Origin of the sequence: Paenibacillus tianjinensis, assembly GCF_017086365.1 — a bacterium.
In the GTDB taxonomy this organism is placed as follows: Bacteria; Bacillota; Bacilli; order Paenibacillales; family Paenibacillaceae; genus Paenibacillus_AQ; species Paenibacillus_AQ tianjinensis.
The window spans coordinates 230,687-346,029 of record NZ_CP070969.1 but is presented as its reverse complement, the minus strand read 5'-3'; the positions used below and the strand labels follow the sequence as shown (position 1 = coordinate 346,029).

Sequence of the window (115,343 nt, the reverse complement as noted above, 5' to 3'; positions counted from 1 at the left end):
ACGGGCAGCGTCTGTTCATACCCCTCGAACTGGAAGCTGCTGACCATAACTGTTCCCTCACGCGCGACGATTTCAATCCGGTGCAGCCCGTAATTCAGTCCGGTCAGCTCGTAGACAACCTTATTGTCGCCCTCAAGACCGGCCTGCGGAATAACCACGGTTCCCTTCAGCTCCCCATCCACATAGACATCCGCGCTGCCCATATCGCTCTTGATGTCCGATTTCCAGCGCACGCCGATGCCGTTAAAATTAAGCACCGCCGTGGCATCCGGCGAATAGGTCACGTGAGTCACTCCGTTCGGAGCCGGCTCAAAGCCGCTATAGTCGATATAAGCATTGTCATGCGCTACCGTATACCAGGCTGACACCGGAACAAAGGCTCCCTCCTCCAGCCTGAAATAATCGAGATTTGCCCCGTTTCCGCCGGAAGTAAAGGTAATCGTGTTATACCCCGGCTGAAGTGTGATGCCATACTGTCGGGCTGTAATATTGCTGGTCCAGCTTCCAGTGGTCGGCAGCGAAATGGTGGAGAGCTTTTGCCCGTTGACATATATATTCTTCTTCGAATCCTGATTGGAAGTGTATGCAACAGTTAAGGTATAACTGCCGCCGGAGGCCGAATAAAAGCCCTGGATCGAAATCGGACCGCCGTGGGTCTGCTCCACAACCTTTTTGCCGGAAGCGAGGTTGTTGGTGCCGATTCTTAACGGCAGGGCAAACGCAGCAGCCTCCGCCTCGAATTTCGTAGGGTCCCCCGCCACATGCGGTGTAATAGGCATAGCCAGAGTAGTCGCCGATACGTCAGGCGTTAAGGCAGACACGTTGCCCGATTCATCCACTGCCTGCACCCTGTAGCTGTATGCTGTTTCCGGGGCAACGCTGTAGTCATCGAAAAACGTAAGCTGTCCCGGCACGGTCATCACCGGCTCTGTTCCTCCGTCCCGGAATACGCGGTATCCGGTCACCTTATCATTGTCGGTTGAAGCGTTCCAGCTCACTCTGATCTGTTCATGGCTTACAGCCGCCGCAGCAGCGCCGGTTGGAATAGTAGGGGCGGTCGTCTCCAGTTCATCCAGGATATACTGCACCGTTTCGCCGGCCCCCAGAGTCACGTTAAGGGTGAGATATGGAGTTGCCGTGAGCTGCACGGTAGAATGTGCAGCAGCATAGCTGTTGCCTGCCCCGAACACTTCACCGGTGTAGGTTCCGCTGGCCGGCATCGTCACCTTCACCCGCATCGTTAACGGCTCCTTCTCGAAGTTGACGAAGTTCAGCAGGATTTTATCCGCCGATGCTCCAATGGTTGAGGTGCCGAGCGCCGAGGTATCAACTGCGCGGAAATAGGCTTTTTTGCCGGTTAAGGCAAAGGTATTCACCACCTTGTAGCTGAGCGGGCTTCCATGGGTCGCATACGCTGCAGCCAATCTGCGGAAGGTCTTCAGCCTTGTCTCTCCCCCCTCATTCTGATTGGCTGGCACGGCCACCGTATCTTCAAACCGGTGAGTATTCCAGTTGATGCCTGAGCCGAACAATCCAAATTCCGTACCGTCATTGAAGAAGGCTGCATGCTGCATAATATGGTCCGCATAGCCGATGTCGCCGCGTATCTCCCGGTCAAAGGCAGCGGCAAACCTGTAAGCATATGTGCCGTATTTGGTGTTGTCGGAGTGATTGTCATTGGCGCCGGTCTCGCTCATCGCCATCTCTTTGCCAAAGCCCTCATCCGATTGATTATAAACGCGCAGATTCTCATAAAGGCTGGCGCCAGGCAGCGGCTGCACGCCTGTACCGCCATAGCTGTGCCCGTTAGTCACATCGGACAGCTCTTCAATCTCCCGCCGCTGCTCCGCATCCCGTTCCCATCCGTCGGGTGTTCCGTTATATGGCCAATATGCCCAGCCCGGTGCCACAATCTTAAGGTAAGGCTGGCTGTTACTCTGCCGCTCCTCGTTCATCAGTTCATGAGTCGCCACCACGGCCTGCTGGGCCCAGCCGAACAGTCCCGGCTCATTGCCCGTCTCGGCATACTGATACAGGTCGCCGAATTTGCTGACGAAAGCCGCATAATAGCTTCTCAGAGCCGCTGGTATCATGCCGCCTGCCAGCTCCGTGTTGCTCTTCCAGTTGCCGCCGATAATATTCACCATCGGCTCCAGATTAAGATCACGCAGTGCCTTCAGATAATTGCGCCCCTGCGGGTCCCAGCCGCTGCTTGTGTCCGACCAGAAGGAGGCCCGCATCCAGTTGCCGCTATAGGCAATGCCCATCCATTTGGTCATCGGGGCCAGATGGCGGATCGCATTCTCGTCATATTTAAAGGTGGACGCGGCCAAGGTGCTGCCCAGATGGACATACCGGCCATGAACCGGCTCAAGCGCCGGTACATTCAGCGCATCCAGCCTGAAATAATCCCATTCGAACCATAAATATTGATCTCCGGCATACCCGGGGGCCTGCGGGTCCGCGTATAGGCCGCGGTCTACAGCCAGCGTAAGCACATTTTTGCCGATATGCAGCTGTTCCTTAGGGATATAGAGCTTGTAGGTCTGCTTCCAGGTGTCCATTAAAGCGGTTTCACCATTGTTCAGCCCGGTAATTTGAATCAGCCCGCTCATCAGGCCGTTGGAGAATACCGCCAGCTGGGGAATGGCCGTGCTGGCATCAATGACCTTGAAGCTGAACTGGATTCCGTATTCAGGAACCTGCGCCAGCTGGTACGTAAGCTTCATTGTGCCGTTGGCATCGGCCTTCATTCCTTTGGAGATCGTGCTCCACCTTGCGGGAGGTACGGGGAGAGTGAGTTTTTCACTAAATGCTTTTTCATATACGGATCCATATACGTTATCATATACACTGCTGTATACATTGCTGTATATGTTGTTATAATCGGCAAATTCAGACGAGCTGTTGTTCTGGTTCCCTACCTGCCACAACATGCTCACGCTCGGCTCATAAGTAGCACCAGTTACCGTATCCGGACTCAAGGCCTGCTCCACCGGCTCTGCATTTGGCTGTACTTCCAGCACAGCAGCGGCAGATGTTGAGGCAGCCTTTACCCCTGGTCCGCCTGGCGCAATAAACGTGGTCATAACCAATAACAGGACAAGCAGTTTCGCTGTACTTTTATGAATTCGCACATTAACACCCTCTTCTCTAATAAGATTAGGGCACCCCAAGTGCTGGCTCTGCGAATATGAATACCCGGTAACCGGACAAGCGGCTAATTTCACGACGCTTGCCGGAGACCGGGTCTGCTACTGCTTCAGTTACTTATTTGGCGGCCAGAAATGCATCCATTTGCGTTTGAAGCTCATTAATCACGGCATCCAGTCCCGCAGCTTTTAGCTTGCTGTTCATTTCCTTCAGGATCGGTTCCGGATCTTTTTCCCCAGAGTACAGGGTGTTCTTATACTGCTTCGTAATATTGATCAGCGCCCCGATCTGCGACTGCACCTTCGTGGAATCAAAGACAAAGCCGATGACCGGTGAGGTTTTGGAGTTGGCATTCCAGTCTTTGTACAGCTGCACCCGTCTTGGATCCTCATCCTTATTCAGGTAGTTGAGCAGCACATTCCCGATCATCCAGGAAGAGACGGAATTGTAGCCGCTGTCCGGAATGAACTCTACAGTGTTCGCATCCAGCTTCTTGTAATGTTTGCCTTCAATACCGAAGGTGAGCAGGTTATACAGTACAGGATCGGTATGAATCAGATTGATGAACATCATCGCCCGCTCCGGATTCTTGGAGGTTCTGGAGATGGCCAGCATCGAGCCCTGCAGACTCTTCGTGCCTACCTGCACCGGCAGGAGGGTTTTGATAATCATTGGCTTCTCGGCCAGACGCGTCCAGTCGTTGGTGGAGGTCGGGTTCATATTACCGTAGACGAACCAGGCTTTGCCGCTTTTTACAGCATCCTTCAGCTCTGTTTTGTCCGTGGCCCCATTCTTATTGATATAGCCGGCTTCGTACCATTTGCGGATCAGCTTCAGCCGTTCCAGGATTTCCGGAGTATCGTATTCGTTGAATATCTTCATCGTTTTGTAATCCAGCAGGGTCGGAATTTCATTGCTGCCGTCGAGGTCCTCGCTTTCCGGATACGCTGTGAACCAGTTCAGACTGTCCGTATGGTTCATGAACAAGGGGGACATGCCCGGCTCTTTTTCCTTAATGACCTTGAGCATTGGTTCAATATCTTCCAGCTTCGTAATGCTGTTCACATCAAAGCCGTATTTGTCGACAATCGCTTTATCAAAGGCAAAACCGACCGATTGGCCCAGTTCTTTTTCCGTTGGAACCGCATACAAATGTCCGTTTACAGTGGCAGCCTGCAGATACGCCGGATTGATCTGTGCTTTGGTTTCTTTGGCGTACTTATCCAGCAAATCCTCCAGCGGGGCATATGCGCCCTTCGCGGCATTGGTCATGAAGTTCCAGGTATAGACCATGTCGAAGACTTCGCCGGACTGGATCATCAGATTGACTTTGTCTGCCGGTTTATCCCAGCTCAGCTGGTTGATCTTGATGGTGGCGTTAATTTTATCCTTCAAATAAGCATTGATCTCCTGCTCTACGGACGCTACGTCCTTATCCGGCCCGCCGGGCAGATACAGGGACAGCTCTACCTGTTCCAGCTCATTCGTTTTTTCGGTGGCGGTGGCGGTAGCGGTTTCGGTGGCGGCTGGACCGGCGGTGCTTTTTGCCGTAGCCTCAGGGGCGGCGTTTTTGGTGTTATTCGTATTTCCTCCACAACCGCTTAGCGTAAGTCCGATCATCAAAACAAGTGATAGCATTAGACCCGTGCCTTTTTTAATTGCCATTACTCTTTTCCTCCCTCTTACTTGAAAAATATATGCTATTCGGCGTCAGCCGAGGTTAGCCTTTAATGGAGCCGAGCGTTAAGCCTCTGATGAAATAGCGCTGGAAAAACGGATACGCCAGCACAATCGGACCAATCCCGATCAGGGCCATCGCCATGCGGATCGTCTCCCCCGGAAGTTTGGCCAGCTCGGTGGCCGAGCCTTGGATCAAAGCCCCGTTGCGGCTCAAATAGTCCGCCTGGGAGATCATTTTGTACATCAGATACTGCAGGGAATAAAGATCGGTATCGGTAATGAAGATCATGCTGTTGAACCAGTCGTTCCAGTAATGCAGGGTGTTGAACAGCCCAATCGTGGCGAAGACCGGCAGGGACAGCGGGAAAACAATCCGGAAAAAGGTTCTCAGCTCGCCGGCCCCGTCAATTTTGGAGGCTTCGATCAGTGCCGGCGGCACGGACATCTGGAAATAGGTTTTCATTATCAGCACATTGAACGGAGAGAGCAGCATCGGAACGATCAGCGCCCAGACCGAGTTTTTGAGATCGAGCACCTGCGTGTACACCATGTACCAGGGCACCAGGCCCCCGCCGAACAGCATTGTAAAAAAAATCAGAAAGGCAAAAATGCCGCGGTATTTGAAGTCCGTCCGGGAAATCGGATACGCATACAGCGAAGAGATAAATACACTCAGCAGTGTACCGATCACTGTGACGAAGATAGACACCCCGTAGGCTTTTACAATGACGGTATAATCCTTAAAGATATAGCTGTACGCCTCCAGACTGAACTTCTCCGGGAAAAATTGATAACCATTCAGCACAATCGTATCGTAATCGGTAATGGAGATCATGAAGACCAGTACAATCGGCAGCAGGCAGGTGATCGTCAGGATGATAAATATAAGGTGGAGCAGCAGATTCGTAAATTTAGAGATTTCATTATTGGTCACAGCATTTCTCTCCTCCTAATCTTTCTTTACTCAGAAAACAGCCTGGTCCTTATCGACCTTGCGCACGATCCAGTTCGAGCCGAGCACCAGGAAAAATCCGACGAGTGACTGATATAAGCCTGCCGCTGCGGACATGCCGAGGTTGCCCATGTTGATCAGCGCGTTATAGACGTAGGTATCTATGACGAGCGTTGTCGGATATAGCGCCCCGGAATTCAGCGTGGTCTGGTAGAACAGCCCGAAGTCGGAGCGGAAAATGCCGCCGATCGCCAGAATAGTGGTGATGATAATGACCGGCCGGATCAGCGGGATCGTGATATGCAGGATCTGCTTCCACTTGCTGGCGCCGTCGATCAGCGCGGCCTCATAATACTCGGAATCAATGCCGATGATCGCCGCGAGATAAATTACACAGCCATAGCCGACCCCTTTCCAGAGGTTGATCAGCGGCAGAATGAACGGCCAGTACTTCGGCTCCGAATACCAGTTCAGCTCATTGAGCCCGAACAGGGAGAGCACGCCTTTATTAATGAAACCGTATTCAACATTGAGAAAAGCGAACACGAGATAGCTGACAACGACCATGGACAAAAAGTAGGGGAAGAACATGATGCTCTGATAGAATTTAGCAGCCAGCTTATTCTTCAGCTCATTCAGGGCAATTGCGATGGATACCGCAAAAACCAGATTGAGAATGATAAACACGAAATTGTACAGCACCGTGTTGCGCGTAATGATCCATGCATCCGAGGTGGCGAACAGGAACCTGAAGTTATCCAGTCCGACCCACGGGCTGCCCAGTATCCCGTCCACGTAGTTGATATTCTTGAAGGCAATGATAATCCCGAACATCGGCAGGTAATTGTTGATGAGCAAAAAGACAACGCCCGGCAGCAGCATAAGCAGCAGCACCTTATGCTTCAGCAAATGCTTAAATACAGAGCCTTTCTTGGCGGGGAGCCGCAACGGCTGGCTCTGCACCGTACTGACCGCACTCCTTTTCCCTTGAGTAATCATTAACTACGCCTCCTGATTCCATCATTCTCTCTCTTCATGTCTTAAGTGTAGCCGGAGCAGCAAATTTACTAAATAAGGTCATCTATAATAAAAGTTCGATAATCTATAGAGTTTCACATCGGAGTCCCTCCAGACTGATCCGCATAAAAAGAAAGAGCCGTCCACCGTTATAGATCGTGGACAGCTCTTTGCATATCGAATGCCGGACTATGTTCCCTTACTTCTTCTCTAAGCTCAGTATCTGCTCCAGACTCTGCGCTTTCAGCGGGTCCTTCGGATCAAACCCCGGATAAATATATTCCTCATGCTTAAAAGAGTACCCTGTTGCCGCGATGTCCAGCATCTGATTCAGCCGGGCAGTTTCGCCGCTCAGCGCTTCACTCAAGCTCTTCTCGCCGGATATAATCTGCAGATACAGCTGCAGCCGCGGACGGTCGCCTGCATCCCTCGGCTCTATCGACACGGTGCTCGGATCATACTGGTCCATGATCTGCGGCGGGAGCGGATAGATCGAATCGGCCGCCGTCGGATAGAACTCCGTGAAGTGGGCCAGGCCGGGAGCCATGTTGGGCAGATTAAGAATGCCGTCAACCACCGGAAGTGCCAAGGCCTGGTGGAACAGGATCGTCAGAAATTCCTCTGACTGCAGGAAGGTCCAGACCTTAATCGCCGCCTCGCGGTCTGCAGCCGCGCTGTTGACAACGAGCGGAGAGTGCGGAATCATCATTAATGCCCCGGCCCCAAGTTTGGAGGCCTCCGTCACCGGCGGCATGGCTACCCCCCAGTCATCCTTTGGCATATATTCCTGCAATTTCACATAATCTTTGCTGGTTACATACATCATGCCGATATTGCCGTCAGCGAACTGGCGCAGGGCACTGTTGCGCTTGAGCAGAGTTTCCCCTGGATACAGACTGCCCTGGGCCTTCATATCCAGGAGCATCTGCAGCCATGGCTTATAACCGTTCAGGTCGTAATAACCGCTCCGGTAATCATACAGATACACACCGCTGTACGTATTCGACAGCTCCAGCCCGGTCTGCAGGCTGTACTGGCTGTCGCCGGCTGCAAGCGCGAACCCGTATTTGTTCACACCGACTCCGGCCTGGCTGATTTTACCGGCAGCCGACTTCATCTCGGCAAAGGTCGCCGGCGGCAGCTCCGGATCAAGGCCGGCGATCCGAAACAGCTGTTTGTTGTAGATCAGCCGGACGGTTTCAATGCTGGAGGGCATGAAATAAATCCCGCCCTTGAACAAGGAGCTTTCCGCATAGGCTCTGGCCCATTCCGGAAATCTGTTCATGTCCTCAGGAGCCAGCGCGGAGGACAGATTAGCCAGATACCCTTTGTTCACATAAGTAGCCAGCCAGGCATTGTCAACACTGAACACATCCGGCCCCTGTCCCGAGGTCATCAGCATATTCAGCGTATCATCATATACATCCGTAGAGATATTCATAATACTGATCTCAATCCCGTCGGGGTTCGTTTTGTTGTATTGGTTAATCGCATTCTTCACTTCCAGATTCTCTGTCCAGTCATAGAGGGCAATCCGGATCTGGGTGTGCGGCTGCACTGCAGGAGAAGGCTCGGGAGCGAAATCGACCAGCAGCGGCCGGTCATAGGCAATCGCATAGACCACCAGCCCGCAGAGCAACACAGCCATACTAAAGACGAGGATTCGTTTCATGATTACCTCCTGCGTTGACAGCGCGTCTTGGCACACCTTACAATGAATACCAGCTATTGGTTAATATCTGCCAATAATAAATATATTCCAATACTATCCGATAAATGGCAAGTGAAGATTATTCTCCGGGACGGGGGAGGATTCCACTGAAGAAATTATTTGACACTCTGTCTAAAACCCTCTTTCTGTACAATTTCAGTATCCGCAGCCGGCTGATCCTCTATTTCCTGTTCCTGGTCCTGCTTCCTACGACGATTATATCCATCACCGTATATAACAAATCCGCCGATATTATCACCCGAAATGTGAATACATCGATCGAGAACAATCTTAATCTGGTACAGGATAACCTGGATCAGAGATTCACCAGCGCCAACAATTCGATGATCGCCCTCTACCTCAATACCGAATTCGCCGACCTGATCTCCTCTAACCGCCCTACCGACAGCACCGGAATCATTAATGAATTGGCCGCCCTCAACAAAATTCTGGAGAATTTCCCGGCGAACGGAACCTCGGGAAGCAGCTTTGTGCCAATGCTTTACATGCTGAACCGCCCGGAATATACCCAGTATAATTTCTCCAGACGCGTGTTTAATATCGATCAGATCTCGCTGAAGCCCTGGTATCTGGCCATTCCGGCCAAGTCCGATTTCACCGTCATAGGGCTCAGCTCACTGGATTCAAGATTTACCATTAAGTTCGCCAAGCGCCTGTTCGGCATCCGGCATGCCCAGCTGCCCTTTGCCGGCCTGCTTACGATTGATATTCCGGTGAGCGAATTCAGCACACTGCTGGATCATTACAAGCCTACCCCCGGCAGCCGGATCTATATCGTTGACCAGACAGGGACCATTGCCATTAGCCCTGAGGAGAGCCTGATTGGCCAGAATATCAGCACCCGGGATTATTTCAGCAAAATAAGCCCGGCGGATGCAGACTCCGGCACCTTTCATTCCTTCCGCCACGTCATCGGCGGTGAGAAGATGCTTGTCTCCTACCAGAATATTCAGGCTACCGGCTGGACGATTCTCTCTTTCTCTCCGGTCAGCGAGCTTAACGGGGAACTGGCCTCCTTCCAGCGGGTCATGTATGTCGTGATCGGCATCTGTATGCTGGTGTCACTGACGATGGCCCTGCTGCTGTCGGAGAATATCTCTGCGCCAATCCGCAAGTTCATCCAGTCGATGTCCCATGCCGAAAGCGGGAACTTCAACATCATTATCCGCTACCGGCGCAAGGATGAATTCTCCTATTTATTCAACCGCTACAATAAGCTGCTGCAGCAGATCAAGGCGCTGATCGACAAGCTGTATGTCACCGAGCTGCGCAAAAAAGAAGCCGAGCTAAAAACGCTCCAGGCCCAGATCAATCCGCATTTTCTCTATAATACGCTGGATTCGATCAACTGGCTGGCGATCAATCATAACGTTCCCGAGATCAGCAGTATGGTGACATCGCTGTCTGATTTTTTCAGATATAGCCTAAGTAAAGGGCGGAATATCATCCCGCTGCGCGATGAGCTGAAGCAGGTGGAGAGCTATCTCGGTATCCAGCAGTTCCGCTTCCAGGATAAGCTGGAGTACGAATTGGAAGAAGTGGACCCCCGGCTGCTTACGGAATGCCTGGTGGTCAAGCTGAGCATTCAGCCGCTGGTGGAGAATGCGATTATTCACGGGATTCAGCAGCGCCGCGGCAAAGGAAAAATCCGCATCCGGGTGACTTCCGCCCAGGAGGTCCTGTTCGTTTCCGTTTTTGACGACGGGGTCGGTGCTGATCCTGAGCGGCTGAACCTGCTGCTGACCGATCAGCAGCCCGGCAACCAGTCCTACGGCATCCGTAATGTGCATACAAGAATCCAGCAGTTTTTCGGGGAGGCCTACGGCATCCGTTATTATGCCAATAACGAGGATCACTCCGGCCTACTGGCCATGATCCGGTTTCCGGTCGTTACTACATGGAATGAGGTGATCGAAGATGTTGACCATGATCGTAGCGGATGATGAGCCGTTTATCCGGCGCAGCCTGATCCAGGTGTTCAAGTGGCAGGAAGAATTCGGCATTGAGATTATCGGGGAGGCCTCAGACGGTCAGGAAGCCTATGATTTATGTATGGAGCTTAAGCCGGATATTTTGTTCACCGACATTATGATGCCTTTTCTGAACGGCCTCCAGGTCGCCGAGAAGCTGAAGGATGCGGATTGTCCAACCAAAATTATCATCATCAGCGGCGCCCAGGATTTCGCGTATGCCCAGAATGCCATGAAGGTGAACGCCGAAGGCTATATCCTGAAGCCGGTGAAGCTGGAGGAGATCAGGGAGCTTTTCCGTAAAGTCACTGACCGCATCCACCATGAACGCGACAACCGGCTGAATCTGCAGCATCTGGGTAAGCAGCTGCAGGACAACATGCCGCTAATCCGCGAGAAATTCCTGCAGAATCTGATATTCGGCTTATACCGGAACGAACAGGAAATATGGGATAAAATCACTTATTTCAACCTGCCATTCAGGCAAGGTGACCGGTTAACGGTTGGCGTACTGGAGCTTGATGACTACCTTAGCGCCGTCGCCAGGTTCTCGGAGGAATATAAGCAGCTGCTCTACTTTTCCATCCGGAATATTATGGACGAAATCTTTAGCGCCCACCCGTGCGCAGTCAGCTTTGTGGCCGGGGAGAATGAATTCATTATGATATTCTGCTCACCGGAGGAACCTGCCGGCGATCCTCTCACCAGCCTCTGCAACAAGATTATTAGCAGCATCCGGGAATATCTGCGCCTGGACACCTCCATTGGTATCGGCCGGGCCAGCACCCTGGCTGGACAGCTCGAGGATTCCTACAAGGAGGCCACTGCTGCGTTAGCCCACAAATTTTATACCGGACACGCTTCCGTCCTGTACTTCAAGGACATTCAGCCGGATACCGAGACGCTGCAGAGTACCTTTTTCTATACATTCCATGCCCGGCTGATGAATGAGCTGAAGGCTGGCCATACGGACAATGTGATGGAGCTGCTGGATACACTGTTCACCAAGCTTGCGGGACCGCGGCTGCAAATCGATTATGTACAGAGCATCTGTGCCGAGATGATTTTCACCTCAGCCCGGACGCTCTATGAGATTGACGAGGATATTGAAGAGGTACTGAGTGACCGGATGACGATTATGGATACGCTATATACCCAGAAGAGCATTGCCGGGCTTAAGGCGTATATGCTGGAGCTTTTTCATGACCTCAGCACTTATGTGGCAGGCAAAAACACTTCCAAAAACAGCCGGGTCATCAGCCGGATCAAAACGATCGTGCAGGAAGGCTACGCCCGGGAGCTCTCCATTACCAAAATTGCCGAAGAGGTCTTCCTGACCCCCAACTATATCAGCCTGATTTTTAAGAAAGAGACCGGCGAGACGATCACCGACTATATCACTAAGGTCCGCATGGGCAAGGCCAAGGAGCTGCTGCTGACAACCGATCTTAAGGTGATGGAGATCTCCGAGCGGGTCGGTTATGAGAACCCCCATTATTTCAGTACTGTCTTCAAAAAAACAGTCGGGGTGCATCCGCTCAAATACCGCTCAGGCAAGGATAGTTCCTCCTAGTTCAGCTATTTATAGATATAGGTACGCACTCCGATCCTGGAGAAGATGGCGTTCTGCCTGTCGTTACCTTCCTTAGGAAGATTACCTCTCATGGCAAGCGTGCTGATATAATCAAAATTCGGGTGCAGCGCCTCGTCGGTCAGGTAAGCCGATGTCCGGCTGCCCGGCACTCTTTTCCGGTTCAGCGAGGCGATCATCTCCTCTGCGCTTTTGATACCAAGTCCATGTCCGTAGTAGCGGTCAGGTCCCATCATGATCGCGTTCTCCCCCTGCCACTCGGGCAAATCCGGGTCATGATCGGGATTCCGGAAATAGACCACATCGCCCGGCTGCATCTCAAACTGCTGGAACGTGGTGATCATCTGCAGATTGCTGTCATAGTTCCAGTCCCACAGGTACAGATCGGTGAAATAGCGGTCGAACGCTTCCGCTCCAATCGCACCAATCGTTGCTTTATATAGAATCATCACCATCGCCATTGCACATTCGAAGGCATACAGCGGCCCGTTCTCAAAAATATCATTGATCGCTGCCGAAGGGCGTACCCCCGCCTTCAATTCAAATCCGCCGCCCGCCGTACGGTTCCAGTATCTTGGATTACAGCGGGAGTTCTTAAAATCGGAGAAGTCCGTTCCGCCAACACTCATTGATTTTGCTGCCGCAATGATTCCCGCCCGCATGTTCCGTTCAAAATCCGAACCGCCGGGTGAGCCGTAGCCAATCCCCATTCTGTCAGCCCCTTTCAAGATTCCTTCACAAAATATAGGTTATTGTACGTGTCAGGACTTTTGTTGGTGCATAGCAGCACAAAAAGAGTCCGAATCCCCTTGCCGGGATCGGACTCTTCCTCTTGCAGCACTACGACGTGGACGCCGCATTGCCTGTATCCTCTTGAAATTGAAACCAGCTGTTCACCTGCGCCGTTTCCTCGGTGAGAAGATCCAGATAGACCGAGGTACGGTAGTCGGTTTCTTTCAGGCTTCTGCCGGTAATTTCGGCGATCCGGTTCAGCCGGTACATCAGGGTGTTGGTATGAATATGCAGAAAAGCAGCCGACTCCTTGAGATTGCCGTCCAGCGTTAAATATACGGCGATCGTCTTGAGAAAATCACTTTTATGCTCACGGTCATGCATTTTGAGCGGGTGGAGCAGCGCGCTGCGGCGGGTCCGGCTGCGCTTCTGTTCCATGATGGCCGGAATGTGCGCCCAGAAGCCGATTTCTTCGTAGAGCAGCAGCCCCCGGGCATGGTAGGGAAGCAGCTTCTTGATCTCCAGCACCGACAGTGCTTCGCGGTAGGCCAGAGCGGCAGAGGTATATTCCCTGTACCCCGGACTGCAGCCGGCGGCCAGCCGGCAGCCTTCACTGCGGCTCATATCGGCAAGCAGCTTGTTCACGAAGGAGGACAGTATTTCCGTTCCCTCCACCGGAAAAACAAATGAAAACAGCAGAATCAGCCGGTTATGCTCAGCTGTCAAAAACAGGAGACGCTGCCCGGCATAGGCATCCATCACCTGCCGGAAGCGCAGCAGAAAATGCTCGTCGATGATCTTGTCGCTCTCCAGTACCCCGATGTAGTAGCTCTCCGGCAGCAGAATCGACCAGGCTTCCGCTTCCTGGCGGATGCGCGGCTCTGTATCATAATGCGAGGTCAGCAGCTTCCAGAAGAAGTCCTCGAAGGCCTTATCCTGCCTGGTCTTCCAGCCGCGCTGCTTCAGCAGATACCGCCCGGCGATGCCGGCCGCCTTCTCGACAATCTCCTCGGCATAGCCCTCAGCGAGATTTCCCCGGTCCACCACCCAGATGTAGCCCAGAATCTCCTGCTGGTGCTTGATACACATGGCCAGCCGCGGTCCGAGCCCGACCTCCATCACCGCCGGAATACGGATCGGATGCGCCGTGTTCTCCAGCTGGTGCATGACCCCTTTTTTGCGGAGTCCGATGATAACCGTGTTCGGTACCCGCTTGCCGATAATCGTGGAAATGCGCGCAGGGTCGCTCTCGAACTGATGGGAGCTGTAGCCGATGACATGGTGGTTGCTGTCCTCAATCGTCACCTGCGACTGCAGCGATTCACTAATGGTATCCGCCAAGGATTCCATGCTGTCAAAAAAACGATCAAATGTTGGCCCTGATTCTGTCAATGTTCCCACCCCAGCCCGAAGAATAACCGAATCTTGCACGTTTAGGTGTTTACATTATATTACTCAGATTTACGGCTGACTAGGATAATATGCGAGAAAACCTAACATGATTTGGTTCATAGGCCTTACCACTTGTCTTGATTATCCGCTTGTTGCCAGCTTGACGGCGGAATCAGAGGGATTTTTACCTCTAATTCTACTGCTCTCCCCGAATTCGGCGGATTCAGAGGGACTTTCATCTCTCTCACTCCAATAAATAAAGCCCGGTGATTACTCACCGGACTGAAGTGGAAATACCCCTCTATTCTCTTTAAGCTCCTAAATGCCAGTATGTCCTCGGTTCTGCGGAATGCCGACACCGCTCTCCGCTCCCCTGTCCCCCGCTCATCCCGAACTTATTTTTCTCTGCGGGCTCAGCACATACTAGATCAGAGTGAACTCTTGCTCTACTGCTTTCTCTACCGTGAAGTACTCTTCCCCAAGAGCTTCCGCCACGGCCTGGCAGGTGATTTTGCCGTTGGCTACGTTTACGCCGCTCTTCAGGCCGGCATTGTCTTCGATTGCCTGGAATACACCTTTATTGGCTATTTGCAGCGCATAAGGAACCGTTACGTTGGTTAGAGCAATAGTCGAGGTTTTGGCTACAGCTCCCGGCATATTCGCTACCGAATAGTGCAGTACGCCGTGTTTCTCGAACACCGGATTGTCATGGGTAGTCACCCGGTCAATCGTTTCTACGATCCCGCCCTGGTCGATGGCAACATCGACGATCACGGAGCCCGGCTTCATAGCTTTGACCATTTCTTCGGTGACCAGCTTCGGTGCTTTTGCACCCGGGATCAATACGGCGCCCACCAGCAGATCCGCTTCAGCGACTGCTTTGGCAATGTTGTACGGGTTCGAGATCAGCGTGCTGATCTGCGAGCCGAAAATATCATCCAGCTGGCGGAGCCGGTCTGCACTCAGGTCAACAATCGTCACCTCAGCCCCAAGGCCGATAGCCATTTTAGCTGCGTTCGTGCCCACTACACCGCCGCCGATAATGCTGACCTTGCCTCTGCTGACGCCGGGAACACCGGATAACAGAATACCTTGTCCGCCATAGTTCTTCTGGAGGAACTGTGCGCCGAGCTGCACGGACATCCGTCCCGCTACTTCGCTCATAGGTGTAAGCAGCGGCAGTGTGCGTCCATCCACAACCGTTTCGTAACCGATAGCGAAGACACCTTTGTCTTTCAATGCGGTTGCGAGGGCCGGTTCTGGTGCAAGGTGCAGATATGTGAACAGGATCAGACCCGGACGGAAGTAGCCGTATTCGCTTTCCAGCGGCTCTTTTACCTTCATGACCATTTCAGCGGCAGCCCATACAGCAGCTGCGTCGGCAATCAGCTCAGCTCCGGCAGCAGCATATTCTTCATTCGGAAACCCGCTGCCTGTGCCGGCTCCGGATTCCACCAGCACTTGATGTCCTTCAGCCACCAGGCTGACCACTCCGGCAGGGGTAATCGCTACACGGTTTTCGTTATTCTTAATCTCTTTAGGTACGCCAATAATCATTGTTCATCTCTCCCGTCTTATGTGGATCTCTTATGTAAAGAATGATAACATATCAATTTCGTTTGCATTTTGGGTAAAAAGAAAAACTTTATCTGCCATGATTGTGTTTTAACACAATGGAGGTGGTAAAAAACAACCGCCATCCTCCGGAACCCCTTGAACCGTCAAGGGTTGACAGCTGCTGACCCCAGCCCGGCACACAACAAAAGACACCATCGCTGGTGTCCTTTGTTGTATATTTATCATTTTCCGTCTGTGAATGCATGGTTTAACCGCGTTACATTAAGTGACACACACTAACTGGATAGCAATGACAGCACCGACTCCAGCACAACATTCACACCCATTTCACATTCTTCATAGGAGGTAAGCTCTTCCTCACAGTGGCTTTTGCCGTTAACGCTGGGCACGAAGATCATCGCCGACGGCAGGAATCCGGCTACGAACTGGGCATCGTGGCCTGCTCCGCTGGCCATCTTTTTATGGGAATACCCCAGCGTGACCGCTGCCTGCTCCACAAGATCACAGATCCGCGGATCAAACCATACGGTGTCGCGGCCCCATAGCTTCGTCTTCTGGACCGAACATCCCAGCAGCTCTTCCGGCAGGCCGGTAATAATGCCCTCCACCTGACGGACGATATCCATGTCCTTATGCCTTGCCTCCACGGTAAAAATCACCTTATTCGGAATCACCGTATGAATATTAGGCAGCACGTTCATCCGGCCCATGGTGTACACCAGTTCGGAATCAAGCACGCCCAGCTTGGTTCGCAGCTCAGTAATCAGATCGGTGGCGGCAAACAAGGCGTCCTTGCGCATATCCATCGGCGTCGTTCCGGCGTGATCCGATTCACCTGTCACTTCAATCTCATAACAGGCCATCCCGACCACACAGTCGACTAGGCCAATGGTAAGGTTTTCCCGTTCCAGCACCGGTCCCTGCTCGATGTGCAGCTCCAGATAAGCCGTCGCTTCGGTGATCCGGTTGGCCTCATCCCCGGCGTAGCCGCTCACCAGCAGCGCTTCCTCGAAGGTCGTCCCTTCAGGGTCCTTCTTACTCAGCATTGCCGCCTTATCGAACTTGCCCGCGAGTACGCCGGAAGCCATCATCGAAGGCTCGAAACGCGCACCCTCCTCATTGGTGAAATTCATTACCGTCACCGGAAGGCGCGGCGTAATACCATGATCAACCAGGGTTCTTACCACCTCAAGTCCGGCGATCACACCGAGCACCCCGTCGAATCTGCCGCCTTTCTTCACAGTATCCAGATGGGAGCCGATCACTACGGGCGGACCCTCTTCCCTGCCGGCAAGCGTGGCATACATCGTACCCATATCATCAATCTTCACTGTCATCCCCAGTTCTTCACAACAGGAGGTGAAATAATTTCGTACCAGCACATCCTGCTCCGACAGCGACAGCCGGGTTACACCATTATTGTCCGTACGTCCAAAATCGGCAAAAGCCTCAATGGTATTTTTCAATCGCCCGCCGTTCACCAATACCTGCTGCAGCTTCATGTTATATATCCCTCCGCTTCGGATCATCATGTTATTATTGCTTTCTATATATGTTATACCAATCCTTTTTATTTTCATTGTACAGTCTGTAATAATTATTTTTTGTAAATGTTCACGTTGTGTTACAACACTGCAGAAGAGTTTGATAGAATATGAGCTATCACGAGATGAAGCTAGGATGAAAGGGGAACTGACAAATGAACACCATACTACGCAGCGGAACTGCCGAAGCTGTCATTAGCACATTGGGAGCTGAGCTGGTCAGCTTCAAAAGGCTGGATACGGACAACGAATATATCTGGAGCGGGGATGCGGAGTATTGGACAGGCCGCTCTCCGGTGCTGTTTCCGATTATTGGTGCAGCCCGGAACGGAGAGATCCGGACCGGCGGCAAGACCTACACCATCGGCAATCACGGTTTTGCCAGACGCAGTGAATTCACACTGGTAGAAGCCACCGACACGCATGCGGTCTTCTCCCTCTCACAGAATGAGCAGACGCTCGCCAGCTACCCTTATCAATTCAAGCTGGTCCTTACCTACATCCTGAGCGGAAGCACGCTTGAGATCAGCTACCACGTGGAGAATACCGATGAGCAGCAGATCTTCTTCCAGCTTGGCACCCATCCGGCCTTCAACTGCCCGGTGGACGGACAGGGCGCTATCACAGACTATTATCTGGAGTTCTCGGAACAGGAGAACCTCGAGCGTCTGTTCCTGAGCGATGCCGGTCTTGTCATCAGCGGCAAAAGCGAGCCGGTACTGGAAGGCGAACGCATCCTTCCGCTCTCCCATGAAATGTTCTTTGACGGTGCGCTAGTCTTCCGGAATGTGAAGTCAGAGCGCATTGCGTTAAGAAGCAAGCTTACAGATAAAAGCGTAATCGTCACCTCCAAGGGCTTCCCCGATCTTGGTCTCTGGCAGCCGAAAAACGCACCTTTTGTGTGCATCGAGCCTTGGCAGGGTATCGCGGATGGCGATACGTTCGACGGCGAACTGCAGGACAAGCAAGGCGTAATCGGCCTGGCACCAGGGGCAACTTTCACCAGCTCATTGACAATCGAATTTAATTAACATGCAAAAAAAAGGCCGTAGCACCGACAGGTGACCTACGGCCTTTCTCTGTTGATATAATTTTATTGGCTAAGTGTTTCTCCGCCTTCATTCCGCACGGTGAACGTGTGATCAATGGAGGCTTCCTCAATTTCATTATACGCCCAATTTGTCACTGGAACGTCCGGCCAGCTCGGTGTTGTGACACCGTACAGCGGCCCGCGTCCGAACAGCCGGTTGACAACCTTCACGGCTTCAGCACGTGTCAGGTTATCTGTTGGACGGTAAGTGCCATCCCCATATCCGTTGATGATGTTAGCCTTGCTTGCTGCCGCAATTTCCTTGGCAGCCCAGTGGCTGTCGGTATCCTTGAACCCGCTGGAAGTAACGGCCGCAGTGTCCAGCTTCTTATATCTGGATGCAATCGCGGCGATTTCCCCGCGGGTGATAGGAGCATCCGGCAGGAACTGGCCTTTGTCGTTACCCTGCATCAATCCGGCTGCTTTGACGAATTCGATGACGCCTTTTGCCCAATGACTATCTTTCACATCCGGGTAGGAAGAGGCAGCCAACGGTGCTGCTGGATCATACCCAAGGTTTCTGGCCAGAATTGCAGCCATTTCCGCACGGGTAATGGAATGGTCCGGCTTAAAGGTTCCATCGGTAAAGCCGTTGATGAATGCCTTGTGACCGGCAAGCTGCTGTTGTGCAGCCTCCGCTGAGGCAAGATACTGCTCCCAGCCTTCCATGTTCAATATGGTGAATGTACTGAATTTATTTACTTTAAACTGTAAACCCAGCTCACCCGTTTTGTAATCGACTACGGTTGCCTTAATCAATTCCTTGTCTCCATCACTATGCTCGACGAAGATTACAAGATTCGCCAGGAAGTCCTGTCTTTCCTGGAGGTCACCTGGCAGCTGTACGTCACGCAGCGGAAGGGTTAATGTCACCGGTCTGCTCTGCATATTAGTCTCAATAGTCATTGGACGGGCAACTACATCAATTTGCTTGTCCGCTGCTATTTCTCTGACAATCCGCTCAATTCTTGCCCGGTCTTCAACCTCTTTGCGCAGTGCCTGGTCCTTGATCGGTACAACATGGAAATACAAATCTTCTGTAAAATTGTCTAATGACGATTGCGGGATGAGAATTCTAACATTCTCGGTGAAGACCTCCATATTCACGTTGGAGTCACCAAGTGTTTTAATGGCATCCTTAGGAACCTTTACATTGATATCCGCGACCTGGTCCTTCTCATCCGGGATCATAATCCGGGCCGTATTATCCGAAGACCCGGTAATTTTCCGGACAACCTCCTCTACACGCTCCGTTGTGAAGTTGACTACATCATGCAGAATTCCACCTGTATCCTGAGTACGTTGGATGACCGTTTCCGCCAGAACAGAACCCTGGCCCAGTTGTCCTGATTCTACCTTCACGGTAATCTCCTCTGTCGATGCAGTCGCAACAGGTGCTGCAGGAGTTTCCGGCGCTGGCGTTGCTGGTGCTGGCGTTGCTGGCGCTGGTGTTGCTGGCGATGGCGTTGCTGGTGCTGGCGTTTCCGGCGCTGGCGTTGCCGGTGTCGGCGTTGCTGGCGCTGGTGTTTCCGGCGCTGGCGTTACTGGTGCTGGCGTTGCTGGCGCTGGTGTTTCCGGCGCTGGCGTTGCTGGTACCGGCGTTGCTGGCGCTGGTGTTTCCGGCGCTGGCGTTGCCGGTGTCGGCTCTACCGTTGGTGTTACTACTGGCTCTTCCGTAGGTGTTGATGTCGGATCTGTTGTTGCTGTCGGTGTTGCCGTCGGTGCTGCTGTAGGTGTTGGTGTAGGATCCGCTGTTGCCGTCGGCGTTGCTGTCGGTTCTTCCGTCGGTGTTGGCGTCGGTGTTGGCGTCGGTGTCGCTACAGGCTTAGCCTTAATAATATTGACAGTATAAGTCTTTGCAGTTCCGTCCTCCGCAATGACCTGAATATCAAATATATTGTCGCCCTCAACCAGATTAGTCAGCAAAGCACCGTCTCTTCCCGTGATTTGGCCTTTTGCTTTTGCATCTGCTGCTAACGGGGTAAGAACGATGGAGTTCACATCACTCTCTACCTCTACCGTATAATTTATAACCCCCGGATCAAATACAGGATCCAAGACTCCAGCATCTGTGCTGATACTGCTCAGGTCTGCATTGGAAGAACGTGATTCCCGGGTGAAATCCAGCTCATAGACACTTTCTGTCTTTCCATCCTGCGCAGTGACCTTCAGGTTTACGATGTTTAGGCCTTCTGCTAACTGGATAGGCATCGTCTGATCTACAGTGACACCATTTACGCTAATCCGCGCATCCTGGTCTCCTTTTACCGCAGCCAGTTCTAGCTGATCTACTTCATAAGGTACCGATAAAAGGTATTTGAACACTTCACTCGAGAATTCAGGATTGAGAGTCTCCGTTCCTCTCACAGAGCTGACGGTCAAATTCGCTAGAGAGGAGTCCTTCGGTAGAATCGCACGATTCACAGTAACTGTATAGGTTTTTTTAGTACTGGCATCTGCAGCGGTAACCTCTACTGTAATTTGATTCGTCCCTTCATCCAGTGTCACTCGGCTTCCAGTTACACCTGCGGAAGCTCCATTCTTTTTCAGGATGTAACTAGCCTCTTCATTATTCGTATTGATCCAAAAATCCATGCTGCTCACACTATTGTCCACTTGGACAGAATAATCACTGATTCCTTGCTGGAAGTCTGGTGTTAATTCGCCAGGAGAAACGATCAGATTATACAGCGAAGCATCTGCACTTGGGTTTCTCACCAGATTAATAGTATACATCTTCATACTTCCGTCTTGAGCTGTAACTCTGACTTCAATCACATTCAGTCCTGTAGTCAAAGGCACGGCATTGAGGTCTTCGACCCACACCCCATTTACAAAGACTGAGGTGCTGGCATTGGCATCATCAACTACCGGACTGAGCTTGGCTACAGAGATTTCATTCTGAACCGTAGCATTGTAGCTGAAAGTTCCCGGAACCGTTGAAAGAGCGATCGCATTGTCCGATAAGTCCGTCATCGTGAGCTCAAGTAAACTCGCATTGGACGAAGCCGCGCGCACGATGGTTACCGTGTACTCCTTAATAGTTGATTGATCAGCAGCCGTAACAACTACTGTAACTACATTCTCGCCAACAACCAGTGGAATCGGCACACCCCCTGCAGACTCGAGTCCGTTGATGGTATAGGTGGCCTGCACATCGCTTGTAGTCGCAGCAACGGTCATACTGGTAATATTGTTGGCTATATATTCGTAATAGGTCGAAGTTGCACGGTCAAATCCGCCGGACAGCGGTTTGCCGGACAGGGTAATATTGGTTAAATCCGCATCGGAGGAGGCTTCGCGGACAATCGTCAATACATAATTCTTCGTAGTTACCCCATCTTCAGCTGTGACCTGAACATTGAATTCGTTAACTCCCACTTGCAGATTGACCAATCTTGGCTGGGCACTCGCAGTCAAGTTGCCGTTGAGACTAACCGTTGCCTGGAGTTCTTCAGGAGTTGGCGTTATCGTAAGCTCAGATACCTGGTTAGCTACGGTAACGGCATACCCGGTTTGATTCTTGTCATACACAGGATTGAGCACGCCCTTGGAAAGAAGCAGATTGGACAGATCCGCATTGGAAGAGGCCTTCCGGATAATATTGATAAGGGTTGTTTTCTCACGAGCTCCGCTCTGTGAGGTAACAACGATCTTGACCGTGTTCAGTCCGACACTCAAGCTTTTGGTGAAGGCTGTATTGTCCCGATGTGCATTTCCATCCACAGACAGGCTTGCCGCAGCGTCCAGCAGCTTAGGCGTAACACCCAGTGAAGAGACCTGATAAGGCACTTCAACCGAATAGCCAGTCTCATTGTTGTTAAATGCAGGTGTTAAAGTACCTGAAGAGACGCTTAATCCAGACAGATCTGCAACATCCGAAGGCGCACGCAGAATAAACAGGTTGTAAATTTTCTTCGTCATTCCATCCTGCGCCATTACTTCAATCACGTACTTATTGTTTCCTGCAGCCAGATCAGTAACAACAAAAGGCGTACCGCTCGGATGAACTATACCGTTCACTTTTAGAACGGCACCTTCTGCAGCTGTCGGCGTAAACTCAGCAGCCGTTACAGCGTTCGCCACTTTCATCGTATAGTCTGACTGATTAGTGGTGAAGACCGGCGATAATCCAACTGGTGAAGCGGTCAGATTGGTCAGACTGGCATCACCAGACAGCTTTCTGACAATTGTAACTGTATAGGTTTTTTGGGTCTTGCCGTCTTCTGCGGTAATAACCACGGAAATCACATTCTTCCCGTAGACTAAGCTTACATTTCCAGTGGCATTAGCGGATCCCGTAGAACCAATGCTTGCCCCGTTCAGAGTTGCTGCCGCAAATAGACTGGACTTGATTACATCCACTTTGATCGAACTCACATTATTGTCAACTGTCGCGGTGTAGCTTCCGGTATTGCTGCTGTAGGCCGGAGACAGGGCAATGGGTTGTCCGCCGCTCAAGTTAGACAAGGCCAGCCCGCCCGCCGCAGCCAGATCGGCATCATTTCCCGGATAACGGATCAAATCCAGCTGATATTCTTTAAAGTTGGAGGAAAATTTATCGGCTACTTTGATTTTCACCGGCTTATATACACCCACTGCCAGGCCGCTTACAGTAAACGTCGGGTAGGCTCCCGATACGGTGACTCCAGAACCATTGTCGGCATAGGCGGTTACATTTACATCAGCGGGATTCACCGCTGCCACATTTATATCGATACTGTTATTCGGGCTGTTTCCGCTTTTGTTGGGCACATGAACTTTATTGTAAATAATTCCACGGTTAAAAGCAGGTGTCATCACACCTACAGAAGGTGTAATGGATTTAAGGTCAAATTTCCCGGCCACAACACTCAATAAAAAGCTGCTGGCGCTTGAAGTAGTTCCATCATTTACTGTGACGGTGACGGTAGAGGTACCTGTCATGTTTGCTGTCGGAGTCAGATTAATGTTCCTGTCCGAGCCTTCGCCGGAAAACGTGATATTGGCATTCGCCAAAAGAGACGTATTCGACGAGGTTGCAGTAAGCGTAAGCACATCTCCGGCATCCACATCTGTCAATTTAAACGGCTTCGATACAGGGGTATTAGCCGATGTCACCACATTGGAGTTGAACCCTATGCTGGACTGCCATTTCCCGCTGATAATATTTCCGTTCCTTACACCTGTGGAGGAGTCCTTGGCTACCGCTCCATCGTTAGCATTATTGAACTTATAATTGACCATCAGATTGGCCTCAGACCCCGTAAGGCTGGTGTTCATCTGACTTTCAATCTCCGCCTGGGTCTTAGCCTTTTTCCATATCCGGTAATCCCTCATACCGCCAACATAATTGGCGTCCTGGGACCATGTACTCTCACCGATATAGTTATAAGGTCTCGGCAGATTGGAGTTCTGGGCACTGGCGTTTGCCATATCGGTAAGATCCATAAAACCGCTGCCTTTCAGAATCCCATTCCAATAGATATAAGCTTTTTTCTCTGCGGCATTGTAAACGGCAGCAACATGAACCCATTGGTTCAAAGGCAGCTGCTCCGTGGTTTTTACCATATAAGCTTTAATTCTGGCACCTTTTTGCGGTAAAGCTTCAAGGGCTATTCTTCCTGTACTTCCTTCAAACGTAAGATGAAGATTATAGTTGTCAGGTCCATACGACGTATCGAAAATACGGGCCCACGTTGGGGCACTGCTGGCATTTACCCAGGTTTCGATCGTAAGTGAATTGGTGTATATATTTAGATCCGGAATCGTGACATATCCTTTACCGTCAAAATCAAGATACGTACTGCCGCTTGACTCCGAAATATAAGGAGTGTCATTAACAGGTGTAACCACGATCTGCGCAGCTTGTTCCAGTTCGCTATAACTCTCCGTATCCCCGGAATATTCAGCGTTTACATTTACATAGTTACCGCTGGACTCTCCTGAAGCAAGCCAACTGCGGTACTTGATTTGCGTAGTTCCATTCCAGTCCTTCTTCGGAACAAAACGGATCATCACATCTCTGCCGAAGACGGCAATCTTGCCGGTCTCGGGTGCCACAATGGACAACCACATTCCCCCAGCGTTATACTGCCATTGCCCGTTGCTATTATCCACTTCGGAAATGCCAAGCCCGTTGGTATCTATGAGTGAAACGTATTTCCCGGCAGGTTCCAGCGTATCTTCGATGATTGTATCAAGTGGGCCTGAAGCCTGTGCCCGGGCAACGTATGGTATACCATAGAAATTACTGATGATCAGGATAAAAACTAAAGCCACGATCAAATGTCTTGATCTCTTTTTTATTTTCACAAACTCAGCCCCATTTATCTAAGATGTCAACACTGGTAACCCGTATCAGTCCTCGGTCCTATCCTCCTTAGTGTAAAATACTTATAATTTAATATATCGGATTTTTAAGCAGTGCAATTTATGTCGAATTAATAGGATTTATTGTTAATTACAAAAAAAATTTACTGATTTCGTATTTTTCCTTAGCTGCCCGTGATATCCAATAAGTAAACTAAAGTAGTATATACAACCTTTTGATGCCAATAGTAAGCTTAAGTTAGCTTATAATCCCAAGTGAGATTTATAGACATAAGATGGGAGAATTGGATAAGGGAGTGGAGTATATGCAAGGATTGTCAGTGGCTATCTGCACAAGGAACCGGGTACAGGACCTGACACGGTGCATTCATTCTATAACTAAGCAAAGCATAGGCCGGACCTACCCTATAGAAGTCATTATTATTGACGACGGTGAAATACCCAAAGAAGTATTGAACGACTATGAGGCTTTATTAGCTGCCAGCGGTTATCCCCTTATCTATTTCAGCAAAACAACTGACCGGGGACTATGGATGTCGCGGATCAAGGCTGTAGAGCTGTCCACCATGGACAAGATCCTCTTCCTCGACGATGACGTCGAAATCCCCGGTCATTATTTGGCCACTTTATACCAAACCTACCTCGATCATCCGAATTGTGCAGGAGTCGGCGGCGTCGCCATCGGTATGCGCAACAGCTTCCTCGGCACCATCCGCTGCCTTCTGTCCTTCCAGCAATCTCTCTCGAGCGGCAAGCTCTCCTTAAGCGGCCAAGCCGGATCCATGTACAACTGGCACAAAGCGAGGAAAATCTTCAAGACCGAATTCCAGCACGGCTGCAACATGTCCTTCAAGAAGGAGGCCATCCGCGATCTTCAGCCTGTCCCCTGGCTCAAAAGCTACAGTGTCGGCGAAGATATTCTTATGTCCCGAATCGCCCGCAGGACCGGACCTCTCTATATCAATCCCGAACTGAAACTCTTGCACCACGAATCTCCTGCTTCCAGGGACAATCTTGAGGACGTGGCCTATACAAGGGTGCTTAACCATGTACATTTGCTGAAAGACGAACGTTCGGGGCCGATCGGCTACCTTGCCCTGATCTGGACAACGCTCTATCTCATTCTGCGGGAACAGCCGAAGAAGAACGTTGCCGCCATCCGGGGGTACAAAAAAGGGCTGAGGGAAATCTTCTCCAGACAAACTGCCCGTTAAACCACTTCCGCTTCAAGTAGAAACTGCTTGCCGTCCACTATTGGACCGTATTTCAGGAAAGGAGCAGCCGCATGAGTGTAAGTATTGTAGTTCCCATGTACAATTTAGAGCATTATATAACGCCCTTGCTGCATTCACTCCTGGAGCAGAGCGAGAAGCGGTTCGAGGTGATTCTGGTCGATGACGGGTCTACCGACAGGACCCATGCGGTCGTGAACAGCTTCCTGGAGCAGCATTCCAGTCTGCAGGCCCAGCTGATCCGCACAGCCAACGCCGGCGTCAGCGCCGCCAGAAATACCGGACTATCCGCAGCCGCCGGAGATTATGTGCTGTTCCTGGACGGAGATGATTACGCGGACAGCAGCCTGGTACGGAGGATTGTCAGCTCCGCCGGGCCGGACGTGATCTGCTGGGGCTACAACCTGGTCCGTGAGGATCAGTCAACGATTGTAAGCTTCACTTCTGCCGCGGGCGATACTACGGGCAGCGAAGCACTGCAGAATATTTTTGTGCACAAAAGCCTGAGAATCTGGACCGGCAGCATTGCCTACAAGCGCAGCTTCCTGCTTGATCACGGCATCCGCTATACGGAGCGCTGTGTCAACGGCGAGGATCAAGAGTTTATCTATAAAGCCTTATCCAGAGCTGTACGGGTAGTCTCTATCCCGGAGGTTCTGTCTTATTATGTACAGCGGACTTCCTCCATTACCGGTACTTATAATGTAGGCAAGTTCGATGTCGTCGCTGCCTTCAAACGGGTGGATGAATATTTCAAAGCCCATCCCTTCAGTGAAGCTGCCGCTATATCGGAGCTGCTGATGAACAGGGAAATGACCGAGAACTATTTCTACAACCTGAAAACCTGTCTGAACGGCACTACCAGAGCGGATATCCGCAGCCTGCTTGAAGATATCGGGCGCGCCTATCCCGGATTACCCCAGGAGATGAAGCTGATTATGAAGCACTACCAGGGGGATGACCGGCAGCTTGCACTGCACATCAAGGCCTTCTTAATTTCCCCGCCTTTATACGCGCGGTTGATCCGCTTAGACCGGAGCTGGATCCAGTTCAAACACAAGCTCAAAACCGTGATTTCGAGAAAGGAAATTAAGATATGAAGAAGATGATGATCTACGCATATACAGAATTCAACCTCGGCGACGATTTATTCATTAAGGTACTCTGCGAACGCTACCCGGATACCCGCTTTATGATTATCGCTCCGCGTCTTTACAAGCTGGTCTTCAAGGACATTAAGAACCTCAAGGTCTATGCTTCCGATTCCGTGCTGTTCCGGGGCGTTAACTATGTCTTCCGCAAGCTGAAGCTGCACCCTAATTTTGTGCAGAGGCTGCTCGGGGATCAATCCGATGGAACCGTGCATATCGGCGGGTCTATTTTTATGCAGGGCGAGGGCTGGGCGGAATATGTGGCTGCTGCCGAGGATATACGCAATAAGAGCAAACCCTACTATCTCATGGGTGCCAATTTCGGCCCGTTTACCGATGAGGGATATGTCCAGCACTACCGGAAGGTGTTCCCGGAATATACTGACGTCTGCTTCAGGGAGCAGTACTCCTATGATCTGTTCAAGGATCTGGACAATGTGCGGATGGCTCCGGATATTATTTTCCAGCTGAAATATGACGGTGCCGAACCCGCAGCGGAGAAGAACGGCAGCCAAGGCCGCACGATTGCGATCTCGGTAATCAAGCCCTCCTCCAAGGCATTAACCGGGTTTGACGACCTCTATTATGAAAAAATGAAAGATGTTGCAATCCATTTCATTCAGCAGGGCTATGCCGTGCATTTCATGTCGTTCTGCCAGCACGAGGGTGACCAGGAGGCGATTACGCATATTCTTGGCCTTATTCCCGCTGAGTATCAGGGACAGACCCATGTGCATCTCTATAAAACAGATATTGATGACATTCTTGCCGCGCTATCGGATGCCAGCTTTATCGTCGCCTCCAGATTCCATGCGATGATTCTCGGCTGGGTCTTCGGCAAACCGGTCTTCCCGATCGCCTATAGCAAAAAAATGATCAACGTCATGCAGGACGCCTATTTTGACGGCAAATATACAGATTTCGCCCATTTGGCGGAGCTCACTCCGGAAATGGTCTATGAGAGCATGGCCACGAACACCATCGATGTGACTTTGCAGGCCAACCAGGCCGAGAAGCATTTCGAGCAACTGGACGCCTATCTGTCTCCGGCACCGTTTGCCCTGGAAGGGAGACGCAGCTATGAAAGCTAAACGGAGTATGCTGAACCTGGGCTTCGGTCTTGCCAGCCAGGTAATCACCATTGTCCTCGGCTTCTTCATCCCGCGGCTGATTATGGTCAACTACGGCTCTGAAGCGAACGGTCTGATCGCCTCGATTGTACAGATCATCAGCTATTTCGCCCTGCTTGAAGCAGGAATCGGCGCAGCTTCGCTGCAGGCCCTCTATAAGCCTATTGCCGCAGGTGACCGCGGGCATATCAATTCGATACTCGCCGCCTCGTCCAGCTACTACAAAAAAACCGGGATTTATTATTTCATCTCTGTTGTTCTGCTGGCCGTCATTTATCCGCTTGTTATCCATTCGGAGATCAGCGGTATAGCGATTATGGCGATTATCCTCTTCTCAGGTCTTGGCGGAGCGATCAATTATTATTTTCAGGGTAAATTCCGCATCCTGCTGATCGCCGAGGGCAAAAGCTATGTGGAGACCTCCATTGTCACGATTGCCAACATTCTCAACAATGTGGTGCGGATCATCCTGCTGCTGCAGGGTGTGAACATTATTGCCGTGCAGGCCTCCTTCTTCGTGCTGACGCTGCTGCAGATCGTTGCTTTTTACATCTATTCGCGGAAGCATTATCAGTGGATTGATCTGAACCAGAAGCCGGACTTCGCTGCCATCGGGCAAAAAAACTCGGTTATGGTGCATGAAATATCCTATCTCGTCTTCCGCAATACCGATGTGCTGATTCTGACGATCTTCACCAATCTGAAAATTGTCAGCATCTACGTGATGTACAATATGATCTTCACCATTGTCGACAACATCGTCCAGACAGTGAACGGAAGCATCAAATCCGCGCTGGGGCAGAGCTATCATGAAGGCAAAGAGGCTTTTGTAAAGTTCTACGATGCCTACGAGGTATATTTCATGGGCCTGATCTTCTCCATCCTGACCGTAGTGTATATTATAATTCTGCCGTTCATGCGCCTGTACACCGCCGGGGTCAACGATGTGAACTATATTAATTTCTGGCTGCCGGTCCTGTTCGTGGTCATCAAGCTGCTGACGAATGCCCGGACCTCGTCCAACAATCTGATTACGATCGCCGGACACTTCCGCAATACCCAGTTCCGTTCGATTCTGGAATCGGCGATCAACTTGGGGGCTTCGGTTATATTCGTAATCTTCTTCGGCATATACGGCGTGCTGATGGGCACGATCGCTGCCCTGCTGTACCGTTCAATCGACATTATCGTCTATGCCAGCAGAGTGCTGCTGGAGCGCAGCCCTTGGGTGACTTTCCGCCGCTGGCTGACCAATGTCGTTGTATTCGCCGCTATCGTTGCTGCAGCTAACCTCATCGATATCAAAATGACCTCGTACACCGCCGTCATTCTGTGGAGCGTGCTGCTGGGTGTCATCATCTTGCCTCTTTATTTCCTGGTCGGCTCACTGATGGAGCGGGAGGTCTTTCATTACGCCTGGGGTTACGCCAAAAGCGCCCTCACCAAGCTGCGGCTTAAACGCAAGGTTGCGGCGGGGCAAAGGGCCGAGGCTTAGCTGTATAACGGGTGGCAATGCGTGTAACCCGCCTAACCACGTAAGAGGATAACACTGCAATTGCACTCTATACAGTTAAAATCCTGAATTCAGGAGGCGACAAAGAGGTAACTGTATTCTGTACAGTTAAACAGGCGGATTCTGCTTGAAATGCGGTTAATCGCTGCTTTAACTGTATGGAATACATTTAAAAACAAAAAACCTCTCTTCCCGCCTCAATTAACTGCAGCAAATGCAATTAAACGGGCAGAGCACAGCTAGCTAGTCTCACGTAACTTTTAATAAGAACCATAAACCATACCTTTAGGAGGGCTGAATATGGATCACAGCGAAGGATTGCATCAGGCCGGCTACCGATTACTGCATCAGCTCCATGAAGATATTCAGCATCCGCCCGCAGACGGACTGTCCCGCGAAGATATCATCACCAGATGCCGGAATATCAGTAGCGGAGCAGCCGATAGCGCAGCGAAAGAATCGCTGGAGACGCTAACCGGAGTCATTGAAGCCTGCTTGTCTGGGCGTGCCTCGGCGGATGCGCTGCAGTTCTATTGTTCGGCACAGTTCAAAACGGACATCACCATGGAGTTCCCGGAGCTCATAGCCGGACTGGAGAAGCTGCGGAGCACTGCACCGGATAACAAGCCTGCAGAACCCGCCGACCCGGCCAGCCTTCCGAAGATTAGCGTGATTATCACCACATATAATAGAAAAGATTTCCTGAACCAGGCGATTACCAGCATTCTGCGCCAGGATTATCCCCATAAAGAGATCACCGTGATCGATGATTGCTCCAGCGACGGAACGGATGCCATGATGGCTGCAAGCTTTGGGGAGGAACCACGTGTCATTTATATGCGCAGCGAAACCAATCAGGGGCCGGGGAACAACCGGCGTAAGGCGTTCGCCGCTCACGGCGACGGGGAGTACATTCTGTTCCTGGACGATGACGACTATCTCATTGACTCCAGCTATTTCAGCAAGGCTGTAAGCTTCCATAAGCTCCACCCGGAAATCTCCTTTGTCGCGGCGAATGTCTTCATGGAATATTCCAAGTCGCAGCAGCTCAAAATCTCCAGTCTGGGACTGCGCAGCATCACGCCTAAGCAGGACTATTTTAAAAATTTCGAGCAAAAGAACTATCCCAAGCCCGCCTCCACACTCACGACGATCTTTAAGCGGGAAGCGCTGATGGCGCTGGATATCCTGAACATGAACATGGTGAACGACGCTTCGATTTATCTGCGCGCACTGCTGATCGGCGATGCCGGATTTATCGATACTATTGCCGGAGTATACCGGATCCACGGCAACAATATCACCTTCAATCTCAGCCAGTCCTTCCTGATCGAGAATCTGGAGGAGAAGCGGCTGATCCGCAACATGGCCATTGAACGCTACGGCTACAGCAAGGCGGAAATGAACGAGTGGTTCAACCATAACGTCTATGACACCATCTCGTATTATCTGATGAACTCGGCCAAAAGCCATACCGATTTCAAGTTCATGTACAGCTGGGCCAGCACCCATTGCCCCAAAGCCTATAGCCAGCTCAAACGTGAGTTCCGCACCAAGCTGATGAAAAAGCAGCTGCTGCGCGTTTCTTTTGTAAGAACACTGTTGAACCGGTAAATACCGGCTTAGACTGGATCTATAGCGCTCACACTTAAGACACCCTTAGGGTGTCTTTTTTAGTAACTTATGTCATTTATCAACGTCGGAGTACGTTATATTGTAAGAAAATAAGCGGACAAGAAACCATTGAGCACATGAAGCTAAATAAAATTTCGCCCGGGAGGTACATGATGATTACGAAATATCAGTGTGTGAATATCTCTTCTACGCATCCAAAGGAACTGGTCGGATTTTATAATGAAAAATTAGGTATACCTATCTTGGAGCCGGATGAGAATTACGATGGTGTATCGATAGGATTTCTGAAAGATGCTCCTGTAATCGTGATTTGGGATGAGAATAAATGGGGAAAATCAAGCGAAGGCAAGGTCAACTTTGTGTTCGCTTGTGATAACCTTGACCAGACCTATGCTGAACTGCAAGAAAAGGGCGTTCAATTGGAGCCTCCGGTAACAGCCGTATGGGGTGGAAAAGAGCTTCCGTTCCTTGATCCGGATGGCAATAAAATTTTACTGTTAGAAAGTTAAGTCAAAAAACGGCACCCTCCTTATCAGGAGGATGCCGTATCTTTGTTTAAGCTTCCTTCAGCAGCTGATCAAGCAGTCCGAACGCCTCTTTCAGCTTGGTTTTGGAAATTCCGCCGTACAAATCGCCGATGCTCAGCTCATAATAACAGGAGTTTGCTCCGGTTTCCTTCAGCCTTGCGGCAAGGGCTACACCCGTCTGCACACACACTTCAATTAGAATCAGCTCTGCCTGTTCTTTGGACAGGGCAAAATGGATATGGAACATATTCGACACCGGCACTTCCGGCAGCGTAGACACCTTGTGGCAAGCATTGAACAGCGCCGCAAGCTCCTTGGCTTCCGTATAATACTGAGCCATCCGGCCAGCCCGCTGCCGGTAGTAATATTGTGCCGGAATAATATACGGATACAGGCTGATCAGATCGCCGCCATGCCGCCGCTTCCAGATCTTAGACTCCTCTGTAAAGTCCCTGCTGCCTGCAAGAATCGCCCCGGCAATCCCGCCTATGCCTTTGTAGAAGGAGATATACACGCTGTCGAACAGCCCGCAGACCTCTGCCGCGGTCTTCCCGTAATACGGCAGTACTTCCAGCAGCCGGGCCCCGTCCAGATGCAGAATAATCCCCTGCTCACGGCAATAGGCGGAGATGGCCTCTAGTTCAGCATAATCCGGCAGCTGGCCGCCGATCTCACGCTGGGGCAGCTCGAGAAGCAGGCAGGCAATGTCCTCTCCCAGGTTCTGTACATCCTCCAGCGTAATGAGACGGTCCTTGTCAGCAAGCAGAACCGGCTTGATATGGTGCAGCTCCTTCAGCCCGTCCTGCTCATGAATCTCCAAATGGCACAAAGGATGGTAGGCGACAGTCTTCAGCCCTTTGCGGTCACACCAGATCCGGAGAGCAATTTGCTGAGCCATCGTACCGCTCGGGAAGAAAACCGCTGATTCTTTACCGAGCACGCCTGCTATTTCCGCCTGGAAATCCTCGATGACTGGGCCGTCCCCGTATATATCACTGGCTATATTGCCTTCGGCAGCGGCAAATGCTTGTTTCAGCACCTGCACATCCCGTTTCCCGTGGCCCGCTAATTGAAGCTCTGCTCCGTTAAAGGCCTCCAGCAGTGTTATCTGTTCTTGCATAAGGGCGATTTCTCCTCTCAGGTACCTGTAATTGAACAATGTTCTAAAAGTATAACATTTCACGGCAAATTTCTGAATTTCAAGAAGAAACAGCTTTAAAACCTGCAATTTCTTATATTTTTTAAAAAAATTCACGTTTTAGTACCTGTATCCGAGGTGAAATAAGTTTACCGCTGTGCTACAATATTGGAATTGCAAAGGCAATAGCTTAGGGAGGTTTATTACAACACCATGCTTATTATTGGTATCGCCGGCGGGACTGGTTCCGGCAAAACAACGGTAGCCCGCTCCGTTATTAACCGTCTTGGAACTGACAAAGTGACGTTCATATCTCAGGATAACTACTATAAAGACCATTCCTATCTCAGCCTCGAAGAACGCGGAGCAATCAATTACGATCATCCGCTGGCTTTTGACACGGAATTGCTGATTGAGCATCTCGATTGTCTGAAGTCAGGACAAGCCGCCTATGCTCCGGTGTATGATTTCACCACGCATGCCCGCTTCACAGACAAGACCGTTGAGCTGAAGCCCAACAACATTGTTATTGTGGAAGGCTTGCATGTACTGTCCGACGAGAAGCTGCGCACACAGCTGAACATTAAGGTATTCGTTGATACTGACCCGGATGTACGGATTCTGCGCCGGGTGCTGCGCGATATCGAGGAACGCGGCCGGACGATCCGTTCGATCCACACGCAATATCTGACGACGGTGAAGCCTATGCACGAGGCGTTTATTGAGCCATCCAAGAAATACGCAGACCTCATCATCCCCGAAGGCGGGCAGAATGAAGTCGGCATCGAGCTATTGTCGGTATTGACCGCGAAATATTTGTCGGGCGATCAACAGTGGAACGGAAGCACACGTTAAGGCATAACCGGATTTAAGCTTGGGACAGACAGCTGCTGTGAGCAATCATGGCAGCTGTCTTTTTTCTTTGCCCGCTTTTATGGGATCAACGACCCTAATACCTGCCTTCTACGCTAGTTTGATGTCATTATAATTAACACAGAAGATAATCATATCGGCTTATTAGACCAATAATCGTAAAAAACATAGGTTTGCGTAATATTTATTGACTGGTAGCGCTTTATTATCTAAAATAACTGTTGATTATTCCCGGCCCATCCTCTATGATATTGTCATCAGGACGATAATAAAGTTTAAGCGCTTAAACTTTATATTTTTTGATTCCAGCAGGCACAGAGCTTATACGATTTTTATTCGCCCTAAAAGTTAAAGCGCTTAAACTTTATTGATGAAAGGTTGGTGTGACCGTGATTAAGAGTGAAAGCCGGCGGCAGACGTTTTACATGTACATGTTCATATCGCCGTGGCTCATCGGCTTCCTTGTCTTCGCCCTTTACCCCATCTTGTCTTCACTCTACTACAGCTTCACTGATTATGACATTATCCATCCGCCCAGGTTCATCGGCTTGGCCAACTACACTGAGATGTTCGGCAGTGAGCTGTTCTGGAAGTCTGTAACGGTCACGCTGAAATACACCTTCATTAGTGTACCTGTACAGCTGCTGCTGTCCCTCGGCTTCGCGCTGCTGCTGAATCAGACCCTTCCCCTGCGCGGGTTCTTCCGGACCGCGATGTATTTTCCCAGCATGGTCTCGGGGGTGGCGATGTCACTGCTCTGGTACTGGATATTTAACCCGCAGATCGGCCTCTTCAATTATATGCTCTCCTGGTTCGGCATTCCGGGTCCAGCCTGGCTGATGAGTCCGGACACCGCATTATATGCGCTCATTATCATGTCCTTCTGGACCGCCGGAGCAGGGATGATCCTCTTCCTGGCCGGACTTCAGGGTGTGCCGGCCAGCCTCATTGAGGCCGCCAAGCTCGACGGGGCGGGACGCTTGCGGATTTTTGTAAATATTACCCTGCCGATGATCTCCCCGGTCCTGCTGTTCCAGCTGATTATGGGCCTGATCGACTCCTTCCAGGTCTTTACCCAGGCATTTGTCATGACACAGGGCGGTCCCAATTACTCCACCTGGTTCTACGTCTACAATCTGTACACCAGCGCCTTCAAGGAATACCGCGCCGGCTACTCTTCTGCACTGGCCTGGGTGCTGCTGATCGTCGTTATGCTGTTCACGGCCATTATTATGAAGCTGTCAAACCGCTATGTTCACTATGAAGGAGGCGGACGCCGATGAGTATCGTCAAAGCTGCCAGCACCCGGGTCCCTTCTTCCCGGTCGCACCGCCGGAAGGCTGACCCGGTCAAAATCGCCAGCTTCACTGCCCTGCTGGTTACAACCTTCCTGATGCTGCTGCCGCTGTTCTTCATGGTCTCCACTTCACTGAAATCGAAGCGCGAAATGCTGAAATTTCCGCCGACTTTTCTCCCGGAGAGCTGGGCCTGGAGCAATTACACAGAGATTTTTGACAAGCTGCAATTCGGCACGCTGTACAAGAACAGCCTGATTATCGGGGTGCTCACCGTCATCGGCACGCTGCTGTCCTCGGCGCTGGTCGCTTACGGCTTCGCCAGATACCGCGGCCGGGGTAACCAGCTCTGGTTCATTCTGCTGCTGAGCACCATGATGCTGCCTTATCCGGCGATCATGATTCCGCAATTCGTGCTCTTCTCCAAAATGCAGTGGATCGACACCTTCCTGCCGCTGGTCGTACCGGCCTTCTTCGGCTCGGCGTATAACATTTTTCTGCTGCGCCAGTTCTTCTCCACACTGCCGGAGGAGCTGTTCGATGCCGGAAGGATCGACGGCTGCGGCGAGCTGCGGATGTGGCGGACCATCGCACTGCCGCTATCAGCTCCGGCGCTGGCAACCGTGGCGATCTTTGCTTTTATCTACAGCTGGAATGATCTCTTGACCCCGGTGCTTTACTTAAGCTCCTCGGACAAATTCACACTTCCGGTCGGCATGGCCTCACTCACCTCCTCACGGTTCCGCATTCCGCCGTGGCATCTCTTAATGGTCGCTTCCGTGCTGGCGATGGTACCGATTGTCACCCTGTTCGCCATCGCCCAGAAGCAGTTCGTGGAAGGCATTGTACTTACAGGCATCAAGTAATCTCCGCTGCTCTTGCGAGCGGCCCAATACACTTGAAATGATGGAGGGATTATGGATGAATAAGAACACCTTGAGGAAACGGTCCGCACTGCTGCTAGCCGCATTGTTGACCACAACGGCGGCTTTGTCCGGCTGCGGCGGGGGCAAATCGGCGGGCAATGTGGCGACAGGCAGCGGAAACACCGGTAACAGCGGTGGCTCTGACGAACAAGTGACGATTACGCATTATACCATTGATTCCGAGGACCGCACCTTCATCGAGAAGCTGATTCCTGATTTTGAGAAGGAGCACCCGAACATCAAGGTCAAAGTGGAAAAAGCGCCCTACGAGCAGTTCGACAGCAAGCTGCAGACCCTGATTGCCGGAGGCAAATCGCCCGATGTCACCAGCCACTACGGATACGGCGGTTTCGCCGAATATTACAACAAAGACATGCTGCTTGATCTGACCGACCTGATCACCGAAGACGGGTTCAAAGCCGAGGATTACCATATCCCGGACAATCTGATGAAAATATATACGGTCAACAACCATACCTACGGCATCCCGGTGAATATGTACGTCACGCTTATGCTGTACAACAAGGATATGTTCGATGCGGCGAAGCTCTCCTATCCGCCAAGTGACTACGAGGACAAGAGCTGGACGTTTGAGAAAATGGTTGAAGAGGCCAAAAAGATGACCGTAGTGTCGGACGATATCGCCAAAACCCAATACGGCGTTGACTTTACCTGGGCTGAACGCGACATGCGCCCGCTGTACTTCGGGGCTGAGCCGTACTCTGAGGATACGTGGACTAACGGGGGCGTACCTTCTGAGACGTATTTTGACTCACCCGAGGTCATCTCCGCCTACCAGAAGCTGTTCGATCTGGTCTTCAAGGATAAGGTTTCACCAACCTCCGAATGGAGTAAAAGTGTAGCGGGCCAGAACGGCGACCCGTTCGTAGCCGGCAAAATCGGCATGTCGATCGGCGGCTCCTGGAATCTGGCTGGCGCGAATGATTTTCCGTTCAAAATCGGCGTAGCCGCAGTCCCATGGGGCGGTAATGATAAAGTGCGCAGCACCTTGTATGTTGACCCGCTGCTGATTCTAAAAGGCTCGAAGCATCCGAAGGAAGCCTTTGAATGGATTAAGTTCCTGATGACGACCGAGGTTCAGGAGAAATCCATCGAGCTGAGCGGCGGCAATCCGCCGGTGAACACCGAGGCTGCGGAAGCATACTATAAGCATTTTGACGGCATTGATCCGGCCGATGTGAAGAAGGTGTACGAAGGTGCGGTCAAATACGGCTATGAATCCTACAACCATCTGATCACCAACTATTCGCAGATCAACGACATGTTCATCAATGAGCTCCAGCCGGTCGAGACCGGCCACAAGACACTTGAGGAAGTGATGCCGGTCATTCAGAACAAGGTCACCGAGATTATCAAGCGGTAACACCTTTAGCGGAACATCTCCCGACCCTGTATACTGGAGGTAGTATTATAGCTTCGGAAAATCACCGCAAGGAGCGCTGGAGATGAAAGTAAGTATATTTGATGTAGCCAAAAAATCGGGATTGTCCGTTGTTACCGTATCCCGCGTACTAAACGGCGCCGGATCCGTGCGGGAAAACAACCGGCAGAAGGTGCTCGATGCGATCAGGGAGCTGGACTACCGGCCGAGCGCAGCTGCCCGCAGTCTGGCCAGCGGCAAGACCGGAATTATCGGCCTGATCGTAACGACACTGCAGGATTCCTTCTTCGATGCAGTGGTCAAAGAGCTGAACGAGGTGCTTGCGCTGCACGGGTATTTCCTGGCCATCTCCATCTCTACAGGTATGGAAGGCGGCGACAATCATTATCTGATCCAGGAGGACCGGGTAGACGGACTGATTCTGCTATCGCCGATGGAGGAAGACAATTATCTCGTGGAGCTGAAGCGCCGGGGCATTCCCTATGTGCTGATCGATAATCAGCAGGAGAGTAATGACGCCTACTCGGTTACCATCGACAATGTCAAAGGCGGCTATGCCGCAGCCAGCCATCTGCTGGAGCTGGGGCATACCTCCATCGCCCATCTCTGCGGGCAGGAGATGTTCCGCAGCACGCGCGAGCGGCGCAGCGGCTTCCTGCAGGCACTGCAGGAGAAAGGGCTGGAGCCGTTCGAAATTGTACACGGAGATTTCGATATCGGCATGGGTTATGACACGGGCAAACGCTGGCTCCGGGAGGGGAAGCTGCCCACGGCAGTGTTCGCGGGCGACGACAACATCGCACTCGGCCTGATCAATGCGCTGATGGAGGCCGGTGTCCGCGTGCCGCAAGAGGTGGCCGTGGTCGGCTATGACGACCACTATATTGCTTCACAGCTCCGCCCGCATCTGACTACGCTGCGCCAGCCTGCCGACAAGATAGGGCTGGCCGCAGCCGATATGCTGCTGCGGCGGATTAACGGCAATATGAAGCGGGGCGCCAGCATCCGGATTGATCCGGAGCTGATTGTGCGGGAATCGACTTCCGGGAGTAGGGTGCAGTGCAACCTCTCAGAACGCGATTCAGGGACACAGCTGATTATGTTTCAGAAAGGCGGCTCCAAACTTACTTAGTTGGATTTCCTCCATCTAATTCCATCGTTTTTGATAATTTACTATGATTAGTTGGAAAACCTCCACCTATTTCGCATCATCCATCCCTTTGGGGGGTAGCGTCAAGAAGTTTGTGTAAAAGAGCAGAATGTAACTTCTCGGGTGTTCGTTGGTAAGTGCAGATGTTCTTTGGGGCGGGGGGACCCGCCCCAAAGAACAAGGGATTTTGAGTTACTTCTCTTGCTCTGCCTGCGCTGAATATCGCGCTTCAAACATCTCATTTAGTTTCTTCTTTACTTCCAGATCGCCGAAGCCGCGAATGACCCGTTCGCTAAAACGTTCGTTGTAATCGATGACGTCCAGGTAGACAATTTTCTCTGCTGCATCCATATTCGTGAGGCTATTCATGGGTTTCAGACGCTTTCGGATTTCCTTGTTCATTCGTTCAATTGGATTGGACGTGTAGATGGCTTCCTTTATGAGCGCAGGATACTTGTAAAAGGTCAGCAGCGTTGGCAACTGTTCTTCCCAAGACCGCATTTCTTTCGGGTAGAGCTTGCCCCATTTGGCCTTCACCGTGTCAAACGCAGCCCGAGCCAGATCGTGGTCTGCAGCCGTGTAGATCGTCTTCAGATCTTCAATGACTTCCGTTTTGTGCTGAATCCGAATTTTCGGGAAGGTCGAACGCACTTTGTGGACGATACAATGCTGCACATCCGCCTTCGGATAAGTTTCACGGAACGCTGCATCGAGTCCCGGAAGCCCATCAAACACGCCCAGCAAGACTTCCTGGACACCACGGTCGTAGAGGTCTTTGAGCACCTCGCGCCAGCCGTTTGCGCTCTCCTGGCCGCCTACGTAAAAGCCAAGGATCTGGCGGTGACCGTCTTCGTCGATCCCCATGGCGAAATAAACGACTTCTCCGCTAACGGTGCTGCGCTTGAGTTTCACATATAGGCCATCCAGGTAGATCACGGAGTAGCGTTTGTTTAACGGGCGCTTCTGCCACTGATGAATGTCGTCAAGTACCGTAGCTGTAATGTTGCTAACGGTCGTGGGTGAATAGTGGCTGCCGAACATACTTTCAATGAACCGGGCCACATCTCGCGTTCCCATACCACTTTTGTACATCTGGATGACAGCCTCCTCTAGCCATCCATCTCGCCGCTGGTAGGGCTCGAACAACTGCGTTTGGAAGGCTCCTTGACGGTCCCTAGGAACGGCCAGATCCTCTACATTTCCGTATTTCGTGTGTAGATCCCGGGTGTAGTATCCGTTGCGGCTGTTGTGGTTCCCGGCTTCTTCACTGGTCATGAATTGCTGGATTTCCGCTTTCATAATGGACTCTAGATTATCTTTTACAAATTGGGTGACAAGATTTTCAAATAGATTATTTAACATGTTTTCGGGTAGAATAGTCATCGAGTAGGGTTCCTTTCTTGGTGGACTTCGACAATCCCGAGAATACCCTACTTTTTTGTTGCCTGACTAGGCTCCAAATCTTGGTACACAACTTACTTTACGCCATCCTTTGGGGGCGAATTCGGTTCGATTAAGTGGAGTTTTTCCCACTAGCATCCTAATCCCAGTGTTTGATGGAGAAATAAATGGGAAAATTCCACTTCATTTTAATTAGCACACGCACATCAATGAAGGATTGCTCACAAAACTAAGCATATGCTTTCGAAGCAGTTTTGTACGAAGAGACATCAATGAAGGATTGCTCACAAAACTTTTAGGAGTGACGACCATTGGCTTACTATATGGGGATCGATGGGGGCGGAAGTAAAACCTATGCCCTGCTGACCGATGCCGCGGGCAATGTGCTCGGCAAAGGCAGGAGCGGCAACGGCAATCACCAGACCGGCCTGGAGGAAGCCGCCGCAAATATCCGGGCGGCGGCGTTTGCCGCACTGGCGGAGGCCGGGCTCCGGCTTGAGGATGTTAGGCATACCTATCTCGGACTCGCCGGAGCCGACCGCAAGGCGGACTATGACATCCTCCATCCGCTGATCCGCAGCCTCGGATTTAGCAGCTATACGATTGGCGGTGACACGATGATCGGCCTCCGGGCGGGCACGAACCGCCCGTACGGGGTCGCCCTGATCTGCGGCACCGGCACCAATGCCGCAGGACGCAACCGTGAAGGCCGGCACTTCCAGTGCGGCGGCTTCGATTATATGTATGGTGACTTCGGCGGCGGCGGCGCGCTGAATGTCGAGGTGTTCCGCACCGTGATCCGCGCCTGGGACGGGCGCGAGGCACCGACCCTGCTGACCGCAGCGCTGCTGGAGCTGCTGGGCTATAGGTCGGTCGAGGACATGTACAACGACTTCCTCGACCATGGCAAATCCGTGCCGCTGGATGCGGCGCGCCTGCTGTTCCCGGCGGCAGCGGCGGGCGATGCCCCAGCGCTCGCCATCCTGCACCGGCAGGGTGCCGAGCTGGGCAAGTCGGCAGCGGCCGTGATCCGCAGGCTGGGCATGGAGCATGACGTCTTCGACGTCGTGCTGGCCGGCAGCCTGCTGACCCGGGGGGACCGCGGCTGGATCCGCGGGCCGATTGAACAGGCTGTGCGCGAAGCCGCGCCGCACGCCTCAGTTGTTACCTTGACCACAGAGCCTGTGGTCGGTGCGGTATGGTCTGCGCTCGAAAGTGACGGCCTCAGCATCACCAGTGAAATCTATGATAAAATGCGTACCTTTCAGGAATTCGAACCCATTCCGATAACAACCAGACAGGAGTGATTCATCTTGGCAGCTAACCAAGGACTCAAGATCGCCGTGATCGGCGGCGGCTCTTCCTATACACCTGAACTAATCGAAGGTTTCATTCTCCATCACAAGGAGCTTCCTGTGACTGAGCTGTGGCTCGTGGATATTGAACCCGGACTGCATAAGCTGAACATCGTCGGCAGTCTGGCTAAGCGGATGGTGCAGGAATCCGGACTGCCGATTACAGTCCATCTGACAACTGACCGCCGCGAGGCGATTGCCGGTGCCGACTTCGTCAGCACCCAGATCCGTGTCGGCATGCTGGCCGCCCGCGCCCGCGATGAGTCTATTCCGCTCAAATACGGCGTCATCGGCCAGGAAACGACCGGCCCGGGCGGAATGATGAAAGCGCTGCGCACCATTCCGGTCATTCTGGATATCTGCCGGGATATCGAAGAACTCGCCCCTGACGCCTGGCTGCTGAACTTCACCAATCCTGCGGGAATGGTGACCGAAGCGGTGCTGAGATACTCGAAGGTGAAGAGCATCGGCCTCTGTAATGCGCCCATCGGGCTAATTAAGCAGGTGTCAGCAAAATACAATGCTGCCCCAGACCGGATATACGCTGAGTTTGTAGGGCTGAATCATCTGCACTGGATTACAAGGATTGATGTCGAGGGGGAAGACAAGCTGGACGACATGCTGGACGATACGGCCGGATACAGTGCAAAGAACGTCCCAGCCCGGGAATGGAATCCGGAATTCTTGCAGTCGCTGCGTGCCCTGCCCTCTTATTATTTGAAATATTTCTACATGACCGATGCCATGCTCGAAGAGCAGCTGGCCTCCGCCAAGCAAGGCGCAAACCGCGCCGAAGTAGTCAAACGTGTTGAGGAAGAGCTGTTCGAAATCTACAGCAACCAGGAGCTGAAGGAGAAGCCGAAGCAGCTGGAGCAGCGCGGCGGCGCCTTTTATTCCGAAGCGGCCGTCAACCTGATGCGTTCACTGCACAATGGCACGAATGATATCCAGACGCTGAACGTGGCGAACCGCGGCATTCTCAGCTTTTTGCCGGAGGATGCCAGCATTGAGGTCAACTGTGTCGTGACCAAGACGGGACCGCTGCCGCTGCCGCTGACTAAGATTCCGCCGATGGCTAAGGGGCTGATCCATGCCGTGAAGACGTATGAGCAGCTGGCGATTGACGCAGCCGTTACCGGCGACCGCAGCCTGGCGGTCCAGGCGCTCGCCCATCATCCACTCGTACCTTCCGTAGAGGTGGCTATCGCTATGCTGGATGAGATGCTGGAGGCGAACAGGGAGTATCTGCCGAACTTTTTTGCCGGTAAAGAATCGGCTTCGGCCGCTGCAGAATAACATCACAAAATAAGAGAGACTCCCTCTTGCAGATTATACTCTGCTTGTAGAGCAGTCTCTCTTTTGATATCCGAACCCTCTCTTCATTTCATCCCGCACGAAGTTATCAATAATCCTCCAAGCCGCTGCTCATGCCGCTAATCATTGTAAGCGAAAGCTCCAGTGCTTTATCGCGTTCTCCGCTCTTGAGGTAGTAGGACAGCAGCTTGCGCTCATACCGCTCGATCGTGTAAGTATCGCCATTGCTGCGGAAATAGGGCAGAGCTTCCTCCTCGATGTATCGGTAATAGGGTCCCCAATCCTCTTTCAGTGACAGGATCAGTAAGTTAAAGTTAATTGCCCGGCTGTCTTTGCGGTCGCGCGCCAGCGTCAGTCCCTGATACGTTAAGGCCAGCAGTTCGGATACCGGAAGGCGCTTTGCACCCATGCAGGAAGTGATATAGCAGTCCAGCACGGTCAGGTAGAACGAATGGTCCGGACCGCTCAGCAGCTCCATCACCTGCTCGAAGAGATCAGCTGCTTCCCCATACAATCCCCGCCGCAGATGCTCATAGGCGAGATTATGCAGCAGCTTGTACTTACGGTCCATAGACCCGCAAAGCTCACAGGCTTTAATTAAATTCTCATAGGACTGCTTGGCTACCGCAAAATGATGCGGTTCATTCACGCTGAGCTGGATCAGCATAAGGGTCTCTGTATCAATAATCCGCACCAGGTTAAGCGTCTTGCGGAAATATTGCAGCGCTTTTTCAGCATAATAATAGGCGATAATACTGGAATGAATCGAGTGGTAAGCAAGCGCCAGATGATAGTAATACTCCTGTTCGGTATACTCTGACTCGTCGATCTCCGTCAAAACGCCGATACAATCCAGAAATTGCCCGGATAGAAAATAATAGATTCCCTGAAGATGTTTGAAATAGTTGCGCACATAGAGCGAAGCATATTCATCCTTCTGAATATCTCTAATAAGCCGGGCGGCCGGCTTCAAATCATTATTGTAAAGATGGGAACGGATTAACAGCAGAGGGTATGGAATCTTGTAGTCCGGCAGATCCTTAAGCGGTTCCTGCTCGATTTGTGCTTTCAGGGTTTCCGCTTCCTCCGTCCGCTGCATCACCATCGCACCATGCCATTCGTTTAATTTGCGCTGGGTCTTATGAAAACGTTCCACCTCTGTTGCCATATTAATCTGAAGACGCTCGCATAACAAATCAATGATTTCCGGGGAATACTCGGTTATGCCCCGCTCTATTTTGCTTAAATGAGTCACTGAGCAAATCCCCTGACCAAGCTCCCGCTGGGTTAATTGCTGCTTCTCCCGGTAGTGCTTGATGATTTTCCCCTCAGTCATTCTTCAGTCCTCTTTTCCGTTAAAGTACAGCAGTAAGCTCCCTTTATTATACAAGGAAAAGACGGATCCACGAGTCATTCCATCTAAAAAAGCCGGGAGGTTACCGCTTCTGCAACGGTAATCCTCCCGGCTATTCCAAATCACTGTAGCTGCATCCTTATTTCATCTGTGTAACATTGATATTACTCGCCTGCTGCAGTCAACAGGTTATAAATAGTTTGTGCCGTTTCCGCGCGGCTTGCCGCTGTTTTTGGAGCGAACAGGCCGCTGTCAAGCCCGGACATAATTCCTAAGCCTGCAGCCTGGCCGATACTTTCTTGTGCCCAGGATGAAATGGATGATTGGTCCTTGTACTCCTTAGTATGGGCAGAAGCACCAGCCTGCTTCGCTGCTGCATATGCGTAAGCATTCATCGCAATAACAGCCATTTCTTCACGGGTAATGCTCTGATTAGGCGCAAATGCCGTCTGTGTCATTCCGTTAACCAGACCGGCTGCATGCGCCGAAGCAACTTCATCTGAATACCAGGCCTCAGCCGGAACATCGCTGAAGTATGCCTTATCAGCAGCTTCCGTATTCAGTCCCAGCGCCCGTACGATCATTGCTACGAATTCTGCGCGTGTTGTCTTCGCATTCGGAGCGAACAGCGTTTCCGACTGTCCGGTTACGATGTGCTTCGCGGACAATGCCTTAACGGCTCCCACAGCCCAGTGCGAAGCGGAAAGATCGGTGAAGCTCTTATCGTAAGCCAGTACACCGTAAGTACTGAAGTGACTTACATTTGCGGTGATGGTATGCTGTGCTGTATTGACCTTGCCGCCCACATATTCCCAAGCGGAGGCCTTATCGTTCAGATAGTAGATGCCTGCCAGATCGGCATTCAGACTGTTGCTGTAAGACAGCGTCAGCTGCACGTCTTTAGGGAAGGCTGTAAGCCGGAGCTCTTCCCCGTCTGCCTTTTTGTAGGACAGATTGAAATCATAAACTCCACCCGATGACAGCGTTACACCCGCTTCGGAAGATTCAGGTGTTGCCGCCTTGGCTGTAACAGTCAAGTAGATATTGCCCTGATTATTATCATTAGCTTGTGCTGCTAATGCCTGCAGTACTTCAGCCGGGAGGGTTACTGTTGCAGCATCCGTCCGCACAGCCAAACCATTGCTCTTGAGCAATTCTCCGGCATTGGCCGGAAGTTTCACCGGAACACCCGGTTTACCTTCAATTGTGACTACACCGTTAGCTGCAGCAGCCAAATCGGAGGCCGAAACGGTTTGCTCAGTAACCGCGGCCGCAGTGTTAACGCTGCCCGTGTTACTACTGCCCGTTCCAGTGCCGCCACTATCAGTGCCGCCGCCATTGTCGGTGCCGCCGCCGTTGTCGGTGCCGCCGCCATTGTCGGTGCCGCCGCCGTTGTCGGTGCCGCCGCCGTTGTCAGTGCCGCCGCCGTTGTCAGTACCGCCGCCATTGTCAGTGCCGCCGCCATTGTCAGTGCCGCCGCCATTGTCAGTGCCGCCGCCATTGTCAGTGCCGCCGCCGTTGTCAGTGCCGCCGCCATTGTCAGTGCCGCCGCCGTTACCAAGCGTACCGTTCTTGATCTGCTCCAGCATCTCATCCAAGCCAACACCTCCGGTGCTGTCCTTAGCCACCGCATCGACTGCGGCACTCTGGCCAAGCTTCAGGAAGTTGTTCACGATGAACTGGATATCTGTATCATCCACGGTTCCGTCCTGGTTGATATCAGACTTGGGATCACTGGTCTTGTAAGCCAATCCAGCCTGCTGCAAATCAAGAATGTCAATAACTTCATCGCCGTTGACATCCCCGGCCAGCGCGCCATTCAGGGACAACAGCTGCTGTGCACCGATCACCTTGCCATTCTCAAGCTTATAATCAGTCATCGAATAGCTGAGGGAAGTATGTCCCGGTGATTTGAAGGTTACTTTAATTACCTCATCCGTTGCAGGAATGGATTTGATGTTGTATTGGGCATTCTTGTCAATTGTTGCCGTGTATTTTTTACCTGATTCGGTCTCTGCATACACGTTGAAGTTCATCTTGCTGTAATCCTTACCGAATTGCAGGAATTCGCCATTTACCATAAAGGCTTCCGGACTTACGTATCCATAAAGGCGCGAAGTGTGGGATACAAAAGCCATATAATCGGTTGTGTAAGATGGTGTATATACAGCTTCCTCCGCTCCGGCTTGAGTCACGTAAAGGTCGGTCGCGAGAATGGTAGCCACCTTATTATAATACGCATCGTCGGCTACCTTATATTTAAGGGTCAGCAGCGGCACATCACCGTCGATCCCCGCGAGGTTTTCACCTTGCAGGTTCACTTTTACACTGCTGTAGAATTCATTAAATACATCCTGCTGAACGTCAACCGCAGCCCCTTGCTTCGCCGCAAGCGCTTTGACCTCGTCCGTTGCCCCGATGGACTCCAGTTCGAAGGCACCTGTGATTTCCTGCAGGGTAAACTCTGCTCCGGTGAACGCCTTCAGATTATTCATGTTCATTGTAGCAGTGAAGGTATCGCCCACCTGCACCGATTTCTTATCCAGCTCGGTCAGCGCATAAGTGGTATCAGGGGTCAGATACACATATTTATTGCCCAGCCAGGTCGTCCCTACCGTTGCAGGGTCCCAGCCGAAGAGCCGCAGTTCATACGGTTCCAATGCGAAGTCTTCCTTCGTAATCCCGTAACGGAAGTCCCCGTTCTTATCCGCCTTAAAGTAACCGGACATGAACGGGCTGCCGTATTCATAAAAGGCTACCTTATTGTCGCTTTGATCATAGGAATATCCCGCCTCTTGCAGCGGCTTCACACTGCTGTCCGTAATGTTCCCGTGTACCCAGATAGCGGAAATATCTTTACCGTCATACGTTTCTGTCGTGAACATCGAATCATCCACTTCAAAGACCTGCGGAGTCAGCGAAGCCGTATCTCCGGCAGCATTCGTAGACTTGAGTGAAAGTTCCGGCGATGTATTATCTACCAGCGTCATCGGGGATTCCACCTGATAGGTTTCACCTCCCGCATCTATGGAGAACGCCTCGAGCGCATATTCGCCCTCTGGAACAAAGCGGGAGACTTTCGAGATGCCGCCGTCTTCTGTAAATGGATAGACATAACCTTTGAACATATTGAGCAGCATGAGGTCTTTACCTACAGCTAGATCTGCAGTATTCACAGTGCCCAGGAATCCTAATACCTCTCCGGTCTTGTAATCCTTAAGATAGACATCCATAGTCTCCATCGGGCTCTTCATAGAGAAAAAGGCAGTTGTAACCCAGTTGGAATAGGAATGCATCACATAGTTATTGGAAATTGCGGGCGGATCCATTTCCAGGTAATCGAGGCCTTTGTCTGATACCCGGATGAGCAGCGGCAATTGGTAAACGTCCGCAGCATCTGCTTCGTTGATTACATGAATATATCCTTCATAGGTTCCGTTCGGCACCGAATCATTTACCAGCAGCTGGGCACTGAAGGTTGTGCTGGATTCTGCAGGTACGGATACCTCGTCTCTGCTTAGTGTAATCGGGGCGCTCGAAGGCAGCTCCAGCTCCAGGTGATAGGTCTTGGCGTTCTCCCCCCCGTTATCCAGCTCCAGCGTCTTGCTGGCTGAAGTGGTCTTCCCTTCTTCGGTATACACACTTCCGTAGTTCAGGGAGCCGGTAATATCGGCAATCTCAACATACTCATTGTCAGCGGAAACGCTGGTGGTTGTATCCAGCACCTTAACGGTCGTATCCGCATGAACTGCACGATAAGCATCTACTCGTCCTGCGCCAACTTCATAGATCGAATAGTCCTTATTTAAGTCAACGCTGGTATTCATAAGCGCAGCCTTTACATCGAAAGGCGTATAGTCCGGATGCTTCTGCAGAATCAGGGCGGCGATGCCGGTGACATGCGGAGTCGCCATGGAAGTACCTGACATCCGCGTATAGGCGATATCATAGTTGCTCTGGTTGACCGGATCATTCATATATACCGGATAGGTGGAGAATACCGCCACACCCGGAGCTACAAGGTCAGGCTTGATGTCATCTGTTCCCGACACGGGCCCCCGCGAGCTGAAATCAGCCAGCAGATCGCCCTGCGACACCGCGTCGCTTACATCCGTAAAGCTGATATAAGGCTTGACCATCTTCTTCAGGCTCTCGCCTGCCGCCTGCTCAATCTGGAAGGTAGGAATATATCCGGAAGCCTCACCCAGATAATTATCGATATAACCGGTTGTATTATTATAGATAATGGCCGCGATTGCACCGGCTTTGGCGGCATTCTTGATTTTGATGTTCAGGCCGATCTCTCCGCGTGCGATAAGGGCAACTTTGCCAGCCACATCAATGCCTGCAAAATCACCAGCCTTACCAAGACCTGCATATACGAGCTCCTGCTCTGTGCCGACGATGCCGGCAGGTTCATAGTTGAACTCTTCACCGAACAGCTTCATGTTCAGCGACTGGTAGACCGTATCCGTAACAGCAGCAGACTCTTCACCTGCGGCTGCCGGAACGGCCGCATCATATACGGAAGCCGTAACCGTAGGAATGGCGATCGGCACGCTGGAGGCACCGATCGTTATACCCAGTGCACTTGCCCCTGGTGTTCCGAGCGTGCCTGCTGCCGGGCCGTCGTTGCCTGCAGCAATTACGCTGACAACTCCGGCCAGCATAGCGTTGTTAATGGCTATGGACGTCGGATCGAGCGGATCATTTAACTTCGAACCAAGTGACAGGTTGATAACATCCATGCCGTCCTGAACGGCCTTGTCAATCCCGGCGATGATGCCGCTGTTCGCGCCTGATCCATAAGGTCCAAGGACACGGTAGGAATAAAGCTCGACATCAGGCGCAACGCCCAGGGCGGCATAATCGACATCATTGGCCTGCTGCCCGGCAATGGTCCCGGCTACATGCGTACCGTGGGCCGTGAAATACTCCGATTCAGATTCCGGCTCACCGGCTGCTACCCAATCATTGTAGGTGGTCTCCATCGGATCGGCATCATTGCCGATAAAGTCCCAGCCCTTAACGGTAGCCGGATCGACAGCTGCCAGATCTTCACCTTCGGTCTTACGGTATCCGTGATAAACGCTGGTTAAGTCGGGGTGATTATAATCAATCCCGGTATCCAGAATACCTACCTTAATGCCTTTACCGGTAATGTTCTCGTCATGCAGCTTGTCCACTCCAATGACCGGAAAGCTCTCCATCATCAGCTTGCTGGTGTCGGCAGCCTCTTCTCCTGCAGTTAAATCAGCGGCGTTGTCTTCCCCTGTAAGATCAGTAGGAACAACCGTATCCCCCGGCAATTGAACTGTAGTATCATTCCAGATCTTTTTGACCAGACCGGAACTCGCCAAATCCTGCACAGCAGTGCCCGGCAAGGTTACAGCCACACCGTTAAAAGCTTCGCGGTACTCCTGATAAATTGAAATTTCCGACGGATTATACGCGAATGCGCTGCGGCCGCTCTCCAGTTTGTTGATCTTCAGTTTACCGATAAAAGCCTTGAATTCCTTATGGGACTGCTCTACCTGGTCTTCCGCGGAGGCCATAGAAAACTTCCGCATTTTTCCGGAGTCTGCCAGTCCGGCTACTGCCGCCGGTTCAGGGATAAACTGGACGATAACGTTGACAAGATCTGTGCTCTCCGTGTTAATTTCGGGCGAAATAACCGGTCCGGAACTTACACTGATCTGTTCCAGTGCCTGTCTTTGTGCCGGGGTCAATCCCTTAAGAATAGCTGCCGCCTGTTCCGACGTGATCTTGCTGCCGGCGGAAGGCGCCGCAAAAGCGGCAGGGGCCAGCAAAGTAGAAACCAGCATTCCCCCTGCGATTGTGCCGGAAAATAAGCGATTCATTGTTCTGCGCTTCATTAGATTCCTCCATGACCTCAAAGTTAATAGATTGGTAGATCAACAGACGTACTGCAAAGGTGCTTGGGCCCAATTTTTTTACTTACTATAATCTGTAGTATTTTTGCTGTAAATTGGGGTAATTGCGTGATTCAACTCATAGTAAAAAAGGAAATATTAGTAGGTTTATTGTCATTTATTCGGATAAAACGTGATCCGCGCAGACTAAATCGCACCAAAAAAACCGCTTTCTCTTGAAAGCGGCCCCCGTACCAGATCTGTTTTACCCCAAATGAGGCTGTACAGAATTCATATATATAACATCCAGCTCCGACCCTGGATTAGATTACCTTATGCTGAACCCATTTCTCTCCAAGGAACCGCCGCAGGAAGATGAAGCCCCGCACGCCCCACTCGCAGTTCATCGCCAGCCATACGCCGACAATGCCCATCCCGAACTGGATGCCGAGCAGGTATCCCAGCACGACGCGGAACAGCCACATCGACAGCATCGAGACCATCGATGTATATTTGGAATCACCCGCGGCCCGGAGTGCTGATGGTGTAATGAAGCTGATGGACCACAGCGGAATCTGGGCAATGGAATTGATCAGGAAGACCAGGAAAATGTCATCGATAATTTCAGCCGGAGGATGGAACAAGGACACCAGCGGATGGTAAAACGGGAAAATCAGCAGCGCCATCAGCACAAAGGAAGCGGATGACAGCCAAAGAAACGATTTGACGAATTTCCGGGCATCCTTCACATTTCTGCTGCCCATGCATTGGCCTACCACTGTAATGAGCGTCAGGGACAAGGCATTCGCAGGAATCTGCATGACTCCGGCCAGGGTGGACGTGATGGCATTCGTGGCAATCGCATAGGTGCCCAGGCTGACGATGAACACTTGGGTCAGAATCTTTCCGCCGTTAAAAAACATCTGTTCTGCAGCAAACGGCAGGCCGATATTCATAATTCGTTTGAGCATTGACCAGTTCAAGACCAGCAGGTCGCGGATCTTCACATGCAGCGTATTGTCCATCCGGAACAGATAGATAAGCGCACAGACAGCAGCCAGATATCTGGATATGTTGATGGCAATGGTCATACCGAACACACCCATATGCAGACCGTTGATGAATACAAAATTCAGCAGAACATAGATCAGGTTCATGATCAGGGACAGCACGAGTGAAGCCCGGGTCCTGCCGATTCCGCGCAATGCGCCGCAGACCGCTTCTACAACAGCGATACCCAGATAGGACAGGCTGCTGCCGATCAGATATGTCCGGGCATTGGACATTACCTCAGGCGAAGCCGCGCCAAACAGCAGGTTCAGCAGCGGACCATGGAACACAATCCCGAACAAGCCGATGCATAGCGCCATCAAAGAGACTGATGAGACTGCACCGGCTGTAGCTTTGGAGACCATTAGGTCATTCCCGCTCCCTTTGTACTGGGCGACAACGACGGTCCCACCAGTGGAAACTGCAATGAACACACTAATCAGAAAAATATTAAGTGAATCGATCATATTAACGGCGCTGATCGCCGCCACACCGGACGAGCTGATCATCGCCGTATTCACTAGATTCAGACCGACAATAAAGGCTTGATCAACCAGAAGCGGTATAAATAACGCTATCATCTGGCGGTAATCTATGGATTCTCCGGAAAAATACTTGTCGAGGATCAGGCTGCCCCGTTTCCCCTTTACCTTGAGCTCTAGCATAACTTCACTTCTTTATATTAGAATTTTAGGCCTCGTAATTCTAACATATGAGCTTAAGAAGTCAAGGAATCCGCCGATCCTCTCAGAGATTAGACACTTCTCATAGAAGGAGAGAGCGTCAGGGTGAATGTCTTATCGAACGGGGTCATCACGTTGACCAGCACTGCCTTGCAGTTGTTCTGCAGCTTCGCTTCACGTACCGCACTCGCCAGATGACCAAGCTCTCCCCCCGTCAGTTCCACCCAGTCTTCGCCGCTGGTATAGCGGAGAACGCCTCCGCTCCAGAGGTAGCAATCCTCTTCTACCGCCTGCAGCTCGCCAGAAGTGAAGCTGCCTTCCCGGCCAAAAACAAAGGACAGCTGGGTCATAACCTCTCCCGGCTCCTCGGCATGCACCCGAATCGTCCAGCCCGTGTCTGTGCGCTGCACCTCCGTCTCCACGCGAAACGCCTGCTCATGCGTGAGCGGACGGCTCTGGTGCGGGAGCAGATACCAGGGGCTGACCGCTGCTGCGGCAGTCGGCGGAAGAAGGGCTTCTTCGACTGGACCATAATACCCTTTCTTTTGCTCGCCCGCGAGGCGATATCCGGCGGACAGCTTCGTCATTTCCTGCATCGGGACGAACCCCGGATTGAAATAAGACGCCAATTGCACGGCCAGCAGCCGCACAGCACCATGGCGCAGCGCGAAGAAAGACGGTGTCTCCGTGATCAGCGTTACACTGGTATCTCCATCCCTAAAGCGGGCAACGGGTGCCCCGAAATCGGTATGCAGCCGGCTGTGGAAAATCCGCCCCTGATGACCGGCGGCCTCCATGTCCTGCAGATAGCTATGCCGCAGGAAATCCCCGTTCAGTAGCGTCTCATACTTCAAGGGAAGCTCTGCCACTGCCCCGAAAGACTGCTGAAGCTCCGGCTCAAGCAGCATCCTCACCAGCACATTGGCCGAGCAGACGCCCGGGTGGCTGAGCGCCCGCCCGGCCCATTCCGCCATGGCTGCGAACTGCGCATTGTTGTCTGCACGCGCCAGAATGGCGTAGGGCAAATAGTACGGGGAGAGATCATGGACACTCCCCAGATCCTGCCGCCCGGAATAATCGGTCACGACCTCGCCCGAAGGATGGACCAGATAGACCATCATCCGCAGATTCAGACGGACCGGTTCCAGCAGCTGCGGCCGGTCCAGCAGGCGGGCGGCATGAATCAGCATGATGTCGCTGACTGCACTGTAAATGCCGTTGCTCCGCTCCGTCCATTCTCCGTCCGGGGTAATGTCCATTCCCTCTGCCAGCCACTGATCCGCCCGCTGCACAAGCTCTTCCAGCCTGAATAGTTCATGCAGAAATCCAAGCGCAGCACAGATGACCCAGCGGTGGTTCGGGGTATGGACGCCGCCCGTAAGCATGACCGGCAGCGTCCGCTCAAGAAACAGCCTCATATTGTCCAGCACGGGCTGGAGCGGCTGCCATTGCTGCTGCGCCAGCAGCTGATAGAGCTGGGCATAGCCGACGATGACAAAGGCCGTGTCCGGCGGGGAATGATAGTTCGTCCAGCCTGGGGAAATGGAACCGTCCTCATGCTGGGCGCGCAGCACGAACTCCGTTGCCAGCCGCAGCCGGTCCAGCAGCTCTTCGTTCCGGTAGTACTTGGAATCGGGGTTTACCAGGGCGGCCCCCCAATAGCACATCTCGGTCGGTGTGCCGGTAGTGTGATTGACCCAAGCCACGCCCGTGCCGGGATCAATGGTGCCTCCGTAATAACGGCTCTCCGGATCAAGCACCTGCCGGGATAATCCGCTCTCTACCGCCAGATCATTGCTGGCTACCAGTTGCTTATACATGATGGTTCCCTCCATTAAGAATCATTTCTTGTATCATAACTGGACCTCGTATACTTATCTACAGCCGGTCCAGCTCCCTGCGGATACGTCCGGGACTGCTGGATATCATAATCGTAATATATCGCGTATTCCACGCCTTCACTTTGGGACGGCTCACGTTCAGGCTGCGCCGGAAGGAGGGGGACTCCCCGTCCTCCCGTAGTACCGTTACGCCGAAGCGGGCCGGGAAAAACGGCTCGTTCCGGTCAAACCATAAGCACGGGGCATACCGGATAGCCAGCTTGCGGTCTTCATCGCTCATAATCCAGTCTTCCTCACTCAGCTTATCCTCCGCCTCAGCATGCCGCCTACCCCCTGCCCGCCAGCTTAGCCGTAAGCAGGCGGTGGCTCTCATGGATATCCTCCGGCCGGCAGGCCGCCTTCAGCTCATACACCTTGACCTGCGCCCGCTCAATCATCGGCAAATAGGCATCATAGAAATCCATATTCCCGCTGTTCACATAGGGACACCAGTGGTCGGAGAGGCCAATGGTCTCATGGACGTGAACGCCCACAATATCATCCATCAGTCCTTCCATCTCTCCTATACTGTCGTACAAGCCCATCCGGTCCATCATGATGGCGTGTCCGGTGTCATACCAGATGCCGACAGGTGCACCCTTTAACGCGCTTATTATTGTTTTGGCTTCTGCGAGCGTTGGAATCTGCTGCGGCCGGGAGCGTGTCTCGATTCCAAAGCGGACGTTTAAGCCCTTGGAGGCCGCGCGGTTGCATACTTCATCCAGGCTGCGGATAATTGTCTGCACATAGCTGGCGCTATAAGCCTCCCGCCGTTCCAGCAGCTCCGCCCACTTGCTGCGGTACGCCTCCGAATCCCTGCCTTGTCCGCTGTAGAGCTGCTCCAGCTCCTTGGCGATATCATTCGGAAAAGGCACTTCGCCGGGATGCACCACCACGGCCTCACCGCCGTAGCGCTGGGCGTACTCAGCCGAACGGACCAGCAGCTCCACCGCCCGCTGCCGCTTCGTCTCATCCCCGAAGCCCAGCAGCACGGAATCCGTACCGTAATCAGGATCGGGAACGTGAGGGAAGGTGTTGTGAACACTGGAGATGCCGATTTCCCCCCGCTCGATCATCGGCTCAATCGTCGTCAGCATTGCTTCGGTGACATTATAGTTCAGCTCCACCCGCCGGAAGCCAAGCTCACGGATTTCCCGCAGCATGCCGCTGCCTTCCGTATGCCGCTTAATATTCCAGCAGGTTGAGAATGAGAATGCTCCTTTGTCTTCCACAGCCTTGTTCTCCTTTCTGTTCTTTGCCTGAGCAGCCGTTAGCTTTAACCCTTAACGGCACCCAGCATAACACCGCTGACAAAATACTTCTGCAGCCACGGATAGACAAGCAGAATCGGCACCGTAGCGAAGATAACCGTCGCCGCCTTGAGGCTTTCCGGAGTCAGCGCAGTGCGGCTTGCCCCCTCCATTTGTGTCAGCTCGGAGACCATGTTGTTCTGTACCATCTGGAACAGCTTGAGCTGCAGCGGGTACAGTTCAGGGCTGTTGATATACATCAGCGCATCCTGGAACCCGTTCCATCTGCCGACTGCATAGAAGAGGGCCAGCGTAGCCAGCACAGGCATGGACAGCGGCAGGACGATGCTTACCAGTGTACGGAAGAAAGAGCTGCCGTCGATCTCGGCCGACTCTTCCAGACTCTGAGGAATGTTGTTGAAGAAGGAGATCAGGATAATCAGGTTAAACGGACTGACCAGTCCGGGAAGGATAAGTGCCCAGGTGGAATCGAGCAGGCGCAGGTCGCGCATCAGCAAATATTCAGGAATAATCCCTCCGCTGAAGAACATGGTAATAATGATAATAACCATAAATGTCTTACGGCCCTTCAGGTACCCCTTGGTCAATGGATAGGCTGCGGCAATGGTGAAGAGCATACACAGTGCAGTTGTTGCAGCTGTAAGTATCACCGTATAGCCCAGGGAGCGGATCATTGCATTATCCGAGAATACCTGAATATAGGCATTCCAGTTCAATTCAATCGGAAAAATCGTAACTTCACCGGAAGTAATAGCACGGTTGGAGCTGAGTGATACTGCAATAACATGCAAGAACGGAGCCAGGCAGAACAGAACGAACAAGGCTACACAGGTAACAATGACAATTTCAAATATCCGGTTTGAAGTACGTTCACTCATAGTACTCCGCCTCCTTCTTCTTTATCAGATAATACCGTTTCCGGTCATTTTTTTCGAAATATAGTTGGAGCCAAGAATGAATACAAGACCGACCACAGCCTGGAACAATCCGACTACGGTAGCCAGTGTGTACTGGCCGGATTCAAGGCCGATCCGGTATACAAAGGTACTCAGCACATCGGAATATTCACGTACCGCCGTATTGCCGATAACATATGGGCGGTCGAAGCCGATGCTGACCATTTTACCAAGATTGAGAATGAGCAAGGTAACGATCGTCGGCTTAATGCTTGGCAGCGTAATATACCAGATCTTCTTCATCCGTGTTGCTCCGTCAACCTCAGCTGCTTCAAACAGCTCTCTGTTTACGCCGGTTAGTGCTGCCAGATAGAGAATTGTTCCCCAGCCGGCGCTCTGCCAGACCCCTGTGAACAGGTAAGTTACGAGCCATGGACCTTTTTCAGTCAGAAAAGGAATCGGGTTCAGCCCCAGACCTTGCAGTACCTCGTTAATCATACCGGACTGGTTGCCGAACAACTGATAGACAATCCCCCCGATAATAACCCAGGAGATGAAGTGAGGAATGTAAAGAATAGTTTGCGAAATCTTTTTGAACCAGGCACTCTTAATTTCATACAGCATAATTGCCAGAATAATAGGGGCCGGGAAAGAGACTACCAGATCCAGAAAATTGAGCATAAAGGTGTTGCGCAGTGAGGTGTAAAACTCTCTCATGTTAAACACTTCGCGGAATGCGTCGAACCCGATCCACTCACTGCCGCCGATTCCCTGAAACAGATTAAAATCCTTAAAGGCAATCTGCACACCGTACATCGGCCCGTAACGGAAGATAATGAAGTAAATGAGTGGCAGTGAAAGCAGCGCGTACATTTGCCAATACCGCTTCAAGTAGCTGACTTTACTCAAGCCGGTTCCCTCCTTGGGAAGAAAAACCGGACGGAGCGGCGTACCAGCTCCCTCCGGTTCCCTTTTTATATTTATTTATGATGCTTACAAATCCTTAAGTGCTGCTTCCAGCTCTTCTTTCAGCTTGGTTCCGCCCAGGGACATGAAGTCCTTCATTTCCTGCTCGTAAACCGCTTCGAACTGCTCTGGCTTAGCCATAGCTGTCTTAACGATAATTACAGCCAGCTTGTCATTGAGGGTAGTCCCGTACTTGGATTCCGCTTCAATCGGTTTACCGAAGACGATAGGCCCAACCGTATCAGTGTTGGCAATATCAATGGATTGCTTCAGCATTTCCTGGTTTCGTTCAGGGAAGCCGCTGATCCATGCTTTTTCATTGGTTGCCTGGTCGCCAATGTTTTTACCGTTTGAGATGATCGCCATGTCGCCTGCATTGAACAGACGGTCAGCAAACTCTTGGGCAACATCCGCTTTGACTACCGGTATACCGTCAACCAGATCATAGTTTTCACCTTCAACCCCGCTGTAGATATCGATCAGATTATTGTCCGAAGCCATCCAGTCCAGATATTTAATGGCTTCCACCGCACGTTTACTGCTCTTAGGGATCATGATGTACATCCCGTTCGAGGCATAACGCGATTTAATATGCTTGTTGCCCTCATTGGCGTTGGTCAGGACGTCTGCCGCCGTCACTTTGCTGCCCGGTACATTTTTGTAGAGATTATCAAGTGTACCTTCTGCGTAGAAGATATTGTCCACATCTTCAGACCAGTAGCCGACATTGCCGTTCTGGACATCCTTTGCCAGCTGCGTTTTATCTTCATCCAAGCTGAAGTCCTGGCTGACCAGCCCTTCATTGTAGAGCTTGTTCAGGAACTGCATCGCATCCTTGAAGCCTTCATGCAGCGGCAGCTCATAGCGCTGGCCGTAGGTCAGATCGCCCTTTATCGGTTTGATGAAGGAATAGATGAGTGTCTCGAACTGGGCCGGAGCGAGCGCCATGCCCATCGGAATATTTTTGCTGCCGAGGCCGCCCGGATCTTTATCTTTAAACGCTTTCAAAGTAGTGTATAGCTCATCTGTTGTTGTCGGCACCGGCAAGCCCAGCTTATCCAGCCAATCCTGACGGATGTAGGAGCTGTAGCGGCCTGTAATCGCCCGCTTACCCGGAATGGACATCTGCTTCCCGTCGAGCTGCCCGAATGCCAGGGTATCCTCACCGAGGAATTTTTTCAGATTCGGCCCGTGCTCCTCAATCAGTGCTCCAACATCCGTCAGACCGCCCTGCTGGGCGTAACGGTAGAACACGCTGGAATCATAAGTGAACACAATATCAGGCACATCGGTGTTGCTGGCCATCAGTACGTTCAGCTTCGTAACTTCCTCGGAGCGTTGAACCGGAACATATTCGACATCAATGTTGTTCGGATCACCGAACCGTTCCTGCACCATATTGGAGAGATAGTTGTTGGTAATGGTATAAGGCGCAGGGCTGTTACCGCGGTCGAAGATTTCCACCTTCAGCGTAACGCGCTCTTTACTGCCCCCGTCAGTTGCTGTTCCTCCGTTTGACGCGGTATTCGCGTTTCCGTTTGCATTAGAGGAACACCCGGCCAGCAGCGACATCCCCATTACTGCGCTCAATCCGACTCCCAATACCTTCTTCAGGACTTTCTGGTTTGCATTCACTGTCATTGTGCCATCTCCTTCGCCTCTGCGGCTATAATGGTGACTTTATGAATCCCCCAACCTCACATCCGAGCTCCCGTACTGCCTTTCTTCAGAAAAGAATGCTTTCACGCTCACGCTGCCTTTACTGCCTGGCCGCTTAACGTTCCGGGATGACCACAGTATTCCACACTCTCCTGAGGCCTGACAATAAACCTGTTTCCGATTGCAAAAACGCTAATAATTCGGACTTCCGGTTTATCGGACCAACTATTTTCGTATGATAAACCGCTTTCAAAAGCATGAAAAATAGAAGCCGCATCCGTGTTTGCATGCTCCTGACGGAGGTTTGCTAGCAGGAATGCGGCTTGGTTAAAAAGAATGAGCCTGACGTTTCACTTTCGAGACCGGCAAGCTGAACGGGTATCGCTATGGAGCCATAAACAGAACATTTACCTTAGGCCTTGGATGCTCCGCGGCGCTTCAAAGAACGGTAATCGCCCGGCGTGATGCCGGCAACCCGTTTAAATACCCTCCCGAACGTAATCGCATTCGCATAGCCCACCTGGAGTGCGATATCCTGCAGTGAAGATTCCGTCTCCAGCAGCAGCTGTTCCGCTTCCTTCATCCGCAGCTCGGTAACGAAATCAACAAATTTCATTTTGAATTCGGTTTTGAACAGGTAACTGGCATACTTGCCGGATACCTGGAAACGGTCGCTTAAATGCTTCAGGGACAGATCGGGATTGGCAAAGTTCTCTTCGATATAGTTCTTCATCTCGGTAACCATTGCCCGGTAGCTCTTGGTCTCACTGGCCGAGACATAGGTACGGAATAACTCCGTCAAATATTCAAACAGAATGCTCTTCACTTCGTCGATGGAGTCAGCCTTCTCCAGCCCCTTCAGCCGGACCCGGGCATTCTCTGCTGACAGCTCATCCTGCAGCTGCTCCGACATTACGGCCACTTCACGGCTCAGCATCTGCAGCATAGCCTGAATCAGTGAACGGATATCGTCATCCTGCAGAAAATCCTGTTCAAACGCTTCAAAAATCCCCTCCAGCTGCTCCCGCCATTGTCCGCTCGACATCCGGAACTGTTTGACAAACTCGGCAATCATCTGCAGATATTTGTACGTTTCAAGCAGCGGCTGGCGCGCTTCCCCGCATTCCGCCAGCGCGATATCCTCATGCATCAGCAGCTTATGCTGCATGACATGTTCGGCTGCTGCATAAGACTCCCGGATCGTCTCCGGTCCGGCTGCAGCCGGGCCGATGCCAAAGCTGAGTGAAATCCGCAAATTCTGCTCTACCCAGGAGCGGCAATCTTCAGCGAACAGGCGGATCTTGCCGGTCATTTCCTCATCGCTGCCGGTGGCCAGGAAAAGAATCGCTGCCCGCTCCGTCCCGACCCACTCCGCCCAGCCCTGGAGCTCTGCATTTCGCGCCAATTCCTGAAAAACATTCATCAGGGCAAACTTGAGCGTGTTCTGATCTCCCCTTGTATAGCGGTCCTCGAATACCTGCTCATAGCGGTTAATTTCGCTGAGCACAACCATAAAGCGGGAAGAGGAATCGGCACCAGTAAGCGGTGACAGATCCTCCAGCCGCTGAATGACATTGTCGAGCCGCTCGCTGTGCAGCAGATCGGTGAACAGCTTGCTGCGCTGCAGCAGCAGGTTCTCCCTGCTTTTTTTATCATAATCCGTCATGTTGTTGATCAGATCTTCCAGCACCCCGTCAATGAGCATCATTTCGTCAGGCCGGTCCGTCGACTGGTCCATCCTGCGAATCTGGTGGCCTTCAATCCGGTTCATAATGACCTGGATCGGTTTATAATTGCGCCGGGTCACATAGACCAGGTAAAAAATCGCACATATGACGGTTCCAAGAGCAATCGCCACCCAGAGATAGGAAATTACAGACACCCAGCTGAACAGGTTGCCTGCCTTGATTCCGCTGGAGAACGTCCAGCCGAGCCTCTCCAGATATAGCGTGTTCAGCAGCTTGCCGCTTATGGAACCCTCGCTGTCCGAATGCGCCCGGTACACGGTCTGCCCATCGCTGCCGGAAATGGTCAGGAACGAGAGCTGCTGATTGACCATGCTGTCGACAAGCTGCTCAATTCCGCTCATTTTGATATTGATCACCAGTACTCCCCCTGAACCGAAGGGAAGCGGCATGGCTTTATTTATAGTAAGCACACGTATGGGCGTACGCTGAATGATCTCATATTTATATTCCCTGACAGGCTGCCAGCCTTCCGGCAAAACGCCAGAGGTGATATGCCTAATCCAGTCTTCGTCTACGAATCCGGTAAGCTCCTTCAATCCAGTTTCTGTTAAAACGCTTTCATTTCTTTTGTCATATAGATAGATCGATTGAATATAGGAGGATTCATGAATAAGATTGCGCAGACTCTGGGCTACAGCATAGACTGCCCCCGTATCTGCTTCACCCTGGTTATTGAAGTAACGCTTATAGGCATCGCTGCGCTCGGCAGCTTCCAGTACAGACAGTTCGACCTCTTTGACCGTCCGGTCCACATTATCCATGAGATAACTGGCAGAGATGCGGTCCGCCTTTTTGGTCTCCATCCGGGAAATGTCATTGATAAATACAAATGAGGCAAAAATCAGGATTGTCACAGTTAGCAAAAAGATAGGGAAATAGGACAGCAGCAATCGGTGATACCAGGTACGGAACAATAGACAACCCCCTCCACAACCGTTAGGATACCAGGCCGCGGTCCGGCCGCTCCAGGCACACGCCGCCCAAAAACTTGGCTTCGCTTAATTAAATGAAGCTCCCGTCCGAATTGCTGCCATTATAGCATATGCTCCCTGGGCCCAGCCAACGGGGAAAATATTGGATGCTGACGGATTCTCCTAACAACCTTGTTCCCGGAGTTGACGAATGAAGCATCCGGATGGACCGAATCCAAAGATTCTCTCCTTAATCCACACCTTTATCCCCGCAACGATAGAAGTTCACATGCCCCTACCAATGCAAAAGGCGGGGTGAGCACAGCCGCAGCTGCGCAACCCCGCATGCACATTCACCTGGGCAAGCCGGCCAAATCACAGCCGCCCATTCCACCGCCCGGGCGGCTTATAAGCCGCTGACTTCCCGGATATAACGGCGCGCCTTGATCGCGTATTCCAGCGGATCGGCCAGCGCCGGGTCCTGCTCCGCTTCCACCACAAACCATCCCGAATAGGATGCCGCTGCCAACTCGGCAAAAATCTCAGCAAACGCAATGCACCCGTCCCCCGGCACGGTGAACGCTCCTGCTTTTACCGCCTGCAGGAAGCTGAGCCCATCCGAAATCACACGCTGGACAACTCCTGGCCGGACATCCTTCAAGTGGACATGCTTAATCCGCGGCAGATGGGTGCGCAGCACCTCCAAAGGATTCTCCCCGGCAAAAGCCAGATGCCCCGTATCAAACAGCAGGGATACCTCGCCGGGATCGGTGAGCTCCATCAGCCGGGTGATTTCGGCCGCCGTCTGCACTCCGGTTCCCATATGATGGTGATAGACAAGCACCATATCCTTCTCGGCCGCCAGGCGGCCCAGCCCGCCCAAGCCTTCAGCGAGCACCGCCCACTCACGTTCCGTAAATACAGGCTTGGCTGCGAACAGCGGCGTATCCATCTGCCCTTGGATGCTGCGTCCCTGCTCGGAAACTACAATTACTTTGGCTCCCATCTCATGCAGGAAGTCACGGTGTGCGATAAAAGCTTTCGCCGTCTCCTCATAAGGACCTGCCGTCAGATAGGCACTGAACCAGGCGCTGGCAATCTGCAGCCCGCGCAGTTCAAGCGCCCGGTGCAGCCGCTCCGGAGAACGCGGATATTTGTTGCCCACTTCGCTGCCCTCATATCCGGCCAGGGCCATCTCACTGATGCACTGCTCAAACGTATTGTTCCGCCCCAGTTCAGGCATATCATCATTAGTCCAGGCGATGGGGGCAATCGCCAGCCTGACCGCATGTTCTTTGAACATCATCGGTACTACCCCTCCCTCTGTGCTAATACACTTTCAATAACTGCGTGCCTTCTCCAGCTGTCCTTGTTTCTGCACGTAGGCAGCCTGCACGGCTTCGCTGCCCGACACTTCCGGTACACCGACATGCCACCAGGCTCCATAACCGTGTGTCATTGTCTTAGGCAGCACCTTGATGTCGATCAGCGTGGACCGGTCTGCCGCCCGAGCTTCTGTCAGAGCATTACGCAGCTCTTCCACGGTCGCCGCCCGGAAAGTCTTGACCCCATAACCGGCAGCACTGGCAGCATAGTCGATGACCATCAGTTCGCCGCTCAGCCGGCCGTCTTGGCCGCGGTGGCGGAATTCTGTCGCCATGCTGCCCAGACCCTGTTCCATCTGCAGATTGTTGATGCAGCCGAAGCCTGCATTGTCGAGCAGGATAACGTTGATCTTCTTGTTCTCCTGCAGACTCGTTACCAGCTCCGAATGCAGCATCTGATAGCTGCCGTCTCCGACCAGGGCGTATACTTCCCGCTCCGGTTCGGCCAATTTGATGCCGAGTGCACCGGCGATCTCATACCCCATGCACGAAAATCCGTATTCCATATGGTAAGTATCCGGCACAGCCGAATTCCACATCCGCTGCATATCGCCCGGCAGGCTGCCGGCTGCTCCGATGACGATGGCGTCCTCAGGGATATATTCATTAAGTATTGCGAGCACCTGAGTCTGCGCCAGCGAAGTATTCAGCGCTTCCGCATACTCGGGTAGCCTTTCATCGAGATGTCCGGCAATTTCCGGCACGAATGAATCCGCCGGGCGGTCCGCTTCCTTCACGCCATCCTCCATCGTACCGGCATCCTTCACACCATCCAACACACCGGCTTCCTTCGTGCCCCCCGCCTTCAAACTACCCTTTATCCCCGTATACTCCACGCCAGCCAGACGGGTTCTCTCCGCTTCCCACGCCTGCTTTGCCCAGGTGATTTCATCCGTATAAGCAGAGCGGTACCCACGTTCCTCCAGAGCAGCAGATAATGCTTTCAGGCCTTCTGCAGCGTCACAGACCACAGCCAGCGCATCCAGTTTGGCTGCATGGTAAGGTGAGGCGTTGAGCGTCAGAAACTCCACCTCAGGATGTGTGAACAGGCTCTTCGAGCCTGTAGTGAAGTCCGTAAACCGGGTGCCGACACCGATTACCAGATCAGCCTCCTGAGCCAGCATATTGGCACAGCCATTGCCGGTGACGCCTATGCCGCCGAGATTGTAGGCAAAGCTGCTGGTCACTGCGCTTTTTCCAGCCTGCGTCTCCCCAAAGGGGATGGCGAATTTCTCTGCAAAAGCGCGAAGCTCAGCTCCGGCGTCACTATACCGGACCCCGCCTCCGCAGATCAGCAAAGGCCGCTGTTTGCTCGCAATCAGCTCAACAGCCGCAGCGATCTCATCCGGGCGGGGCAGCCGCGGAGCGACCCGGTGGACCCGCCGCTTGAAGAACTCCAGCGGATAATCCCACGCTTCCCCCTGCACATCCTGCGGCAGTGCGATCGTAACCGCCCCGGTATCGGCCGGATCGGTCAGCACACGCATCGCGTTCAGCAGTGCCGTCATCAGCTGCTCCGGCCGGGAAATCCGATCCCAATATTTGCTCACCGCCTTGAAGGCGTCATTGACTGTAATCGAGAGATTGTAGGTATGCTCCATCTGCTGCAGCACCGGGTCAGGCTGGCGGGTGGCAAAGGTGTCACCGGGAAGCAGCAGAACAGGAATCTGATTCGCCGTTGCCGTCGCGGCAGCCGTCAGCATATTTGCTGAACCCGGCCCTACGGAAGCGGTGCAGGCCATAATCCGCCGCCTGCGGCTCTGCTTGGCAAATGCGGTCGCCGCATGCACCATCCCCTGCTCGTTCCGGCCCTGGTAGACCGTCAGCCCGCCCGGCGCTTCCTGCAGCGCCTCCCCCATTCCGAGTACGTTGCCATGGCCAAAGAGGGTGAATATGCCATGGATGAAGCGTTCCGGGCCACTGCCAAAGTCCACATACTGCTGATCCAGGAATTTTACCAGCGCCTGCGCCGTTGTTAATTGGATTCGCTCCACTTCATTTCCTCCCTTCGCCTGTTCTACTGCCAGCGGGCAGTAACGACCTTTTTGCGTGTGTAGAATTCAACCCCGTCGCTTCCGTTCGCATGAAGATCACCGTAGAAGGAATCCTTCCAGCCGGAGAAGGGGAAGAAGGCCATTGGCGCCGGTACCCCGACATTCACCCCCAGCATACCTGACTCGATATGCTCCCGGAAATAGCGTACTTTCCCGCCGTCATTCGTAAAAATACAAGCCCCGTTGGCAAAACGCGAGCTATTGGCGATCTCCACCGCCTCTTCCACATTTTTGACCCGTATTACGGACAGCACAGGCGCAAAAATTTCCTCCTGCCAGATCTTCATCTCCCGGGTCACCCCGTCAAACACCGTCGGCCCGATAAAATAACCCTGTCCCTGCACGGCAGCATCTTCCCGGCCATCTCTGAGCAGCTTCGCTCCTTCAGCCACACCCTGATCAATGTAAGCGGCGGTTTTGTCCTTATGGCCTTGGCGGATGACCGGTCCGAGAAATGTATCCTCATCCAGCCCGTTACCGATAGTCATACCATCGCATTCACGCAGCAGAACCCGGATCAGCTCATCGGCAACCTCCTCCTGCACCGTCACTACAGAGCAAGCCATGCAGCGCTCTCCGGCTGAGCCGAAGGCGGCATTCACAATCTGGTTGGCGGAAGCCTCAAGGTTCGCGTCTGCCAGGACGATGGAATGATTCTTTGCCCCGGCCAGCGCCTGAACCCGCTTCAGGTGGGCTGTTCCTTTTTGGTAGACATATTCAGCCACCGGCTGCGATCCGACAAAAGAAACCGCCTTCACATCGGGATGCTCCAGCAGCCCGTTGACCACCTCATGCGCACCGTTAACGATATTGAGCACACCTTTCGGCAGTCCGGCTTCCGCCAGCAGTTCAACTAGGCGCGCCGCCAGCAGCGGGGTACGCTCCGAGGGCTTCAGCACAAAGGTGTTGCCGCAGGCAATAGCCAGCGGGAACATCCAGCAGGGCACCATCATCGGAAAATTAAACGGTGTAATCCCGCCGACCACCCCGATGGGATAGCGGTACATCCCGGACTCAATGCCTGTCGCAATATCCGGCAGCTGCCGGCCCATCATCAGCGTTGGCGCACCAGCCGCGAACTCAACACACTCGATGCCGCGCTGTACCTCGCCGTAGGCTTCTTTGAAGCTTTTTCCGTTCTCCAGTGTAATGGTTTCCGCCAGTTCCTCCCAATGGTTCACGAGCAGCTGCTGATATTTGAATAAAATCCGTGCTCTGCGCGGCACCGGCGTTTTGGACCAGTCGGCAAAAGCCGCTTTCGCTGCCGCCACAGCCCGTTCAACATCGGCTCTGCCGGACAACGGAACTCTGGCCAGCTCCTCACCAGTGGCCGGATTAAATACCAGCTCTGTCAGCTTCGTATCCGCCTCTACCCATTGCCCGTCTATATAGTTGTTCAGTACTTCCACGGTTTGCTCTGCCATTCTGTCCACTCCCTCGGCTCTAATGATGTACTGCTGCTAAAGTATTGCTGCACCGCTGTGCGATACGATTGACTTTGCCTGCGGCTTCGGATCCTTCCGCTGTCTCAGGTGCATCCGCGGCTTCCGCCCTTCTCACTAAGCGCCTGAAGTAATCTCCTCATTTGCCAGTAAGAACGCTTCCAATTCCTCCAGGGTCGGCATCGCGTCCGAGCAGCTGTGGCGGGAGATGACGATGGAGGCCGAAGCACTGCCGCGTCGCATGGCTTCACTGACACTGTCGCCGTGCATCAGGCTGTGGATGAAGGCGGAGGCATAAGAATCGCCGGCGCCGAACGTTTTCAGTACCTTGGCCGGAAAAATACCGCTCCGGTGGCTCTGCCCGTCTGCTGTATAAGAGATCGAGCCGCTGCCGCCATGCTTGATGACAACCAGCTTCGCCTGATGCGAGAACCAGCGGCTGGCCGTTCTTTCATCGTCTTCGTCAGCCACATTGTACAGGCTCTCCATCATATTGAATTCCTCGCGGGTACCGATGATGCAGTGGCATTTCTCGGCAGCCAGATTATAGTAGACGGCCGTCTCTGCGGCCGATTTCCAGGTATACGGGCGGTAATCCAGATCAAAAAATACAGTTACGTTATGCTTGCGGGCAAACTCCAGTGCCAGAAACACTGCCTCACGGGAGGGGCTCTGCGCCAGAGCGGTGCCGGAGATCAGCAGCGCCTTGGCCTGCCGGATGTAATCCTCCGAGATTTCCCCCGTATTCAGCAGCAGATCCGCCACATGATCCCGGTACATCAGAATGCTGCATTCCTGCGGACTCTTAATTTCTGTAAAAGCAAGCCCCGTCACCGCACCGGTCCGGTCCACACTCACCTGGCTGTCATCAATGCCATTGTTCTGCAGATAGGTGCGGATAAACCGGCCCATCTGGTCATCGGCAAGTTTGCCGATGAAGCCGGTGCGCAGGCCCAGCCGGGCCGTGCCGATTACGATATTGGCAGGCGAGCCGCCGACATATTTGGTGAAGGTCATGGTCTCTTCCATAGGTCTGCCGGTTTCATTGGCGTTGAGGTCAATGCAGAGCCGGCCGACGGCGATTAAGTCCAGCGGCCGTGCGGAATCAAACTGTAAACCGTTCATAGTGACGCCTCCTTGAAAAAGCTTCAGAGAAAAGGGACCGGAACAACTACAGCCGGTTCTTTAATTACAATACAAATCATTACGGGGAAGGGTAAGCGCTTAACCTGATTTTCCCCTTTAGTATAGTTTAGAAGTTCAGGTTTGGCAATCCTCAATTTGAAGCGCTATCATCACACTTGCACGACAGCCCTACAAGACACGCAAACAAGCCAGTCTATGTACTAGACTGGCCTTTCAGGTGCCAAGCTTATGGACTTGAACCTTAGTTTTTTTGCAAATTCAAAATTTCTGCTCTTTCCAAATTCTCGAATTCAACTCCGCCTTTATTTATATAATATGCGCTGTGATATTTCTCAAAATGAATGCCCAGCGGCTTTTCGCTGATTTCCGTAAACCCATATTCTTGAGCTTCCAAGACCAATTTACGGTAGGAGTAGCTTTTTTTCTTTCCTTCCTTATCCCGGAAGTTTGACAGATGGAACGGCAGAATCGACAAGATTCCCCCTTTTTTCAGAGTTCTTGAAGCCTCTTCATACAGGGTAAATCTATGAAATCCATCGCCATGCAAGAGGTCATAGAACATAATCATGTCAAAAAAATCATTTGAAAAGTTAAAGCTATAATCCTTGTTCCCTCCGGCAGCTATAATATTTACCAGACCTTCCTCATCAGCTACCTTAGAAACATGTTTCAGGCAATCCTTATTGATATCTACTGCATATACCTGTCCGTCCTTGCCTCCCAGAAACCTTGAAGCGGCTATTGAATAATGACCAAATCCACACCCATAATCTAAAATCGCCGCATTACGGGGCAGACCGAGATTTTGAAAGAGCCTGACGCCCTCTTCCCGTTCCCACTGTTGTACCTTCTCATGGATTGACACCTACGCCCAACTCCTTAAGATATCTTTCTCTTTCAACCCGGTACCGGACCCGTGGAATGACGGACAACCAGCTCAGGCATCAGCATGATTTTGCGCCTCGGCATCTCCGGGTTGTCGATGGCTTGGTTCAGCAGAATCATGGCCTGCTCCGTCATCTCGCGCAGGGGCTGGGCAATGCTGGTTAAAGTGGGATGGCAAATGTCTGCCAGCATCGTATTGTCAAAGCCCACTACGGACAGATCCCGGGGAATGGACAGACCCGCGCTGCGCGCCTCCTTCAATACCCCGATAGCGAGCAGGTCGTTGCAGGCGAACACTGCTGTTGGCCGCTCCGCCTCTGTCTGGCCCAGCATTGCGGCGGCAGCTTTGCGGCCGTTCTCAAGCGTAGCCGAAGTATGCGTGATATTCGCCGGATTGTCGAAGGGGATACCCGCCGCCTTCAGCGCATCCAGGAAACCCTCAGCACGCAGCTTGCTCCCCGGCAAATTGTCGGATATAATGCCCAGTTTGCGATGCCCTAAGGACAGCAAATATTCTGTCGCCTGATAGCCGCCTTTGTAATCATCCACCGTAACAGAGTTGCTCTCCATCATGCGGATATCCGCCGAGAACAGCACTAGCGGCACATGATCAGCCAGCAGGCGGCGGATCATGTCAGGATTGCCAGTATGGGAAGCAATGATTAGACCGTCCACCCGCTTGCGCAAGAGCAGCGAGATATATCTGGCCGCCTTCTCGTCGTTCCGGTCCGTACTGCACACGATTAAGTCGCTCCCCTGTTCCTGTGCGTAATCTTCAATACTGCGTGCTGCCTCTGCAAAAAATGGATTGGCGATATCCGGAATCATCAGCCCAATCGTTCCTGTCCTTCGGCTCGTCAGCGCAGAGGCTACCAGACTCGGCTGATAATTCAGCTCCTCCATGACCCGGCCCACTTTCTCCCGCGTCTTGTCGCTAATCCGCCCGCTCTTGTTCAATACCTTGGACACCGTAGCGATCGAGACTCCCGCTTCCCGTGCCACATCATATATCGTAGGTTTCATCGTTAGTAAGCCCGCCTTTGCGTTCATGCAATCTTATACCTGTTATAAGTGGAACTTTAGACTTTCATATTAGGGTACTGGTCGTAACTGCGGCTCCTCCAGTTCCAAACTCCCCCTCCGCACTCCTACCTTTTATATAGATTATAGGGAACTCGCCAGACGGTGTCTATGAAGCCGTGCAGTTGTCCACAGATCGTCATCAGATTACGCAAAGAGGGGCCTCCGCCATTCCGGAAGCCCCTCTTGGATCTGCCTTGATTATTCCTGTTTGTCCGGGCGTTGCTGCTGCGCCCCGAATAGCCACTCATGCTCCGGGTCGTTATGGAAGACCCAAGTACGGACCGGACCTGCCATTACATTCAGATAATAAGAATCGTAGCCCGGCGGGGCGGATACCGGATGGTAGCCTTCCGGAACGAGCACAATGCAGCGATCCGTTACGGCCATCGTCTCATCAAGGCTTCTATCGTCACTGTATACCCGCTGCACCACAAAGCCGTGGGCGGGGTTTACCCGGTGATAATACGTTTCTTCCAGATAAGATTCTGCCGGCAGATTATCCTGGTCATGCTTATGCGGAGGATAGCTGGACCAGTTGCCCCCGCTCGTGCGCACTTCAACAACCAGCAGGCTCTCGGCTTCACTCTGCTCAGGAAGAATATTGACCACCCGCCGTGACATACTGCCGGAGCCGCGATCCTCGGATACTGCATCGGACGGGGTGATCAGCCGCGGAGGATATTTGCCCGTTGCCGGAGCAAGACAGACACCCAGCTCCAGTTCCGTTAGGGCAGTAACTTCATATTGCCCTCCTGCCGGAACGTACACCGCATACGGCGGCATATCCTCGAATACAGACATCCGCTCGCCGATATCAGCGAAAACTTCACCATCTACCTTTACGTCCGCTTTGCCCGACAGCAGCACCAGGCAGACTTCATTCCCTTCCGCGCTGCGGGTAAGCAGCTCCCCAGCCTGCAGCTGGTATACCTCAAAACCTACATATTTCCACCCTGCGCTCTCCTTGCTCACGGCCGCCACAAGTCCATCCTTGCCGGGCGCTCCAGCCTTAACGATTAAATCTGGCATCTTCACCGGTCTCCTCTGTCTTTAGAATGTGCATCCGTTTACAAGACTTACGCTGTCGGCGAACCATGTTGCAACTTAACCGGAAGCCCGGTGCGGTGCGATTCTTTTGCTGCTTCGGCAATGCGTTCCGCCTGCTGCCCGTCAATACCGCTGCAAATGATTGGCTCTTGCAAGCGAACCGCCTGGGCAAACGCGGCAACCTCATCCGTGAAGGCCTGGTTATACCGCTCCAGGAAGAAATGCAGCGGCTGATCACGTGTGACCGATGCTGCAGTGGATACCTCTACTGTCGTCGGGCGGCAATTGTCGGCAGTGGCTGAGCCGAGCGAGCCGAACACCTCGACCCGCTGATCATAGCCATAGACCGCCTTCCGGCTGTTATCAATCACGCAGATCGCGCCACTGGCGAAGGTCAGCGTAATTACAGCCGTGTCCACGTCTTCGCAGCGTCCGAACATCGGATCGACCAGATTGGCGCCCCGGGTGTACACTTCAACCACTTCCTCGCCCATCAGGTAGCGGGCCATATCAAAATCGTGGATCGTCATATCCATGAACATTCCGCCGGAAGAGCGGACATAAGCCTCGCCAGGAGGCTGCGGATCACGTGAAGTGATCTTCACAATATGCGGACTGCCCAGCTCTCCTGACTGGACCAGCTGCTTGAGCTTACGGAAGCTCGGGTCCATCCGGCGGTTGAAGCCGACCTGAAGCAGCACACCCGCTTCCTCTGCAATCTGCAGCGCCCGGCTGGTCTGCTGGGGCGACAGGCTGATCGGCTTCTCGCAGAAAATATGCTTCCCGGCGCGGGCGGCCCGCTCAATCCAGGTGGCATGGGTATCTGTTGGTGTACAGATGAACACCGCCTCGATCTCCGGATCATTCAGAATGTCTTCCGCCTCCACGAACACCGGGCCAAGGCCGCGGCTCTCCGCCCAGGCCAGCAAATCCTCGCTCACTACAGCCTCCGCAATTGACTTCAGTGTAAACGACGGCATCACGCGCAGATTATGCGCATGCAGGCGGCCGATTCTTCCGGCGCCGATAATGCCAACTACGATTGGTTTTACCATATTCGCTTATCCTCCTCAGAGGGTAAGCGCTTAACCTCTCCCGTGATCAGTATACTCCAAGTCCCCCGAAGCGACAAGCAAATCTTTCGCCAAGTTGTACCGCATTTAATTTACAGCTAATTAGGGACCCGCACAGACTTGTAGTATGGCAGCACTTTGCTTGTGCAGGCCTGTTCTTCATCAGAACTTTATGAACAATTGTTTGGCAAGGCACATGCTTCTGATCAGGCTAAGTGGAATTTCTCCACCTCTTTTGCCCTCCACCGCTAGGATTAGAAGGCTAATTGGAAAAACTCCACTTGATTGTACCGAATTCACCCCATAGAGGGCTTATGATTCGGAATAGATGGAGTTTTTCCAACTAATCATTATAAATTATGGATAATGGTCGATTTAGCTGGAGAAAATCCAACTAATCTTTGGAGCCTCCTGTGCCATGACATACCTTACCACGAAACTTTTCCCTCCTGTTTCATGACATACCTTGCCACGAGACTCCTCCCTTCTGTTCCAGCGAAATGTTGCAGCACACCGCCCGAAGCATCATACTCCTATCCTTATTCGGGTAGATTCAGGACCCATACTCCAGCGCAAACCTCAACAGTGCTGCAACGCTTCTCCGAGTGCAACCAGAGCCATCGCCTGACCGTAGGCCATGGGGGCAATAATGATTCCCTTATAATCTTCCTTAGCTGCACCAATCGGCGTGCCGCCCGATACGCCAAGCACTGTGCCCTCATCGTCAATCCGGTCCAGCACAGCCTGAATCGCGCCCAGAGCCGGTTCAGCATAGGCCTCCGGCAGCAGCCCCCTCCGTACACCATGCAGAATGCCAGCTGCGATGGCCGCTGATCCGGATGTTTCGGTGTAACTGCCCGGATCGTCCAGCAGGGTATGCCACAGTCCGTCTGCACTCTGACAGGCCAGCAAGGCCTCCGCCTGTGCCTGCAGAATCTGCTGAAGATACGTGAAGACTCCGCTATCCACATACGGGCGCATCAGCTCCAGATACTCCGGCAGTCCGAGCGTGAACCAGCCGTTGCCGCGGCACCAGAAGGCTTCACTGAAATTATGCCGGCCGCCAAAATGCCAGCCGTGGAAGAACAGTCCCGTCTTTTTATCATAGAGGTATTTGATATGCAGCAGCAGCTGGTGCAGCGATGCTTGCCGCCACTCGGCATTATCGTACTTCACCCCCATCTTCGCCGTAAACAGAATCGCCATAAACAACGTATCAATCCAGATTTCATTCTCATGGAGTGTAATTTCACTCTTGTCCGCTCCTGTTGTTACATGCTGATAGCCTTGCTCCAGTGTGCGGGGCAGGCCATTCATCAGCCAGTTTACCCATTCGAGACTCAGCTCCCCAGCCTCCGCCAGTTCCATCAGTGATAGCAGCGGTGCGGTCGTATTAATGTTCCGGCTGGGCAGTCCTTTCTCCAGCTGGCGGGCCATCCATGGCTTGGCATAAGCTGTATACCGGCCGTCCCCGAAATGCCGGTCAAGCTTTTGCAGACCGTACAGCCCCACACCCTGCGGCCAGTCCCATTCCTCCATTCCGAAATCACGGGCAAAATAACCCCGCCGTCCCGCATCCTCCCCCAGGTTCTGTAATTCAGCTTCGTTGTCCGGCCGGTCAAGCTTTAACAGCTTTTCCGTTACACGATTCAGCTTTCCGATTATCTCGTCCTTGTTCACCCGGCTATTCACTAACTGTTGCCCCTCTCCTGCCCCCGCCATGCCATACTCTCCTCTCATATTCACACCTGCCGCAGCTTGATTCTAAACGTCCTGATCTCGTAAGGTCGGATCTGGAAGGACAAGCCGTCCTCCCGCCATTTACCCTGCGGCTCCTCCATTAAATTGCACTCCTGCCAGGATGCGATGGAATAGGCGCTCTCTATACGCACCTGAGTCCGCGAACCGGCATATTCATGCAGGCGCAGCACAATATCGGCACCATCTTCCGAGCACTTGACGGCATCGACCAACACATGCCCGCCTCCGATGGAGAACAGCGGCTCACCTTCCAGCTGTCCCGGTACAGCATGCAGGGGATTATTCAGCTCCCAGGCCTCCTGGACCACTCCGCCTTCTACAAAATCACCAGTATGCGGATAAAGAGCATACGTAAAGGCGTGACGCCCCTGATCCTGCTCCGGGTCGGGATGAACGGCCGATTTCAGCAGGGTCAGCCGCAGTACACTATCTTTGATGTCATAACCGTATTTGCAGTCATTAAGCAGGGCTACGCCATACCCTTTCTCGCTGACATCGGCCCACTGGTGGCCTACCGTTTCGAACCGGGCGTAATCCCAGCTCGTGTTCCAGTGAGTCGGCCGTTTGACATTCCCGAACTGGATATCATAAGTCGCTTCCAGCGCATGGATATCAACCGGGAAAGTCGCCTTCACCAATTGATTATGCCCCTGCCAGTCGATGACGGTCCGGAAATCCATTCTGGACGTATCACGGTAGAAGATGATGTCTTGGGTAATCACCGAACGGTGATACGTCCAGGCCATGCGCAGCACCGCCCGCAGCGGACCGTTCTCGGTCACCCGGCACTCCGTAAGCTGCGAGATCTCCGTCATCTTCTCCTGATAGAAGATGTCGATATCCCAGGCTTCATAATCCAGCGGTTTGTCTTCGAACACTTGAAGCACATTGCCGCGCTGTCCCGGCACCAGAAGCTCACGGTCATTACGCCGGTCCCGGATCGAAGTGAAATGGCCCTGTTCATTCCAGACCACCTCAACCAGCGGTGTGGCCAGCCGGCGGCCGGCAATATCCGCGAGCGGTCCCCCTTCCGAAGCCCGGGCATCCACTGGCTCTGATGCAAGCACAGCTGTGCCAAGCGCAGGCACAGAAGGAACATATACCAGTCTTCCGCCGTCTGCCGTCGGCTGCTGCTCCAGCAGCTTCCCGGCACGGTCCCGAATAACGGCCGGGCCGTCCGCTTCGCCCGCCAGTTCAAGATAACGCGGGCGGTCCCAGGTCGAGCTGTTCAGCAGCGTGAAGTATTTCGCCCCCTCAGAACCGCCGCTACAGCTGCTGCCCTGAGGGCTGCTGTAACCGCCCTCTTCCCCGCCGCTGATGCCGTTAATTAAAGCCAGCGACCGCGCCTCCCCTTCCGCATACTCAAGGTCACTATCCTCGTAAACCTCTTTAATCGACGAGCCGGGGATAATATCATGGAACTGGTTGCGCAGCAGAATCTCCCATATGCCGCGCAGTTCCGCCGCAGGATAACTAGTTTCCAGATCGCCGTGTCTCACACCGTTCAGCGTGTGGAGCCACTCTGCATCCCGCAGCAGTAATTCCAAGCGCCGATTGTATTTTTTGTTGCGGGCCTGCGAAGTGTACGTCCCCCGGTGGCACTCCAAATATAATTCACCGTTCCATGTATGCACGTATGCTTCAGAATTCTCAATACGTTCATGCAGCCCTTCAAAATACTCCCCCGCGCTGCCCGTCTGAAGCTTAGGTATCCCCGGAAGCTTATCGAAACGCCGTCTTAGCTCCAGCATCCCCCGCGTAGGCCCCCCGCCCCCGTCACCCCAGCCATAAGCAAACAGCAGATGATCGTTGATCTCCTTATCCTGATACGAATTCCAGATTCCGCGCAGCAGCGCGGCTGTCATCCTGCCGTTATACGTATACGCATCCCCGTTCTTCTCCGAGGTTGTGATGAAATGCGTCAGAACCTCCGAGCCATCCATCCCCCGCCACCAGAAGGTGTCATGCGGCATCCGGTTGAACTGGTTCCAGCTGATTTTGGTCGTCATGAATGTGTCTATGCCCGACCTCCGCAGAATCTGCGGCAGCGCCCAGCTGTAGCCGAACACATCCGGCAGCCACAGGTATTTGCTCTCAATGCCGAACTGTTCACGAAGGTAGCGCTTGCCCGTCAGAATCTGGCGGACCAGCGACTCGCCGGACGGGATATTGCAATCCGCCTCCAGCCACATGGCCCCTTCCGCCTCCCAGCGGCCTTCCTTGATCTTCTCTGAGATCCGCCCGAACAGCTCGGGATAATCACGCTCCAGATAGTCGTACAATTGCGGCTGTGTCTGCAGGAACTGATATTCCGGGAATTCCTCCATCAGCCGGAGCACGGTCGAGAAGGAACGTGCCGTTTTCTCGCGGGTGTGCTTCAGCCGCCACAGCCAGGCAACATCAATATGGGTATGGCCCAAAGCCGTAATCGTCACATCAAAGGTTCGCGGCATGGCCTCAACCGCCTGGTTCAGGCTGGCATCTGCCCGGTACAGCGAGCGGATATGTGCCTCCGAGCCGGGCTCAGACCAGTCAATTTCATTGAATGCGTCGTTCAGCGCCTTTTTCAGCCACTGCTTCTCCGGCTGGTCGTTGCCCAGATAACGGAAGGTATCCAGTGCCGCCTGCGACATATAGAACAGATCATCAACCGTCTCATCCAGATAACCCAGCATCGCCTCGCTAATCACGTGCTCTTGAATTACGGGCGGCCCGCCGCCCTCCAGACCTGACCACAGCCGGAAGGCCAATTCCACACTCTGTCCGCCTAATTCATCGCCAAAAATAACTTCCCTATGGTTGTTATCCACACCCTGATAAGGCGCCCCGTTCACAAACAGCAGCGATTCGAACCCGGAGTTGTTGAAGCTCCCCGACTTCCCAAAATCAAATCTGCCTGCAATCTTGAAGCCAGCCTTCCTCTCTGGAAGCACCACCACAGCACGCAGCCAGACATAACGGTCACGCCCGCGCCAGTGTTCATGCAGCCTGATTGTGCCATCAAACACAACAGCCCCCGGATAAACACCATTGGCCCCGTCCTCATCCTCCGCAAGCGCAAGTTCTGTAAGCTCCATAACCTTGAGGTATCTGTACTTTCCGAGTTCGGCCTGGCGCCGGATCAGCTTTTCTTCGGTCAAAAACATCCCTCTCACCCCTTGTATCCGCTTTCACATCGCCACTATAGCAAACCTCCGTGTTCAAAAACTATCTATTAATTGCTGTAATAAACCGCATACATTGCATTTTTTGCTTTTCTGGACCTATAATACATGTAAATTATAAAATAAGGCGGCGAGGGTATATGCTTGAAAGCGACCTGTTATATGAGCAAGGGTATAGCGTACGCATCAACACTCCGGCTGACCCGCTTTTTTATTATTTTGACTATGACCAGCGGTCCCACAATATCAATATGGAGTTTCAGCATGATCACGATTTCTACGAAATTCATATTCTGCTCGACTCCAGGGCTACCCATATCATTGAAGGCAACGTGCATGCCCTGCGGCAATATGACATCGTTCTGCTTCGTCCGTACCGGCTGCACAAGACCCAGTATCCCGTCGGTCCGCCGCACAAACGGCTGATCATCAACTTTGCCGTACCCACAAATACACCCGGTTTCGAAACCGCTTACAAAAATATACTACTCCCTTTCGGAGAAGAAGTCCCGATCTACCGGTTAACGGGTGAGCCACGCAGAGCCGTATTCGCTCCTCTTAACACCATCTTCACCGTATCCCATAGCGCTTCACCGCTGAATCCGGTGCTGATTCACAGCCTGTTCCAGCAGTTTCTGTGCGCTTTAACCCAGCAGCGGGAGATGAACAGCTATGTACTGGAGGAAATCGGGAACGCAACCATGCAAAAAATATATTCCATCACTGCCTGCATTCACAGCCGTTACAGCAGCGAGCTGACCCTGGATTCGATCTCCAGAGAGTTCTATATCAGCCCTTATTATTTGTCGCACCAGTTCAAAGCGGTCACCGGCTTTACCTTGACTGAGTATATCCAGATGACCCGTGTCCGCAAGGCCCAGCAGCTGCTGATTCACACCCGGCACAAGATCTCCGCCATCGCCGAGCAGTGCGGCTTCAACAGCTTCTCGCAGTTCAACCGCATCTTCAATAAGCAGAGCGGTATGTCTCCGTCTGCCTTCCGCAAGCAGCAGGCCTCCTCCGGGGCAACCCCTCCCGCACTGTCTTACTGACAGAGTGAGCAATGAGGTGCTTCTGATATTGAAAAAAAAAGCTTCCGAGCTGCCCAAAGGGCAATTCAGAAGCTTTCTTTCTTGTTATGCGGTCGAGAGGACTCGAACCTCCACGGTATTGCTACCACACGGACCTGAACCGTGCGCGTCTGCCAATTCCGCCACGACCGCAAAGTAATGTTTATTGCAGTGCAGGAATTAATATATCATGAATTCCGGAACTACGCAAGCTATTTTTTATTTTCAGAATAAACTCTCCAATGAATCTCCCTCCGCCCTGCTATATATTAGGGGAGAGGTGAATGTATATGAGCAGGCCATATGTAACGGTAACCAGCCCCAATCTGCTTGATTCCATACTGAAAGAACTCCATAACCGGATACAGGATTTCACTGCCCTAGATGGGGTCTGCGGTATTACTCTGAACGGAGGATGTTCACGCGGGTATGCCGATGAATTATCCGAGATCGATCTGGTCTTGTATCTGGAGGCCGGTCAGTACGAGCTGTGGAATAACGGGTGCTCCCCTATTTCCCTGGGCATCACCAAGCGGGGCGAATATCTCTATGATATCAAGATTTCCAGCTTGGATGAAGAGCTGCAGAAGCCTTGGGACAGTGTAGCCTTGTGGGACTTGTCCTATGCCCGGATTCTGTATGACCCCTCCGGGCAAATCGCCAAGCTGATGCGCACAAAGCTGGCACAGCGGCCGGAGCGGCTGCAGGCGGAAGGCCCGATGTTCAACTGCTGGTGGCATTTCCGGCTGGCCGGGGATATCTGGCTCCACCGTGGAGATATCGTGCAGGGCCATGCCATGATGAATAAGGCTGCAACTCAGTTAGTTGAGGCTTTATTCAGCGCAAACCGCGAATATGTGCCTCATGCCAAATGGCTGATTCATCTGAGCCGTACCCTGCCCTGGACTCCAGCGGGGTGGGAAACAGGACTGATGCAGATCATGAGCACCGGCGATTGCTCCCGGGAGAGCCTGATTACAAGGCAAGCCGCCATTGAGCATTATTGGAGCGAAGTGGATGCCTATATCATCAGCCAGGAATGCCCGGTTACCCGTTAAACATCATGCATAAAACGTTTTACGATCTGCTGGAGCTCCTCCTGGCTCATGACACAGTTCCGCTGGAAACTTGGACCGGCAGAATGGGCTTATCCATGCTGTCGGCAGAACCGTTTATCCGCTTCACCTCGGTCAGCGGAGACCGGATTATCGTGGATAAGCACAAGTTCATGTCCATCCGTCCCGGCGAACTGTATTCTTGGCATTCAGCCATTGTGGAGCAGCTTAATGCCGAGCTGCAGCAGCGCTAAATCCAACTGACAGTTGGATTTCCTGCTCAGATCCCCTTCCTTCAATCGCTGTTCATTTTGCCGGATGGAATTATAATGAAATTACGACGTCGAATTCAAATTCGGGAGAAGAACAATATGATCAGCAGTGAAAAAGTAGGCAAGCGGATCGCCATGCTCCGCCGGGAAAAGAAATTGTCGCAGGAGCAGTTAGCGGAGCAGCTGCATGTCAGTGCCCAGGCGGTGTCCAAGTGGGAAACCGGCAAATCGCTGCCTGAAACGGCTACCCTGCCGCTGCTCTCCGGCATTCTGGGCCATTCGATCGACAGCATTCTGTTGCCGCAGGAGCTCACGGTTCTGTCAGCGGTGTACACCGACGGATACGAACAGCAGGATGTCACTCATTTTGTTAACCAATTCATTACCGGCAGTAAACTGACTCTGGCCATCAGCGATCAGATCTTCCCGCAGTCCATTCATAGCGACCGCTGCAAGCTGCTTATCGTCAAATACGAGACGCCCGCCGGTATCTACTCCACCTACGTGCTGAAGGATCAGCACCTGGCGATCGACGTACATTCGAAAGGCTATACTCTTGGCAAAAGCGAGCTGGAGATTGTTCATGCCGCTTACGGCAATGAACATGCCAGCCGGGATGTGCTGGGGAAGATGAAGCACTACGCTTATTTTCAGTGGCCGCATTTTACGATAGATCAGGAGCTTTTCCCTAGCGGAATGGGGCATGAGGGCAACGAGTATCTGCTGCTCGTCTACCTGAATGCAGACGGAATTCATGCGCTCAGCTGTATGGAGGGGGAACAGGTCCACTACAGCCCTGACCGGATGAGGCTTTTTGCGGGCGGGTCTTCCCGTCAGCATTACATCGCAGAGAACGCAGGACGCCTTGGTTTTGGAAAGGGAATGGATTGCTCGTGGGCAGGGGCGCTTTATACCTCACTGTCCGCTATGGGTGTAGATACCCGCTATGAGGAGGTTATGGGAGTTTCAGGAGCCTGCTGGCGGGTGGCTTTTGCCCCGGTATGGGACTACAGCTCAGCAGACGCCCTCGTCGCCTATGACTATGCCGCACCAGCCTTCAGCGCTTATGGGCTTAAGGCCAGCTGGGCGAACCGGCTTACACCTGAGGAACGCAGACGGGAGAAGCTGCAAATCATGGAGAGCCTCCATAAGCATCACCTGCCGGTTGCCCTAAATCTAAGAGTCGCCCCCGAGTGGGGAGTCATAACGGGATATCTCGATAACGGCAGCACCCTGCTGTGCCGCAGCTATTTTGATGACGAGACCTTTAGTGAGCTGCAGGAGGATCCGGAATTCCGGGAAGCTATGGAGGTCAGCAAAGGGTATTTGTACGTAGACCATTGGCCTTATAAGCTGCTCTATATCGAAAGGCATGGCCCGATCCGGTCGGCGCTGGACAGTCTGTATGCCTCCCTCCAGGTGAAGCTGGACTCTATGCAGGCTGGAGAGAATCATGGCTATCGGCTGGGATACAGCGCTTTGGCAGCCTGGACGGAGGGCCTTCTTGATCACGCCTGGTACCAGGCAGCTGATACGGATACGTTTACACGCCGCTACAGCGTGAATCACTTCTGCCTGATGGCTCTGAACGATGCGCGGAGAAGCGCTGCCGCCTACTTGCAAGCCTCGCTGCCGCTTTTACAGAACCCGGCCGCTTACGCGATCTTAGGCGAAATGACCACCGTATATGAACAGATATACACCCTGCTCGATCATTTCTTCAGCCATATGAAGGAACCGGCCGCCCTGCAGCAGGCCCAGGCTTCCCCGAAGCAGCTGTGGGACCAGAGCCAGCGGGAGCAGCAGGCGGAGCTTCTGCAGACCGTGGCCGCGCTCGAACGCCGGGGGGATGAGCTGGCCGGGCGGCTGCTGGAGTATAAAGAGAATAGTAGAGGTTGAACTTGAAACTTGTACCTTTCATATCAGATGACGGACGATTAATGATTGCATTTCCTGCAATAGAAAGGCTCCGTATTTCAAGGTAAATGACCTTCTGCTTATTTCGTGCAGCAGATTCCGGGACAAAAGGGATGTTCCAGGCAGCCATCTTACGGCTTATGGGACATCCCTTTCCTTTGTGCGGTATTTAGTTCATATCTAAACCCCTTAAAGCTTAACCCGCTGCTTCCTCCTGCCCAGCGCCAGGCTTCTTCACCGGACGCAGATTGGATCTCAATTACAATCCCTCTACCGCCCTGTTATATATCACTCCCTCGTGGGGGCAGCTGATGCATAGCTCATAATATAATCTACCAGGGACGGGGCCGGCAGCGGTCTGCTGATGAAGTAGCCTTGAAGCTCATCGCTGCCAAGATTGCACAGCAGGTCAAACTGTTCCTTCAGTTCCACGCCTTCGGAAACAACACGCAGTCCGAGGTTGTGGCTGAGTTCGATGATTGCGCGGACCAGTGTATCGTCGGAAGCCCCTGGCTGAATACCCGATACGAAGGAGCGGTCAATCTTGATAATATCTACCGGGAAGGTCCGCAGGTAGCTCAGCGACGAGAAGCCGGTGCCAAAATCATCGAGCGAAATGCTAAAGCCCATGCTGCGAAGATTTGCGAGAGAGGTGATGATGGATTCGTCCGACATCAGCATCGTCTCGGTAATTTCCAGCTCCAGGCTATCTGCTGTAAGCCCGTTGTCTGCCAGCGCCTCCTTCAATTGCTCCGGCAGACCGGGCTGCATAAGCTGCAGGCCCGAGATATTGACGGCTGCCTTCAGCCGAATGCCTTGGTCCCGGAAGCTGCGCAGGTCTGCACAGACCTTGCGGAGCACCCAGTTGCCGATACCGAGGATCGATCCGCCGGCTTCCGCCAGCGGAATGAACTCGGCGGGTGACACCGGGCCGAACGTTGGGTTTTTCCAGCGTAGCAACGCCTCAACCTTGACGATATCAAGCTTCGATGCCGAGAGTATCGGCTGATAATGCATTTCCAGCTCGCCGTTGTCGACGGCGGAGCGAAGCTGTCTCCCGATCACTTTTTTGCGGCTAAAGGCCTCTTCCAGCCTTTCCGAATAGCGGAATATATTGTTCCGTCCGTTCTCCTTGACCTGGAACATCGCCAAATCGGCTGCCTTGACGAGTAGTTCGGCGTCCTCACCATTCTGCGGATAGATGCTGACTCCGATGCTCGCCGTACTATGAAATAACTGGCCGTTCAGCGTATGCGGTTCAGCCAGCACCTGCTGGATTTTGGCGATCCGGGCCTGAATATCCTCTGTGCCGGAAAAACGGGAGAGAAGAATCGTGAACTCATCCCCGCCAAGCCGTGACACCAGATCATCCGGTCCGACAGCGCCGGCTAGCCGGTCGGCGATCTGCTTGAGGACCGCATCCCCAAAGTCATGCCCCCAGGTATCATTGACTGCTTTGAAGTGATCAAGGTCGATGAACAGCAGAACAATCTGCCGGCCCTGGAGTTCGGCCTTCTGAATAATCCGGTTTAGCGTCTCAAAAAAGAATGCGCGGTTCGGCAGCTGGGTTAACGGGTCGACCATAGCCTGCCGGTGCAGCTCCTCCTGTGCGCTTTCGAGCGAGGAAATCATGCGGTTGAACTCCACTTCTACCTCACTGAGTTCATCCCGTCTCCTGATATCGAGACGGATCGACAGATCACGGCTTTTGCCGATACTCCGGATGCCACGCACCAGCGCTGCCATCCGGGACAGAATGGTACGTTTCACGAACAGCAGGCTGAGCACGCATATACCCAGGGTAGAGATTACGAAGAACAGCGTGAAATTAGCCATCGCTTTTTCCCCGACTTCATAAATATGGCGCGGCTGCTCTATGGAAATCACGATTCCCGGATTGCCGAACAGATCGTAGATAACGGCATGGCCCTCCAGCCGGTTATCGGGTAAATAACTCACCCATATGTTCTGCCCCTGGCTCTCCTTCAGCAGGTCACCCGAGGCCTTCTCTACGGTTATACCGGACGGACTAAGGGCTCCGAGCCGGCTGATCTCTGTATCGTCCAGCTTCCGGCCGGCCACCGCCATCCCGGCGACGGGACCTGTCATATCATTATGGAGAACGGGCTGTAAGGTAATCAGCATGGGCCCGTCATGCAAGATGACCAATCCGGCAAAACGGTCCTCTGGCCTCGTAAGATGATCCAGCTGTTCCCGGATATCTCCAAAAAGACTGACGATTTCCGGCGTTACCGGTGCTATCGTCTTCCCGCTGTAATCATATAAGCCGCTATAGACGGGACTGCCGCTCCCGTTGATCAGTGCCATAAGATCAAACCGGTTGCTCTGAAAAGTCCCCTCATCATAATTGCTGAGAATATAGGGATTCTGCAGGTCCCCGGAGGTTCGGGAGGAGACATAATCATAGGTTTCATCCCATGCCGAATAATTGAGCATCGTCTCGTTCATACCCCGTAGCTCCGATTCGTAGGTCTGGATGATATCGGACATGCGCCCTTCCAGCGCTTCCTGGTCTAACTCCGTGAACCGGTCCAGAAAAATCTCCTGCGAAATCACATATGTAGAGGCGAGGGCGAGCAAAGAAATAGTTATAATAAACAGTACAATCTTGGTCCGCAGCTTCATGATAAATCTCCTAGGAAGTCGATTTCAAAAATAGTAAATCTGACGAGCAGCGTAATATCTCTCTTTACTAATATCGACGATTCCGCCCGGAATGTATAGACATTTAACGGAATAAACACACATGCCAGGCCAACCTCCTGAACTCCATGTGCATTGTCATAGAAACGGGCGGAAAATTTTGGGCCAACCTAAGAGAAATGGCGGCCCCGAAGAGGCCGCCTGATATACTAAAGCTTATGGATCATTTATGCCTTACGCCTTCAACTCCAGCACCAGCACATTGACTGAGTTCGCCGGCAGGTTAAGAATGACTGTATCCTTCGCGAGTGATATTCCGCGCTCCTGCGGGACAATTCTTTCATTGTTCTTCTGATTGACGTTAGGTACATGAACCAGCGGAGCTTCGCCGGTTAACGTAATCAGCTTCGCATCCGCTTCTATGTTCAGCTCCTGAAGCTTCAGCTCCGTCGCCTTCGCGACAGCATCCGGGTTAACCAGCTTCACGTACACATGCTCTGCATCCTTGGTGACCGAGTGGAACACTTCACTGTTGTAAGCCTCAAGCTTGTAATCGAGAACCTTGCTCGATGACTTGCCGTCTGTATATGAACAGATCAGATTGTTCCCGTTCACACCACCATAATTCACAGTAATCGTGTAATCTGTATTGTCTGCGAGCGATTCATAACTGGCCGCTCTCAGGTTGCCCGCCGCCGTACTGGAGGAGTAATCCCCGAGTGTATAAGCCTCTACACCATCCTTGAATACCTTGACGCCGGTAGCATTGCCGCCGTAGCCGATGGCGTATTCGAGGACATTTTTATGTTCTGCTGAAATATCCGTTAACCCCACACCTACGTAGAAACCGTCTTCGCCCGCTGCCTTCGAGGCAACAACCTCCACTGTATAGTCACTCCAGCTGTCGTTCAGGAGGTACAGACCGTTCCGGCCGCCGCTTTGCGCCTTCAGCACAAGACCTTCGCCGGCTTGCAGCGAGCTGCCTGCAGAACCCGGGATGACCTGCCAAGCCGGATTCAGTTCCCGGGTGAAGTCTTGCTCAAGCAGTATACTGCCGTCCTTGTTAGAGGTTACAGTCACACGTTTCACCAGCACCTCAGCAATGCCTGCGGCAATTTCAATCCCGCCGTGCGGGATCAGCGCTGTAGGCTTGCCGTTTTTATACGTGGAGAAAGAGGTTGCCAGTACTTTATTGCCCAGATATTTGGCGTAGAGCTGCTGCACATAATAGTTCGGCGTGAACCAGACGGTCTCATCATCAAACCAGATGCAGTCCGGTGTCCAGCGGTACGTTCCGTCCGTCAGCACTTTGTTGAACAGCGGCGCATAAGCGGCCAGCAGCACGACGTCAGCGTTATTCTCAAAGCCCGTCATGACCGCAGCCTCGGCGACTGCGCCGGCCAGCGTATTTTTATCCGTGGAAGCATATTCTCCGACAAATACCTTGGAGGTTTCCTTCCAGTCTAGACTGCCATCTGCCTGATAAGCTCTATAGTAGTAGTTATACCGGTCCGCGTTCTTGAGCAGGTACTCATTGGAACGGTAATAGTGCTCGTCTGCAATGGTATCCATGTAGTTCGGCTGATCCTTGTACCAGGTCACCGTTTCTTGGATAACCTTCTGCCCGTCGGCAAAAGCGACCTCCGCCGAACCGTTCAGATTACCGCTGAGGAATTTCCAGCCCTGCTGATAGGCATCGTCATCCGCCTGTGCACCGACTGTAGAGATAATGTGCAGCGTATAGCCCGGATAATTCCGTTCCATGTAAGCATCAATAGAGGTCTTGAATACTTCGAAGTTAGCGAAAAATTCCGTCCCCCAGTTCTCATTGCCGACGCCCAGGTAATGCAGGTCAAACGGAGCTTCATGGCCCATTTTCCGGCGCATGGCCGCCCACTCATTGTGCTCAAAGTCCATACTGATGGCGAAATCAATCAGATCGGTAAAGTTTTTGATATAGTAATCGCGGAGCTCCCCGCCTGCAGGGTGGGCATAGTCGGAACGGGCCTGGCACAGCACGCCGCAGGCCATTACCGGAAGCGGAGTAGCATTCAGGTCTTCAGCCAGCTGGAAATATTCCATATAGCCCAGACCCATGGTCATCATGTAGCCCCAGACGTTAAAATTCTCCTTACGCAGCTCAATGTCGCCGATGGAATCCTTCCAGTCGTAGACGTTCTCCCAGATGAAGGAACCCTCGGAAATACAGCCGCCCGGGAAGCGCAGGAACTTCGGATACATATCGACAAGCGCGTTCACCAGATCTTTTCTCAGCCTGTAGTTCGGGTTGCCCTGATAGTTGGAATGGGCGGACTGCGAACGGGGTTCTTCCCCTGCACCCCATACATCACGCGGCATGAGCGAGACCATATCGATGGAGATCTCACCGCCGAAGGTCAGCGCCAGCTGGCCCAGAACTGTAGAAGAGCCCGTTAATACGATCCCCGGCGCTACCCCGTATTTCTTCCAAGTGTTCCCGCCTTCTACTTCTACGGTAACTGAATCACTGATTGCAGCGCCGTCTGTATCTTGAAGCTGGAGTGTAATGATGCCCGCTGACTCCGCCTTTGCCCAGATCGTGAAATCATACTTCTCACCCGTCTTGACCGACATCGCGCAGTGCTGGTTGGAATCGGCAAATCCGCGGTTGCGGATCGTCGCGCCATCAGCCACCGTCACATAATAGGAATTGACGTCCTTGTCAGTAATCCCGAAGAATTCATTTAGTCCGCCGTGATGCTGCGGAGCCATCTTGTCTGTATCGCCGGACCACGCAAAGAGCGGCTCCCGGTTCCGTCCGGTGGAGCAGCCGCATTCGCCGGAGGCATGGGAGTAGGTATCGAAGGCAAAGGATTCGAATGAACGGTTCTGCACCAGCTCTGCATAGATTCCGCCATCCGCCGCATTATTAATATCCTCATAGAACAGGCCGTACATCACTTCGCTGACATCCAGCACTTCCTGATTGCCATGGATGGTCAGCGTGTAAGGCGGCAGATGCTGTGGAAGCACGGAGACGGCAAAGCTTTTCTCAATCGAAACTGCACCTCTGCTTAAACCAGCAGTAATGGTTACGGCCTGAGCCGCGTCTATCTGCTGAATCTGCCCCTGATTAGACAACACAGCAGGCTGGCTCGATGCCCAGGTTACGTTTACTTTTCCGCCCATCAGCGCTGACGGCAAAGTCAGGTCTTCCGTAACAATTGAGGTCGGGAACGACAAATACTTGTCTCTGGCCAGCTTCACGATCTCTTCATCCGTAAGGGATTCGCACATCACTTCAATAACCTCGTCCATCGACAGCCCGGCCTTATAAATCCGCAGATCGGAGAGCGATCCGGCAAAATCAGCATCGGCCTCATACTGTGAACGGCCAATAAAGTTCCGGCAATAATTACCTGCATCCGTAAACGACTCGAACCATCTGCGCAGCTGGGCGTAGTTGCCGCTGGAAGTCTGGCTGATCGAGCCGTCGGCTACCGCTTCCCCGTTCACATACACCACAGGACCTGCGCTGCTTAAGGTGCCGCCTTGAGTTCCGAGCACAGACAGGGCAATATGCATCCACTCGCCTCCGGCGAAGCCCCTGCCCGGATCAACAACCAGATCGCCTCCGGCTGACAGCGTCCCGCGCAGGTTGCGGGTCAGGAACAGATAAGGTCCTGCTTCCCCCTTGCCAAAGTCAAAAATACGCTCCCAGACATTCGCGCCTTTGCCGAAGAGGACCCACGCCGCTACAGTCACGCCCGTGTTGTCGCTTACATCCTTAAGCAGATCAGCAGGCAGCTGGACGTAGGAAGTACCGCTGGCCCCTCCCGCAAACGTTACAGCCATCCGGCCGTTTACCTCAGAGACTGCTGGTGCCGTTTGGCCGGAAGCCACTCCGTCCCGCCCTTGACCGGAGCTGTCTTTACCGGTATGTGCTGCATCCTCAAACTTGTAATGGGCAATGATCTGATCGCGGAAATTCGTCATTATGGTCTCTCCCTGTCATTTATTTAACATAAATATAAATCAATTCATAAATATAAATAATATACTGCTATACTACCCTATCCTGCGCTTATTTCTCAACTGTTAATTGTGAACAGACCGAATCCATTTTTTAGTCCGGATAGCACAAGCCGTCTGCAATTCCCTGTGTACTATAGAAGTAAATAGGAAGGCGAGGTGATCCTTGATGGGAAATTCAGCAAAAGTCCGTAAGCAGGCTAAACAGCTGAAAGGCCGCAAGGTCTGCATTACGCTGCAAAACGGCCAGACGTACGTAGGATGGATAACCGGATGTGAAAAGGAGGCTGTGATCCTCTCCGCCGTGCCGCGTACCCGTTCCAAATCGGGAAGAACACCCTCCCGCGCAGAGCGGGCGGAAGTGTCCGCGTTTATGCCGCTTCTGGGCCCGCTGTTTGGCGGCTTGGGCGGGGCTGGCGGAGCCGGGGGCGCCGGGGGAGCGGGCCTGGGCGGCATCATGGGCGGCGGGCTGCGCTTCTTCGGGATGATTCAGCGGGCAATGCCTGTTGTGAAGATGGGCTACGGCATGATCAAGCAGATCCGGCCGTTTATGGAAGGGCTTAAAGGACTCATGGGTAAATAACATCAAAAGGACTGTTCCGTCCGCCATGACACCGGCGGTTTGGAACAGTCCTTTTATTGGAGACTGTTATTATTATGCTAACCTACACTTGCTTGAATTCAATCCATTCAATCTGCATACCCGGCTTAATATGCTCGAACTTCATTTCATACAGGCCTGCTTCCAGCTCAGCCTTAACGAGCTTCAGCTGAATCCAATTGCCATCCGTCCCGTTTGTTTGAACGGTTGTCAGCACCTGGCCGTTAAGGGTCACGTTGCAGGCGCTCTGCGCCAGCTCCGTGTCCGGAGACATCACGCGGGCGAAGAGCCGGTACACACCGGCCTCTTCAACCTTCATGAGTGTCACTCCCTCAGGCGCCAGCTTAATCTGTCCTTGCCCGGACACTGATTGTGCCTGCTCGTCTGATAGTGCGGGATTAGCGGTGAAAGCTTCTACAGTCTCTTCAATCACCTGATCTCTGGAGAACACCGGTGCCTGCATAATAAACTCGCAGATATTGATGGCATTGCGCTGCAGCTCACCACGGGTAAGCGTACCGTCCGCCAGGGATTCGATTGTATTATCGCCATAGGCATTGGTCTCTGCACCATAGTTACTGACCACCATGTACAGGTCATTCTGGGCGCGGACCATCCAGTTCGTAAACTTGCGGTCTGGAGCCCCTCCATGAACAACATCGTTCATAACCGCCCACCAGTCGGTCATCACAATGCCTTTGAAGCCCCATTCCCCGCGCAGGATCGTGGTGTTGAGGTCATAGTTGGATGCCGCCCAGTGACCGTTCACCGGGTTGTACGAGGTCATGATCGAGTTCGCGCCGCCCTCTTTGACGGCGATTTCGAAGCCCTTCAGATAAATCTCGCGCAGCGCGCGTTCAGACACCACCGCATCAACCTTGCTGCGGTATTTTTCCTGGTTGTTGCAGGCAAAATGCTTCAGTGTAGCGTTGGAGCCTCCTGTATGGATCCCGCGGGTGCAGGCAGCAGCGAATACGCCGGAGATTAGCGGATCTTCTGAGAAATACTCAAAGTTCCGCCCGTTCAGCGGGCTGCGGCGGATGTTAAGACCCGGTCCCAGCAGGGTGTCGATGTTGTTTCTCAGCAGTTCCTGGCCTTCCATGACGTACAGCTCTTCGACCAGCTCCGCATTCCAGGTTGCTGCAAGCAGCGTACCGATCGCTACCTGGGTAGCCTTCTGCCCGCTGTCCATACGGATACCGGAGGGGCCATCCGACGTACAGGCCACCGGAATTCCGTAGCTGAACAGCTGATCGCTCACGCCGCCGAAGGCCGAGGCCGTACCCGGTGTAACGAGCGGACTGCTCATGCCTTCGCCTCTCACCAGCGCAGCCAGATCCTCATCACTTAGCTGGGCGATGAATGCCTCCATGCTGGCTTTGCCTTCCTGCACATCGCGCAGCTTATAGCCTTGATCGCCGGTCTGCGGCAAGGTCTGCGGCATATTAGTCTCAATGCGTTTCGCCATATCGACCTTCCGCTTCGGCGCTTCCACATAAGCCAGTTCATACGTGCCGTCTGCCTTGCGGGCTCCCGGCATCATTCTTGTAAAGCTCTGGGTCGGCGCCATTGCCTCCTGCAGCTGCTCCACCACTTCAAGCATCTCCAGAACATAGCCTTCTTGTCCTTCAACGGCAACGGCCTGTACCTTCTTCACGCTGGTTCCCGCATATAGACGGTAGGTTCCGGCTTCCAGCACATACGCGGACGGATGTCCCGTCACACCGGCGTCATCATAAGAAGCCATGGAATGGAGGTCGAAGCTGAGGGTAAGCCGCTCAGATTGGCCCGGCTGAAGCAGTCCGGTCTTGCCGAAGGCCGCCAGCGCTTTGACCGGTTGGCCCAGCTTGCCCTGCGGCGCTTCATAATAGACCTGTACAACTTCTTTTCCGGCATACTCACTGCCGGTATTGGTTACGGTTACGTCAACCGACGCATAAGTCTTACCGTCTTTGGCCGACAGCTTCGCTTCTTCCGGCTCCACGCTGAAGGTTGTGTACGACAGCCCGTAACCAAATTCATATTGAACCTTCTCCGGGCAGAACGTTTCAAAATAACGGTAGCCCACATAGATGTCTTCCTGATACAGGTTGGTGAACTCATTGCCGTAATTAACCGTCGACGGATAATCCCCGATGGAATAAGCAATTGTATCGGTCAGCTTGCCGCTTGGCGTAACGTCTCCGGCCAGCACGTCGGCAATCGCATTTCCGCCTTCCATACCGCCCTGCCAGGAATAAATAACACAAGGAATCGGGTTGGCATAGCTTTCATCGTTCAGCCAGCTCATATCGATAATGTTTGACACGTTCAGCACGACTATGGTTTGCTCGAAATGCGCCGTAACCTGCTTCAGCATCGCTTTTTCTTCATCGTTCAGCTGGTAACTGCCCGGCTCGTCGGCATTATCCTGGTCTTCTCCGGCTGTGCGTCCGATGACGATGATGGCCTTATCCGACCGGCTTCTGGCCTGCTGCACCAGCTCATCAGACAGCGGCATTTCCTTCTGGTGCCAAGGCTCTGCTGCCCAGCCGCCTCCGCCATTGTCAAACGGATTCTGCCCGATCCACTGCTCATAGACCGCCGCCAGCTCCTCATTGACCTTAATATTCTTTTTACTGCGGAGCCCGTCCAGCAGATTGGTCGTATAGGCGACATGCACACTTCCGCCGGATCCGGTACCGCTTCGGTAATAGTTCACTTGGGTTCTGCCAAAAACTGAAGCGGTTTCGTTCTTGCGAAGCGGCAGTACATTTCCTTCATTTTTCAACAGGACTGCGCCTTCTGCAGCGACTACTCTGCTAAACTCAGCAAAGCCTTCTAATGGAATTCCAATCTTATCTGTGCTCAATTTGCTTCCTCCCGTTTCTCATGTCGCTATCCATTGCAGGTTCTATAGAAAGGCGGTACAGCCCTCCCGAAAATTCTAATTTTCCCCGAACCTATGCATACCTCCTACTATAAAGAATCCCCTTACAAGAATCAAAGGTTTGCTAGGATTACTGCAAAGTTTCTTCATAAAACCGGCTAAGGCCCGCTCGGAGAGCGGGCCTGTAAATGGCATCCAGACTATACGCGCTTATTTGCGGCGGCTCTTCATCATCCGGTTGTACATAATCAGCGCAGCAATAATCATCCCGATCATCGCCACACTGCCTGCTGATTCCGGCGTCATCCCAAACATAAGGCATATCGTATTTACCAGGGTCCTCGTCACCAGTGCGACCAAAATCAGCATAATCGGCCGCATGATATTATATCCTCTCATTAATGCAACACTCCCAGTCTATTTTTGCACAGCTTAGGATGCTCATTCTATCTCTATTAACTGTTATTATAGCATAAGCAGGTATGCGGTTACATTTTTGCTGCACGGCTCTGCATGACGAAGATGAAATAGAACGTTTTAATGTATTCCCGCGGAGTCCGGCCTGCAAATTGAAAAGTTATGTTCCATATTCTCCGTTATTTTGTTCCTTCTGACGATTTTCCTGATCTGCTATTCTTGATTTGCAACGACAATATAAGGTTCGCACAGGGAGGTTGTCGCTTATGAAAAAGAAACGTTGGCTCACCGGATTCACATCGCTGGTTGTGCTCATGGGGCTGCTTGCGGGATGTTCCGGCAACGGCAGCAATTCATCCGCCTCAAATAATGAAAGCGCTGGCAGCAGCACCGGTTCCGGCAAATCAAAAGATACGGTTACACTCAAAATGTGGGGCGGCGTGCCGCCGGAGTCTGGTCCGCAGGAGGTTATTGATAATTGGAACAAGGAGCATCCTGAGATTCAGGTGGAATATGTCCGCTTCGTGAATGATGATGACGGGAACCTCAAGCTCGATACTGCAATGATTACGGGGCAGGATGTAGATTTATTCGTGAACTATACCATCTCCCACGCTGCTAAACGGGTAGAGTCCAATCTGGCGCTCGATCTGAGCCAATTCAGTGATTACAATATCGATGATAAAATGGGTGCGGATGCAGACAGCTGGAAAATTGACGGCAAGTACTACGGTGTCCCTACAACGAAAAGCTCGTACTTCATTGCACTCAACAAAGATGCGTTAGACGCCGCGAATCTGCCGGTCCCGAAGGATTGGACCTGGGATGAGCTGCGCGAATATGCGAAGAAGCTCCGAACCGGTTCGGGCTACGGATTCATTCAGAATATGGAGCCTTATGTCGATCCTATTGATTCCGTGCTGTCCCAGGAAGGCTACACCAAGGCGGACGGCAGCTCCAATCTGGATCATCCCCTCGTGAAAAAATGGCTGGAAACGCTGAATGCGATGATGGTGGACGATAAGACCACACCGCCGCTCGGCGAGCAACTAACTTCTAAAATGCCGGTTGAGCAGGTCTTTCTAAGCGGTGAGGTGCCTATGCTCAACATCGGGGCATGGCTGCTGAGAAGCTCCAACAACTTCACGGACTTCCCCCGTGATTTCAAAATCGCCTTCGCCCCTGTCCCCCGGCTTGCCGACAATGCCGACCATTATGTGACCCGCGGGGGTCTGGGTGACTATATCTCCATCAATGCCAAATCCAAACATCAGGAAGCCGCCTGGGAATTCCTGAAGTGGTATGCCGACGGAGGCATGGCGCCTATGGCCGCGGGCGGAAGACTGCCGGCATCCAAGGATGCCAACCAGGACGAAGCATTGAAAAGCCTCTTAGGTGAAAAAAGCGATACCTATGATCTTGATTCCCTGATGTACGTCATGTTCGACAATGCTACACCGACTTATGTACGCAGCCTGCCGCAGGAGGTTATGGATCTGCGCTCCCAGGAATATGAGAAATATTTCCTCGGCTCGCAGTCACTTGATCAGACCATTAATGCCATGGTAAGCCGGCATAATGACTTTTTGAAACAGAACAAATAAGAAGAGCGGGCTATGCCCGCTTTTTTTATTTGTCAACACGCACCGATAGAACATATCTCTGCTTTTTCTCCGTTTGGGAACCGTTTCTGCAACAAAACCATGCAATTTTAAATAACGGCTGTACGGATTTGTTAATATGGTATAATTTGAAGCAAAGCATACCCTTGAACCGTTTATCACACTACAGTGCATGGGGGGTCGTGTCCGGGTGTCCAGACTAATCCGTTTTCTGGTTCCTCAGAAGTTGAAATACCGTCTGTTTACTGCTTTTGTATGCTTGATTCTGCTGCCCTTTGGTGCCCTGAATCTGTATAATTTCCAGCGCATCGAAACCCTGGTCCAGAAAAAAATCAGCCAGCAGAGCCATTACCAGCTGGAGCAGATGTACCGCACACTCGAGGATCAGATCAGTATCGCTTTTAAAACCCTCATCTTTCTGCAGCAGGACGACACGGTAAAGTCGGTGCTGATTCATCCCGAACAGCGCAATGTGCTGGAGAACAAACGGCTGATGGAGAACATCTTCAAAAATTTGAACAACAGCTTCTTTCTCTATAATCCTTCGGTGTATTTTATGATTCTGGACCTAAATGAAAGCGTATACACCTCCTATCCGCCAAAGGACGCTCTCATTTATAAGGACCTGCGCAACAATCCCGGCTTTAACAGAAGCCTGATGAATACAAGCTCTTACCACTGGGTTTCGAGTGACGCTAATTATGTGTTACGGGATGTATCTACAAGCGCCTATCTGCTGTCCCTTTACGCTTATTTGGAGGACACGCAGAATCAGACCTACGGAATGGCCCGGATCAGCATCGACTATTCCTATTGGCTGCGTTCCATTCACAAGCAGTCTGATCTGCAGCAGCAGTACTTCGTGATCACCCGCTCCGGGGAAAATATCTCCCAGTCTGTCCCGGACAGCCTGCTCTCGGAGGAAGTCAAGGCCCAGATCACCGAACATCCCGGGCAGCAGTATTTTATCGACAAGGCTTCAAATTCCCTGATTGTCCCTGGACTGGTATATTGTCAACCGCATTCCCCTGTCTGTGCTGTTTGTTGAGATCGAAGGGCTGAAACAGCGGTACTTCCTTACCTTCTTCGCCCTGACGGGAATCTTTCTGATGATCACCCTGGTCATCTCTACGACTATTACCCGTCCCTTGTCCCATTTACAGAATAAAATGAAAGCGGCCGTGCAAAAAAACCTGAAAATCCGCCTGCCGGAGCATAAATTCAGCGGTGAAATTCTCGATTTGACCCGGAGCTTCAATACGATGCTTGATGATACCAACCTGCTGATTCAGAAGCTGAAGACGGAGGAACGCCAAAAGGAAGCTGTGCATTTTCAAATGCTGCTCGCCCAGACGAACCCCCATTTTCTGCTGAATACGCTGAATACGATCAAATGGATGGCGATCCGCGAGAATAATGAGGACATTACGAACATGACCCTCTCCCTCGGCAGGCTGCTGGAAGCCAGCTTGAATACTGACAAGGATCTGATTCATCTGAAGGATGAGCTCGAGCTGGTGCAGGCCTACGTTCATATTCAGCAGTTTCGCTACCGCCATAAATTCGACGTGACCTATGATTATGAGGAAGACATCCTGTATGCGCTTGTGCCCAAGCTGAGTCTCCAGCCTCTCGTGGAAAATGCCATTGTTCACGGGGTTACCGCACTGCCGGGTAACGGGCTCATCCAAATTTCATTACGGCGCGATGGGCCTAAACTGATTGTTGAGATTAAGGACAACGGAATCGGCATGGAGCAGGCCGGCAAGAACCGGGCACCGCGCAAGCGCCCCGGCATCGGATTAAGCAATATTAAAGAACGGCTCCGCCTGCTGTTCCGCGGGGAAGGGGCGCTTGATGTTCTCTCCTCCAGTGAAGGCGTAATGGTCCGGTTCACGATTCCGTTTCTGTTGTCGACACCATATGAAAGTGGGCATCCGGCTTAATATTATGTACACCCGGGAGGTTATCTGCATGTGGAAAGTACTGCTGGTCGAGGATGAGGTATTTGTGCGGGAATCGGTACGGGAGATCATCGCCTGGGAAGAGCTGGGCTTTACCGTCAGCGGAGAAGCAGGAAATGGTGCAGAAGCGCTGGGCATGATCCGGCAGGATACGCCTGACCTGGTCATCAGCGATATCATCATGCCGGAAATGGATGGTGTGGAGCTGCTCCGAAGAACCCGGGAAGAAGGCTACACCTCCCGTTTTGTGATGCTTACCTGTATGAGCGATTTCGAATATGTCAGACAGGCGATGGAGTACGGTGCCTCCAACTATATTTTGAAGCTGTCCATGAGTGTAAACTCGCTGCGCGAGACGCTGCAGAAGATCAGCAAGGAACTGCCGAAGGCAAGTCCGGCCGGCGGCAGGGATACCCGGAGCATGTCCGCTGAGCTGCCGCCCCCGCTTCCTGAAGAGGTCACCTCTCATCCGGAAATCCAGAAGATTCTGCAGTACCTGCATGCCAACTATGATCAGGATATTACCGTAAAGTCGATGTCCCAGTATGTCATGATGGCCGAGAATTATGTCAGTACGCTATTCAAAAAGAAAACCGGGCAGACCCTGATCCATTACCTGCACCAAATCCGCGTAAATCAGGCGATAGAGTATCTTCTTCATTCCGACATGCCCGTATACGAGATCGGAAACCGGGTCGGATTCGTCAACGATAATTACTTCATCAAAATATTCAAGCGCCTCACCTCGCAGACGCCAAGCCAGTTCAGACTGGCGAACAAAGGCAAGCAGCAGCCAATCAGTATGTATATAGAATGAACTTAAGGTTTTTAGATTAAAGGATCAGTCGCACCTACAGAGAATATTTGGACTTCCGGCCGCTGTTGTCTGCAGATTTCTTGATTTTAGCCGCTATTAGCGGTAGAAATCCGCAGACAAAGGCGGTCGCTACGCTCCTACAGTTCCAAAATTCCCCTCCGGCACTCCTTTCCTTATCTCAAGTTTTCAAATCTCCTTCCATAGGGATGTTCCAGGGGCCGTTGCGGTCCTAACGGGGCATCCCTTTTTGCATAGAACAAAACTACGAAGAAACGGCTTGTCTGCTTGGGAAAATGTATATTTCTGTAGCATGAAGTCGTTGGTTTTGTTCCTTATCCCTCCTCCGCCCGCTTGATATGCTTGAGGTGCAAACAAAAGACCAAAAGGAGTGGGGCTATGTGAAGGCATCTTGGATGAAACGGCAGCAGTATCTGGGCTATCTTTTTATCGGGCCAAATATGATTGGCGTGATTTTATTTTTTATAATACCAGCCGTCTATTCGTTCTACCTCATGTTCACGGATTACAAATTCATGAGTCCAAATACCAAATTTACCGGCATGGCCAACATTCAAAGAATGCTGGGCGATGACATCTTTTATACGGCAATCCAGAATACGCTGCTGTTTCTGCTCTCTGTGCCTGTCTCCATCGGGCTGGCGTTCATTGTGGCCGTGATTTTAAACCGCTCCGTGTATTTGAAAAAGCTGCTCCGCGCCTTATACTTCATGCCTTACATTACAAGCGGGGTCGCCGTAGCCTTCGTCTGGATGCTGCTGTTTCAGCCGAATAACGGGCCGATTAACGGCATATTGCGCTCCATCGGCATAACGAATCCTCCGGGCTGGTTATCCACGATGGATTCCTCAATGTATGCCATCGACATCATCTGGATCTGGTTTATGCTCGGCTATAACATGATCATCTATCTGGCTGCCCTGCAGGAAGTATCCACCGAACTATTGGAAGCCGCCAAGATTGACGGAGCCCGAACCTGGCAGACCGTCCGCAGTATCCTATGGCCGCTGGTCAGTCCAACGACGTTTCTGCTGCTGATTACCGGGCTGATTATGACGATTAAACAGTTCGGGATCATTCAGGCGATCACCCAGGGCGGACCGGGGAACAGCACGACCGTGTTATCCCTGTTCATTTACCAGAATGCCTTCCGCTATTACGAAATGGGCTATGCTTCCGCCATATCCTGGGCCCTGTTCCTGATTATAATGATTTTCACCGTCATTCAATGGCTGGGCCAGAAACGCTGGGTTCACTACTAAGGAGCTGAGAGCATTGAACAAAACCGTAATCAATAGAAGTATCGCCACGCTGATTATGCTGTTCTTCAGCATCGTGATGATCGTACCTTTTCTGTGGATGATCAGTACTTCCTTTAAAACCCCGGCGGAAGTATTCCAGTATCCGATCCGGTGGATTCCCGCTCATTTCAATTGGAGCCATCATGTGAAGGTCTGGACGGGGGACAACAGCTTTGTGCTGTATTACCTGAATTCACTGAAGGTTGCGGTGCTCAGCACCGTAGGCGCTATCTGCCTGTCCGCGTTAGCCGCCTATGGATTTTCCAGAATAGAGTTCAAAGGGCGGAACCCAATGTTCCTAGTGTATTTATCTATGATGATGGTTCCCCCTCAGGTGCTGTTTGTGCCCAAATTTATCATGTTCGAGTGGGCCGGGATTTACAACACTCACTGGGCGCTTATTCTGCCCGGGATGTTCACCATCTTCGGGGTATTTATGATGCGGCAGTTTTTCCTCTCCGTACCCCAGGAAATTTCTGAAGCGGCTTTCATCGACGGCGCCGGCCATTTCCGGATCTTCTCGCGGATTATCCTGCCGATGGCGAAGCCTTCGCTGGCTACCCTGGCGATCATCGACTTCTCGTGGCACTGGAATGACTATGAGAATGCGCTCGTCTTTCTGATCGACCATGATCTGTTCACCGTTCCGCTTGGCCTGCAGAATTTCATTCTTGAGAATAACGTGGACTACAACGGAATGATGGCGGCAGCGACCGCCGGTATTATCCCGATGATCCTCGTCTTCCTGATCGGCCAGAAATATATTATTGAAGGTGTGGCAAGCTCGGCAGTCAAAGGCTAATCAACCTGCATGAAGGGAGTACGAAACCGTTATGAAAATGGAGCATGTGCGCAGTGACGTTACCGTAGTGGGCGGAGGACTGGCAGGGGTATGTGCCGCCGTTGCCGCCGCCCGCCTCGGCAAGAAGGTGGCACTCATTCAGAACCGTCCCGTTCTGGGCGGCAATTCCAGCAGTGAGGTGCGGGTATGGGTATGCGGGGCAACCGCCCACGGCACGAACCGCTATGCCCGGGAGACTGGAATCATGGGCGAGCTGTTCGTGGAGAACCAGTACCGCAATCCGGACGGCAATCCTTATCTGTGGGATCTGGTGATTCTGGAAACTGTCCTCGCCGAACCCAATATTACACTCTACCTCAATACGGATGTGCATGAAGTAGAGGCCGGAGGCGAAGAAGACGCGCGGCAGATCCAAGCGGTTACCGGCTGGATGATGGGCTCGGAGCGGAGAATCCGCTTTGAGAGTCCCGTCTTCCTCGATTGTACAGGCGATGGCCTGATCGGATTTCTGGCCGGGGCCAAGTTCCGAATCGGCCGGGAGGCGCGGCATGAATATAATGAAGAATGGGCACCGGAGACAGCTGACGACATTACACTCGGCAGTACGCTGCTCTTCTATACCAAGGATGCCGGCTACCCTGTGAGATTCGTTCCTCCATCCTTTGCCAAGGATATTTCTCAGACGAACATCCCGATGAAGCGGATTATCCGCAGCGGCGATTCGGGCTGCCATTACTGGTGGATCGAATGGGGCGGGGAGCTGGATATCGTACACGACAATGAACGGATCCGTGATGAGCTCTGGGCTGTCATCTACGGAATCTGGGATTACATCAAGAATTCCGGCCAATTCGATGCAGAGAACATGACCCTTGAATGGGTCGGCTCCCAGCCTGGCAAGCGGGAATACCGCCGCTTCACCGGAGAATATACGCTGACCCAGAATGATATTATCAGCCAGAAGCTGTTTGAGGACCGGGTAGCCTTCGGCGGCTGGTCGATTGATCTGCATCCGCCGCAAGGAATGTATGCGGCAGCCAGCGGCTCGAAGCATATGCATGCCGACGGCAACTACCATATCCCTCTGCGCAGCCTGTATTCGGTCAATGTGTCCAATCTGCTGTTTGCAGGGCGCAACATTAGCGCGACCCATGTCGCGTTTGGGACTACGAGAGTCATGGCTACCTGCGCCATCATGGGCGAGGCAGCCGGAACAGCCGCAGCACTTTGTGTGGAGAAGGGCCTAACGCCCGCAGAGCTGTCGCGGGAGCATACTCCTACCCTGCAGCAAATGCTGCTGAAGCAGGATGCTTCGGTGCTCGGCCTGGTCAACTGTGATGATGACGACCTGGCCCGCCAGGCCAAGGTGTCCGCCTCCTCCTTCCTGTCCGGGATTTCCATCGGAACAGGCGAGGAAAGGTATCCCCTGGAGCATGATATTGCCATGCTGCTTCCCGCTGATCCGGGGATAAGCGGTACCATAGAATGGCTGCTGGATGCGGCACAGGATACGATGCTGAAGGTTGAACTCTGGAGCACCGGCCGCCCGGAAAATTACGTGCCCGCTATGCTGGAATATGAGACTGAAGTATCTGTAGGTACAGGGGACAAACAGTGGGTATCAGTCAGCCTAGACTGGATACCGGCGGAAGCCCAAAACGCCTTTGTCATTGTGCGCCGGAATCCTGCCATCCAGCTGTATCTTACCGGTCAGCCGCTGAGCGGACTGCTAGCCTTGGAGCGGGGGGCAGCTCCCGGGGTCTCCAAGGATTTGGAAGACCACGACAGCAGCCAGCCTGTGGTGGAATGGAGCACCAAACGCCTGGTCCGCAAGGTCTTTTGCCTGCGTACCTCCTTCCCTACAAGCGCCTACCGGCCGGAGCATGTAATAGACGGATACCGGCGGCCGTATGGCGGACCGCATCTCTGGCTCTCGGAATCTCTTGAACAGGATACTGAGCCCTGGCTTGCCCTGGAATGGACGGAGAAGCGGCAGATCCGGGAGATCCAGCTTATATTTAATGATGATGTGAATGAGGATCTGATCAATCTGCATCATCACCGGACGCCTTTCGAAGTGATTCCCGAACTGGTCCGCAGCTATCGTCTCGAAGGGCTGGATGATACGGGAACCTGGGTGACCGTGCTTAGTGAGCAGAACAACCGGAAGCGGAAACGGGTTCATCTGCTGGAATCCCCGCTTGAGACCCGGGCTGTCAGGGTAGTCGTTACAGCAACTAATGGTTCCCCTTATGCAGAGATTATTGAAGTCCGCGCCTATGCTTAATATCCCGTGATAGAGGATGCAAGTGCCTGTCAAAGCCTCTGAATGACTTTGACAGGAACATTTGTTCGATATATACTACTCCTAATGAGGAGTGTGTTTCCGTGGATATGATGGAGAAACTTGAAATTTTAACAGCTTCGGCCAAATATGATGTAGCCTGCACCTCAAGCGGGGCAAGCCGTTCGGGACAGCCCGGAAGCCTCGGCAATGCGGTCAGCATGGGCATCTGCCACAGCTTCGCAGCAGACGGACGCTGCATTTCCCTGCTCAAGGTACTGATGACTAACGGCTGCATCTATGACTGCGCCTACTGCGTGAACCGCAAATCCAATCCTACACGGCGGGCTGCGTTTACACCCGAGGAGATTGCCAACCTTACGATGCAGTTCTACCGCCGCAATTACATAGAGGGCCTGTTCCTCAGCTCCGGCATCATGCGGAGTCCCGATTATACCACCGAGCAGCTGATTGCCGCCCTTGAGCTGCTGCGCAACGTATACAATTTCAGAGGTTACATCCATGTAAAAGCCATTCCCGGCGCTGACGATGTGCTGCTGTCCCGGCTCGGCCTGCTTGCCGACCGCATGAGCGTCAACATTGAGCTGCCCTCCCAGGAAAGTCTCAACCGGCTTGCTCCGGACAAGAGCAAACAATCCATACTGAAGCCGATGGGCCTCATCAAAAATAAGATCACCGAGAACAGCTCGGATCTCGTCAAATACAAGCACACTCCCCGCTTCGCGCCTGCCGGGCAGAGCACCCAGATGATTATCGGCGCCACGCCGGATACCGATTATCAGATTCTGAACCTTACGGAAGGCCTGTACAAGAAGTACGGGCTGAAGCGTATTTTCTACTCTGCCTATACTCCCGTGGTCGAGGATTCGCTCCTGCCCGCACTCGATACGAAGCCGCCGCTGCTGCGGGAGCACCGGCTCTATCAGGCGGACTGGCTGCTGCGTTTCTACGGCTTTGAGGCTAAGGAGCTGCTGGATGAAGCCGCGCCCAACTTCAACCCGCTGCTGGACCCGAAATGCAGCTGGGCCATCAACCACCGGGAGCAGTTCCCGGTGGAGATTAACCGCGCTCCCTATGAGACGCTGCTGCGCGTGCCCGGCATCGGCGTAAGAAGCGCCCAGCGGATTCTCAAGGCGCGCCGGGCCGGAAGCCTGGATTTCTACGCACTGAAGAAGCTCGGCGTGGTGCTCAAACGTGCCCAGTTCTTCATTACCTGCAAAGGTAAACCACTGGAGGGGCTAAAGGTGGGCGAGCATACCCTGCTTCGTTCGCTCATGTCCGGGCAGGAGCTGGCCAAGTTTCAGCAGCCGGAGGTGGAGCAGCTCTCCTTCTTCGACGACAGCTATATGGCAGCCTTGCCGGAGGCAGGCAGAGCGGCCACCTTCGGGAAAGGGGTCTAGGCGTCATGTTCAAGACAACCGCCTTGGCCTATACTTATGACGGCAGCTTTGAGGGCCTGCTCTGCTGCGTGTTCGAGAGCTATGAGTGGAAGGAAACTCCGCTGGCCATCCACTCTCTAGAAGAGGGGCAAGGGCTGCTGCTGGAGTCCAAATGGATTGAAACTGACAGCGTCAAAGCCGACCGGGTGCTGCGCTCCATCCCGCTGAAGATCTCTCCCGAGGCGGAGGAACTGGTGCGGCTCGGCTTCTGGTCTAATGCCATGGATAAAGAAATGCTGCTGCTGAACTTCCTGTATCTCGGCTTTACCCATGGCCGCCGGGTCATGAACATGCTGGCCGACGATACGGTCAGCGCCCTGAACAAGGCAGTCCAGCAGCTCCGGCGGGAAGGGCATCATTATCTGGGCTTCGTGCGGTTCAGCGTATATGGTCCAGTCATGGCGGCAGTGATTGAACCCCGGGGGTATATCCTTCCCGTCATTGAGGATCATTTCTGCGACCGGTTCCAGAATGAGAGCTTCATGATCTACGACAAGACCCATGGGATGGCGCTCCTCCACCAGCCCGGCCGGCAGGCCATCATCCCTCTGCAGGAATGGATTCCGCCCGAGCCGGACGAAGCGGAAGCCGCCTACCGCCGACTCTGGCAAGGATTCTATAACGCCATCGGAATCAAGGAGCGCAAGAACGACCGGCTGCGGGCATCCCTCATGCCGAAGCGCTACTGGAAGCAGCTGCCGGAGATGAACGGCAACGCTCCCGCCCTGCCAGCGCTCCCTGCCAGGCAGGAGCAGACTGCACGGCGGCTGAAGAGCGGGCGCCCGCGGAAATTACAGTAAAAGGACACTCCAGTGGAGTGTCCTTGCGGCTGGAGGAGGCTGCTCCCTGCCCCCTCACCCTATTTTATAATCCGGTTCAGCTCCTCCGCCTTCTTCCTGCTGTCCGCTTTGGCATAAAAGTAGAAAGCTATCGTATGCAGCACCACTGTCAACAACAGCATACCGGGCCACCAGGGGAGAATGAACTCATACATTTCGGTTGAATATAGCCAGACAGCCGCAGTGCTGCCTGTGATGGAGAGAATCGACGAAATAAGAATGTTCCAGACCGGCCTGAACGTGAAATGATTCCACAGCGCATCGTACATTACCCCGAATACCGCAGCCGCTATAACTGCAATACCCGCGACCCGCCACAAATACTGCATGCTGATTAACTCATCGCCGTTAAAAACAGTTAACAGCAGCGTCACCCATAATGAAGTGACTGTAAATACCTGAAAGAACGAATGCTTTAATTGATTGATCATGAGAGCTTCCCCCTAAAGTTTTTGATGTAAAAGCGGCTGACCAAATAGCCTGAACCATCGGTTAATACTACTTGGATCCGTGCATTGTCTGTAGATGAAAACTCCTTAATGTAGCTGGTGTTAATGATCGTAGTATTATTGATTTTCACAAAATGCGGCGACTCCAGGCTGTCCTCGACCCCCTTCAACCGCTTGTTCAGCAGATATCTTTCACCGGTAATCACACGTACATTGCACATCCGGTCCTCGGATTCAATCACAGCAACGGAGCTGAGCAGAATCTGAACCTTGCGGTCGTTTTTAGGATGGATGACGACAAGCTTGTGTCCGGAGTGATGTATGGCCTCCCTAATCTGTCCCCAATGTTCTGTTTCCGCGGGATGGGTGATCACTTTTGCAATGCCTTGACCTATGCTCCCATCCGCTTCAAAAATAATTTCCACGTGTTGTCTCCCCCCTCATGACACATAATATAAGCAAAACCTTGCGGTTACCAGAATCTGTTCGTTTTCTTGCATGAATCAGCAACTTTCTTGCAATCCCCGATCATCACCCGCTGTTAGAGACATAAAAAAAACACCCTCCCGGGTGTTGGGTGTACCGCTGACTCTATTGTTTACATCTCTTCATACGTTGCCGGGTCCTGCCCCCACAGCCGGCCGTCTTCCCTGCTAAGTCCCGAGATTACCTTCATCTCCGATTCTGACAGCTCGAAATCAAAGATATCAAGGTTCTCCTTCTGATGCGCAAGCGAACTCGCTCTCGGGATAGGAATCGCGCCAAGCTGGATATGCCAGCGCAGTATGGCTTGTGTCGGTGATTTGCCATGAGCTGCAGCGATGCTGCCAATCTGTTCATTCTCCAGCATGCTGTGGCCGCGGCCCAGCGGACTCCAGGATTCCGTGACAATGCCGTGTTCGGCATCCTTCGCAAGCTGCAGCTCCTGATTAAATAATGGATGCAGCTCCACCTGGTTGATGCTCGGGGCGACCCCGGTCTCTTTTATAATACGTTCATTATGCTCCGGTAGGAAATTGCAGACGCCGATGGAACGGATATAGCCACGCTTTTTCGCCTCGATCATCGCCTGCCAGGCTTCAACATACTTATCAGTCTTAGGATTCGGCCAATGGATCAGATACAGATCGTAGTAATCCAGGCCGCCTCTATATAATGATTCCTCTATCGTCTCCAGTGCTTCCTTATAGGCATGATGACGGCCCGGCAGTTTCGAAGTAATCAGTAGCTCTTCCCTCGGCACCGCACTCTGGCGGACAGCTTGTCCGACCATGCCCTCATTCTCATAGTTGAACGCCGAATCAATCAGCCGGTACCCGGCATCAATGGCAGCAGTGAGCACCTTCACTCCCTCTGCCCCCTTAATAAAAGCTGTTCCAAAACCTATAACCGGCACCTTCAGGCCATCGTTCAAATTCTTCTCCGGAATCTTCTGGCTCATCTGTATTACCTCCTTAGCTAGGTTAATTCAACCATAGCACTTCCCGCCTGCTTAGGCAAAATACGATATACCCATGATAAATAAAAAAGCAAGACAAGGAAGCACGTTCCGAAGAACCAGCTGACCTGTCTTGCTTAACGAATTCCATCTAAAAATCCATCCAGAAAAATTGCGAAACCGCCAGAATGAGCCCGATACCATTCACGACGATAAAAAACCACTTTTTAGCCTTGCGGCTTATAGGCTCCAGTCCTGTAAACAAAGTCCAGACCAATATTCCGTTTAATACAACCATAATAATGAGTGCAAGCCACCAATTTGCTGCCATGCCGATTCCAGCCTTTCTCCTCTGAATCTCAACTCCAAAAGAAGCACATTTCACTTCATTATACGAGAAACTCGCTTATACTGTTTATAAAAGTTAAATAAGATAAGAAAACGGAAAACCATCAGATGATGCAGTTGGCTCTCAGCATAACATGTGATTAGGAGTGAGCGCGTTGTCCCAAAATCTGTACATAACCAATTATTGCGATAAAAGATGTTCCCCCGCAGACAGCCTTACCAAGCTTCCGGTTAGCGATGCTTATTCGCTGGCAAAAGAACTCTCACAATATACAGGCAGCTCATTCACCTCATTTAGCCGGTTTTGCGACAAAGACTTTGACGGTTACTACAAAAAAAGAATCCGCACAGAAGAGTGGCTCTACAGTTCATTTATAGCTTTAGGAGGGAACCCGCAAAGTGCACACCCGATTTATTTTGTGCTGGGGGAAAGCACCTATTTGCATCAGTGGTTCGACCATGGGCTGCAAACAAAGCTGCTGTTGAACGATATAGACCCGGCCGACATCAGCTTTACCTTTGGCGACAGTATGTCCATAATGGATTCCGCGGACCGGATGAACCCTTTTACTAAAGAATCATTATTTCAGTTCATCCATGAAACGACTAGCGATATCACATCCTTCCTAAAAGATTTAGATCACAAAAACCGATATATCGAGGCCCAGCTTTGGAATGATACATATGTGAAGCAAGCAGATAATAGTACAAAATAAAAAGGCAGGGCCGGAGGGCCTTGCCTTTGCTGTATAGCCGTCTGTTCACCTTATTCAATCATACTTTTCGTAGCCTGATACATATTTGCTGTGTACTCGTCCACTTGATCTCTAGACATGCGCAGGCGGTCCACCGAAGTCCCGTAACCGATCTCCTGTTTTCCCTCTTCCAACCCTTTGAAGATCCCATCTGCGAAGGCATCCAGAGGTTCCCCGTGGGTATGCAATCCTGCACCGCCCAGGTCGGTATTGACTGCCGGAGGAGCCACCTCAATGACTTCAACCGATGTCCCGGACAACTGGTGCCGCAGGCTCATCGTGAACGAATGCAGTGCCGCCTTGGTTGCGGAATAGATCGGAGCGATGGCAAACGGCGTAAAGGCCAGACCAGAGGTCACGTTAATAATGGCAGCCGCCTCTTTTTTCGCCAAAAACGGAGCAAACAGCAGGGAGAGGTGGAAAGGCGCGTCAAGATTAGTTGTAATCTCCTGATTGAAGTAGCTCCAATTGTCTCTGGCATCGGCTTTTAGCACATTGAACCTTTGCTGAGTCCCGGCATTGTTCACCAACACATTAACATCCGGGTAAAACCCGGTGACCCAGTCAAACAAGGCTATGCGTTCAGACTCCACATTTAAGTCAACCACTCGGGTAATCAGGCCGGGGAGTTGTTCCTTCGCCTTTTGAAGTACCTCTTCACGCCGTCCACAGACAATCACCTGATTCCCCGCCCGGATAAACCGCTCTGCAAAAGCCAGCCCGATTCCGGCACTTCCGCCAGTGATAAGTATAGTGTTTCCTGTCAGCTTCATGAGTGTTCCTCTTTTCTATCCTCTATTTGTCCTGTAAACGTTTGTTATACCGGTTAATTTTATAATCAATGCCTTGCAGGGCGTCTGTCATGGTCGCAATTTCATCCAGCACCGCCTGCTTGTGCTTCGTCATCATGTCCAGCCGGAGCCGGGTGGTGCTATCCCCTTCAATAACCCAGGCGATATATTGCCTGATATCGTGGATGGGCATATGTGTCTGCTTCAGACGAAGCACCGTTTCCAGCAGCGCCATCTGCATTTCCGAGAACAACCGCCGGCCGGCGGCATCACGCTCCATCAGCGGCAGCAAGCCTTGCTTCTCATAATACCTTAACGTGGATTCCGGAATCTTATAAGTGGCCGAAGCTTCACCAATCGAAACATACTTCATTTTGAAGGCCTCCAAATCTGATCTATCACTGTCGACACAAATAGCATACGACTTAAATCATGGTTTAAGTCAACAAGAAATTAATTTAGAAAATAGAGAAAAGCGACCCCTAAAGGTCGCTTTCTGCTTTTGACTAGCCGATGGCCTTTCAATTGCCACTAAATTCTCGCAGCCATACTATTTCAACTCAATGTAATACAGATTCGCAGTGCTATCCTTCGTAATGGTATGTGCACCCGCCGCAAGAGATACCGTGGCAATACGGTTGGTGATGGGATAGCTTGTTCCGTCCACTTTTATCTGGGTTCCTTCGGCGTTAAACACTAATGTCAGGGTAGAAGCTTTCGTTGCAGTGAACGCGATGCTGGTTGCGCTCTCGATTTTCAGACACTGAGTTAGAGTCAGACCATTATATACGACCGTCCCCTTGCTGGTGGAGAGATTTCCTTGAATATTGAAGAAGCTGCTTGTTGTCCCTGATGTGGTGAAGTTGTGGACATAAGCTCCAGTGGTTGGAGTTGCTGTCGGTGTCGGTGTCGCCGTTGCGGTTGGTGCAGGAGTTGCCGTTGGTGTAGGTGTTGCGGTTGGCACTGGAGTTTCCGTTGGCGTAGCCGTTGCTGTTGGTACAGGAGTCGCTGTAGGCGTAACTGTTGCCGTTGGTGTTGGAGTCGGGCTGGTTGGGCTGGAGTTGCCGCCTACCGATACAAGCCCGGTGGTGTAGCTTCTGATTGCGGACATCAGTGCTGTATTGAGGTCATAGGATGCGTCATCCACGGAATCATTGAATGTCCAGGTGAAGTCTCCGCTGTCCAGGCGGCCGGCTTTTGCCGTAACAATCTGCTCTACTGCGCTTACGCTGTCAACGGCAGATGCACTTACTCCCGTGTTAACTGTTGTATCGAAGTTGTTATAAGCGGTTCCGCCCGTTAATGCCTTGTATGAGCCCGGAACGGTTTCATTTCTCGCCGATGCCAGATACGCATCAAAAGAGGTTGCGTTAGCCGGTGCTGTTCCAGTATTGGAGTTGGCATAAATCAGACTGGCCGCATCCGCAACAAGATTGTTGTAGGCTTTGATCATCCCGCCATTTTCGCCTGAGAATGTACCTTCTTCTCCCAGAGCATCCGTGCCTTGCAGGGAAATCATCATCGGATATTTGGTATGTCTAAAATAGTTGGATTCAACAAAGGCGGAACCTCCGCTGGTAACACCAACGCCATATTTTGAGATGCCATCATAGAAGTTATTATAGATATGAACAGAAGCCACACGGATACGCGGATGACGGGAGTCCGAATGATCGAACCAGTTATGATGGAAGGTGGCGAAGAATTCCGCCGGCTCGGTCAGCCCGACCAGCGAAGATTTTCCCGAATCCCAGTAGTGATTGTAAGAGATCGTGATGTACGACGAACCGTTCTTAAGGTCTGTGGAACCGTCACCCTTGGCCTGGTCCGCATCCCCGCCTGCAGATCCGTAGAAAATATCATTATTATGCACCCATACATTCGCATTCCCCGTGTCCATCGACACGCCATCGTCCGGGAATAACATCAGGCCCAGGTTTCTCACTTCCACATTACCGACATATCTCAGAAGCAGCCCCCAGCCATAGGCGTAAGCATCGTCCCCGATCCCTTCAATCGTAATATTCATTTCCGAATAATTGCTTTTACCTTTGACCTGAAGATACCCGCTGCTGTTGAGCTGCCCGCTCAAATCTGAGGCCGTAACTTTGCCAATAATCCGGATGGCGAGCGGAGTGGTGTCGTAGCCTTTTTGTCTTAGAGTCAAAACCCCGCCCAAACCCACGCCGTTTTGTACAGCACCTGAGCTGCTGACTTTTACAGGAAGGGTTACGGTTTGTGCATTCTGGGAGGTGATATACAGGACCTGAGCGCCGCTTTTCAAGGTGCCATTCGCATTATATGCGCCTGAACCTGTGCCTAACGGAGAGTTTGCCGAAAAAGCAAATCCGGAACGGTCAAACGGCGCTACAGTTAAAGTATCGGATACAGCACTGGCCGTCCCTCCCCCTGTCAGAATTGCCTCGACCTTCATCACATAACTTCCGGCTACCAGCCCTACAGCATCAGCTCTCCAATAGGAAGCATATTTGCGGATCAATTCATTATTAATTTGCTGATACTGCGAGTCCGCTGCGTTTGCCGGTTTAACATATACATTGTATCCTGAGGCATTACTAACCGGTGACCATTCTACATATGCGGTTTCATTCCAGCCTCCGCTGCCGGTGATCGTAAGGCCCGCAGCATGTGCCACCGTATTCCCCCATCCGCCTGCTATTAAAGTTAGTGCCATTGAAAATAACAGCAGAATACCGGTTGCCTTTGCCGTCCACTTCTTCATTTCATTTCCTCCCGATTTTTAATAGATGCAGATACACTCTTGTAACCGTTTGCAAAAGGCTGTGAGCTTCCTCATGTCACCTCCCCATTTACCGCTACTCCGGGCATCCTGAGCATATCAGAGTTCAAAACGGTTCCTAAACAATCATTTACTCATATCGGAGCGCCTCATGCAGAATTCTGGGCTAATGATTATATGACAGGGGGATGGAACTCTCCGGTGCGTTTTACCGGGCTATACGGGCGGACTTGGGCGGGTGCCCACAGCAAAAAAAGACACCGGTTAAGGTGTCTTTTGCTTTACTTCATAGGGAGCAGCTTACACTTTTAAAACCCTGTCTCTTACAAGGGATTAAACTATTCACCCGAAACATACATCCAGCAATTTTGTTTCCGGTAACTGGAGGGGGAGAGCGCGGTATGCTTTTTAAATATTCTCCAAAAATGCGTAGTGTTGTGGAAGCCGGTCCTCTCCATAATCTCCGCGACCGGAAGCAAGGTGTCTCTCAATAAAGTGGCGGCTATCTGCACGCGGTACTTGATCAAATAATCGATGACAGACAAATTGGTGAGCTGGGAGAACTGATGATTTAAGGTGGTCCGGTTCACATGAAACATTCGGCTTAATTCATTCAACGTTATTTTATTCGAATAGTTTGTATGTAAATAAATCAAAATATCGTTTACCCTATCACAAGGTTCAGTATCTTCTGATTCTGACAGACTTTCCTCTTGATTAATCAGCTTTGAGAGGAGAATAAGCACTTCCAGCAAAAGCGAGCGGGAGCGGCAGGGCCAGTTGAGGTCACTTTGGGCTACAAGTGTCTGGTTCATCTGAACCAAGAGCTTAGAGATATGTTGAGCATTTGCAGTATCTATTGTTGAAATGCAGGGATATTCCAGGCTTCTCCTAATGAATGGTTGAAGCAGATAAAGGTCTTGCTCTTCAGTGTTGGAGAAATCACCATGAGGATTATGGACATTGTCGAAATTGAATTTGCTGTTCACAACTAATGGATCAAAATAAACGGACTTTACGGGTATACCTGAGGATACGTTCAGTTCCACATGTTCATGTTCATTGATACACAGGATCACTGGCGAAGTAAATGGCGTTTGCAAGCCTCCGCTGGATAAGATGCCTGCCCCCTTCTCAATCAGCACTAGACTCCATCTGCCATGGCCCCGAGTATCTTCTATACATGATTCATGTTCAGCAAAGGATAACGGAAGCCGATAGCCAGAATGCACTTCTCTACCGATTGTTACAAAATCCACAGCGTTCACCTCAGTTGTCCATTGTAAGTCGTTTACCAAATCCATTTTATAACACTTTTGGGTTAACGGGTAGACCTGCAGAATTTCAGAGTGTATTGCAAAACTTGTTTAAAAGCAAACAGCTATTGCAGATACACCATTCTCGCTGCACAGGAGATTAGGTATGATGCCTCTGTAGCATAAATCGTTTGAGGGGAGTCATATTATGAAATTTGAAAGAAGAAGTACGGGAGGGCTCGCTGTATTACTTTTGATTCTTATCTGTTGTGCTATGTTGGGGGGGTGTTCGAATACTGAAGCAACAGAGAGTACACCTAATACGGAAGCAGCCGCTGCAAAGGTATCCTCTCCTGCACCCGCAAGCAGTGAACCTGGCACGAAACCCGCCGTCACCAGCGCACCGTCTTCTAAACCAACACAGAATGGTCCCTTGACCATTAAATACGTGGGGAATTCATGCTTTTATTTAACCTTTCCTGATGGAACAACATTCTTGACTGACCCCTACCCGTCCAAATTAAAAGCATTTTTTGGTCCAGCTCCTGATATGGAGGTGGATGCCTACACAGTGTCCCATTACCATGATGATCACGTTCCGGATTTGAAGCAGCTAAAGGGAGATCCCCAAAGACTTGTCCCCGCCTTGATGAAAGAACCCATTAAAGTCGGCGAGGTAGAAGTAACCGGGTTTTCTTCCAAACATGTATCGAATTTAGGGGACAATGAGATATTCGTATTTCGCTTTGGTGATTTCAAGATCGTACACATGGGGGAGACGGATAAGATAGAATTGCCAGAGGCACTTGAGGCCGTGAAAGGTGCGGATGTTGTTTTGACCTATGCAGGAGAATACGGCCCGGAAACACTGAAAAACACAGCTATTTTTCAATCGTTATATGACATGGATGTAAAGGTCATCATTCCACAACATTTCAGTAACAATCCAGAAGCGGTATTCTATGGAGAGCCGACTATTGATCAGATTCTGAAAGAAGTGCCGTCAGGTGTCGAAACGGTCAAGCTCAATGAATTGGTTGTGACGAAGGATATGAAAAAACAGTTTGTAGAGCTTGCCCAAATGAATGCTAAATAATTGATGCGAACTGAAAAAGGATGACTTCTGATGTATTTGTCAGGGTTGTCTTTTTTTTAGGCTTCAACGAGTGTAATCACAGTCTTGACGTCAATCCAGTAATAATAATGCCCCATCTCAATAGATTATCGTATAATTGTTATAACAGTTGAACAGGTTGATAAGGAGGCAATACGATGGATAGGGGGATTGAAATGGAACAGAAGATTACCAAATTCGGAAATAGTCTGGGCATTACCATGACAGATGCTTTCAAACAAATCGGCCTGGAATTAGGCGATACGGTTCAAATCGAGGTCCATCCCCAAAGTGGAGAAATTGTTATCAAAAAATCCGCCAAGGTCACATTGCCCGCAGGAATCAGCGAGGATTTCATGGATTGTCTGTCCGAGGTTATCAACGAATATGATGAGACCTTAAAAGGACTCAAAGACAGATGAGTGAAGTCCGTTATTTGACCACGCAGGAAGTTATAGCGATCAATGTAGCAATGATACAGAGATACAGTCCTGGAGAGCAGATTGGTGTGAAGAATCCCGGCCTGCTGGAGTCCGCCGTTCTTCGCGCCGGGTCATCCGCATTTGGTGATGATGCTTATCCTACTATTTTTGGTAAAGCAGCTGCTCTCTTTGAATCCCTCGGTCAAAATCACCCGTTTCAAAACGGTAACAAACGTACAGCATTTACCGCACTTGTAATCTTTTTGCGTTATAATGGTTTGGGCTTCAAGATGGAGAGCAAGCTAGCTGAAGACTTTACTGTTGATATGGTGAATCATAAATATAGTTTTGATGAGCTCGCAGCAATGATTCAGCAGCATTGTGTGAAGCTGTTGTAGACAACTTATTAAGTGAAAGAAAAAAGACACCGATTAAAATGATACTTCAAAGCACATCAAAAAAGCGGTGAGGTTGTTCTCTCATCGCTTCTTTCTCATTACTATAACCATGCCTTCTCTGGCAGAGGGTAAAGTGTAAGCTTCACTCGCCCTTATAAGCCTTATGCAATGCTGCAAGATCGAATTTCTTCATCTGCAAAAAAGCCTTCGTAACACGTGCAATTTGCTCCGGTGTTCCCTTTTCCAGCATTTCGTCCATCTCGGCCGGCACAATCTGCCACGACACGCCAAACCGGTCTTTCAGCCAGCCGCATTGTTCAGCCTCGGGAACCGCAGACAGCTTCTCCCAGTAATGATCAATCTCCTCTTGCGAATCGCATTTCACCATAAAAGAGATCGCCTCGTTGAAACTAAATTTATGCTCATGCGCACTGTCCATGGCGGTGAACCACTGCTTCTCCAGCATGAAGTCAGAGAACATAATGGCTCCTTCCTGATCAGGCTCCATGCCCTTGGGATAGCGGGCAATCGTTCCCTGCCGCGAGTTGCCAAATACTGATAAATAGAGAGACATAGCCTCTTCCGCCTTACCGTACTGATCACCCACAAACAAAAAAGACGGGATGATAGGCGGACGCTCCTCACCCTCAGGATTTGTAAGCATCAGCTGCCAGGACACGCCATATTTATCCTGAATCCAGCCGTACCGCTCACTGAATGGATACTTATCAAGCGGCATTAGTGCCTGGCCGCCCTCAGATAACTTGTCCCAGACCTCATCTATTTTCACAGCTGCGTCCTTTTCGCGTGACGGATCAAAATTAACGAAGAAAGACACTGACGGATTTAATTTAAAATAGGGCCCTGCACTGATCGCCATAAACTTCTGTCCCCATATTTCAAATGAAACTTGGTCACAGTCACCTGACGGTGTGTCATGAATTGTCGTAACGCTGGTAACCTTGGATTCGGGGAAAACAGATGCGTAAAAGTTAGCTGCTTCTACCGCTTCTTTGTCATACCATATATGCGGCACGATTGTCTGATTATTGTTTGTCACAAGTCATTCCTCCTCAGCTGCCTGTCCAATTAGAACCGGCAGGGCGTATTGTGGGCGGAGCGGAAACCTGAATCAGAATACACACTATCCCTGCGGCTGTTCCTCCGCGACATTCACTTGAAAAGTAACGCCGAACTTGTCCTTAACAATCCCATACAAAGGGCTCCAATCCGTCTTCTGCAGCGGCATGACCACTTGACCACCGTCTTCCAGTGCGGCGAAAATCTCCCGTGCTATTGACTCTTCTGTAGGATGAATGGCAATCTGAACCGTATCACCGTCCGCCTGATGCGCCGTACCCGGAAAAGTATCGGAGAACATGAGATCTGCATTACCAACCTTCAAATGCGCATGCATCACAAGAGATTTCATCTCATCGGTCAGCGGATGATTCGGATCTTCCGGCACATCCCCAAACGTCATAATTCCGACCACGTTCCCGCGCAGCGCTTTTTCATAAAAATACACCGCTTCTCTTGTGTTTCCATTAAAGACAAGATACGGGTTCAAACGGATTGACATCATTCTTCATCCCCTTTGGAACAAATTGGACAACCAGCTTTATTATACACAAAATTTGAAGGAAATAAACGCTTTTTTGCGAACATATGCACCCCTAATTTTCAACCCGGCTCGTTTATCTCCTCAGAATCAGTAATTGTATATGGGTTCATCAATAGGATTTCGGTGCCTTGGGGCATCTGCTTCACAAGCCCATACTAAAAGCAGCCATGCCCACCGCGGCCATTCCTACCTGTTTCTCCTTAGGTTACTGCCATCTTCTAATTTCCTCCTTGTTTTTGCACGCAAAAAGCCGTGGAGAAACAGAAAAAACATACCTGTGGTATGTTCTATCTAAATCTCCACGGACTTTACATGCCTCAATATTCTACTGCCCGTTACCAGGCGCTCCTTCACGTGCCGAAAATATGACGGCTGTGAATAGTAATGTGTTTTGTATATCCTGGCACTATTAATACATGCAGAGAAAAACAGGTAGTTATCCAGAATCGTTTAATCTTGATAACGGAGCAGTTCTTTGATGAAATGACGTACGTGATTGTCTCCGTGTTTTAAAATATCTTGAAAAGAGATTGAGTCAAAAGGACACCAATCCTTAATCGTTAGCCAATCATGCCCGCTATCCAGTTTCTCTCCACTTTATCTCCTCCAGTTATAATCTCGGCTATGAATATTGGAAAAATAAAAATCCCTTACCAGACTATAAAATCGAATGCAGGGGGTATATTTGTAGGGAGATTAGCTGCGCTTCCCCGCCTCTCACAAATAACTCCATTCCCCGGCTGGAGGGGTCCGGATAGATTAGATCACTGAATACGACTTCGCCATCTCCGGCGAATACCTCAACCGAACACTGATCGACAAAAATACGCAAGCGCAGCCTACCGCCGGGAATCGTGTGTGGTATATCGTGTGTGCACGGAAAGGAATCATGAAAACTGATTTCGCCGGAGCGTGTACGATCGAGATAAAGCTGTTGCTCAACTATACGATATCCCACGATGGTTTCGTCGTTCCCGCCTTTTCGCAGTTTAAACCCAATCTCGGCGGCCGTTCCCACCTCAATGTCACAAACCAGCTCATAGACATCTTCCTGCAAAGACGCAAGCAGGTTATTCTCCGATCTGAGGAGGACATCCAGCTGCTCCCAAGGTTGTTTGCGAAGCCTTTCCAGATTTGACACAGGGGCCTGGATAAGCCGTATACCGTCTTTCCCATGCTTAAGACTAAGAAGGCGTGGGACTGTCATAGCGCTTCTCCATTCACCAGTCGGTGTGACCTTAGCGTAGAGCCAGTTACTCATCCAGCCGATAAAGTATTTCACAGCGGGATCCGGTGTGTCGGACCAGGTCACACCTGCATAATTGTCCCTTCCGTAATCCAACCACAATACTGTGTCAGAAGGATAATCATTCGTGAAAACACTGCCGTCGAAATGTCCGATAAAATACTGGGTCCTGGATCCCTCCGGATATCCGGGTTTGTCACCTATACTGACAATGAGCACCCATCTCGACTTACCGTCTGGACTCCCTTCAACAGGCAGCTCCATGAGATCCGGACACTCCCACACCCCGTCATGGGAACCGTCAGCCGCTCCAAATTCACTTGCAAAGGACCATTGCTTAAGATTTATTGAAGTGTACAGATGCACACGGTCGCCTGCGGCCAGCACCATCACCCACCGGTCGGTCTCGTCATGCCAAAAAACTTTTGGATCTCTGAAATCGGTCAGTTGTTCATTGCAAAGTACCGGATTTCCCTCATACATGTTCCATGTACGTCCCCGGTCCAGGCTGTACGCCAAGCTTTGCCTTTGCCGGGGTAGAGTTGACTCTGGATACTCGTCAGCATGGGTAAAGATGGCCACGAGTCCTGGCTCTCCTCCGAAAAAACCGCTGGAATCCTCCCAATCCACCACGGCGCTGCC

81 protein-coding genes and 1 tRNA gene (2 of these 82 running past the window's edge) are annotated in these 115,343 nt (G+C 52.0%); 34 read left to right on the top strand and 48 right to left on the bottom strand.

Going from position 1 to position 115,343, the window contains the following annotated elements; all coding sequences use genetic code 11:
• The 5 genes from JRJ22_RS01520 to JRJ22_RS01500 form a co-directional block, all read right to left on the bottom strand.
• Positions 1 to 3,137, bottom strand: the 5' portion of a protein-coding gene (locus JRJ22_RS01520) for a carbohydrate-binding domain-containing protein (RefSeq protein ID WP_206102838.1). Its footprint begins 421 nt before the window's first position; the window shows 3,137 of its 3,558 coding nt (coding positions 1-3,137); the start codon lies at positions 3,135 to 3,137; the stop codon falls past the left edge of the window.
• Between the two features lie 133 nt (positions 3,138 to 3,270).
• On the bottom strand, positions 3,271 to 4,818 hold the full coding sequence (locus JRJ22_RS01515; RefSeq protein WP_206102837.1) for an ABC transporter substrate-binding protein: 1,548 nt from the start codon (positions 4,816 to 4,818) through the stop codon (positions 3,271 to 3,273).
• A 55-nt stretch (positions 4,819 to 4,873) separates the two neighbouring features.
• Positions 4,874 to 5,767, bottom strand: a complete 894-nt coding sequence (locus tag JRJ22_RS01510) for a carbohydrate ABC transporter permease (RefSeq protein WP_206102836.1) — start codon at positions 5,765 to 5,767, stop codon at positions 4,874 to 4,876.
• A gap of 30 nt (positions 5,768 to 5,797) precedes the next feature.
• Entirely contained in the window at positions 5,798 to 6,784 is a 987-nt protein-coding gene (locus JRJ22_RS01505; RefSeq protein WP_206102835.1) for an ABC transporter permease, read from the bottom strand.
• Between the two features lie 217 nt (positions 6,785 to 7,001).
• A complete protein-coding gene (locus tag JRJ22_RS01500; RefSeq protein ID WP_206102834.1) occupies positions 7,002 to 8,474 on the bottom strand; it encodes an ABC transporter substrate-binding protein in 1,473 nt (490 codons plus the stop codon).
• 104 nt (positions 8,475 to 8,578) lie between these two features.
• Between JRJ22_RS01500 and JRJ22_RS01495 the strand changes: the two genes are divergently transcribed.
• Positions 8,579 to 10,477: a sensor histidine kinase gene (locus JRJ22_RS01495; protein ID WP_206102833.1), complete on the top strand. Its 1,899-nt coding sequence runs from the start codon at positions 8,579 to 8,581 to the stop codon at positions 10,475 to 10,477.
• A complete protein-coding gene (locus tag JRJ22_RS01490; protein WP_206102832.1) occupies positions 10,452 to 12,077 on the top strand; it encodes a response regulator in 1,626 nt (541 codons plus the stop codon). The genes JRJ22_RS01495 and JRJ22_RS01490 overlap by 26 nt, the downstream gene beginning before the upstream one ends.
• A 5-nt stretch (positions 12,078 to 12,082) precedes the next feature.
• Here the strand turns inward: JRJ22_RS01490 and JRJ22_RS01485 are convergent, their stop codons facing one another.
• The 4 genes from JRJ22_RS01485 to JRJ22_RS01470 all read right to left on the bottom strand — a co-directional run bounded on the left by JRJ22_RS01485 (position 12,083) and on the right by JRJ22_RS01470 (position 17,299).
• Positions 12,083 to 12,805: a protein-glutamine gamma-glutamyltransferase gene (locus JRJ22_RS01485; protein WP_206102831.1), complete on the bottom strand. Its 723-nt coding sequence runs from the start codon at positions 12,803 to 12,805 to the stop codon at positions 12,083 to 12,085.
• A gap of 130 nt (positions 12,806 to 12,935) precedes the next feature.
• A complete protein-coding gene (locus JRJ22_RS01480; protein WP_206102830.1) occupies positions 12,936 to 14,177 on the bottom strand; it encodes a PucR family transcriptional regulator in 1,242 nt (413 codons plus the stop codon).
• 465 nt (positions 14,178 to 14,642) lie between these two features.
• Complete coding sequence (gene ald / locus JRJ22_RS01475) at positions 14,643 to 15,776, bottom strand: alanine dehydrogenase (RefSeq protein WP_206102829.1); 1,134 nt, start codon at positions 15,774 to 15,776, stop codon at positions 14,643 to 14,645.
• Positions 15,777 to 16,072: 296 nt separating this feature from the next.
• Complete coding sequence (locus JRJ22_RS01470; protein WP_206102828.1) at positions 16,073 to 17,299, bottom strand: Zn-dependent hydrolase; 1,227 nt, start codon at positions 17,297 to 17,299, stop codon at positions 16,073 to 16,075.
• Positions 17,300 to 17,496: 197 nt separating this feature from the next.
• Between JRJ22_RS01470 and JRJ22_RS01465 the strand changes: the two genes are divergently transcribed.
• Positions 17,497 to 18,372: an aldose 1-epimerase family protein gene (locus tag JRJ22_RS01465; protein WP_206102827.1), complete on the top strand. Its 876-nt coding sequence runs from the start codon at positions 17,497 to 17,499 to the stop codon at positions 18,370 to 18,372.
• A gap of 62 nt (positions 18,373 to 18,434) precedes the next feature.
• Here the strand turns inward: JRJ22_RS01465 and JRJ22_RS01460 are convergent, their stop codons facing one another.
• Positions 18,435 to 24,692 carry a cadherin-like beta sandwich domain-containing protein gene (locus JRJ22_RS01460; RefSeq protein ID WP_232381145.1) on the bottom strand — a complete coding sequence of 2,086 codons (6,258 nt, stop codon included), beginning with the start codon at positions 24,690 to 24,692 and terminating at the stop codon, positions 18,435 to 18,437.
• A 356-nt stretch (positions 24,693 to 25,048) separates the two neighbouring features.
• Between JRJ22_RS01460 and JRJ22_RS01455 the strand changes: the two genes are divergently transcribed.
• From JRJ22_RS01455 to JRJ22_RS01430, 6 genes are all read left to right on the top strand, one after another.
• Positions 25,049 to 25,957 carry a glycosyltransferase family A protein gene (locus JRJ22_RS01455; RefSeq protein WP_206102825.1) on the top strand — a complete coding sequence of 303 codons (909 nt, stop codon included), beginning with the start codon at positions 25,049 to 25,051 and terminating at the stop codon, positions 25,955 to 25,957.
• 71 nt (positions 25,958 to 26,028) lie between these two features.
• On the top strand, positions 26,029 to 27,075 hold the full coding sequence (locus JRJ22_RS01450; RefSeq protein WP_206102824.1) for a glycosyltransferase family 2 protein: 1,047 nt from the start codon (positions 26,029 to 26,031) through the stop codon (positions 27,073 to 27,075).
• Positions 27,072 to 28,217 carry a polysaccharide pyruvyl transferase family protein gene (locus JRJ22_RS01445; protein WP_206102823.1) on the top strand — a complete coding sequence of 382 codons (1,146 nt, stop codon included), beginning with the start codon at positions 27,072 to 27,074 and terminating at the stop codon, positions 28,215 to 28,217. Before JRJ22_RS01450 ends, JRJ22_RS01445 begins: the two co-directional genes overlap by 4 nt.
• Positions 28,207 to 29,751: a lipopolysaccharide biosynthesis protein gene (locus JRJ22_RS01440; RefSeq protein ID WP_206102822.1), complete on the top strand. Its 1,545-nt coding sequence runs from the start codon at positions 28,207 to 28,209 to the stop codon at positions 29,749 to 29,751. The genes JRJ22_RS01445 and JRJ22_RS01440 overlap by 11 nt, the downstream gene beginning before the upstream one ends.
• Positions 29,752 to 30,069: 318 nt before the next feature.
• Positions 30,070 to 31,383 (top strand): glycosyltransferase family 2 protein, encoded by a 1,314-nt coding sequence (locus tag JRJ22_RS01435; protein ID WP_206102821.1) that lies wholly within the window; start codon positions 30,070 to 30,072, stop codon positions 31,381 to 31,383.
• Positions 31,384 to 31,556: 173 nt separating this feature from the next.
• Positions 31,557 to 31,913: a VOC family protein gene (locus tag JRJ22_RS01430; RefSeq protein ID WP_206104935.1), complete on the top strand. Its 357-nt coding sequence runs from the start codon at positions 31,557 to 31,559 to the stop codon at positions 31,911 to 31,913.
• Between the two features lie 46 nt (positions 31,914 to 31,959).
• Here the strand turns inward: JRJ22_RS01430 and JRJ22_RS01425 are convergent, their stop codons facing one another.
• Entirely contained in the window at positions 31,960 to 33,051 is a 1,092-nt protein-coding gene (locus JRJ22_RS01425) for a threonine aldolase family protein (protein ID WP_206102820.1), read from the bottom strand.
• A gap of 231 nt (positions 33,052 to 33,282) precedes the next feature.
• Between JRJ22_RS01425 and udk the strand changes: the two genes are divergently transcribed.
• From udk to JRJ22_RS01400, 5 genes are all read left to right on the top strand, one after another.
• Entirely contained in the window at positions 33,283 to 33,924 is a 642-nt protein-coding gene (gene udk / locus JRJ22_RS01420) for a uridine kinase (RefSeq protein WP_054943298.1), read from the top strand.
• Between the two features lie 443 nt (positions 33,925 to 34,367).
• Positions 34,368 to 35,225, top strand: coding sequence for a carbohydrate ABC transporter permease (locus JRJ22_RS01415; protein WP_206104934.1), 858 nt, complete (start codon positions 34,368 to 34,370; stop codon positions 35,223 to 35,225).
• Positions 35,222 to 36,103, top strand: coding sequence for a carbohydrate ABC transporter permease (locus JRJ22_RS01410; RefSeq protein ID WP_206102819.1), 882 nt, complete (start codon positions 35,222 to 35,224; stop codon positions 36,101 to 36,103). The genes JRJ22_RS01415 and JRJ22_RS01410 overlap by 4 nt, the downstream gene beginning before the upstream one ends.
• A 55-nt stretch (positions 36,104 to 36,158) precedes the next feature.
• On the top strand, positions 36,159 to 37,547 hold the full coding sequence (locus JRJ22_RS01405; RefSeq protein ID WP_206102818.1) for an ABC transporter substrate-binding protein: 1,389 nt from the start codon (positions 36,159 to 36,161) through the stop codon (positions 37,545 to 37,547).
• A gap of 82 nt (positions 37,548 to 37,629) precedes the next feature.
• The gene (locus JRJ22_RS01400) at positions 37,630 to 38,697 is read left to right on the top strand and encodes a LacI family DNA-binding transcriptional regulator (RefSeq protein ID WP_206102817.1); all 1,068 of its coding nucleotides are present in this window, start codon (positions 37,630 to 37,632) and stop codon (positions 38,695 to 38,697) included.
• A 210-nt stretch (positions 38,698 to 38,907) separates the two neighbouring features.
• Here JRJ22_RS01400 and JRJ22_RS01395 read toward each other — a convergent pair whose 3' ends face one another.
• Complete coding sequence (locus JRJ22_RS01395; protein WP_206102816.1) at positions 38,908 to 40,098, bottom strand: IS256 family transposase; 1,191 nt, start codon at positions 40,096 to 40,098, stop codon at positions 38,908 to 38,910.
• 329 nt (positions 40,099 to 40,427) lie between these two features.
• On the opposite strand from JRJ22_RS01395, the gene JRJ22_RS01390 reads away from it, so the two are divergent.
• Together JRJ22_RS01390 and JRJ22_RS01385 are read left to right on the top strand one after the other, a co-directional pair.
• Complete coding sequence (locus JRJ22_RS01390; RefSeq protein ID WP_206102815.1) at positions 40,428 to 41,423, top strand: N-acetylglucosamine kinase; 996 nt, start codon at positions 40,428 to 40,430, stop codon at positions 41,421 to 41,423.
• Between the two features lie 6 nt (positions 41,424 to 41,429).
• Entirely contained in the window at positions 41,430 to 42,767 is a 1,338-nt protein-coding gene (locus JRJ22_RS01385) for a 6-phospho-beta-glucosidase (RefSeq protein ID WP_206102814.1), read from the top strand.
• Positions 42,768 to 42,873: 106 nt separating this feature from the next.
• Here JRJ22_RS01385 and JRJ22_RS01380 read toward each other — a convergent pair whose 3' ends face one another.
• The 20 genes from JRJ22_RS01380 to JRJ22_RS01285 form a co-directional block, all read right to left on the bottom strand.
• Positions 42,874 to 44,121 carry a helix-turn-helix domain-containing protein gene (locus tag JRJ22_RS01380; protein ID WP_206102813.1) on the bottom strand — a complete coding sequence of 416 codons (1,248 nt, stop codon included), beginning with the start codon at positions 44,119 to 44,121 and terminating at the stop codon, positions 42,874 to 42,876.
• Between the two features lie 182 nt (positions 44,122 to 44,303).
• Positions 44,304 to 50,015, bottom strand: a complete 5,712-nt coding sequence (locus JRJ22_RS29385; protein WP_206102812.1) for a S8 family serine peptidase — start codon at positions 50,013 to 50,015, stop codon at positions 44,304 to 44,306.
• Positions 50,016 to 50,335: 320 nt separating this feature from the next.
• Positions 50,336 to 51,727 carry an MATE family efflux transporter gene (locus tag JRJ22_RS01370; protein WP_206102811.1) on the bottom strand — a complete coding sequence of 464 codons (1,392 nt, stop codon included), beginning with the start codon at positions 51,725 to 51,727 and terminating at the stop codon, positions 50,336 to 50,338.
• An 89-nt stretch (positions 51,728 to 51,816) separates the two neighbouring features.
• Complete coding sequence (locus JRJ22_RS01365; RefSeq protein ID WP_206102810.1) at positions 51,817 to 53,565, bottom strand: hypothetical protein; 1,749 nt, start codon at positions 53,563 to 53,565, stop codon at positions 51,817 to 51,819.
• 58 nt (positions 53,566 to 53,623) lie between these two features.
• The gene (locus tag JRJ22_RS01360; protein ID WP_206102809.1) at positions 53,624 to 53,866 is read right to left on the bottom strand and encodes a hypothetical protein; all 243 of its coding nucleotides are present in this window, start codon (positions 53,864 to 53,866) and stop codon (positions 53,624 to 53,626) included.
• 46 nt (positions 53,867 to 53,912) lie between these two features.
• Positions 53,913 to 54,857, bottom strand: a complete 945-nt coding sequence (locus JRJ22_RS01355; RefSeq protein WP_206102808.1) for a sugar phosphate isomerase/epimerase family protein — start codon at positions 54,855 to 54,857, stop codon at positions 53,913 to 53,915.
• A gap of 44 nt (positions 54,858 to 54,901) precedes the next feature.
• On the bottom strand, positions 54,902 to 55,774 hold the full coding sequence (locus JRJ22_RS01350; RefSeq protein WP_206102807.1) for a carbohydrate ABC transporter permease: 873 nt from the start codon (positions 55,772 to 55,774) through the stop codon (positions 54,902 to 54,904).
• A gap of 24 nt (positions 55,775 to 55,798) precedes the next feature.
• Positions 55,799 to 56,665: an ABC transporter permease gene (locus tag JRJ22_RS01345; RefSeq protein ID WP_206104933.1), complete on the bottom strand. Its 867-nt coding sequence runs from the start codon at positions 56,663 to 56,665 to the stop codon at positions 55,799 to 55,801.
• Between the two features lie 120 nt (positions 56,666 to 56,785).
• On the bottom strand, positions 56,786 to 58,399 hold the full coding sequence (locus JRJ22_RS01340) for an extracellular solute-binding protein (RefSeq protein ID WP_206102806.1): 1,614 nt from the start codon (positions 58,397 to 58,399) through the stop codon (positions 56,786 to 56,788).
• Positions 58,400 to 58,829: 430 nt separating this feature from the next.
• A complete protein-coding gene (locus JRJ22_RS01335) occupies positions 58,830 to 61,079 on the bottom strand; it encodes a helix-turn-helix domain-containing protein (protein ID WP_206102805.1) in 2,250 nt (749 codons plus the stop codon).
• Between the two features lie 403 nt (positions 61,080 to 61,482).
• A complete protein-coding gene (gene iolE / locus JRJ22_RS01330; protein ID WP_206104932.1) occupies positions 61,483 to 62,379 on the bottom strand; it encodes a myo-inosose-2 dehydratase in 897 nt (298 codons plus the stop codon).
• A 36-nt stretch (positions 62,380 to 62,415) separates the two neighbouring features.
• Positions 62,416 to 64,455 carry a 3D-(3,5/4)-trihydroxycyclohexane-1,2-dione acylhydrolase (decyclizing) gene (iolD, locus tag JRJ22_RS01325; RefSeq protein WP_206102804.1) on the bottom strand — a complete coding sequence of 680 codons (2,040 nt, stop codon included), beginning with the start codon at positions 64,453 to 64,455 and terminating at the stop codon, positions 62,416 to 62,418.
• 23 nt (positions 64,456 to 64,478) lie between these two features.
• The gene (locus JRJ22_RS01320; protein ID WP_206102803.1) at positions 64,479 to 65,939 is read right to left on the bottom strand and encodes a CoA-acylating methylmalonate-semialdehyde dehydrogenase; all 1,461 of its coding nucleotides are present in this window, start codon (positions 65,937 to 65,939) and stop codon (positions 64,479 to 64,481) included.
• A 135-nt stretch (positions 65,940 to 66,074) separates the two neighbouring features.
• On the bottom strand, positions 66,075 to 67,082 hold the full coding sequence (gene iolC, locus JRJ22_RS01315; protein WP_206102802.1) for a 5-dehydro-2-deoxygluconokinase: 1,008 nt from the start codon (positions 67,080 to 67,082) through the stop codon (positions 66,075 to 66,077).
• 262 nt (positions 67,083 to 67,344) lie between these two features.
• Positions 67,345 to 67,968 (bottom strand): class I SAM-dependent methyltransferase, encoded by a 624-nt coding sequence (locus JRJ22_RS01310; RefSeq protein ID WP_206102801.1) that lies wholly within the window; start codon positions 67,966 to 67,968, stop codon positions 67,345 to 67,347.
• 32 nt (positions 67,969 to 68,000) lie between these two features.
• Entirely contained in the window at positions 68,001 to 69,011 is a 1,011-nt protein-coding gene (locus JRJ22_RS01305; RefSeq protein WP_206102800.1) for a LacI family DNA-binding transcriptional regulator, read from the bottom strand.
• Between the two features lie 258 nt (positions 69,012 to 69,269).
• On the bottom strand, positions 69,270 to 70,100 hold the full coding sequence (gene iolB, locus JRJ22_RS01300) for a 5-deoxy-glucuronate isomerase (RefSeq protein ID WP_206102799.1): 831 nt from the start codon (positions 70,098 to 70,100) through the stop codon (positions 69,270 to 69,272).
• Positions 70,101 to 70,147: 47 nt separating this feature from the next.
• Entirely contained in the window at positions 70,148 to 71,173 is a 1,026-nt protein-coding gene (iolG, locus tag JRJ22_RS01295) for an inositol 2-dehydrogenase (protein ID WP_206102798.1), read from the bottom strand.
• Positions 71,174 to 71,770: 597 nt separating this feature from the next.
• On the bottom strand, positions 71,771 to 72,931 hold the full coding sequence (locus tag JRJ22_RS01290; protein WP_232381002.1) for a glycoside hydrolase family 88/105 protein: 1,161 nt from the start codon (positions 72,929 to 72,931) through the stop codon (positions 71,771 to 71,773).
• Between the two features lie 2 nt (positions 72,932 to 72,933).
• The gene (locus JRJ22_RS01285) at positions 72,934 to 76,098 is read right to left on the bottom strand and encodes an alpha-mannosidase (protein ID WP_206102797.1); all 3,165 of its coding nucleotides are present in this window, start codon (positions 76,096 to 76,098) and stop codon (positions 72,934 to 72,936) included.
• A 158-nt stretch (positions 76,099 to 76,256) separates the two neighbouring features.
• Here JRJ22_RS01285 and JRJ22_RS01280 point away from each other — a divergent pair, with 158 nt between their 5' ends.
• Complete coding sequence (locus JRJ22_RS01280; RefSeq protein ID WP_206102796.1) at positions 76,257 to 77,168, top strand: helix-turn-helix transcriptional regulator; 912 nt, start codon at positions 76,257 to 76,259, stop codon at positions 77,166 to 77,168.
• Positions 77,169 to 77,255: 87 nt separating this feature from the next.
• Here JRJ22_RS01280 and JRJ22_RS01275 read toward each other — a convergent pair.
• Positions 77,256 to 77,339, bottom strand: a tRNA-Leu gene (locus tag JRJ22_RS01275).
• A 137-nt stretch (positions 77,340 to 77,476) separates the two neighbouring features.
• Here JRJ22_RS01275 and JRJ22_RS01270 point away from each other — a divergent pair.
• The 3 genes from JRJ22_RS01270 (at position 77,477) to JRJ22_RS01260 (ending at position 80,412) form a co-directional block, all read left to right on the top strand.
• Positions 77,477 to 78,244, top strand: coding sequence for a DUF4037 domain-containing protein (locus tag JRJ22_RS01270; protein ID WP_206102795.1), 768 nt, complete (start codon positions 77,477 to 77,479; stop codon positions 78,242 to 78,244).
• 5 nt (positions 78,245 to 78,249) lie between these two features.
• Positions 78,250 to 78,495 (top strand): hypothetical protein, encoded by a 246-nt coding sequence (locus tag JRJ22_RS01265; protein ID WP_206102794.1) that lies wholly within the window; start codon positions 78,250 to 78,252, stop codon positions 78,493 to 78,495.
• Between the two features lie 117 nt (positions 78,496 to 78,612).
• Positions 78,613 to 80,412 carry a helix-turn-helix domain-containing protein gene (locus JRJ22_RS01260; RefSeq protein WP_206102793.1) on the top strand — a complete coding sequence of 600 codons (1,800 nt, stop codon included), beginning with the start codon at positions 78,613 to 78,615 and terminating at the stop codon, positions 80,410 to 80,412.
• Between the two features lie 306 nt (positions 80,413 to 80,718).
• Here JRJ22_RS01260 and JRJ22_RS01255 read toward each other — a convergent pair whose 3' ends face one another.
• Together JRJ22_RS01255 and JRJ22_RS01250 are read right to left on the bottom strand one after the other, a co-directional pair.
• A complete protein-coding gene (locus JRJ22_RS01255; RefSeq protein WP_206102792.1) occupies positions 80,719 to 83,076 on the bottom strand; it encodes a bifunctional diguanylate cyclase/phosphodiesterase in 2,358 nt (785 codons plus the stop codon).
• A 252-nt stretch (positions 83,077 to 83,328) separates the two neighbouring features.
• Positions 83,329 to 87,069 carry an alpha-L-arabinofuranosidase C-terminal domain-containing protein gene (locus tag JRJ22_RS01250; RefSeq protein ID WP_206102791.1) on the bottom strand — a complete coding sequence of 1,247 codons (3,741 nt, stop codon included), beginning with the start codon at positions 87,067 to 87,069 and terminating at the stop codon, positions 83,329 to 83,331.
• 205 nt (positions 87,070 to 87,274) lie between these two features.
• Between JRJ22_RS01250 and JRJ22_RS01245 the strand changes: the two genes are divergently transcribed.
• The gene (locus tag JRJ22_RS01245) at positions 87,275 to 87,688 is read left to right on the top strand and encodes a hypothetical protein (protein WP_206102790.1); all 414 of its coding nucleotides are present in this window, start codon (positions 87,275 to 87,277) and stop codon (positions 87,686 to 87,688) included.
• Positions 87,689 to 87,770: 82 nt separating this feature from the next.
• Here the strand turns inward: JRJ22_RS01245 and JRJ22_RS01240 are convergent, their stop codons facing one another.
• Together JRJ22_RS01240 and JRJ22_RS01235 are read right to left on the bottom strand one after the other, a co-directional pair.
• On the bottom strand, positions 87,771 to 90,557 hold the full coding sequence (locus JRJ22_RS01240) for a glycoside hydrolase family 3 C-terminal domain-containing protein (protein ID WP_206102789.1): 2,787 nt from the start codon (positions 90,555 to 90,557) through the stop codon (positions 87,771 to 87,773).
• Between the two features lie 228 nt (positions 90,558 to 90,785).
• Positions 90,786 to 90,974: a hypothetical protein gene (locus JRJ22_RS01235; protein WP_206102788.1), complete on the bottom strand. Its 189-nt coding sequence runs from the start codon at positions 90,972 to 90,974 to the stop codon at positions 90,786 to 90,788.
• 284 nt (positions 90,975 to 91,258) lie between these two features.
• Between JRJ22_RS01235 and JRJ22_RS01230 the strand changes: the two genes are divergently transcribed.
• From JRJ22_RS01230 to JRJ22_RS01195, 9 genes are all read left to right on the top strand, one after another.
• Positions 91,259 to 92,596 (top strand): ABC transporter substrate-binding protein, encoded by a 1,338-nt coding sequence (locus JRJ22_RS01230; RefSeq protein WP_206102787.1) that lies wholly within the window; start codon positions 91,259 to 91,261, stop codon positions 92,594 to 92,596.
• A gap of 208 nt (positions 92,597 to 92,804) precedes the next feature.
• Positions 92,805 to 93,662, top strand: coding sequence for a hypothetical protein (locus JRJ22_RS29060; protein ID WP_232381001.1), 858 nt, complete (start codon positions 92,805 to 92,807; stop codon positions 93,660 to 93,662).
• A complete protein-coding gene (locus JRJ22_RS29055) occupies positions 93,607 to 94,560 on the top strand; it encodes a sensor histidine kinase (RefSeq protein WP_232381000.1) in 954 nt (317 codons plus the stop codon). Before JRJ22_RS29060 ends, JRJ22_RS29055 begins: the two co-directional genes overlap by 56 nt.
• A gap of 28 nt (positions 94,561 to 94,588) precedes the next feature.
• Positions 94,589 to 95,395, top strand: a complete 807-nt coding sequence (locus tag JRJ22_RS01220) for a response regulator (RefSeq protein WP_206102786.1) — start codon at positions 94,589 to 94,591, stop codon at positions 95,393 to 95,395.
• Positions 95,396 to 95,793: 398 nt separating this feature from the next.
• Entirely contained in the window at positions 95,794 to 96,675 is an 882-nt protein-coding gene (locus JRJ22_RS01215; RefSeq protein ID WP_206102785.1) for a carbohydrate ABC transporter permease, read from the top strand.
• A 55-nt stretch (positions 96,676 to 96,730) separates the two neighbouring features.
• A complete protein-coding gene (locus tag JRJ22_RS01210) occupies positions 96,731 to 97,516 on the top strand; it encodes a carbohydrate ABC transporter permease (protein WP_206104930.1) in 786 nt (261 codons plus the stop codon).
• A gap of 31 nt (positions 97,517 to 97,547) precedes the next feature.
• Positions 97,548 to 99,803: an FAD-dependent oxidoreductase gene (locus JRJ22_RS01205; protein WP_206102784.1), complete on the top strand. Its 2,256-nt coding sequence runs from the start codon at positions 97,548 to 97,550 to the stop codon at positions 99,801 to 99,803.
• A 107-nt stretch (positions 99,804 to 99,910) separates the two neighbouring features.
• Positions 99,911 to 101,221, top strand: coding sequence for a putative DNA modification/repair radical SAM protein (locus JRJ22_RS01200; protein WP_232381143.1), 1,311 nt, complete (start codon positions 99,911 to 99,913; stop codon positions 101,219 to 101,221).
• Positions 101,222 to 101,226: 5 nt separating this feature from the next.
• The gene (locus JRJ22_RS01195) at positions 101,227 to 102,060 is read left to right on the top strand and encodes a TIGR03915 family putative DNA repair protein (RefSeq protein WP_206102782.1); all 834 of its coding nucleotides are present in this window, start codon (positions 101,227 to 101,229) and stop codon (positions 102,058 to 102,060) included.
• A gap of 59 nt (positions 102,061 to 102,119) precedes the next feature.
• Here the strand turns inward: JRJ22_RS01195 and JRJ22_RS01190 are convergent, their stop codons facing one another.
• The 4 genes from JRJ22_RS01190 to JRJ22_RS01175 all read right to left on the bottom strand — a co-directional run bounded on the left by JRJ22_RS01190 (position 102,120) and on the right by JRJ22_RS01175 (position 104,317).
• On the bottom strand, positions 102,120 to 102,530 hold the full coding sequence (locus tag JRJ22_RS01190; protein WP_206102781.1) for a hypothetical protein: 411 nt from the start codon (positions 102,528 to 102,530) through the stop codon (positions 102,120 to 102,122).
• Entirely contained in the window at positions 102,527 to 102,973 is a 447-nt protein-coding gene (locus JRJ22_RS01185) for a LytTR family DNA-binding domain-containing protein (RefSeq protein ID WP_206102780.1), read from the bottom strand. Before JRJ22_RS01185 ends, JRJ22_RS01190 begins: the two co-directional genes overlap by 4 nt.
• A gap of 173 nt (positions 102,974 to 103,146) precedes the next feature.
• Positions 103,147 to 103,989: an aldo/keto reductase gene (locus JRJ22_RS01180; protein WP_206102779.1), complete on the bottom strand. Its 843-nt coding sequence runs from the start codon at positions 103,987 to 103,989 to the stop codon at positions 103,147 to 103,149.
• A 148-nt stretch (positions 103,990 to 104,137) separates the two neighbouring features.
• Entirely contained in the window at positions 104,138 to 104,317 is a 180-nt protein-coding gene (locus JRJ22_RS01175) for a hypothetical protein (RefSeq protein WP_206102778.1), read from the bottom strand.
• Positions 104,318 to 104,489: 172 nt separating this feature from the next.
• Between JRJ22_RS01175 and JRJ22_RS01170 the strand changes: the two genes are divergently transcribed.
• Positions 104,490 to 105,050 (top strand): hypothetical protein, encoded by a 561-nt coding sequence (locus JRJ22_RS01170; RefSeq protein ID WP_206102777.1) that lies wholly within the window; start codon positions 104,490 to 104,492, stop codon positions 105,048 to 105,050.
• A 50-nt stretch (positions 105,051 to 105,100) separates the two neighbouring features.
• Here the strand turns inward: JRJ22_RS01170 and JRJ22_RS01165 are convergent, their stop codons facing one another.
• The 4 genes from JRJ22_RS01165 to JRJ22_RS01150 all read right to left on the bottom strand — a co-directional run bounded on the left by JRJ22_RS01165 (position 105,101) and on the right by JRJ22_RS01150 (position 109,945).
• Positions 105,101 to 105,862, bottom strand: coding sequence for an SDR family oxidoreductase (locus tag JRJ22_RS01165; protein ID WP_206102776.1), 762 nt, complete (start codon positions 105,860 to 105,862; stop codon positions 105,101 to 105,103).
• 22 nt (positions 105,863 to 105,884) lie between these two features.
• Positions 105,885 to 106,253, bottom strand: coding sequence for a MerR family transcriptional regulator (locus JRJ22_RS01160; RefSeq protein ID WP_206102775.1), 369 nt, complete (start codon positions 106,251 to 106,253; stop codon positions 105,885 to 105,887).
• 177 nt (positions 106,254 to 106,430) lie between these two features.
• A complete protein-coding gene (locus JRJ22_RS01155) occupies positions 106,431 to 108,623 on the bottom strand; it encodes a pectate lyase family protein (protein ID WP_206102774.1) in 2,193 nt (730 codons plus the stop codon).
• Positions 108,624 to 108,979: 356 nt separating this feature from the next.
• On the bottom strand, positions 108,980 to 109,945 hold the full coding sequence (locus tag JRJ22_RS01150) for an AraC family transcriptional regulator (protein ID WP_206102773.1): 966 nt from the start codon (positions 109,943 to 109,945) through the stop codon (positions 108,980 to 108,982).
• 160 nt (positions 109,946 to 110,105) lie between these two features.
• On the opposite strand from JRJ22_RS01150, the gene JRJ22_RS01145 reads away from it, so the two are divergent.
• The 3 genes from JRJ22_RS01145 (at position 110,106) to JRJ22_RS01135 (ending at position 111,831) form a co-directional block, all read left to right on the top strand.
• Positions 110,106 to 110,993 carry an MBL fold metallo-hydrolase gene (locus tag JRJ22_RS01145; protein WP_206102772.1) on the top strand — a complete coding sequence of 296 codons (888 nt, stop codon included), beginning with the start codon at positions 110,106 to 110,108 and terminating at the stop codon, positions 110,991 to 110,993.
• A 176-nt stretch (positions 110,994 to 111,169) separates the two neighbouring features.
• Entirely contained in the window at positions 111,170 to 111,433 is a 264-nt protein-coding gene (locus JRJ22_RS01140; protein ID WP_206102771.1) for an AbrB/MazE/SpoVT family DNA-binding domain-containing protein, read from the top strand.
• Positions 111,430 to 111,831, top strand: a complete 402-nt coding sequence (locus tag JRJ22_RS01135; protein ID WP_206102770.1) for a type II toxin-antitoxin system death-on-curing family toxin — start codon at positions 111,430 to 111,432, stop codon at positions 111,829 to 111,831. The genes JRJ22_RS01140 and JRJ22_RS01135 overlap by 4 nt, the downstream gene beginning before the upstream one ends.
• Positions 111,832 to 111,973: 142 nt before the next feature.
• Here JRJ22_RS01135 and JRJ22_RS01130 read toward each other — a convergent pair whose 3' ends face one another.
• The 3 genes from JRJ22_RS01130 to JRJ22_RS01120 all read right to left on the bottom strand — a co-directional run.
• Positions 111,974 to 112,891, bottom strand: coding sequence for a VOC family protein (locus tag JRJ22_RS01130; RefSeq protein ID WP_206102769.1), 918 nt, complete (start codon positions 112,889 to 112,891; stop codon positions 111,974 to 111,976).
• Between the two features lie 84 nt (positions 112,892 to 112,975).
• Complete coding sequence (locus JRJ22_RS01125) at positions 112,976 to 113,413, bottom strand: VOC family protein (RefSeq protein ID WP_206104929.1); 438 nt, start codon at positions 113,411 to 113,413, stop codon at positions 112,976 to 112,978.
• 700 nt (positions 113,414 to 114,113) lie between these two features.
• On the bottom strand, positions 114,114 to 115,343 hold the 3' portion of the coding sequence (locus JRJ22_RS01120) for a glycoside hydrolase family 32 protein (RefSeq protein WP_206102768.1). 246 nt of this gene lie beyond the right edge of the window; only the last 1,230 of its 1,476 coding nucleotides appear in the window; its start codon lies beyond the right edge, outside the window — the gene reads right to left on this strand; it ends in the stop codon at positions 114,114 to 114,116.

Coding starts and splice junctions, on each gene's coding strand:
- JRJ22_RS01210 (WP_206104930.1), top strand. CDS start 96,731: ATGCTGTTCTTCAGCATCGTGATGATCGTACCTTTTCTGTGGATGATC.
- JRJ22_RS01285 (WP_206102797.1), bottom strand. CDS start 76,098: ATGTTTTTGACCGAAGAAAAGCTGATCCGGCGCCAGGCCGAACTCGGA.
- JRJ22_RS01165 (WP_206102776.1), bottom strand. CDS start 105,862: ATGAAGCTGACAGGAAACACTATACTTATCACTGGCGGAAGTGCCGGA.
- iolB (WP_206102799.1), bottom strand. CDS start 70,100: ATGCCAGATTTAATCGTTAAGGCTGGAGCGCCCGGCAAGGATGGACTT.
- JRJ22_RS01410 (WP_206102819.1), top strand. CDS start 35,222: ATGAGTATCGTCAAAGCTGCCAGCACCCGGGTCCCTTCTTCCCGGTCG.
- JRJ22_RS01195 (WP_206102782.1), top strand. CDS start 101,227: ATGTTCAAGACAACCGCCTTGGCCTATACTTATGACGGCAGCTTTGAG.
- JRJ22_RS01465 (WP_206102827.1), top strand. CDS start 17,497: ATGAACACCATACTACGCAGCGGAACTGCCGAAGCTGTCATTAGCACA.
- JRJ22_RS01350 (WP_206102807.1), bottom strand. CDS start 55,774: ATGAGTGAACGTACTTCAAACCGGATATTTGAAATTGTCATTGTTACC.
- JRJ22_RS01270 (WP_206102795.1), top strand. CDS start 77,477: ATGAGCAGGCCATATGTAACGGTAACCAGCCCCAATCTGCTTGATTCC.
- JRJ22_RS01135 (WP_206102770.1), top strand. CDS start 111,430: ATGAGTGAAGTCCGTTATTTGACCACGCAGGAAGTTATAGCGATCAAT.
- JRJ22_RS01160 (WP_206102775.1), bottom strand. CDS start 106,253: ATGAAGTATGTTTCGATTGGTGAAGCTTCGGCCACTTATAAGATTCCG.
- JRJ22_RS01180 (WP_206102779.1), bottom strand. CDS start 103,989: ATGAGCCAGAAGATTCCGGAGAAGAATTTGAACGATGGCCTGAAGGTG.
- JRJ22_RS01490 (WP_206102832.1), top strand. CDS start 10,452: ATGTTGACCATGATCGTAGCGGATGATGAGCCGTTTATCCGGCGCAGC.
- JRJ22_RS01155 (WP_206102774.1), bottom strand. CDS start 108,623: ATGAAGAAGTGGACGGCAAAGGCAACCGGTATTCTGCTGTTATTTTCA.
- JRJ22_RS01220 (WP_206102786.1), top strand. CDS start 94,589: ATGTGGAAAGTACTGCTGGTCGAGGATGAGGTATTTGTGCGGGAATCG.
- JRJ22_RS01145 (WP_206102772.1), top strand. CDS start 110,106: ATGAAATTTGAAAGAAGAAGTACGGGAGGGCTCGCTGTATTACTTTTG.
- JRJ22_RS01415 (WP_206104934.1), top strand. CDS start 34,368: ATGTACATGTTCATATCGCCGTGGCTCATCGGCTTCCTTGTCTTCGCC.
- ald (WP_206102829.1), bottom strand. CDS start 15,776: ATGATTATTGGCGTACCTAAAGAGATTAAGAATAACGAAAACCGTGTA.
- JRJ22_RS01340 (WP_206102806.1), bottom strand. CDS start 58,399: ATGACAGTGAATGCAAACCAGAAAGTCCTGAAGAAGGTATTGGGAGTC.
- JRJ22_RS01125 (WP_206104929.1), bottom strand. CDS start 113,413: ATGTCAATCCGTTTGAACCCGTATCTTGTCTTTAATGGAAACACAAGA.
- iolC (WP_206102802.1), bottom strand. CDS start 67,082: ATGAACGGTTTACAGTTTGATTCCGCACGGCCGCTGGACTTAATCGCC.
- JRJ22_RS01345 (WP_206104933.1), bottom strand. CDS start 56,665: ATGTACGCGCTGCTTTCACTGCCACTCATTTACTTCATTATCTTCCGT.
- JRJ22_RS01485 (WP_206102831.1), bottom strand. CDS start 12,805: ATGGGGATTGGCTACGGCTCACCCGGCGGTTCGGATTTTGAACGGAAC.
- JRJ22_RS01265 (WP_206102794.1), top strand. CDS start 78,250: ATGCATAAAACGTTTTACGATCTGCTGGAGCTCCTCCTGGCTCATGAC.
- JRJ22_RS29385 (WP_206102812.1), bottom strand. CDS start 50,015: ATGAAGCGCAGAACAATGAATCGCTTATTTTCCGGCACAATCGCAGGG.
- JRJ22_RS01365 (WP_206102810.1), bottom strand. CDS start 53,565: ATGTATAAGCAACTGGTAGCCAGCAATGATCTGGCGGTAGAGAGCGGA.
- JRJ22_RS01150 (WP_206102773.1), bottom strand. CDS start 109,945: ATGGATTTGGTAAACGACTTACAATGGACAACTGAGGTGAACGCTGTG.
- JRJ22_RS01470 (WP_206102828.1), bottom strand. CDS start 17,299: ATGAAGCTGCAGCAGGTATTGGTGAACGGCGGGCGATTGAAAAATACC.
- JRJ22_RS01430 (WP_206104935.1), top strand. CDS start 31,557: ATGATTACGAAATATCAGTGTGTGAATATCTCTTCTACGCATCCAAAG.
- JRJ22_RS01175 (WP_206102778.1), bottom strand. CDS start 104,317: ATGGCAGCAAATTGGTGGCTTGCACTCATTATTATGGTTGTATTAAAC.
- udk (WP_054943298.1), top strand. CDS start 33,283: ATGCTTATTATTGGTATCGCCGGCGGGACTGGTTCCGGCAAAACAACG.
- JRJ22_RS01505 (WP_206102835.1), bottom strand. CDS start 6,784: ATGATTACTCAAGGGAAAAGGAGTGCGGTCAGTACGGTGCAGAGCCAG.
- JRJ22_RS01140 (WP_206102771.1), top strand. CDS start 111,170: ATGGATAGGGGGATTGAAATGGAACAGAAGATTACCAAATTCGGAAAT.
- JRJ22_RS01500 (WP_206102834.1), bottom strand. CDS start 8,474: ATGAAACGAATCCTCGTCTTTAGTATGGCTGTGTTGCTCTGCGGGCTG.
- JRJ22_RS01440 (WP_206102822.1), top strand. CDS start 28,207: ATGAAAGCTAAACGGAGTATGCTGAACCTGGGCTTCGGTCTTGCCAGC.
- iolE (WP_206104932.1), bottom strand. CDS start 62,379: ATGTTCAAAGAACATGCGGTCAGGCTGGCGATTGCCCCCATCGCCTGG.
- JRJ22_RS01260 (WP_206102793.1), top strand. CDS start 78,613: ATGATCAGCAGTGAAAAAGTAGGCAAGCGGATCGCCATGCTCCGCCGG.
- JRJ22_RS01305 (WP_206102800.1), bottom strand. CDS start 69,011: ATGAAACCTACGATATATGATGTGGCACGGGAAGCGGGAGTCTCGATC.
- iolG (WP_206102798.1), bottom strand. CDS start 71,173: ATGGTAAAACCAATCGTAGTTGGCATTATCGGCGCCGGAAGAATCGGC.
- JRJ22_RS01425 (WP_206102820.1), bottom strand. CDS start 33,051: ATGCAAGAACAGATAACACTGCTGGAGGCCTTTAACGGAGCAGAGCTT.
- JRJ22_RS01435 (WP_206102821.1), top strand. CDS start 30,070: ATGGATCACAGCGAAGGATTGCATCAGGCCGGCTACCGATTACTGCAT.
- JRJ22_RS01290 (WP_232381002.1), bottom strand. CDS start 72,931: ATGAGAGGAGAGTATGGCATGGCGGGGGCAGGAGAGGGGCAACAGTTA.
- JRJ22_RS01445 (WP_206102823.1), top strand. CDS start 27,072: ATGAAGAAGATGATGATCTACGCATATACAGAATTCAACCTCGGCGAC.
- JRJ22_RS01495 (WP_206102833.1), top strand. CDS start 8,579: ATGGCAAGTGAAGATTATTCTCCGGGACGGGGGAGGATTCCACTGAAG.
- JRJ22_RS01380 (WP_206102813.1), bottom strand. CDS start 44,121: ATGACTGAGGGGAAAATCATCAAGCACTACCGGGAGAAGCAGCAATTA.
- JRJ22_RS01400 (WP_206102817.1), top strand. CDS start 37,630: ATGAAAGTAAGTATATTTGATGTAGCCAAAAAATCGGGATTGTCCGTT.
- JRJ22_RS01370 (WP_206102811.1), bottom strand. CDS start 51,727: ATGCTAGAGCTCAAGGTAAAGGGGAAACGGGGCAGCCTGATCCTCGAC.
- JRJ22_RS01250 (WP_206102791.1), bottom strand. CDS start 87,069: ATGACGAATTTCCGCGATCAGATCATTGCCCATTACAAGTTTGAGGAT.
- JRJ22_RS01480 (WP_206102830.1), bottom strand. CDS start 14,177: ATGGAATCCTTGGCGGATACCATTAGTGAATCGCTGCAGTCGCAGGTG.
- JRJ22_RS01230 (WP_206102787.1), top strand. CDS start 91,259: ATGAAAAAGAAACGTTGGCTCACCGGATTCACATCGCTGGTTGTGCTC.
- JRJ22_RS01245 (WP_206102790.1), top strand. CDS start 87,275: ATGGGAAATTCAGCAAAAGTCCGTAAGCAGGCTAAACAGCTGAAAGGC.
- JRJ22_RS01255 (WP_206102792.1), bottom strand. CDS start 83,076: ATGAAGCTGCGGACCAAGATTGTACTGTTTATTATAACTATTTCTTTG.
- JRJ22_RS01320 (WP_206102803.1), bottom strand. CDS start 65,939: ATGGCAGAGCAAACCGTGGAAGTACTGAACAACTATATAGACGGGCAA.
- JRJ22_RS01395 (WP_206102816.1), bottom strand. CDS start 40,098: ATGACTATTCTACCCGAAAACATGTTAAATAATCTATTTGAAAATCTT.
- JRJ22_RS01360 (WP_206102809.1), bottom strand. CDS start 53,866: ATGAGCGATGAAGACCGCAAGCTGGCTATCCGGTATGCCCCGTGCTTA.
- JRJ22_RS01200 (WP_232381143.1), top strand. CDS start 99,911: ATGATGGAGAAACTTGAAATTTTAACAGCTTCGGCCAAATATGATGTA.
- JRJ22_RS01190 (WP_206102781.1), bottom strand. CDS start 102,530: ATGATCAATCAATTAAAGCATTCGTTCTTTCAGGTATTTACAGTCACT.
- JRJ22_RS01280 (WP_206102796.1), top strand. CDS start 76,257: ATGCTTGAAAGCGACCTGTTATATGAGCAAGGGTATAGCGTACGCATC.
- JRJ22_RS01515 (WP_206102837.1), bottom strand. CDS start 4,818: ATGGCAATTAAAAAAGGCACGGGTCTAATGCTATCACTTGTTTTGATG.
- JRJ22_RS01450 (WP_206102824.1), top strand. CDS start 26,029: ATGAGTGTAAGTATTGTAGTTCCCATGTACAATTTAGAGCATTATATA.
- JRJ22_RS01455 (WP_206102825.1), top strand. CDS start 25,049: ATGCAAGGATTGTCAGTGGCTATCTGCACAAGGAACCGGGTACAGGAC.
- JRJ22_RS01405 (WP_206102818.1), top strand. CDS start 36,159: ATGAATAAGAACACCTTGAGGAAACGGTCCGCACTGCTGCTAGCCGCA.
- JRJ22_RS01235 (WP_206102788.1), bottom strand. CDS start 90,974: ATGAGAGGATATAATATCATGCGGCCGATTATGCTGATTTTGGTCGCA.
- JRJ22_RS01205 (WP_206102784.1), top strand. CDS start 97,548: ATGAAAATGGAGCATGTGCGCAGTGACGTTACCGTAGTGGGCGGAGGA.